This is a genomic window from Colwellia sp. RE-S-Sl-9 (assembly GCF_048296855.1).
In the GTDB taxonomy this organism is placed as follows: Bacteria; Pseudomonadota; Gammaproteobacteria; order Enterobacterales; family Alteromonadaceae; genus Pseudocolwellia.
In genome coordinates, this window is record NZ_CP182631.1 from 3,574,844 (window position 1) to 3,690,186 (window position 115,343).

108 protein-coding genes, 5 tRNA genes and 1 pseudogene (2 of these 114 running past the window's edge) are annotated in these 115,343 nt (G+C 36.6%); 88 read left to right on the plus strand and 26 right to left on the minus strand.

Annotated features, from left to right (window positions below):
* Positions 1-1,715: the 3' portion of an XrtA/PEP-CTERM system TPR-repeat protein PrsT gene (prsT, locus tag ACM9HF_RS15395; protein WP_473610805.1), read on the plus strand. The gene continues 1,051 nt to the left of window position 1, outside the view; only the last 1,715 of its 2,766 coding nucleotides appear in the window; its start codon lies off the left edge, out of view; its stop codon occupies positions 1,713-1,715.
* Between the two features lie 179 nt (positions 1,716-1,894).
* Positions 1,895-2,668 (plus strand): flocculation-associated PEP-CTERM protein PepA, encoded by a 774-nt coding sequence (pepA, locus tag ACM9HF_RS15400; protein WP_473610809.1) that lies wholly within the window; start codon positions 1,895-1,897, stop codon positions 2,666-2,668.
* A 349-nt stretch (positions 2,669-3,017) separates the two neighbouring features.
* Here pepA and ACM9HF_RS15405 read toward each other — a convergent pair whose 3' ends face one another.
* Both ACM9HF_RS15405 and ACM9HF_RS15410 read right to left on the minus strand, forming a co-directional pair.
* The gene (locus ACM9HF_RS15405; protein ID WP_473610813.1) at positions 3,018-4,967 is read right to left on the minus strand and encodes a ThiF family adenylyltransferase; all 1,950 of its coding nucleotides are present in this window, start codon (positions 4,965-4,967) and stop codon (positions 3,018-3,020) included.
* 14 nt (positions 4,968-4,981) lie between these two features.
* Positions 4,982-5,752 (minus strand): PEP-CTERM/exosortase system-associated acyltransferase, encoded by a 771-nt coding sequence (locus ACM9HF_RS15410; RefSeq protein ID WP_473610816.1) that lies wholly within the window; start codon positions 5,750-5,752, stop codon positions 4,982-4,984.
* Between the two features lie 260 nt (positions 5,753-6,012).
* On the opposite strand from ACM9HF_RS15410, the gene ACM9HF_RS15415 reads away from it, so the two are divergent.
* Entirely contained in the window at positions 6,013-6,777 is a 765-nt protein-coding gene (locus ACM9HF_RS15415) for a S1 family peptidase (RefSeq protein WP_473610821.1), read from the plus strand.
* Between the two features lie 34 nt (positions 6,778-6,811).
* Here ACM9HF_RS15415 and ACM9HF_RS15420 read toward each other — a convergent pair whose 3' ends face one another.
* The 3 genes from ACM9HF_RS15420 to gpmI form a co-directional block, all read right to left on the minus strand.
* Positions 6,812-7,558: a divergent polysaccharide deacetylase family protein gene (locus ACM9HF_RS15420; protein ID WP_473610825.1), complete on the minus strand. Its 747-nt coding sequence runs from the start codon at positions 7,556-7,558 to the stop codon at positions 6,812-6,814.
* Between the two features lie 98 nt (positions 7,559-7,656).
* Positions 7,657-8,808, minus strand: coding sequence for a murein hydrolase activator EnvC family protein (locus tag ACM9HF_RS15425; RefSeq protein WP_473610829.1), 1,152 nt, complete (start codon positions 8,806-8,808; stop codon positions 7,657-7,659).
* Between the two features lie 10 nt (positions 8,809-8,818).
* Positions 8,819-10,378 (minus strand): 2,3-bisphosphoglycerate-independent phosphoglycerate mutase, encoded by a 1,560-nt coding sequence (gene gpmI / locus ACM9HF_RS15430; RefSeq protein WP_473610833.1) that lies wholly within the window; start codon positions 10,376-10,378, stop codon positions 8,819-8,821.
* Between the two features lie 251 nt (positions 10,379-10,629).
* On the opposite strand from gpmI, the gene ACM9HF_RS15435 reads away from it, so the two are divergent.
* The 4 genes from ACM9HF_RS15435 (at position 10,630) to gpsA (ending at position 12,944) form a co-directional block, all read left to right on the plus strand.
* Positions 10,630-11,055 (plus strand): rhodanese-like domain-containing protein, encoded by a 426-nt coding sequence (locus ACM9HF_RS15435; RefSeq protein WP_473610835.1) that lies wholly within the window; start codon positions 10,630-10,632, stop codon positions 11,053-11,055.
* Between the two features lie 14 nt (positions 11,056-11,069).
* Positions 11,070-11,324 carry a glutaredoxin 3 gene (gene grxC, locus ACM9HF_RS15440; RefSeq protein WP_473610838.1) on the plus strand — a complete coding sequence of 85 codons (255 nt, stop codon included), beginning with the start codon at positions 11,070-11,072 and terminating at the stop codon, positions 11,322-11,324.
* 97 nt (positions 11,325-11,421) lie between these two features.
* Positions 11,422-11,931, plus strand: a complete 510-nt coding sequence (secB, locus tag ACM9HF_RS15445) for a protein-export chaperone SecB (RefSeq protein ID WP_473610842.1) — start codon at positions 11,422-11,424, stop codon at positions 11,929-11,931.
* Positions 11,932-11,936: 5 nt separating this feature from the next.
* Complete coding sequence (gpsA, locus tag ACM9HF_RS15450) at positions 11,937-12,944, plus strand: NAD(P)H-dependent glycerol-3-phosphate dehydrogenase (protein ID WP_473610846.1); 1,008 nt, start codon at positions 11,937-11,939, stop codon at positions 12,942-12,944.
* Between the two features lie 15 nt (positions 12,945-12,959).
* Here gpsA and trmL read toward each other — a convergent pair whose 3' ends face one another.
* Positions 12,960-13,424 carry a tRNA (uridine(34)/cytosine(34)/5-carboxymethylaminomethyluridine(34)-2'-O)-methyltransferase TrmL gene (trmL, locus tag ACM9HF_RS15455; RefSeq protein ID WP_473610850.1) on the minus strand — a complete coding sequence of 155 codons (465 nt, stop codon included), beginning with the start codon at positions 13,422-13,424 and terminating at the stop codon, positions 12,960-12,962.
* A 129-nt stretch (positions 13,425-13,553) separates the two neighbouring features.
* Here trmL and ACM9HF_RS15460 point away from each other — a divergent pair, with 129 nt between their 5' ends.
* Positions 13,554-14,441: a cation diffusion facilitator family transporter gene (locus ACM9HF_RS15460; RefSeq protein ID WP_473610854.1), complete on the plus strand. Its 888-nt coding sequence runs from the start codon at positions 13,554-13,556 to the stop codon at positions 14,439-14,441.
* On the opposite strand, the gene ACM9HF_RS15465 is transcribed toward ACM9HF_RS15460, so the two are convergent.
* From ACM9HF_RS15465 to rsgA, 5 genes are all read right to left on the minus strand, one after another.
* Positions 14,438-15,424 carry an alpha/beta fold hydrolase gene (locus tag ACM9HF_RS15465; RefSeq protein ID WP_473610857.1) on the minus strand — a complete coding sequence of 329 codons (987 nt, stop codon included), beginning with the start codon at positions 15,422-15,424 and terminating at the stop codon, positions 14,438-14,440. The genes ACM9HF_RS15460 and ACM9HF_RS15465 overlap by 4 nt on opposite strands.
* A 335-nt stretch (positions 15,425-15,759) precedes the next feature.
* On the minus strand, positions 15,760-17,589 hold the full coding sequence (locus ACM9HF_RS15470; protein ID WP_473610861.1) for a M56 family metallopeptidase: 1,830 nt from the start codon (positions 17,587-17,589) through the stop codon (positions 15,760-15,762).
* Between the two features lie 19 nt (positions 17,590-17,608).
* Entirely contained in the window at positions 17,609-17,992 is a 384-nt protein-coding gene (locus ACM9HF_RS15475; RefSeq protein WP_473610865.1) for a BlaI/MecI/CopY family transcriptional regulator, read from the minus strand.
* Between the two features lie 211 nt (positions 17,993-18,203).
* On the minus strand, positions 18,204-19,070 hold the full coding sequence (gene asd, locus ACM9HF_RS15480) for an archaetidylserine decarboxylase (protein WP_498811130.1): 867 nt from the start codon (positions 19,068-19,070) through the stop codon (positions 18,204-18,206).
* Between the two features lie 32 nt (positions 19,071-19,102).
* A complete protein-coding gene (gene rsgA, locus ACM9HF_RS15485; RefSeq protein WP_473610869.1) occupies positions 19,103-20,140 on the minus strand; it encodes a small ribosomal subunit biogenesis GTPase RsgA in 1,038 nt (345 codons plus the stop codon).
* A gap of 153 nt (positions 20,141-20,293) precedes the next feature.
* Between rsgA and orn the strand changes: the two genes are divergently transcribed.
* The 3 genes from orn (at position 20,294) to ACM9HF_RS15500 (ending at position 24,866) form a co-directional block, all read left to right on the plus strand.
* Positions 20,294-20,839, plus strand: a complete 546-nt coding sequence (gene orn, locus ACM9HF_RS15490; RefSeq protein ID WP_473610873.1) for an oligoribonuclease — start codon at positions 20,294-20,296, stop codon at positions 20,837-20,839.
* Between the two features lie 190 nt (positions 20,840-21,029).
* On the plus strand, positions 21,030-24,629 hold the full coding sequence (locus ACM9HF_RS15495; RefSeq protein WP_473610877.1) for a hypothetical protein: 3,600 nt from the start codon (positions 21,030-21,032) through the stop codon (positions 24,627-24,629).
* A 33-nt stretch (positions 24,630-24,662) separates the two neighbouring features.
* Positions 24,663-24,866 carry a DUF1289 domain-containing protein gene (locus ACM9HF_RS15500; protein ID WP_473610881.1) on the plus strand — a complete coding sequence of 68 codons (204 nt, stop codon included), beginning with the start codon at positions 24,663-24,665 and terminating at the stop codon, positions 24,864-24,866.
* On the opposite strand, the gene queG is transcribed toward ACM9HF_RS15500, so the two are convergent.
* Entirely contained in the window at positions 24,853-26,013 is a 1,161-nt protein-coding gene (gene queG / locus ACM9HF_RS15505; RefSeq protein WP_473610885.1) for a tRNA epoxyqueuosine(34) reductase QueG, read from the minus strand. The two genes, ACM9HF_RS15500 and queG, sit on opposite strands and share 14 nt — an antisense overlap.
* Before the next feature lie 224 nt (positions 26,014-26,237).
* On the opposite strand from queG, the gene tsaE reads away from it, so the two are divergent.
* The 11 genes and pseudogenes from tsaE to ACM9HF_RS15560 all read left to right on the plus strand — a co-directional run bounded on the left by tsaE (position 26,238) and on the right by ACM9HF_RS15560 (position 38,785).
* On the plus strand, positions 26,238-26,729 hold the full coding sequence (tsaE, locus tag ACM9HF_RS15510; protein WP_473610888.1) for a tRNA (adenosine(37)-N6)-threonylcarbamoyltransferase complex ATPase subunit type 1 TsaE: 492 nt from the start codon (positions 26,238-26,240) through the stop codon (positions 26,727-26,729).
* A gap of 27 nt (positions 26,730-26,756) precedes the next feature.
* Positions 26,757-28,079, plus strand: a complete 1,323-nt coding sequence (locus ACM9HF_RS15515; protein WP_473610893.1) for an N-acetylmuramoyl-L-alanine amidase — start codon at positions 26,757-26,759, stop codon at positions 28,077-28,079.
* A 5-nt stretch (positions 28,080-28,084) separates the two neighbouring features.
* A complete protein-coding gene (gene mutL, locus ACM9HF_RS15520) occupies positions 28,085-29,977 on the plus strand; it encodes a DNA mismatch repair endonuclease MutL (RefSeq protein ID WP_473610898.1) in 1,893 nt (630 codons plus the stop codon).
* Positions 29,978-29,992: 15 nt separating this feature from the next.
* Positions 29,993-30,937, plus strand: a complete 945-nt coding sequence (gene miaA / locus ACM9HF_RS15525) for a tRNA (adenosine(37)-N6)-dimethylallyltransferase MiaA (protein WP_473610903.1) — start codon at positions 29,993-29,995, stop codon at positions 30,935-30,937.
* A gap of 94 nt (positions 30,938-31,031) precedes the next feature.
* Complete coding sequence (gene hfq, locus ACM9HF_RS15530; protein WP_473610906.1) at positions 31,032-31,283, plus strand: RNA chaperone Hfq; 252 nt, start codon at positions 31,032-31,034, stop codon at positions 31,281-31,283.
* A gap of 176 nt (positions 31,284-31,459) precedes the next feature.
* Positions 31,460-32,746 (plus strand): ribosome rescue GTPase HflX, encoded by a 1,287-nt coding sequence (gene hflX, locus ACM9HF_RS15535; protein WP_473610910.1) that lies wholly within the window; start codon positions 31,460-31,462, stop codon positions 32,744-32,746.
* Between the two features lie 43 nt (positions 32,747-32,789).
* A complete protein-coding gene (gene hflK / locus ACM9HF_RS15540; protein WP_473610913.1) occupies positions 32,790-33,935 on the plus strand; it encodes an FtsH protease activity modulator HflK in 1,146 nt (381 codons plus the stop codon).
* 3 nt (positions 33,936-33,938) lie between these two features.
* Positions 33,939-34,823 carry a protease modulator HflC gene (hflC, locus tag ACM9HF_RS15545; RefSeq protein WP_473610916.1) on the plus strand — a complete coding sequence of 295 codons (885 nt, stop codon included), beginning with the start codon at positions 33,939-33,941 and terminating at the stop codon, positions 34,821-34,823.
* A gap of 459 nt (positions 34,824-35,282) precedes the next feature.
* The gene (locus tag ACM9HF_RS15550) at positions 35,283-36,581 is read left to right on the plus strand and encodes an adenylosuccinate synthase (RefSeq protein WP_473610919.1); all 1,299 of its coding nucleotides are present in this window, start codon (positions 35,283-35,285) and stop codon (positions 36,579-36,581) included.
* Positions 36,582-36,950: 369 nt separating this feature from the next.
* Positions 36,951-38,193 (plus strand): annotated as a pseudogene (locus ACM9HF_RS15555) (malic enzyme-like NAD(P)-binding protein).
* A gap of 178 nt (positions 38,194-38,371) precedes the next feature.
* Positions 38,372-38,785, plus strand: a complete 414-nt coding sequence (locus ACM9HF_RS15560) for a hypothetical protein (RefSeq protein WP_473610923.1) — start codon at positions 38,372-38,374, stop codon at positions 38,783-38,785.
* A 9-nt stretch (positions 38,786-38,794) separates the two neighbouring features.
* Here ACM9HF_RS15560 and metJ read toward each other — a convergent pair whose 3' ends face one another.
* Positions 38,795-39,124, minus strand: coding sequence for a met regulon transcriptional regulator MetJ (metJ, locus tag ACM9HF_RS15565; RefSeq protein WP_077338895.1), 330 nt, complete (start codon positions 39,122-39,124; stop codon positions 38,795-38,797).
* Positions 39,125-39,329: 205 nt separating this feature from the next.
* Here metJ and metB point away from each other — a divergent pair, with 205 nt between their 5' ends.
* The 3 genes from metB to ACM9HF_RS15580 all read left to right on the plus strand — a co-directional run bounded on the left by metB (position 39,330) and on the right by ACM9HF_RS15580 (position 44,462).
* Positions 39,330-40,487, plus strand: coding sequence for a cystathionine gamma-synthase (gene metB / locus ACM9HF_RS15570; protein WP_473610929.1), 1,158 nt, complete (start codon positions 39,330-39,332; stop codon positions 40,485-40,487).
* Between the two features lie 27 nt (positions 40,488-40,514).
* Positions 40,515-42,983: a bifunctional aspartate kinase/homoserine dehydrogenase II gene (gene metL, locus ACM9HF_RS15575; protein ID WP_473610932.1), complete on the plus strand. Its 2,469-nt coding sequence runs from the start codon at positions 40,515-40,517 to the stop codon at positions 42,981-42,983.
* An 87-nt stretch (positions 42,984-43,070) separates the two neighbouring features.
* Positions 43,071-44,462: a hypothetical protein gene (locus tag ACM9HF_RS15580; RefSeq protein WP_473610935.1), complete on the plus strand. Its 1,392-nt coding sequence runs from the start codon at positions 43,071-43,073 to the stop codon at positions 44,460-44,462.
* Positions 44,463-44,510: 48 nt separating this feature from the next.
* Here ACM9HF_RS15580 and argE read toward each other — a convergent pair whose 3' ends face one another.
* The gene (gene argE, locus ACM9HF_RS15585) at positions 44,511-45,662 is read right to left on the minus strand and encodes an acetylornithine deacetylase (protein WP_473610937.1); all 1,152 of its coding nucleotides are present in this window, start codon (positions 45,660-45,662) and stop codon (positions 44,511-44,513) included.
* A gap of 246 nt (positions 45,663-45,908) precedes the next feature.
* Here argE and argC point away from each other — a divergent pair, with 246 nt between their 5' ends.
* The 32 genes from argC to tuf (ACM9HF_RS15745) all read left to right on the plus strand — a co-directional run bounded on the left by argC (position 45,909) and on the right by tuf (ACM9HF_RS15745) (position 81,156).
* Positions 45,909-46,949, plus strand: a complete 1,041-nt coding sequence (argC, locus tag ACM9HF_RS15590) for an N-acetyl-gamma-glutamyl-phosphate reductase (protein WP_473610941.1) — start codon at positions 45,909-45,911, stop codon at positions 46,947-46,949.
* Complete coding sequence (argB, locus tag ACM9HF_RS15595) at positions 46,949-47,737, plus strand: acetylglutamate kinase (RefSeq protein ID WP_473610946.1); 789 nt, start codon at positions 46,949-46,951, stop codon at positions 47,735-47,737. Before argC ends, argB begins: the two co-directional genes overlap by 1 nt.
* 62 nt (positions 47,738-47,799) lie before the next feature.
* Positions 47,800-48,723, plus strand: coding sequence for an ornithine carbamoyltransferase (locus tag ACM9HF_RS15600; RefSeq protein WP_473610949.1), 924 nt, complete (start codon positions 47,800-47,802; stop codon positions 48,721-48,723).
* A gap of 242 nt (positions 48,724-48,965) precedes the next feature.
* A complete protein-coding gene (locus tag ACM9HF_RS15605) occupies positions 48,966-50,243 on the plus strand; it encodes an argininosuccinate synthase (RefSeq protein WP_473610954.1) in 1,278 nt (425 codons plus the stop codon).
* A 2-nt stretch (positions 50,244-50,245) separates the two neighbouring features.
* Entirely contained in the window at positions 50,246-52,180 is a 1,935-nt protein-coding gene (argH, locus tag ACM9HF_RS15610; RefSeq protein ID WP_473610958.1) for an argininosuccinate lyase, read from the plus strand.
* A gap of 29 nt (positions 52,181-52,209) precedes the next feature.
* The gene (argA, locus tag ACM9HF_RS15615) at positions 52,210-53,520 is read left to right on the plus strand and encodes an amino-acid N-acetyltransferase (RefSeq protein WP_473610962.1); all 1,311 of its coding nucleotides are present in this window, start codon (positions 52,210-52,212) and stop codon (positions 53,518-53,520) included.
* 242 nt (positions 53,521-53,762) lie between these two features.
* Positions 53,763-54,269 (plus strand): polysaccharide biosynthesis/export family protein, encoded by a 507-nt coding sequence (locus ACM9HF_RS15620; RefSeq protein ID WP_473610965.1) that lies wholly within the window; start codon positions 53,763-53,765, stop codon positions 54,267-54,269.
* A 5-nt stretch (positions 54,270-54,274) separates the two neighbouring features.
* On the plus strand, positions 54,275-56,428 hold the full coding sequence (locus ACM9HF_RS15625; protein ID WP_473618318.1) for a GumC family protein: 2,154 nt from the start codon (positions 54,275-54,277) through the stop codon (positions 56,426-56,428).
* 67 nt (positions 56,429-56,495) lie between these two features.
* Positions 56,496-57,527: a UDP-N-acetylmuramate dehydrogenase gene (gene murB / locus ACM9HF_RS15630; protein WP_473610968.1), complete on the plus strand. Its 1,032-nt coding sequence runs from the start codon at positions 56,496-56,498 to the stop codon at positions 57,525-57,527.
* The gene (birA, locus tag ACM9HF_RS15635; RefSeq protein WP_473618319.1) at positions 57,514-58,497 is read left to right on the plus strand and encodes a bifunctional biotin--[acetyl-CoA-carboxylase] ligase/biotin operon repressor BirA; all 984 of its coding nucleotides are present in this window, start codon (positions 57,514-57,516) and stop codon (positions 58,495-58,497) included. Before murB ends, birA begins: the two co-directional genes overlap by 14 nt.
* Entirely contained in the window at positions 58,494-59,219 is a 726-nt protein-coding gene (locus tag ACM9HF_RS15640; RefSeq protein WP_473610972.1) for a type III pantothenate kinase, read from the plus strand. Before birA ends, ACM9HF_RS15640 begins: the two co-directional genes overlap by 4 nt.
* 149 nt (positions 59,220-59,368) lie before the next feature.
* Positions 59,369-59,444 (plus strand) — tRNA-Thr (locus tag ACM9HF_RS15645).
* 44 nt (positions 59,445-59,488) lie between these two features.
* Positions 59,489-59,573 (plus strand) — tRNA-Tyr (locus ACM9HF_RS15650).
* 30 nt (positions 59,574-59,603) lie between these two features.
* A tRNA-Gly gene (locus ACM9HF_RS15655) sits at positions 59,604-59,678 on the plus strand.
* A 15-nt stretch (positions 59,679-59,693) separates the two neighbouring features.
* Positions 59,694-59,769: transfer RNA gene (locus tag ACM9HF_RS15660), tRNA-Thr, on the plus strand.
* 70 nt (positions 59,770-59,839) lie between these two features.
* Complete coding sequence (tuf, locus tag ACM9HF_RS15665) at positions 59,840-61,024, plus strand: elongation factor Tu (protein WP_473610976.1); 1,185 nt, start codon at positions 59,840-59,842, stop codon at positions 61,022-61,024.
* 198 nt (positions 61,025-61,222) lie between these two features.
* Positions 61,223-61,396 (plus strand): hypothetical protein, encoded by a 174-nt coding sequence (locus tag ACM9HF_RS15670; protein ID WP_473610981.1) that lies wholly within the window; start codon positions 61,223-61,225, stop codon positions 61,394-61,396.
* A gap of 109 nt (positions 61,397-61,505) precedes the next feature.
* A complete protein-coding gene (locus tag ACM9HF_RS15675) occupies positions 61,506-62,693 on the plus strand; it encodes a hypothetical protein (RefSeq protein ID WP_473610987.1) in 1,188 nt (395 codons plus the stop codon).
* A complete protein-coding gene (locus ACM9HF_RS15680; RefSeq protein WP_473610991.1) occupies positions 62,686-63,867 on the plus strand; it encodes a nucleotidyltransferase family protein in 1,182 nt (393 codons plus the stop codon). The genes ACM9HF_RS15675 and ACM9HF_RS15680 overlap by 8 nt, the downstream gene beginning before the upstream one ends.
* Before the next feature lie 206 nt (positions 63,868-64,073).
* Positions 64,074-64,150: transfer RNA gene (locus ACM9HF_RS15685), tRNA-Trp, on the plus strand.
* An 87-nt stretch (positions 64,151-64,237) separates the two neighbouring features.
* On the plus strand, positions 64,238-64,618 hold the full coding sequence (secE, locus tag ACM9HF_RS15690) for a preprotein translocase subunit SecE (protein ID WP_473610995.1): 381 nt from the start codon (positions 64,238-64,240) through the stop codon (positions 64,616-64,618).
* A gap of 3 nt (positions 64,619-64,621) precedes the next feature.
* A complete protein-coding gene (gene nusG, locus ACM9HF_RS15695; protein WP_473618320.1) occupies positions 64,622-65,233 on the plus strand; it encodes a transcription termination/antitermination protein NusG in 612 nt (203 codons plus the stop codon).
* Between the two features lie 386 nt (positions 65,234-65,619).
* Positions 65,620-66,048: a 50S ribosomal protein L11 gene (gene rplK / locus ACM9HF_RS15700; protein ID WP_033092461.1), complete on the plus strand. Its 429-nt coding sequence runs from the start codon at positions 65,620-65,622 to the stop codon at positions 66,046-66,048.
* Positions 66,049-66,051: 3 nt separating this feature from the next.
* Positions 66,052-66,747, plus strand: a complete 696-nt coding sequence (gene rplA, locus ACM9HF_RS15705) for a 50S ribosomal protein L1 (RefSeq protein ID WP_077343591.1) — start codon at positions 66,052-66,054, stop codon at positions 66,745-66,747.
* A 295-nt stretch (positions 66,748-67,042) separates the two neighbouring features.
* Positions 67,043-67,537 (plus strand): 50S ribosomal protein L10, encoded by a 495-nt coding sequence (gene rplJ, locus ACM9HF_RS15710; protein WP_473611001.1) that lies wholly within the window; start codon positions 67,043-67,045, stop codon positions 67,535-67,537.
* Between the two features lie 100 nt (positions 67,538-67,637).
* Positions 67,638-68,006 (plus strand): 50S ribosomal protein L7/L12, encoded by a 369-nt coding sequence (rplL, locus tag ACM9HF_RS15715; RefSeq protein ID WP_076421056.1) that lies wholly within the window; start codon positions 67,638-67,640, stop codon positions 68,004-68,006.
* 201 nt (positions 68,007-68,207) lie between these two features.
* Positions 68,208-72,236 carry a DNA-directed RNA polymerase subunit beta gene (gene rpoB, locus ACM9HF_RS15720; RefSeq protein WP_473611006.1) on the plus strand — a complete coding sequence of 1,343 codons (4,029 nt, stop codon included), beginning with the start codon at positions 68,208-68,210 and terminating at the stop codon, positions 72,234-72,236.
* A gap of 95 nt (positions 72,237-72,331) precedes the next feature.
* Complete coding sequence (rpoC, locus tag ACM9HF_RS15725; RefSeq protein WP_473611010.1) at positions 72,332-76,528, plus strand: DNA-directed RNA polymerase subunit beta'; 4,197 nt, start codon at positions 72,332-72,334, stop codon at positions 76,526-76,528.
* Positions 76,529-76,731: 203 nt separating this feature from the next.
* Positions 76,732-77,106 (plus strand): 30S ribosomal protein S12, encoded by a 375-nt coding sequence (gene rpsL, locus ACM9HF_RS15730; protein ID WP_011045492.1) that lies wholly within the window; start codon positions 76,732-76,734, stop codon positions 77,104-77,106.
* 106 nt (positions 77,107-77,212) lie between these two features.
* Complete coding sequence (gene rpsG / locus ACM9HF_RS15735) at positions 77,213-77,683, plus strand: 30S ribosomal protein S7 (protein WP_077343577.1); 471 nt, start codon at positions 77,213-77,215, stop codon at positions 77,681-77,683.
* A 90-nt stretch (positions 77,684-77,773) separates the two neighbouring features.
* A complete protein-coding gene (gene fusA, locus ACM9HF_RS15740) occupies positions 77,774-79,879 on the plus strand; it encodes an elongation factor G (protein WP_473611018.1) in 2,106 nt (701 codons plus the stop codon).
* Between the two features lie 92 nt (positions 79,880-79,971).
* Positions 79,972-81,156 (plus strand): elongation factor Tu, encoded by a 1,185-nt coding sequence (gene tuf, locus ACM9HF_RS15745; protein ID WP_473610976.1) that lies wholly within the window; start codon positions 79,972-79,974, stop codon positions 81,154-81,156.
* A gap of 442 nt (positions 81,157-81,598) precedes the next feature.
* On the opposite strand, the gene fusA (ACM9HF_RS15750) is transcribed toward tuf (ACM9HF_RS15745), so the two are convergent.
* The gene (fusA, locus tag ACM9HF_RS15750; RefSeq protein WP_473611022.1) at positions 81,599-83,686 is read right to left on the minus strand and encodes an elongation factor G; all 2,088 of its coding nucleotides are present in this window, start codon (positions 83,684-83,686) and stop codon (positions 81,599-81,601) included.
* 690 nt (positions 83,687-84,376) lie between these two features.
* On the opposite strand from fusA (ACM9HF_RS15750), the gene rpsJ reads away from it, so the two are divergent.
* From rpsJ to ACM9HF_RS15900, 30 genes are all read left to right on the plus strand, one after another.
* Positions 84,377-84,688: a 30S ribosomal protein S10 gene (gene rpsJ, locus ACM9HF_RS15755; protein ID WP_019026497.1), complete on the plus strand. Its 312-nt coding sequence runs from the start codon at positions 84,377-84,379 to the stop codon at positions 84,686-84,688.
* Positions 84,689-84,703: 15 nt separating this feature from the next.
* Entirely contained in the window at positions 84,704-85,342 is a 639-nt protein-coding gene (gene rplC, locus ACM9HF_RS15760; protein WP_077340502.1) for a 50S ribosomal protein L3, read from the plus strand.
* A 17-nt stretch (positions 85,343-85,359) separates the two neighbouring features.
* The gene (rplD, locus tag ACM9HF_RS15765; RefSeq protein ID WP_077340501.1) at positions 85,360-85,965 is read left to right on the plus strand and encodes a 50S ribosomal protein L4; all 606 of its coding nucleotides are present in this window, start codon (positions 85,360-85,362) and stop codon (positions 85,963-85,965) included.
* Entirely contained in the window at positions 85,962-86,264 is a 303-nt protein-coding gene (rplW, locus tag ACM9HF_RS15770) for a 50S ribosomal protein L23 (RefSeq protein ID WP_076420819.1), read from the plus strand. Before rplD ends, rplW begins: the two co-directional genes overlap by 4 nt.
* Positions 86,265-86,276: 12 nt before the next feature.
* Positions 86,277-87,101, plus strand: coding sequence for a 50S ribosomal protein L2 (gene rplB / locus ACM9HF_RS15775; RefSeq protein ID WP_473611033.1), 825 nt, complete (start codon positions 86,277-86,279; stop codon positions 87,099-87,101).
* A gap of 26 nt (positions 87,102-87,127) precedes the next feature.
* Positions 87,128-87,403 carry a 30S ribosomal protein S19 gene (gene rpsS / locus ACM9HF_RS15780; protein WP_076420823.1) on the plus strand — a complete coding sequence of 92 codons (276 nt, stop codon included), beginning with the start codon at positions 87,128-87,130 and terminating at the stop codon, positions 87,401-87,403.
* A gap of 11 nt (positions 87,404-87,414) precedes the next feature.
* The gene (gene rplV, locus ACM9HF_RS15785) at positions 87,415-87,747 is read left to right on the plus strand and encodes a 50S ribosomal protein L22 (RefSeq protein ID WP_077340499.1); all 333 of its coding nucleotides are present in this window, start codon (positions 87,415-87,417) and stop codon (positions 87,745-87,747) included.
* 11 nt (positions 87,748-87,758) lie between these two features.
* Positions 87,759-88,454 (plus strand): 30S ribosomal protein S3, encoded by a 696-nt coding sequence (gene rpsC / locus ACM9HF_RS15790; protein ID WP_473611042.1) that lies wholly within the window; start codon positions 87,759-87,761, stop codon positions 88,452-88,454.
* Between the two features lie 11 nt (positions 88,455-88,465).
* Positions 88,466-88,879 carry a 50S ribosomal protein L16 gene (gene rplP / locus ACM9HF_RS15795; RefSeq protein ID WP_077340498.1) on the plus strand — a complete coding sequence of 138 codons (414 nt, stop codon included), beginning with the start codon at positions 88,466-88,468 and terminating at the stop codon, positions 88,877-88,879.
* The gene (gene rpmC, locus ACM9HF_RS15800; RefSeq protein WP_077340497.1) at positions 88,879-89,070 is read left to right on the plus strand and encodes a 50S ribosomal protein L29; all 192 of its coding nucleotides are present in this window, start codon (positions 88,879-88,881) and stop codon (positions 89,068-89,070) included. The genes rplP and rpmC overlap by 1 nt, the downstream gene beginning before the upstream one ends.
* Positions 89,070-89,321, plus strand: a complete 252-nt coding sequence (rpsQ, locus tag ACM9HF_RS15805; protein WP_473611049.1) for a 30S ribosomal protein S17 — start codon at positions 89,070-89,072, stop codon at positions 89,319-89,321. The genes rpmC and rpsQ overlap by 1 nt, the downstream gene beginning before the upstream one ends.
* A 334-nt stretch (positions 89,322-89,655) precedes the next feature.
* Entirely contained in the window at positions 89,656-90,408 is a 753-nt protein-coding gene (locus ACM9HF_RS15810; protein ID WP_473611053.1) for a glycosyltransferase family 25 protein, read from the plus strand.
* A 243-nt stretch (positions 90,409-90,651) separates the two neighbouring features.
* Positions 90,652-91,020: a 50S ribosomal protein L14 gene (rplN, locus tag ACM9HF_RS15815; protein WP_070375069.1), complete on the plus strand. Its 369-nt coding sequence runs from the start codon at positions 90,652-90,654 to the stop codon at positions 91,018-91,020.
* A gap of 12 nt (positions 91,021-91,032) precedes the next feature.
* Positions 91,033-91,347 (plus strand): 50S ribosomal protein L24, encoded by a 315-nt coding sequence (gene rplX, locus ACM9HF_RS15820; protein WP_076420837.1) that lies wholly within the window; start codon positions 91,033-91,035, stop codon positions 91,345-91,347.
* 12 nt (positions 91,348-91,359) lie between these two features.
* Positions 91,360-91,905 carry a 50S ribosomal protein L5 gene (rplE, locus tag ACM9HF_RS15825; RefSeq protein WP_076420839.1) on the plus strand — a complete coding sequence of 182 codons (546 nt, stop codon included), beginning with the start codon at positions 91,360-91,362 and terminating at the stop codon, positions 91,903-91,905.
* Positions 91,906-91,909: 4 nt separating this feature from the next.
* Complete coding sequence (rpsN, locus tag ACM9HF_RS15830) at positions 91,910-92,215, plus strand: 30S ribosomal protein S14 (RefSeq protein WP_077340493.1); 306 nt, start codon at positions 91,910-91,912, stop codon at positions 92,213-92,215.
* A 19-nt stretch (positions 92,216-92,234) separates the two neighbouring features.
* On the plus strand, positions 92,235-92,624 hold the full coding sequence (rpsH, locus tag ACM9HF_RS15835; protein WP_473611063.1) for a 30S ribosomal protein S8: 390 nt from the start codon (positions 92,235-92,237) through the stop codon (positions 92,622-92,624).
* A gap of 11 nt (positions 92,625-92,635) precedes the next feature.
* The gene (rplF, locus tag ACM9HF_RS15840; RefSeq protein WP_473611068.1) at positions 92,636-93,169 is read left to right on the plus strand and encodes a 50S ribosomal protein L6; all 534 of its coding nucleotides are present in this window, start codon (positions 92,636-92,638) and stop codon (positions 93,167-93,169) included.
* 9 nt (positions 93,170-93,178) lie between these two features.
* A complete protein-coding gene (gene rplR, locus ACM9HF_RS15845) occupies positions 93,179-93,532 on the plus strand; it encodes a 50S ribosomal protein L18 (RefSeq protein ID WP_077340489.1) in 354 nt (117 codons plus the stop codon).
* Between the two features lie 9 nt (positions 93,533-93,541).
* Complete coding sequence (gene rpsE / locus ACM9HF_RS15850; protein WP_076420850.1) at positions 93,542-94,045, plus strand: 30S ribosomal protein S5; 504 nt, start codon at positions 93,542-93,544, stop codon at positions 94,043-94,045.
* A gap of 6 nt (positions 94,046-94,051) precedes the next feature.
* Entirely contained in the window at positions 94,052-94,231 is a 180-nt protein-coding gene (rpmD, locus tag ACM9HF_RS15855) for a 50S ribosomal protein L30 (protein WP_076420853.1), read from the plus strand.
* Between the two features lie 2 nt (positions 94,232-94,233).
* Positions 94,234-94,668, plus strand: coding sequence for a 50S ribosomal protein L15 (gene rplO / locus ACM9HF_RS15860; protein ID WP_473611077.1), 435 nt, complete (start codon positions 94,234-94,236; stop codon positions 94,666-94,668).
* Between the two features lie 8 nt (positions 94,669-94,676).
* Positions 94,677-96,002, plus strand: a complete 1,326-nt coding sequence (gene secY, locus ACM9HF_RS15865; protein WP_076420857.1) for a preprotein translocase subunit SecY — start codon at positions 94,677-94,679, stop codon at positions 96,000-96,002.
* 33 nt (positions 96,003-96,035) lie between these two features.
* The gene (gene rpmJ, locus ACM9HF_RS15870; protein ID WP_009839384.1) at positions 96,036-96,149 is read left to right on the plus strand and encodes a 50S ribosomal protein L36; all 114 of its coding nucleotides are present in this window, start codon (positions 96,036-96,038) and stop codon (positions 96,147-96,149) included.
* Between the two features lie 129 nt (positions 96,150-96,278).
* Positions 96,279-96,635 (plus strand): 30S ribosomal protein S13, encoded by a 357-nt coding sequence (gene rpsM, locus ACM9HF_RS15875; protein ID WP_077340487.1) that lies wholly within the window; start codon positions 96,279-96,281, stop codon positions 96,633-96,635.
* Between the two features lie 13 nt (positions 96,636-96,648).
* Complete coding sequence (gene rpsK / locus ACM9HF_RS15880) at positions 96,649-97,038, plus strand: 30S ribosomal protein S11 (protein ID WP_076420861.1); 390 nt, start codon at positions 96,649-96,651, stop codon at positions 97,036-97,038.
* A gap of 33 nt (positions 97,039-97,071) precedes the next feature.
* Positions 97,072-97,692, plus strand: a complete 621-nt coding sequence (gene rpsD / locus ACM9HF_RS15885) for a 30S ribosomal protein S4 (RefSeq protein WP_076420863.1) — start codon at positions 97,072-97,074, stop codon at positions 97,690-97,692.
* A 24-nt stretch (positions 97,693-97,716) separates the two neighbouring features.
* The gene (locus ACM9HF_RS15890) at positions 97,717-98,706 is read left to right on the plus strand and encodes a DNA-directed RNA polymerase subunit alpha (protein WP_473611091.1); all 990 of its coding nucleotides are present in this window, start codon (positions 97,717-97,719) and stop codon (positions 98,704-98,706) included.
* A gap of 42 nt (positions 98,707-98,748) precedes the next feature.
* Positions 98,749-99,150, plus strand: a complete 402-nt coding sequence (gene rplQ, locus ACM9HF_RS15895) for a 50S ribosomal protein L17 (RefSeq protein WP_473611096.1) — start codon at positions 98,749-98,751, stop codon at positions 99,148-99,150.
* A 145-nt stretch (positions 99,151-99,295) separates the two neighbouring features.
* A complete protein-coding gene (locus tag ACM9HF_RS15900; protein ID WP_473611099.1) occupies positions 99,296-100,195 on the plus strand; it encodes a phosphoribulokinase in 900 nt (299 codons plus the stop codon).
* Positions 100,196-100,216: 21 nt separating this feature from the next.
* Here the strand turns inward: ACM9HF_RS15900 and ACM9HF_RS15905 are convergent, their stop codons facing one another.
* Both ACM9HF_RS15905 and ACM9HF_RS15910 read right to left on the minus strand, forming a co-directional pair.
* Positions 100,217-100,621, minus strand: a complete 405-nt coding sequence (locus ACM9HF_RS15905; RefSeq protein ID WP_473611103.1) for an OsmC family protein — start codon at positions 100,619-100,621, stop codon at positions 100,217-100,219.
* Positions 100,622-100,646: 25 nt separating this feature from the next.
* Positions 100,647-100,994, minus strand: a complete 348-nt coding sequence (locus ACM9HF_RS15910) for a DUF3802 family protein (protein ID WP_473611106.1) — start codon at positions 100,992-100,994, stop codon at positions 100,647-100,649.
* A gap of 378 nt (positions 100,995-101,372) precedes the next feature.
* Here ACM9HF_RS15910 and ACM9HF_RS15915 point away from each other — a divergent pair, with 378 nt between their 5' ends.
* Positions 101,373-104,363, plus strand: coding sequence for a TonB-dependent receptor (locus tag ACM9HF_RS15915; protein WP_473611109.1), 2,991 nt, complete (start codon positions 101,373-101,375; stop codon positions 104,361-104,363).
* A 218-nt stretch (positions 104,364-104,581) separates the two neighbouring features.
* Here ACM9HF_RS15915 and ACM9HF_RS15920 read toward each other — a convergent pair whose 3' ends face one another.
* The 9 genes from ACM9HF_RS15920 to nirB form a co-directional block, all read right to left on the minus strand.
* The gene (locus ACM9HF_RS15920) at positions 104,582-106,027 is read right to left on the minus strand and encodes a tetratricopeptide repeat-containing sulfotransferase family protein (RefSeq protein ID WP_473611114.1); all 1,446 of its coding nucleotides are present in this window, start codon (positions 106,025-106,027) and stop codon (positions 104,582-104,584) included.
* A 91-nt stretch (positions 106,028-106,118) separates the two neighbouring features.
* Complete coding sequence (locus ACM9HF_RS15925; RefSeq protein ID WP_473611118.1) at positions 106,119-106,928, minus strand: DUF1338 domain-containing protein; 810 nt, start codon at positions 106,926-106,928, stop codon at positions 106,119-106,121.
* 260 nt (positions 106,929-107,188) lie between these two features.
* The gene (gene astD / locus ACM9HF_RS15930) at positions 107,189-108,661 is read right to left on the minus strand and encodes a succinylglutamate-semialdehyde dehydrogenase (protein WP_473611122.1); all 1,473 of its coding nucleotides are present in this window, start codon (positions 108,659-108,661) and stop codon (positions 107,189-107,191) included.
* A 90-nt stretch (positions 108,662-108,751) separates the two neighbouring features.
* Positions 108,752-109,768: an arginine N-succinyltransferase gene (gene astA, locus ACM9HF_RS15935; protein ID WP_473611126.1), complete on the minus strand. Its 1,017-nt coding sequence runs from the start codon at positions 109,766-109,768 to the stop codon at positions 108,752-108,754.
* A gap of 164 nt (positions 109,769-109,932) precedes the next feature.
* On the minus strand, positions 109,933-111,147 hold the full coding sequence (locus ACM9HF_RS15940) for an aspartate aminotransferase family protein (RefSeq protein WP_473611129.1): 1,215 nt from the start codon (positions 111,145-111,147) through the stop codon (positions 109,933-109,935).
* Between the two features lie 363 nt (positions 111,148-111,510).
* Positions 111,511-112,656: an HDOD domain-containing protein gene (locus tag ACM9HF_RS15945; RefSeq protein WP_473611133.1), complete on the minus strand. Its 1,146-nt coding sequence runs from the start codon at positions 112,654-112,656 to the stop codon at positions 111,511-111,513.
* 170 nt (positions 112,657-112,826) lie between these two features.
* Positions 112,827-113,426, minus strand: coding sequence for an anthranilate synthase component II (locus tag ACM9HF_RS15950; RefSeq protein ID WP_473611137.1), 600 nt, complete (start codon positions 113,424-113,426; stop codon positions 112,827-112,829).
* Positions 113,427-113,662: 236 nt separating this feature from the next.
* Positions 113,663-113,995, minus strand: a complete 333-nt coding sequence (gene nirD / locus ACM9HF_RS15955; protein WP_473611140.1) for a nitrite reductase small subunit NirD — start codon at positions 113,993-113,995, stop codon at positions 113,663-113,665.
* 11 nt (positions 113,996-114,006) lie between these two features.
* Positions 114,007-115,343, minus strand: partial view of a nitrite reductase large subunit NirB gene (gene nirB, locus ACM9HF_RS15960; RefSeq protein WP_473611145.1) — the 3' portion only. It continues 1,222 nt past the right edge of the window; 1,337 of the gene's 2,559 nt are visible here — the last part of the coding sequence; its start codon lies off the right edge, out of view; the stop codon is at positions 114,007-114,009.

Genomic DNA, 115,343 nt, shown 5'->3' on the forward strand with positions numbered 1-115,343 from the left:
TTGAAGATGAAGCTGAATTATCTTTTGCAGGGATGGATGCATCTAGTATTAACGATATCAATATCCTCAATGCAGCCAGTAAAGAATTTGCGAAAAAAGGGCAAAAGGATGCGGCTGAGAAACTTCTCAGTAAAATAGCAACAGCTAATCCTGAAAATAAAGATCTTGCTCTTCAATATAGCGCATTAAAATTATCTCAAGGGGATGAAAGTCAATTACCCTTGTTAGAGCAGTTAGCGCAGAGTGAGGATAAATCGGTTGGTGCGTCTCTAATCCTAGCCACTCATTATATTAACAATAAAGATTATGCCGGGGCTTTCAAAGTAGCAGAGCAACTCAAGGCAACAGAAACTGGAAAGATCAAAGGTGCTTTACTTGAAGGCTTTATTTTCGTAAGTAAAGGTGATCAAATGTTAGCTGAAAAAACATTTAATCAAATACTCATTAATGATAAAGGAAATGTTCCTGCTAATTATTACCTCGGTGAATTTGCATTTAACAGTAAAAATTGGGAAAAGGCTAAGTCGTATTTTACAACAATCCTGGAATTTGAACCTACGCATAAAGCTTCTGTAGCACGTTTGTCTTATATTAATGCACAGTTAAATAAAATAGATGAAACAATTGCTTACTTAAACGAATTACTTGAGAAATATCCAAATAATCAAGAGGTAATGATTGATTTATCTATCAATTTAAGCGCAAATGGAAAGGTTAAAGAAGCGATAAAACTGCTCGAAACCTCAGCTGTTGAGGAAAAAAGTCCTCGATATTTAAGAGGGTTAGCAAGGTTGTATGTAAGTAACTTACAGCTAAAAGAAGCTCGAGAGTTATATAAATCTTTAGTTGAACACAAACCTAAACCTATCGATCATAACATTTGGATAGAGTATGCAACCGTAGAAGAGAAACTTGGCAATGTAGAGCTAGCTTTAACCGTAATAAATAATGCGTTAAATGTTGCTGATAGCAAAGAGCAATTACTCTTATTGAAAGCTAATATGTTAATGGCTCTTAAGAGAGAGGATTCTGCTGCGACAATAATTAATGATCTATATTCTCAATACCCCAACAATAAAGATGTAATATATCTAAAAGCTCAGCTAAATTTATCAAAAAATAAAGCCAATGAAGCAAGCCAACAATTTTCTCAGTTATATGCTAAAAAACCTAGCAATGAGTTGGCGCTTAGTTGGGCTAAGGCTTCGATTCAAAGCGGAAACATTAATAAAGCTATTGAAATATTAGAAAAACATGAAAATTCATTTAGCTTGAATGATTCAAATCATGCTCTGTTAGCTGAATTGTTATTAAACGTTAATCCTGAAAAATCTCAAAAGCTATACCTCAGTTTAAAAGATAAATATCCTAATAATGTTGCGGTTTTAAATAATTTGTCATGGGCGCTTTATAATCAATCAAAATTTGAGGAGGCCTTACCTTATGCTGAAAAGGCCTACGAAATAACTAAATCAAGTACAACGATCGATACTCTTGGAACAGTATTAATAGCCAATAATACCGGCAAGTTGGCTGTTGAACTTATTAAAAACTCAGATAATAAGTCTTTTATAAATGAAAAGTTACAATTGATTTTAGTCGAAGCTTACCTTTTATTAGGGCAGAAAGCTGACGCTAAAGCCGAGCTAAATAAATTAACTAATATCCCTGAAAATCTAAAAGTTAAATATAATCATTTAGTCGGGCAACTTTAATCAAATAGGTGTCAGTATTCTTTACATGCTTTGTGTTTACTAAAAATAAAAAACATTCAATATATTGATAATTAAGTGATTTTTATTTGTGGTATGATATTTGCTTTACGTTGGTTATATGATATTTAGATTTAATGATAGCGACATCATTAATCATGATTAAACAAAAGGACATATCCATGAAAAAATTATTACTAGCTTCTTTGATCACTAGTGCTTCATTTGCTGCTTCTGCTGATGTAGTTACATTTAACGATTCATCTTTTAACGGAACTCCAGGTTCTGAAATCGTTTTTGATTTTATTGATTTTGATGCTGATTTAGCTGATGTAACACAAACTGATACAGACCATAGTGGTGATATTACAGGTACTGAAGCTTTCTCTGAGTTCGGTTCTACTGATATCGTAAACTTTAAACTTGGTGGTACACTTTTAGGTGTTGATGCTGCATATGAAGTATTTTACAACTATGCATTTTCAGGAACAGTAACAAACAATGGAACGGGTACATTAGATATCACATTCAATGCTGGTGCTTCTGGTTTATATGTTGATACAACGAATGTTGGTAACGGCATGTTTGACGGCGGAACAGAAATCGCTTCATTTGGTTTAAACACTGGCGGCTGTTCTATTAATATAACCCCAGGTGCATTACAAAACAAAGGTTTTTGTGGTATTGATTTAAGCCTTAACTTTGCTGCAGGTTACTTCTTTAACGCTAATGGTGATGATTTATCAACAACTTCAGGTGCTAAATCAGCTACTTTAATCGTAACTGTACAAGATATACTTGGTTTAAGCCCTACTTACCCAGCAATAGGTGGTACTCAAAACTTCCAAATTTCACATGACGGTAACATGACGTTAAGTGTACCAGAGCCAGCTTCAGTAGCTATCTTAGGTTTAGGTTTATTAGGTTTTGCTGGCGCACGTCGTCGTAAAGCATAATTAATCAGCTTATAAGTTAATAAAAAGCCGAACACAGTTCGGCTTTTTTGTGTCTGCTAAATAATTATGTGATTATGGCCTTATAAAAAGCGTATTAGTTGACTTATTTGTTTTTCTCTCATAATTACATATTTTTAATTCTGTTTATATTGAAATGAAATCTCATGTCTTAGAAACTTACTCAAAATAACCGAAAAAACACTATACACGCTCTAGGTTATTCCTGATTTTATTTAAGGCCGCTCCTTTTTAATTATAAAATTCAAGGCATAAAAAAGGCCAGTAACAAAAATTACTGACCTTATATTAAAAACCTTACTCTATTTAGCTAGAAGCTTTAGTTGAATAATTAACGAATGATCAGGTCATCTAATGGTTTTCTAATTGAGCGAGACTTAGGAGCCGTAGAACGTCCTAATCGAGCAAGAAATACGGTATTGTTAGCTTGTTCAAAAATAGACTCAAATAAGGCTTTCCCTTTGTTTGCATTATTAATAACGTTAATGTCTTCGGTAAATCTGATTTCATTATCAATATATCTAGAAAAAATAACAGGGGTTTGTTCTGGTTGAAAACCTAATTGTAATTTTGTAGCGGTGAGCCAAACTCTTTGCAGTATTCGGCCTACAGTAATGTATTCTTCGATAGTTTTTGGTGCTTTTTCTGCAATAATAGCAAAATGTGCTGAGCTTTTAAGGCTAGGAATAAAGTCTAACTGAAGTCGAGGTAATAAAGTACCGGCTAAATAAGTATTAGCAAACTTAACTCTTCCCCAGCTTTTAAATAACCACTGCATCATTCTGGCTGTTAGCCAGTCTACACCAAGAGCCTGTTCAGGTATTTTTGTTTCGCTGTACTGTTTATTCCAATCAATTATTTCTTTGTGTACCTTGTATGCTTCGTACATGGTTAATCGAGTTTTTGCATTACAAAAATTAAGCTTAGCGATGGCAAGTTTATCTTCTTTGCTTTCGAACCATTTAATTTTATATCCATCGGGCACTTCTTGTTCTAATTGTGCTTTTTCTGCTGCCGTTAAAGGTTGGGTTCCCATCGGCCGGCGTTGTACTGTGCGGGTTTTTATATACGGCGCTAGTTTACTCACATCAATCGTAGCGTTTTTAATTAAAGATACGTGGAACTTCAATTGAGTATCATCTGCGTAATCAGACTTGATGTCGACAGAAAAACCAAATTGACTCGCGGCAATTTCAATTGTTTCAAGTAGAGCGCCATGAGCCACATGGCTCGAGTGCCCATCTAAATCATAAACTACAGAGTCGCGTGTATCATTAGCTATAACAACAAAAGAGATGTCATTTATAAGCTGAAATTTCCAACATTGGGTGTTATCGCCACTTGGTGCCCACCTTGCTAAATTAATGATTTCTTCAGCGGTGGTTAAGGTTTGAATTGCAGCTTCAGGCGAAGCCATGGGGTTGTCAAGCAATCTTTTCTTTCCTATTTTATAAGCTAGCTTTTGTATGGGATTGTTGTTACCCATAGGTCGCCATGTTTTTTTGTATTGGTTTGTATAAGCATCAAAATGCAAGCCGTAAGGCACGTTTAAAACGTCTCCTCTATTTAAGAATATTTTTGCAACTTGAGCAGCTGTAACTCCAGCTGCAAGCTGACATCCTATAATAGTCGAGGGGCCTTTTTTATTGGCTAAATCTAATTTGGTGGGGTCTACTAAGTAAGCTTGTTGTAAAGCAGCAGGTGTTAATCCAAGAAAAAAACGTAAATATTGTTCATTTTCAGTATAGCCATCCAATTGAAAGTATTCTTCAAACGTCATTTTTCCAGGTAAGAAATTTAAGTATGCGGTTCCCATTCCAATGGGGGCGGCAGTCGTTGCAGGAATGCTTTTTTCTGCGCATAGCTTAAAAATAAGTTTTCTAGCTTCTAGAGCAAAAAAATCTAAAGAATCTACGTAGCAATCTACATCTTCAAGAAATTCGTTAGTATTCTCTGGATTTATTCCTTCTGGCCATAATTTGATTTCAATTTCAGGATTTATAGCTTTCGCCATTGATACCATAATATCAAGTTTCTTTTTATCATAAGAATTAATATTTGCGCCAGCTTGTCGGTTGGTATTTTCACAAGCGAATTCATCAAAATCAGAAAGATGGAATTTGGTTATACCAAGTCTTACAAGTGTTAATACATGAGACCCACCAACGCCTCCCATCCCAGCAATTGCGACGCGTTTAGTTTTTAATATGGCTTGTTCTTCTTCGGTAACCCAGCCAATATTACGAGAAAATGCAAGTTCGTAATTAAAAGAGTGGCTCATGTCTATTATCCTTGTTATTTATCCGTACTATCTGTAAACGGAATAAGGCTCATTTGCTGGGCTAGATCATTATAAATTATCTTATAAAGGGCAAGCAGTTCTTCTGAAAGTTCAGAATTAAACTTATCTTTTTCTAAATAAAACATTGCTCGCAATCCATGATAATCAATTTCATCACCCACTTGTTCAAAAGGCAAACCAAAGCGCTGTAATCTTTTATTTAACCGAGGTTCCATCATAACAAACATACCTCTATGATTACATATGTCAGCTAGCGCAACGGCAGCCAAATATAAGCCCATAGCGATATTTGGAAAATTTCTTCGCTCTTCTTCTGTATATACTGTTTCAGGATTAATATCCTGAAGAACAAAAGGTACGCTTTTCTCTTTAGCTCGACGTCTGAATGTATCGAGAACCGCTAATCTTGATATTTCTCCAAAACTGCCTCGATCGAAAGTAGTAGAATCTAAGATATCGGTTCTAGCACTATGTAAGCAATTAGCTTCGAAAGGGAGTGGGAGGTTTGGATTATTAACTGGCGGGATCACTAACCTTACACAACCCGCATAAGCATTAGTGCGTCGGTGCTCTAATAAGCAGTGATATGAATAATCATCACATTCATCTATTTCTAATTCTAATTCATTTTCAGGTTCCCAGCCTAATTCTCGGCTATAAACGCCGTAACGGATTTTGAAGGCTTCCTGCCTAAGTAGTTTATTATTGGCAAATTTAATTTTAAAAAAGTGATTAAAATTATCAGCAATGGAGTATGAGTTCATAATTTATAGCACTCTACTTAGATATGTATCGAATAGCTGTTTATAAATATAACAGTTTTACACAGATTAATACTAACTTTTTAAATGCAAAGCGTTGTTTTCCATGGAAGTAAAATTATTCTGTATACGTTTTCATTACAACTTTGGTATATCATAATTAATATAGTTTTAATTATGGCTAAAAATACTCATAAAGTAAGGCATAATTAATATTAAAATCTATTTATCTGCTAAGATATTGAAAATTAAAAGGGTCTCTAATGAATTATTTATTTAAATGTATCTCGCTTTTATCTTTCTTTTTACTTCAAACGGCGACGGCTGAATTAGCAGATACACTTGAAAGGGTTAAACCTTCTATTGTGGGAGTTGGTATTTATACGCCGACAGGTAATCCAAAAAATATATTAAAAGGAAGTGGTTTTGCCATTGGGAATGGCCGTTATATTGCTACTAATTACCATGTGGTTTCTGAAGAGTTAGATGAGAGATTATTGCAAGAAATGGCTGTTTTTGTAGGAACAGGCAAAGAAGCTATAGTGCGTAAAGCATCTCTTGTAGCTAAATCTCAAAAACACGACTTAGCCATTCTAAAAATTGAGGGAGCATCATTACCCCCTATATCTTTAGGAGTTGATGAGTATGTAAGAGAAGGTTCTTATGTGGCGTTTACGGGGTTTCCTATTGGCGCGGTTCTCGGTTTATATCCTGTTACACATAGGGGGATTATTGCAGCAATTACTCCAACGATAACTCCTGTGAATGATATAAAGCAATTAAGTATGAGAATGCTTAGGCAGTTACGCGATCCTTTTATGGTTTATCAACTTGATGCAACAGCTTATCCTGGCAACAGTGGTAGTGCTATGTACGATAGAGAAACAGGTGAAGTTGTAGGTATTATTAATAAAGTGTTTATTCAAGAAAGTAAAGAGGCTGTAATTAGTAAACCTAGTGGTATTACCTATGCAATTCCAGTGAAATATCTTCGTCAGTTATTGAAAGAAAATAATATTAAAATTTGAGATTCATAGGTTACAGTATAAAAATTGTATTAAGCTAGTCAGTCAATTGTTTACTTTTTTCGACTTGTTGTATGTTGAATAATTGAGAAATAGCAACTAACTCAATATTTTGTCTGGCTAATTGAGGCAGTAATTTATTTATTGAGTCTATACTTTCTGGGTGAGGATGCGCTATAGCAATGGCTATTCCATGTTTTTTAGCTTGTTTTATAAGTAATGAAAACTGTTTAGCTATGTAATGATATTCAAGGTTATTATCTAAAAAAACATCTCTTTGTAGCGTCGGAATGCCCAACTGTTTAGCGATTGCACCAGCCTTGCTGTTTGAAGAGGTTGCACTGTCGATAAAAATAACATTTTGCTCTTTAATGAACTTCATTACCCATGACATTGGTTGACGTAATGCAGTGAGTAAACTTCCCATGTGATTATTAATACCAATGGCAAAGGGAATTTCTGCGAACGCTTCTTTAAGGCTAGTACGGATCATTGATTCATTCATGTCGTTGGTTAATCCTCCTGGCCCTAAAAGCTTTCCATTTTCAGCCTGCATTGGGATATGCAACATTATTTCATGTTTATTCATGAAGCCTTGTTCAGCCAGCGATTTACCATAGGGGGTATGGGGTAAAATAGAAAATGTAATGTTTGAGGGAAGGTTTAGTATATTCACATCTGTTTTTCTGTAACCGATATCATCAATAATAATAGCAACTTTATCTTTTGCCGCAACAGAGTAACATGAGGTAAGGCTGAGTATTAATAGGATAAATATACGCAAGGTAAAAATCTGAAGTGATAGATAGGATGGGTTAGAATATTAACATTTTACGCATTGTAAATCGAATTGAAATATCATTATTTAATACTTACTTGGAGTTATCTACACCAAAGTTTTGGATTTTTTGCCTGACCCGCATGACGAATTTCAAAATAGAGTCCAGGTTGAGATTGCCCACCACTTTGCCCCACTAATGCAATAGGCTCGCCTTGTTCTACATATTCACCTACTTTTTTTAGTAACGTTTGATTGTAGCCGTATAAGCTCATATAGCCCTTACCATGGTCGATAATTGTGACTAAGCCATAACCTTTTAACCAATCAGAAAATAAAACTTTTCCGTTATATATAGACTTTACTTGTTCACCTAATTTTGCTCTTGTTAACACTCCCTTCCATTTTATGTAGCCATGTTTTTGGGTACCAAAACTATGTGCTATACGGCCTGATACTGGCCATTTTAATTTTCTTTTCAATTTAGCAAGCCCACTTAGGTTTTTACTGGCTTTAGCTAAAAGTTCAAGTTTGTTTAATGTGTCTTTTAAACTTTTTTCTTCTGAAATAAGTTTATCTAGTTGCTGCTGTTTGCTTAATTGCTCTTTTTTAATAAGTGTTAAAGTTTTAGTTCTTTTTTCTTTACTTTCTTCTAGCGATTTTTTGTTGGTAGCTAGTTCGTTAGTTATTTTATCTAATGCTATTGACTGTGTCTTATGTTTCTCTTCTACAACAACGAGTTCATCAATGGTTTTTTTAAAACTTTCAATTTCTTTAATTCGTGCATTATTCACATATTGATAATGAGTAATCGTTCGTTGAATAGTTGCTGGATTCTTTTGATTAAGTAATAATTTTATATAATCGTGATGGCCAGCTGAATAGGCGGCTCTTAGTTGTTTTGCTAGTAGTTTTTCTTGACGTGTTTTGTCGGTTATTAATCTGTTTTTGGTTTGTTCAAGCTCAACTAATTTATTTTGTATAGCTTGCTTATTGTGTGTGTTTTCTTGTATTTCTTGGGTAATTGATGAAATAGCAAGATCGCTATTTTTAAGTTGATTTTCTAATAAAGTTCTTTTTTTGTTAACAGCTTGAAGTGCTGATTTTGTTTGAGAAATTTCAGATTTTACATCCTTTAATTTTTTATTTGTTGATGATTGATTATCAAAGAAGGGATTTGCTAAACACGATAAAGAAAATACACAAAGTAATGCGCATAACCTTATCGTGTTTTTAACAAAATGAAGAAACTTCATTAATAACTAATTAATCTTTTAAATTCATTAAAACAGAACCTGTCATTTCTTCAGGTTGAGGTAACCCCATAAGTTTTAGGATTGTTGGTGAAATATCGCTTAACGTTCCTGTTTTTGCTGGCGTTGCATCTCTACCAACGTAAATTAATGGAACGGGTTCACAGGTATGAGCGGTATGAGCTTGACCAGTTATAGGATCAAGCATTTGTTCAGCGTTACCGTGATCAGCTGTAATTAAACATTCACTACCTGTTGCTCTTATAGCTTCAACAACTCGTTGAATTGCACCATCAACGGCTTCACAAGCTTTAACTGCAGCATCGAAATCACCCGTATGGCCTACCATATCGCCATTAGGGTAATTACAAACAATAAAGTCGTGCTTACCGCTTTCAATAGCACCTACTAGTTCATCTGTTAATAGTTTTGAATTCATTTCTGGTTGTAAGTCGTAAGTAGCCACTGAAGGAGACGGAACTAAAATACGTTCTTCACCAATAAACTCATCTTCTCGACCACCACTAAAGAAGAAAGTAACATGTGCATATTTCTCTGTTTCAGAAATGCGTAATTGCGTTTTATTGTTTTTTTCTAACCATTCACCCATAACATTATGTAAAGCTACTGGTGGAAATGCGCACTCGGCGTCAATATCTTCTGCATATTGAGTTAAGGTTACAAAGCTAGATAACTCTGGTGTTCTGTTTCGAGTAAAACCTTCAAAATTTTTCTCAGTGAAACAACGACTGAATTGTCTTGCTCTATCTGCTCTAAAGTTCATAAAAATAAGCGAGTCGCCATCGTTCACTTTAATAGTATTGCCGTCGGGATCTAAAATAGCGGATGCATCAACAAATTCGTCATTTTCATCTCTTTCGTAAGCGGCATTTAGAGCATCAATAGCGTTGTTGAATTGGTACTCGCCTTGTCCGTCAACTAATAAGTTATAGGCTTTTTCAACACGATCCCAGCGTTGATCTCTGTCCATAGCGTAATAACGGCCAATAATTGAAGCAATTTGACCTGTTGCTTCTGTACCTGAGAATAATTCTTCAAATTTATTTTGTGCTTTAGTTATAGGAGATTCTGCGCTTCTTGGAGGGGTATCTCTTCCATCTAAAAATGCATGTAAGTAAACCTTTTTGGCTCCTTTATTTTTAGCAAGCTCGATCATAGCTAAAATATGTTCGTCATGACTATGTACACCGCCTGGAGAGAGTAGACCAAAAATGTGAACAGCCTTATCTTTTTTTACGGCTTCATCAACAGCAGTTGATAAGGTTGGGTTACTATTAAACTCGTTATCAGCAATTGATTTAGTGATGCGAGTAAAGTCTTGATAAACTACACGGCCAGCGCCTAAATTTACGTGTCCAACTTCAGAGTTGCCCATTTGTCCATCAGGTAAACCTACAGCCATGCCTGATGTTTCAATAAGCATGCTTGGGCAAGTTGTCATTAAATTATCGATGAAAGGTGTTTTAGCATGGTAGATAGCATTAGAATCTTGATTTTCGCGATAGCCCCAACCATCTAAAATAATGAGTACAGTTGATTTTTTATGTGACATGAAGATTTCCTATAGAACTAAGTTTATATATCAATAGCCCAAATATTATAATGGTACGCTACGAAAAGATGAATAGTGCCACATTATACCAAGACGAAGATATAATTTCTTGTGTAGATGACCATGAAATGTTCCTTGTTAACTTTCATCAATGTAGTTTAAATAACTAACAAGTGGATCCTATTCTTTATTGCGGCAACAAGTTATTAGCCTGTATACTATGGGGAAATTTATAGAGAAAATGGTTTTTTATGGAACAACTTATTGCTTTTGCAAGTAATCACGCTTTATTGAGTGGTGCTTGGGGTGGAATTGTACTTTTACTTATATACACAACGATCAAAATTCAATTATCCCCTATAAAGAAAATCAGTACACAAGAACTGACTTTTTTGATGAATAGGGAGGAGGGGGTTGTTGTTGATATTAGGGCAGAAAAAGAATTTAATGCAGGACATATTCTTGACGCAAAGCGTTTAAGTAGCGAAAAAGCGAATAAGAGTGATTTCGCTACCCTTGAAAAATATAAAGATAAACCCATCATTGTAGTATGCGCTGCTGGTTTAACTGCGGTTAAAGTTGCCGATTCCTTGTATAAAGCAGGATTCACTAAAACCAGTTTGCTTAAAGGTGGTATGAATTCATGGCTTAGTGGTGGATTACCTGTTTCAAAATAATCAGTAGAGATATTATGGCTGTTGTAGACATTTATACTAAAGTAACATGCCCTTATTGTATGAGAGCGAAAGCGCTTCTATCACAAAAAGGTGTAACATTTAACGAAATTAAAATTGATGGTAATAATGACCTTAGAACTAAGATGATTGATCGTAGTGATGGCGCTTATACTGTTCCTCAAATCTTTTTTGATGATAATCACATTGGTGGTTGCGATGATTTATATGCATTGCACAACAGTGGCCAATTAGATGAGTTATTAAAGTAACCCCCGTATTATGTAAACTATCGACTATCGTGTTTTCATATCCAAATAAAATAAATTAGGTGCTGTTTTAGTGCCATTAAAATAGGAAGTATTTATTATGTCTGATGACATTCAAAGCAACGAAGCAGCAACATCTGAATCAGCACCTCAGTTTGCAATTCAACGTGTTTATACAAAAGATGTTTCATTTGAAACGCCTAACTCTCCAGCTATTTTTCAACAAGATTGGAAGCCTGAAGTAAAGTTAGATATTGATACTCGTTCAGATAAATTAGCTGAAGATACATACGAAGTTGTATTATCATTAACTGTTACTGCAATAGTTAATGAAAAAACAGCTTTCTTAGCGGAAGTACAACAAGCGGGTATTTTTACTATTGGTAATTTACCTGAAGCTCAATTGGCTCATGCAATTGGTGCTTTTTGCCCTACAACATTATTTCCATATGCACGTGAAACTGTTGCAAATCTTGTAAGTCGTGGTTCTTTTCCTCAACTAAACTTAGCTCCTGTTAACTTTGAAGCGTTATTTGCTTCTTATGTTCAACAAAAAGCTCAAGAAACTGCAGGAGCAGAAAGCGCTCCTTCAGGAATTGAGACACACTAGTTTTAATGTCATCTCTCAATAAAAGCATCTCAGTTATAGGAGCAGGCTCTTACGGCACTGCTCTTGCTGTTTCACTAGCACGTAATGGGCATCAAACCACTTTATGGGCTCGTGATCATGCACATATAATTGAAATGAAGAGAACAAGGGAGAATCATAAATACCTCCCGGATTGTTTTTTTCCTGAGTCTTTAATTTTAGAGAGCGATTTAGAGAAAACCGTTCGTTCAAGTGCAAATATCCTTATTGTTGTTCCAAGTCATGCATTTGCTGATACATTGAAACAAATAAAACCTTACCTTGATAAATTTTCTCGTGTAGCTTGGGCTACAAAAGGTTTAGAGCCAGATACAGGACGTCTTCTACAAGATGTAGCTCGTGAAGTATTAGGTGATAAAATCTCTTTAGCTGTTTTATCTGGGCCAACTTTTGCCAGAGAAATGGCTATGGGATTACCAACAGCAATTTCAGTTTCTTCAACAGACGACGAGTTTGTTAAAGACATTTCTAACTTACTTCACTGTGAAAAAACATTCCGCGTATACAGTAATAATGACTTTATTGGTGTTCAACTGGGTGGAGCAGTAAAAAATGTTATTGCTATTGGCGCAGGTATGGCTGATGGCATAGGTTTTGGAGCTAATGCTCGAACTGCACTCATCACTCGTGGGTTAGTTGAAATGACTCGGCTTGGCACAGCGCTTGGTGCTGAAGCTAATACTTTTATGGGAATGGCAGGTTTAGGTGACTTAGTATTGACCTGTACTGATGATCAATCAAGAAACCGACGTTTTGGTTTAGCCCTTGGTAGAGGCATTGATACTGAGCAGGCGATGAAAGATATTGGCCAAGTGGTTGAAGGTTATAGAAATACTCATGAAGTATATATGTTGGCGAAACGAATGAATGTTGAAATGCCAATCGTAGAGCAAGTTTATCAAGTACTATACTGTGATAAACCTGCAAAAATAGCCGCTGCTGATTTACTTTCGCGAGAGCGCACTTATGAATAATTGTATATGAGAGATTTATACAGCATTTGGAAAGCCTAGTTGTCTCCAAGCATCATATACAATTACCGCGGTTGCGTTTGATAAGTTCATACTTCTACTACCTTCTAGCATAGGTATGCGTATCTTATTTTGATCAGGTATTTGCTGTCTTACCTCTTCGGGTAATCCGCTAGTTTCAGAGCCAAAAAGCAAATAATCTCCTTTCGTAAACTTTACATCACCATAATAGTTATCTGTTTTAGTGGTTATTGCTAATATTCGTTTGGGGTTTTCTGTCGCTAAAAAGTCTTCAAAACTTGCGTGCCGTTTAGTTGCTGCAAACTCATGATAATCTAAACCTGCACGCCTTAGTTTTTTATCATCAAAATCAAACCCTAAAGGCTCAATTAAATGTAATCGAAAACCTGAGTTTGCACATAAGCGGATAATATTCCCAGTATTCGGTGGGATTTGTGGTTGAAAAAGTACAACGTCTAACATGCTAAAGCTCTTTATTTTGTCTAATATATTAATTATACGCATCTTACTCGTATTGCTAAAAGATATTTAACTTTAGTCGCATATATTAATTTATAATTAGGCTATTGGGCCAAGAAGTAGGGACTTATTTTGGATACAGTAACTCACGATAAAAAGTATAATGCTTTAGTGAAAATTGCAGCATACAGTGCAACAAGTGCCGCTTTGCTGCTGGTGATTATAAAGTTGTATGCTTGGTTTATTACCGATGCAAGCTCTATGTTGGCATCAACAACCGACTCTTTACTCGATCTTTTTGCGTCACTGATGAATGTGGTTATTTTGCGTTATGCGCTTGCTCCTGCAGATAATGAGCATAGATTTGGGCATGGAAAAGCAGAAAGTTTAGCAGGGTTAGTCCAATCAGCTTTTGTTATGGGGTCTGCTTTACTGCTTGTCTTTCATGGTGTAGGACGAATGATCACACCACAAGCCATAATTCGTTCCGATGTAGGTATAGGAGTTACTATTGCAGCCATCATTGTAACTTTGTGCTTAGTTGTTATTCAAAAATTTGTAATTAATAAAACTCAATCGGTTGCTATAAGTGCCGATGCTCTTCATTACCAATCAGATTTAATCCTTAATATTGGTGTGTTATTAGCCTTATTTTTGAGCCAAAGTATATGGAAGAATGCAGATGGTTTTTTTACCATTTTAGTTGGGTTGTTTTTATTATGGGGGGCTGGGAAAATAGTGTGGTTAAGTGTATATCACTTAATGGATCACGAGCTTACAGCAGATGAACAAAATATTATTACGAATATTGTTGTTAATCATAAAAAAACGTATGGTTTGCATGACCTAAGAACTCGACAAGCCGGGCCTGTAAAGTTTATTCAATTTCATTTAGAGCTAGATGATAACTTATCTTTATTTGAAGCTCATGCTATAGGAGAGTTAATAGAAAAAGAAATAGAGGAAGAATTATCACCGTGTGAAGTCTTTATTCATCATGATCCTAAATCAGTCGTTTAAGACTCGAAAAACTGTAGTGTTTTTGTGATGACTTGAGTTCTTATCTCATCTGTTTCAAATAATAGCTCATGCCAAGCGCCTTCAATAACTATAGGTGTTTTGGCGCTTAATTGAGGAGCGAGCTGATTTAATTCATCGCAAAATAAATTTTGCTTTTTATTATCTACAATATTGTCATTACCTGCCTGAAATACACATAAAGGTGTATGGATTTTATCTAAATTTGAGAAAATATTATGCTCTGCTTTCAGTGCTTCACTGAGCCAATGTATAGTGACACCACCGAGTTGAATACTTGTTTCTTCTTCATATAAATTAATGGTCTTCTGATAACGTTTTTTGCAATGAGTAAGTTGGTTATCATAAAAAGGTTTAGCTTTATACCTTGATAAACCTATAAAAAACCAAGGTTCATTTGAGAATATGTGGTTAATGACTCTACCTATATTTACGATAAAGCTCGCAAGAAAGTGAGGTAGAATACCCGTATTTATAGCTATCATTGGGGACAGTAAAACTGCTTTTTTAACCACTTGAGGAAAAAGTTGAAACATTCTTAATGATATTGCGCAGCCCATTGAATGAGCTAATAAATAAGGGGCTGAATCCACAGATGCGGGATTTACAATGGTGGTTATAAATTGATATAAATCGTGGGCATAATCATCAAAATCTTCAATATAACCTTTATGAGTATTGATGAGCATACGCTCTGATAGACCTTGTCCCCTATGATCTAAAATAAAAACACTATAACCCTGTTGGTAAAGTTCAAAAATGGTTTCTTTATACTTCAAATAACTCTCTGAACGACCAGAAGCAATTACAATTACAGGCGCTCCTATCTTGTTAAAGAAATGAGCATAATGAAGAGTGAGATTATTTTTCCCTATAAAAGATTGAAACTCTCCTTGAGACCAAAAGGCTTCTTGTTCATGTGCAGAGGTATCATTTTTGTGCAACTTATTCTTAGAGGATGTCATTTATACCATTAATCCTTTATATATTAAGTGGTCAAGTAATATAGTAACGAATGCATTTATATCACAAAGTTGAGTTCGCACTTAAATTTCACTTTTTTCAGGATTGTATTCTAATACATTCAGTAAAACATTATTAAAGGCGTTGGACAACAGATTGGGAGTTGATTCTATGATGTATTGATTATTTTCTACAATTATCATTTACCATTCTTTAGATGTTCTAAGTTAGGCATTTCAGTTAGGTTTATCTTTATTCTGATAGAGGAAGAGAGGTTACTAAAAAAGCAATGAATGATAATAATTAAGAGCAATTTTTTATTTAAACTATTAGATATCTATTTGTGTAAGCTGAAAGAAAAAATTTTAGACATTTTACTATTAATTGCTTCACCATTATTTTGTGCTGGCTTAAAGCGCCACTTTTCAATGGCTGAACGCACTGATGTCTTAAAGTAATTTATTTTATGTTTTACAGATGGAAAAATAATATCTGTTACATTACCTTTTTTATCTATTGTGAAGTCCACTTTAACTTCTAGTTCAATACCTTTACGCTTAGCTGTATAGGGGTATTTAGGGGGGACAGAATATATTAGCTCTGCTTCGGAAGATAGTTTAGTACTCTTTGTATAGAGGTTTGATGCACTATTTATATCTACTTTTCTAGCAGGTAATCTAGGTTCTTTATGGCTAGGTTCTTTCGCAAATTCTATTAATTGTTCAGAATAAGAGTTTTTGGTTAGTGATGTATTTTTGCTTGAATCTGTATTATCAAAAGCTATTTCGGAAATAGATTTCTTACTGGTATTGGTATATTTACCAATAGTAGATGTTTCTATTTTTGCTAATTTATCCTCAATTTCATCAGCAGGCGATTGAGTTGTTATTTCTGATTCCTGTTTATTATTTGAAATGGTTATGTTTTTTTTAGCCTTTGGTTGAATTTTCTTTTTTTGTTCAATAATTATATTATTAATTTCTTCAACATGTTCAGTGATCTGCTGTGGTGGAACTATTTTCTTGTGTTTTATAATGTGATTTTGTTCATTTGGAATAGAAATAGGGAGCCTTGTATTAAATAGTTCTTTTGTATCTAATACTTCAGTTTTATTCGTATAACTAGGTGAATTAAGCTCTATTTCAAATTGTGTAATAAGTTGCTGTGATGAAATAAAAAGTATGACCGACAATATAGTTAAAGATGCAAACCACTTACTTGCTTGATTACTTGAAGCGCAATGATGCTCGTTGACTAACCGTAGTACTCTTTGCGTAAGATCTCCACCAGAAGCAGCCATTGCCATATTGGGTATAGAATGATGTCGGTGTTTATTACACAGAGAGGCTGTATCAGCAAGAGTGTGGGCATATGCTATTGGGTTACCACAATGCCTAACAGCAATATCATCACTACAATATTCTCTTTCATTGCGCATTTGGTTTGAAACCCATAATACACAAGGATGGAAAAACAAAATAATTTCTACGATAGATTGAATAAAGTTCACAAAATAATCATATCTACGAATATGTGCTAATTCATGTAGCATTAACATATCTAATTGGGTAGGTGTAAGTCCGGTTAACATGCTTACAGGTATTAATACGATAGGTTTTATCCAGCCTATTGCCATAGGTACCGAAGTATTTAACGAGATCATTAAAGAGGGGGCTTTTTTTATACCTATTTGTTGAGATAGATTCTGAAAGCGAGTAAATAAATCTTCATCAGGTATTAAGGTATCTTGTTTAGGTAATTGATTTACAGAGTATAACTCGAATATCAACTTTAGAGATAAAACCGATATAACAGATAGCCAAGTAACGGTTAAGTAAGGTAAATAGTCTACAGCATTGGAATACCACTCACTTTCTGATGATATTATTTGAGTAAACTCGAAGCCAGTTATAGGGTTTTGTGATAAGTTTTGAGTTAACTGTAGATAATCAGGTTTAAAAATAATAAAGAAAGTCATCAGAGGCAATAGCAGGTTTAATATCATTGCTGCTGACGAAAAGGCGTACCTCAATTGTGACTTTTGATTTGGAGTAAAAACTAATGCGGTTTTTAAGGCAAGTGCAACGAGTACTCCTTGCCATAAAAAATGGATAAGAGTAAGTGCTATGCTATATATCAGTGGGCTGTTTAAAAAGCTTTCCTGCATTACACTTCCGTTAAATTGATTATTGTTCTTCTAATTTATTAAGTAATTTCCGAATATCAGCGATTTCTTCACTACTTGTTGAATCATCTAAAGCTCGCATAACAAGTTTAGATGTAGAGCCTCCAAATGCTTTAGAGACTAAATCTTTTAATAAAGATGATTGCGTTTGCATTTCACTATTTGCAGCAGCATATACATGTGCTCTATTACTTTCATCACGAATAACCAACGCTTTTTCATGCATAATTTGTAATATTTTTAAAACAGTTGTATACCCAGTGTTTTGAGTGCTGCTGAGGTGATCATGAATCTGTCTTACTGTTGCTGGCCCTAATTGCCATAAAATATTTAAAAGTGTTAGTTCTGCTTCAGTAGGCTTGAGACCAGACTTACTACGACTCATTGAATTTCCTCGAAATTTAAAATAGATACTAAGTTTTACAGTAAACTCATATCCTCTAATCCTATCTCTTGTTGCTAAAATGAGCAACAAAAAAGTATTAAACAATATTATTGCTTATGGTAATTAAGTAGCATTTTTGTTGTTTATTGCTATTTATTTACGCAATTCTTTATTTACGATGTGATTATTTATATACATTTTTACATATAAGTTAACTACAAATGTCCGCGTAATGTTCGCCCAGTCGCGTTACGGTTTCTGGTCCTGCTGATTTATTGAACTCAATCATATTAGGAGAAAAGGTTGAAACGACGGTAGAGCCAAGTTTAAACCGACCCATTTCATCGCCTTTTTTTAGGTGAATGGCGTCAACGCCTGCTGCAGGATAATTCCAAGTAAATACATCTTTACCTGCCGGAGGAGTTATAGTTCCTGCCCATATTGTTTCTATACTAGCAACAATGGTAGCGCCGACTAATACCATGGCAAGTGAGCCATGTTCAGTATCAAAAATAGTGACTACTCTTTCATTTCTAGCAAATAAGTCAGGTACGTTTTGAGCCGTAAGAGGGTTTACCGAAAACAAATCGCCAGGCACATATATCATTTTTCTTAATGTTGCTGCCATTGGCATATGAATACGGTGATAATCTTTAGGCGCCAAATAAATGCATGAAAACTTACCGTTCTCGAAAGGTTTAGCATCATTTACATCACCACCTAATAAACTCGTTAAACTATAATTAAAGCCTTTTGCTTGTATTAGCTGACCTTGTTCAATATCACCTTGTTGGCTTATTGCACCATCTACAGGATAACAAAGGGTGTTGCTGTTGTTATCAATATCACGAGCACCGTCTTCCAATTCACGAGTGAAAAAATCATTAAAGGTTTCAAAGTCTTCTGCATTTTTTAATTTAGCTTCGCTCATGTTAATGTCGTAAGCTTTTATAAACCATTTAATGGCTTTAGTGGTTAACCAACCCGCTTTTGCGGCTGCGAATTTTCCAACTAAACGCGAAATAGCATGCTTAGGCATTATGTATTGAAGTGCTATTTTTATTCTATCAATGATCACAGGTTTTCCTTTCAATATAGTATTTTTTTTACTCAATCGTTAAAACGAGAAGTTAGTGTGTTTTCGTCTAAACTGGCGAGTATTCTTTGAAAACTCGTCAATCTTTTTTTATGTATTTTTTGTTGTTCGGTCGCTTCAATCAGAGCACAGCCAGGATCGTTTTGATGTTTGCAATCTCTAAATTTACAAGTGCCAATGTAATCTGAAAACTCTATAAAACCAGAGCAAACTTGTTCAGGTGTTAAATGCCATAAGCCAAACTCTCTTATACCTGGAGAGTCAATAAGATCACCGCCATTATTAAAATGAAATAATCGGGCAACAGTTGTCGTATGCTGTCCTAATCCTGAGTTTTCAGAAACTTGTTTAGTTATTAATCCCAGCTCAGGCATTAAGCTATTGGTTAATGTCGACTTTCCTACGCCAGATTGTCCCACAAAAATACTAATGTTCTGATTGAGCTGCGCTTTTAAGGTATCTATACCTTCTTGTGTTTCATTACTTACGTAAAGTATTTGATACCCAATATCTTTATAGATGCTTAATTGTTTCTCAATGATGGTGCGGTTTGTATCATCAAATAAATCTGTTTTATTTAATACAATAATAGGTGTAATACCGGTTTGTTCGGCAGCCACTAAATATCGATCAATAATATCAGGATTAAATGCGGGTAAAACAGAAGACACAATAAGAATTTGAGTAATGTTAGCGGCAATGGGTTTTACACCGTCATATACATCAGGGCGGCTTAGTATAGAGGTTCGTTCATGCACAGCTTCAATAACGCCAGTAATGCTATGTTTTGTTTCTTTGCCTAAACGCCATAACACTTTATCACCACAGACTAAAGATTTAACACTTCGACGAATATTACAACGATGGCAATTTTGTTGTTCATCCTCTACATCGGCATGCTGACCAAATCGGCTGATAACAGTACCGGTTTGTGGTTCACCTAACTCATCATCTAGCCATTGTACGCTATCCGTTTTTTTACTGAGTTTTTTATCCTGATTCGCATTAATGCGTCTAACCTGACCTTTAGTCAGTTTTCTACGTTTAGTCACGAGAAGTAATCATATTTTATTGCTTATTATTCGCTTAAAGGGTTTTAAACATTATTTGTTCTCACGTATTATACTTAAAAATAGTAATTCATCTAACCCTTGTCTGATCATTAATAAATAATAAGTGAATTAGCATGGAACAAGGAAACATTTATGGCGCGTAATGATACAAATTTAATTTGGCTTGATCTCGAAATGACAGGCCTAGAACCCGAAACGGATGTGATTTTGGAAATAGCGAGTATCGTTACTGACAGTCAACTTAATATTTTGGCTGAAGGTCCTGTGTTTGCCATTCATCAGTCTAATGAAACCTTAGATAATATGAATCCATGGTGTATTGAACATCATGGACAATCAGGTTTAACAAAACGCTGTAAAGAAAGCACAACGGATATCGTGACTGCCACAGAAGAAACCCTTAAATTTGTTGAACAATATGTACCAAAAGGCAAATCACCTATGTGTGGTAACAGTATTGGGCAAGATCGTCGTTTTATTAATAAATACATGCCTGATTTCGAAGACTATTTTCATTATAGAAACTTAGATGTAAGTACAGTGAAAGAGCTTGCAAGACGTTGGAAGCCAGAAGTGCTAGATAAAGTAGTGAAAACTGGAGCACATTTAGCAATGGATGATATTCGTGAATCCATTGCAGAACTTAAAGTTTATCAAGAACATTTTTTTAAGTTGTAAGGTTTTTAATTACTCATTTCACTTTGTTTTTAAAAAAAAGGCTGTAATGCAATTACTTCAATGAGGTTACAGCCTTCCTATCATATTAATAAACATTGATTCTTATCTGTATTTAAATAAACTATGGCTCACAATAAATGAATTCAGAAGCGTATTTTATCTGTACGCATGAACAGAGAACTATATATTCATGAGTTTCAAGTCACATATACCTTTTCATCGTCAAATATCAGGGTCTTTAGTTTTTCTATTTTCATCTATTTTGTTAGTTGTGGGAATTATTTCGTTTTTGTTTTATCAACGTAATATTCAAGTGAATGACTTAGTAACAACACAAATACCTACACTAGAGTTTGCCTACCAATACGAACAATTATTGTCATTTAATCATGAATATCTTGTCACTTTACAAAGCAGCAAAACAGCAAATGAATTAAGTCGTTCGTTAAATATGATCGAAAAAAATATAGCTGATATATCAAAGTTGCCTTTTATTAATGTAAGGCAATCAGGGCTTTTGGCTACGGAAATTAGTGGAATAAAGGATATTGTTGATCGGATAAAAAATAATGAACCTAGAAATGATACTTTAAAGCAAACCTCCATTGCTCAACTACGTTTACTGATCAATACGCTTGTTGAAGAAATAGAAAAGAAAAACCAAGAGCAAATAGTATTTCATCACAAAGTTACCATTAATGGTGAAAATGGTTATATACCTGCAGGTAATGCCATTAAATATATTGAAGTTACTAGAATATTAGGTCAGTTAAATAAATCACTGTTATTATTTGATGAAGCCACTTTAGGGTTTGAATCGTTGAGTATTCATGATTCAGTAGATAGTTTTGATGAAATTACTAAAAAGATAGATTTAGCCATAAGTACTTGGTTAAGTGTATTAACCAGTGAGCCGCTAGATATAGAAATAAGAAGTAAAATTGAAGATCTACAAACATTATTTAATGTAGAGCAAAGAGTATTAGCTAAATGGTATAGCCATTTAAGGTTAGCAGAGGAAGTTTTTAATAGAATTAAAAAAGTTAATCAAACGCTCAATACGCTTTATGGCGAAAATAATAAACGCATAAACTTCACGTCTTCTCATTATATTGTTCCTCCTTTTATCACTCAAGTGTTAGAAAAAACGCCTTACACACTTTCAGAAAAATACTATTATTATGGTTTGATAGCTGGCGTTGCAGTTAGTTTGTTACTGATTTTAAGTATATTGTTGAGACTTAAAAGTAGAATCAAACAATATGGCGAAAATACCGTTAATTTATGTGAAAATTTATTAGCGGGAGAAGATAAAAAACAAGAGCAAAGTGATTACGTTAAAACTGCAGAACATCTTCGTATTGTTGGCTTGATTCACCAAATTCAAAAGCCAGAGCATAGTGAAAATCAGTATCAGTCATTAGTTCATTCTCACAAAGATGAATTAACGTTTATTCATAAAAATCATAGTGTCGCTCTTTGGCAATATCACCCATTTACGTCTTATATTGAAGTCAATGAAGCTATTTTAAGTTTAACTGGTTTTTCAAACAGTGACATAAGTCATTGGCGTAAGTTAATAACAACTCAATCGTTATCAGAAGTAATAACAGCAGCAAAAAGTGTTCGTGACTCTCAAATAACTCAAACTTGTCAAATCAAAACTAAAAGCAATATTCAATTAGACATTTGTATTGGTTTTGATGGCACTCGTTGGTTTGGCACATTAAGTCGAGATGAAAAAACAGAGCAATTTAAAAATACGATTTTGTTGCTTAAAAACAAATTAAAAAAGACAGAAGATCATTCAATTGATGAGTTATCAGCAACAACTGATAAATTTAGTAAAATGGTAGTAAGGGCAATGCTACAAAGCCAAGGTAGCTCTGTCGATATGAATAGTAGTTCGTTACCTGTTTACCGACAACTAACGCGTATCTTCGATTGGTGCCGCCAAAGTAATATTGTGATGAAATTACAAAAGAGCCCTCGTAACTTACAAAATATAGATATTAGTTTTAAAGATGAATTACACGCGATTATTTTTAACGCTATGTCAGAAGCTCACTTGCAACGAAATCAAATATACCTTCAAACAGATAGATTACTTCTCAATTTTGCCAGTGTAGAACATCGTTTATTCCATCGTATGCTGTTAGGTATCATCAGGGTAACTTTAGCTGAATTATTCAATGCTAAAATGCTAGTAGATTTAAAAGTAATTGATCGCGATACTGGCTCTCAAACGGTTCGATTTACATTAACAGTGTCGCCGGCTAAAAAATTAAAAAAACTTCCTGATTTGGTTAGTCGATTAGTGAACGAGGAAGTAAAGTCGACACCTACTTCAGATATTGTTTTTTATATTAAAACCTTAATGCAACGTTTTAATATCAATCAAGTAGAGAGTGAATTGCAAGACGATGGTTTTAAAGTGATGTTTGCTATGTCACTTGTTGAGCAAGAAATTCATTTATCAGACAAAACGATTAAAGCTAAAAGCTTGAAGCAAGTATCTATTGTTTCTGTGAGTGCTTATCCATTTTTACAAAAAGTGGTTAGCCATGCAATTCATGCTGCTGACGGCACTGTATCTACTGTAAATAGCATTGATGATTTCACTAAAGAGTATAGTGTTAAAACCCTTACCAATAAGCCTGTCGATTTGATCATTTTAGGTGACGATATTTCACGGGTTAACCTTGAAGATATTAAGAGTCATGTTGATAATCTGCCTGAAAATAAGAAACCTAAATTGTTTGTTATGCAGTCACCCGTAAATAGCGCTTATCATAAAGAGGGTTTGTACAATCAGGCTTCTATGCCTTTATGTCAAAACAGCTTTCAAGTAAAAATACTTGAACTTTTAGCAAGTGACTCAGTTGATAACAGACTCGTTGAGGCTGAAGTATTAAGCGAACATCAATATCAATCAACAAGAGTGGAAGTGTTATTGGCTGTTTCTGTACCCGAGGAACATCAATTATTGATCCGATTACTTCAATGGTTAGGTTTACAAGTACATGTTGTGTCTCAACCTATTGCTATGATTAAACACTGGCAGTCTGGTAGGTACTTAATACTCATGTCTGAGTTTAATCAATCTCCTTTTGTTATGTTATCAACAGGGCAGAATATTCTACGGGGTGTTTTTACATTTAAAGATATTTTATTTGATACGCCAGCAGGCAATCTTTCGAAGGCAATTAAACATTGGAAAGTATCAACCCTGCCACATGTATTAGATATAAAAGCGCTTATTCTTCTTCTTTCTCCATGGCTTAAAGCAAAAGCTATTCATATTGGTTCTAAAGAGAAGGCAGTTACTACTGTTAATATGGATCAATCATTTGACGCTTTTTTAAATGAAACAGATAAACTCGACAGCTCAGATAAAACATACCTTAATTATTCTCAGGCTTCTATTGCCGATGAAACTGATTTACCATCTAGCCATGTTTTAGATATGGAAAAATATGCTTTCAATCAAGGCTCTTCAGAGCTTGCCGCATATATGATTGATGAATATATTGATGATCTAGATAAATCGATAAGGTTTCTTGAACAAGCTATAGGAAAGCATGATTTTGCTAACACTGCTCAACCTATTCAAATTATATTAAAAGTATCTGAAGTGATGGCCGCCAAAGATATTCACACAGCATGTCTATCATTAAAAGAAATGCTAAATGATACTTCAGATAAAGCCAATATGGAAAAATATAGGGAAGCCATTACTAAGTTACGTTCACACTTGAAATCCCTTAAAGCCTATACTGATGCGATATAATGATTTTAATACAATATTTCAGAGGTAAAGTCAGTGATTGAAAGTCCGTGTGTTCGTAATTGTTGTTTAGATAAAGAAGATGTTTGTGTGGGTTGCTTTCGTCATATTAAAGAAATTGTTGGCTGGAAAAACCTGACTGATGAAGGTAAACAAAAAATATTAGCTAGTTGTGAAGCACGAAAAGTGAAGTCAAAAAATATAAAAGTAACACATGTTCATCCAGCTAAGCGTCTCTAGGTAAACCTTTTTCAATGGTTCTAATTAAGCGGCCGGTTAATCTTTCGTTTGTTGTGTGAGTTGTTATAGCAAGAGCCTCTTCGTGCTTTTTTTCTATTTGCTGCTGTAATGCCCACTCAATATGCTCTACAACCATAGGGGAACTGATAGTTAACTTTTCGCTTAATGCATTGATCACGTTTTCGTCATAAGGAGCATTGCCCAAAGCAATAGCGATATTTCGTTGCCAGCATTCATAGCCAATTCTTCTGATAGGTGAGCCTTCAGTTTTTCGAAGAAAATAAGTTTCATCCCATGCAAATAAAGATAAAAGTTTACTATTATCTAACGCTTCTCTGGCATTAAAGTCTTCCTCTTGTGTTATTTTTGCAAACTTATTCCACGGGCAAATGAGTTGGCAATCATCACAGCCATATATGCGATTACCCATCGGAGCTCTAAATTCAACAGGTATCGCCTCTTTTAGCTCAATGGTTAAATACGAGATACAGCGGCGAGCATCTACTACGTATGGTTCTATAATCGCACCGGTAGGGCAAATTTTAATGCATGAAACACACTTACCACATTCATTCGCTGGCGAGCTTGTTGTTGGTAGGGGAATATTAACTAATAGCTCACCTAAAAAGAACCAAGACCCAGCTTCTCTATTAATGATTAAGCTATGTTTACCTGTCCAACCTAACCCCGCTTTTTCAGCTAAAGGTCTTTCAAGTATAGGGGCTGAATCTACAAAGGGCCTAAAGTTAAATCCTTCACAATATTCGCTAATTTTATTACCTAACTGTTTTAGGCGCTTTCTCATGAGCTTATGGTAATCTCGTCCTAATGCATATCGGCTGATATAAGCATGATCGGGCTGTTTTAGAATTTGCGCAAATTTTGCATTTTCGGGTAAATAATCCATGCGAACACTAATACAACTAAGTGTTCCTTCTACCAGCTCCTCAGGCCTTGTTCGCATTGAACCGTGCCTAGCCATATAGTCCATATTGCCATGGTAATTATTATCTAGCCATTGAGTAAAGTTAGCTTCGTGTTCAGATAAATCAACGTCGGAAAACCCCACCTGAGAAAATCCTAGCTCTTTGCTCCATAGTTTTATTTTTTCTGTTAGTTCAGTGTAATTTATGGCATTAATTGTCATGGGGTATTAAAGCTAGTGTGCGTTTTTTATAGTTTATCATCGTTTTAATGGGATAAATAATACGATTAAGACGAAAATTTATATACGTAATAGCGATCTCTTATAATAAGAACAAAAAGTTACAGATAAATAACAATTTAACTTGATCTGTTATTGCGACAAAAGATCATTTAGGTAAACTAGCAAAATGAATATAAATATAATATTGAAATGAACTATTCGTAATGAATAATAAAACTGATGCATTAACCTACGACTTAGTAAACTCTGAAGCCACTATTGCTATGGGAAGTCTATTAGCAAAAATTATTAAAGATGATCTCAAACAAGGGCTTATTGTATATTTACATGGAGACTTAGGCGCAGGGAAAACAACATTAACACGAGGCTTTGTACAAGGTATGGGGCATCAAGGTAATGTAAAAAGCCCAACCTATACTTTAGTTGAACCTTATGAGTTAGAATTATGGAACGTATATCATTTTGATTTATATCGATTAGCCGATCCCGAAGAACTTGAATACATGGGAATTAGAGATTATTTCGGTGAGAATAGTTGTAGCTTTATTGAATGGCCAGAAAAAGGAGAGGGCTTTTTACCTGAAGCAGACTTAATCATTAATATTGAATATAAAAATGCCGAAAGAACTATACGCTTTGATGCTAAAACAACATTATCTCAGTTTCTTTTAGAAAAACTAACTCAATATAATTAATAAAAACACATTTACTATAGGACCTTCATGCTCTTTGCTGTAACAAAACGACAATTTATTTTATTGATGACTTTATTATGCCTATTGTCGACGCAGGTATATGCGGCTAATAATATTAAAGGTGTTCGTATTTGGCCAGCACCAGATAGTACTCGTGTTGTTTTTGACTTATCTGAAAAACCAGAATTTTCCTATTTTAGCTTGTCTAAACCTCAGCGATTAGTGATCGACTTTGCTAATAGTAAATCACTCGTTTCATTAACTAATGTTTTAAAAGATGATAATCGAATTAAAAAGATTCGTACGAGTCAACCTCCCAAAAAAGGTACTACCCGACTTGTTTTAGAATTAGCTGAAAACTACCAATTATCTATATTTCCTCTAGCGCCCGCTGGAACTTACGGTGATCGATTAGTTATAGATATTTATGATAAGAATGACTCAGACACCACAACACAGAGTCTTAATATATCAAGTAAAAGAGATATTGTTATTGCCATAGTTGCAGGGCATGGTGGTGAAGATCCTGGTTCTATAGGTGCTCGTGGTACTTATGAAAAACGAATTACGCTTAGCATAGCCAAAAAATTAGAAAAACTCATAAATCGTCAACCCGGACTTAAAGCGGTAATGATCCGAAAAGGTGATTACTATGTTAATCACGACAAAAAAACCGAGTTAGCGAGAAAAAGCAAAGCGGATCTTCTAATTTCTATTCATGCCGATGCTTTTACTTCCTCTAAGCCGAGTGGTGCTTCTGTACTCGTACAGTCAACTAGGCGAGCTAATTCTGAGTTTACCCGTTGGATAGCCAATCGCCAAAAAGAATCAGAGCTTTTGGGTGGTGCGGGTGAAACCATCAAAAAAACGAAAGATAAAAACTTAGCTATTACTTTAGCGGATATGAAAAAAGAATATACGATGGGGAGCAGTTACGCATTTGCCGAGCACGTAATACGTCAACTTAAAAAAGTAACAAAGCTGCATAAGAGTAGCCCTGAAGGCTTAAGTTTAGCGGTGTTAAAATCTTCTGATATTCCTTCAGTACTCATTGAAACAGGTTTTATTTCAAATCCACAAGAAGAACGTAACTTAACGAGCTTTGCTCATCAGCAAAAATTAGCTAGAGCTATTTATACTGCTGTGGATACTTACTTTAGTGATAACCCACCAGATGGAACTCTTTATGCTACTGGCCAGCTAAAACAACATAAAATACGTTCTGGTGAATCATTAAGTGTTGTTGCTAAACGATATAATGTCTCAGTGAGTAATTTAAAGAAAAAAAACAACTTGAAATCAAATGTCATTAAAATCGGGCAGACACTAATCATTCCGCGAGCTGAATAAAAATAATGCCTATAGAAATCCTTCCAGCCCAGTTGGCAAACCAGATTGCGGCAGGCGAAGTCGTTGAACGTCCAGCATCGGTAATTAAAGAGTTAGTCGAAAACAGCATAGATGCTGGCGCGACAACGATTAAAATCCAAATTGAAAAGGGGGGAGCTAAACGCATTAAAATAAGTGATAACGGAAGCGGGATATCGAAAGATGAACTGGCTTTAGCACTTAGTCGACATGCAACCAGTAAAATAAAAACATTAAATGATCTTGAAGGTATAAGTAGTCTTGGTTTTAGAGGAGAAGCTTTAGCTTCTATTAGCTCTGTTTCCCGCCTGACTTTAACTTCTAAACCTGCTGATCAAGAATCAGCATGGCAAGCTTCTGCGGAAGGTCGTGACATGGCGGTTGATATTAAGCCTGCAGCACACCCCAACGGGACTACTATAGATGTACAAGATCTGTTTTTTAATACACCGGCTAGGCGAAAATTTTTACGTACAGATAAAACAGAATTTACTCATATTGAAGAAGTGATTAAAAGAATCGCTCTTGCTTGTTTAGATATCACCTTTGTTTTAACACATAACGATAAGATCATACGTCAATATAGGGCTGCAACAACTAAAGCCCAATACACTAAGCGTGTTGCACAAATTTGCGGTCAAAAGTTTATTGATCATGCTATAGAAGTCGAATGTAGTCATGACGACCTACACTTTAGCGGTTGGCTAGCTAAACCCAGTTTTGCGCGTAATCAAAATGATTTATGCTACAGTTACGTTAATGGCCGTATGATGCGTGATAAACTCATTAATCATGCAATTAGACAGGCATACAGCGATTTATTGCCGCCAGATACCTATCCTGCATTTGTGCTTTTTTTAACGCTAAATCATCGGGATGTTGATGTAAATGTTCATCCGGCCAAGCACGAAGTACGTTTTCATCAAGGGCGCTATATTCACGATTTTATTTTTTCTGTTTGTCAAAGAGCCTTCAATGATGAGGGTATTGTTCAACATTCTTTAATGGATTTACATCATATTGATCAAAACGAAAACGATAAAACTAGCAGTTCAGAACCTGATAAACATACAAGCATACAATATCAACCATCATACCAACAGGCTGCCGTTGACCAAAGTTATATAAAACCCTTGTCGTATGTAAATGAAGGAAGCCCTTCTCAATATACGCCTTCTCATTCAAGTTATCATCATTCACGCCCTTCAACTAAAGGGAAAGATGCTTACTATCAGTTAATGAGTAATGAAGTTGACTTAGCCGAAAGTCAAACGCCGAAAGTTGGTGAAGACTTACATACAAGTGTTGCTAATGTTAATAAAGTTGTAAGAGGTGTATTAGTTCTTCATATTATTCAAGTAAGCTACGCATTAATTTTACTGGACCATGAATTACGTTTACTTTCTTTAACAAAGTTAGAAACTGATCTATTGGCCAATGAGTTAGCGTCAAAATGGGAAGCCGGCTTTATAAGTCAACCTTTGTTGCTGCCTGTAAAAATACAAAGTGAAAAATTACAATGTGTTTTTTTAGAAAAAAATAAGCATAATTTCGAACGCTTAGGTATTGCTTTTAATGTCATCAGTAAAAGCTCTGTGCAAGTTAGGCAATTCCCTGCCTGTTTACGTAATAAAGATGTTTGTAGTAGTTTCTTACATTTATTAAATGCACTTTTTAATAAAAATGAACATAACGAATTAGAGGATAAAGATTGGCTTTTAGCGCTTACTTCCTTGTTATTACAAGAAACTTATACCATAGAATCTACTAATATCTTATTGAGTAAAATACAAAACTTACAATCTGATATAAAAGAAAAACTTTTACTCTTGAATTCTACACCTGTAGACCTTACATCTGAATTAAATAAATTAATGTAACCTAGCGCTTTAATTATGCCAACTACCGCTGATATGAATAAATCTTTACCCATTATTTGTATCATGGGGCCAACAGCTTCCGGTAAAACCGCGTTAGCTATGGGACTGCAAGATCAGTTACCTGTTGATATTATTAGTGTTGACTCAGCTCTAGTTTATAAACATATGGATATAGGTACAGCAAAGCCTACATTTGAAGAGTTGCAAAAGTATCCTCATCAATTAATTAATATGATTGATGCAGCAGAAAGCTACTCTGCATCAGACTTTTGTAGTGATGCATCAACGGCAATTAAACGTTCACACGCCAACCAGAGAATTCCTGTGCTGGTTGGTGGAACAATGATGTATTTTAAAAGTCTTATTGAAGGGATATCGCCTTTACCTGCAGCTAATGCAGAAATAAGAAAAGAAATTGAATTGGAAGTTGCCGAAAAAGGCTGGGACAAACTTCATGAAGAATTAGACGCTATTGATCCTGTATCTGCGGCAAGAATTCATAAAAATGACCCTCAACGGTTATCAAGAGCATTAGAGGTTTATCGTTTAACAGGGAAATCTTTAACCGAATTAACACAGGTAAAAGGTGAGGGCTTACAAGGTAATGTATTGCAGTTTGCCTTAACACCAAAAAATCGTAGTACTTTGCATGATCGAATTGAATTACGATTTAATCAAATGATTACTCAAGGTTTTGAACAAGAGGTCGTTAAATTAAAAGAACGACAAGATTTACATATCGACCTACCATCAATGAGATGTGTAGGTTATCGGCAAATGTGGCAATATTTAGATGGAGATTATGATCACAAAGAAATGATATATAGAGGCATATGTGCAACTAGGCAATTGGCTAAACGTCAATTAACTTGGTTACGTAGCTGGCAAGGAGCAACCAATCTTACGATGGAAGATGAAAATAATTTGCAACAAATTATCTCAATCGTAAATAAACTTTAAATATTGATGTATAATTAATAACTTGGCTGAATACTCAGCTATAATTATTACAAAAATAGCAACAATCTATTAAAAATAACAAGAGGGCCAAAAAATGGCAAAGGGGCAATCGTTACAAGACCCGTTTTTGAATGCTTTACGTCGTGATCGCATTCCTGTAGCAATATACTTAGTAAATGGCATTAAATTACAAGGGCAAGTTGAGTCTTTTGATCAATTTGTTATATTGCTTAAAAACACGGTAAGCCAAATGGTTTACAAGCATGCAATTTCTACTGTAGTACCGTCACGTGCTGTGATTACTACACCAGCAGCATCGAATGAATCTGCGGATCAACAAGATTAATGATACTGATGGTACAAGTGGTTATAAATATTCTAGATTTGAAGACTCGCTGTTGGATTGAATATATTAATTTACTCAAAAGTTTCATTCAAAAAACTCAGTTACATGGTAGTAAATGATAATCATAACTGAGTTTTTTTCTTATCCTTTTAATTTCATAAATAGGTATTGTTTCATTGTTTGATCGTTACCAAGCAGGCGAACAGGCAATACTTGTTCATGTAGATTTTCCAGATGAAAACGCACGTGAAGACTTACAAGAATTTGAAATGCTTGTAAGCTCTGCGGGCGTTTCTGCGCTTACTGTTGTTACAGGAAAGCGAGACAAACCTCATACTAAGTATTTTGTTGGTAGTGGAAAAGTTGAGGAAATAGCCGAAGCTGTTCGTTTATTCGAAGCTAATGTTATTTTGTTTAACCACACTTTATCGCCCTCTCAAGAAAAAAACGTTGAAGCATTATGTCAATGTCGAGTCATTGATAGAACAACGCTTATTCTCGATATTTTTGCTCAACGTGCGCGTACGCATGAAGGTAAGTTACAAGTTGAACTCGCACAACTTAGGCATATGAGTACTCGGCTTATTCGAGGCTGGACCCATCTAGAAAGACAAAAAGGTGGTGTTGGCTTAAGAGGTCCCGGCGAAACTCAATTAGAAACGGACAGACGCTTATTACGTGAGCGTATGACCAGTATTCGTAAGCGACTCGAAAAAGTAGAGCGTCAAAGACAGCAAGGTCGAAGAGCAAGAACACGCGCAGAAATCCCAACAATTTCACTTGTTGGTTATACTAATGCGGGTAAGTCGACCCTATTTAACCATATTACCAATGCAGATGTTTATGCTGCTGATCAGCTTTTTGCGACACTAGATCCTACGTTAAGAAGAATTGAAGTTGAAGATGTAGGCCGTGTTATTTTGGCTGACACTGTTGGATTTATAAGGCACTTACCTCATGATCTTGTAGATGCATTTAAAGCAACATTAACTGAAACACGAGAAGCTGAACTTCTTTTACATGTTATTGATATAGCAGATGAAAGGCGTTCTGAAAACATAGAACAAGTTCAACATGTATTAGATGAGATTGAAGCGGGTGATGTTCCTCAACTATTAGTTTGCAATAAAATTGATAAGTTAGATGATATAGAACCTAGGATTGATCGAGATGAAACAGGTATGCCGATACGTGTATGGTTATCAGCCCATGCAGGAATTGGTATTGAATTGTTGTTTCAAGCGCTTGCTGAGCGTTTAGGTAAAGAAATTGTTACACAAAAAGTCACAATACCTCCTCACGAAGGTAAGCTACGTGGTATTTTGTATGAGTTAAACTGTATTACTGATGAATCATATGACGAATTAGGTAACTGCTTACTGAATATAAAATTACCTAGTCGTGAATGGAATAAATTATTAAAACAAGATAACGCGGCAATAGAACGCTTTATCATAGATTAACAGACTGATATATTAGCAACAATTGTATTTATTGGAGAACACCATGGCTTGGAATGAACCGGGGAATAATGATAAAGACCCCTGGAAAAATAAAGGTGGAAAAAATCAAGGTCCACCTGATTTAGACGATTTGTTTAAAGATTTAGGTAATAAATTTGGCGGAATATTTGGTGGTAATTCATCAAATGGTGGAAAGGCCAGTAAAAACTTTTCTAGTATAGGTATTAGTATTGCTCTTATTGTTGCGATTCTTGTTTATGTATTTAGTGGTTTTTACACCATTAAAGAAGCAGAGCAGGGGATTGTTTTACGATTTGGTCAATATACCGGTAATGTGGAGCCTGGCCTTCGTTGGAAATGGACATTTATCGATAAAGTCATACCTGTTGATATTCAAACAACTAGAAACTTACCAGCTTCAGGTTTTATGCTTACGCAAGATGAAAATGTTGTTCGTGTTGAAATGCAAATACAATATCGTGTAGTTAATGCACGTAATTATATTTTCAGTGTTACAAATGCTGACGACAGCTTAAGTCAATCCTTAGATAGTGCATTACGATATGTTGTAGGTCATGCCAAAATGGATGATGTTTTAACAAGTGGCCGTGAAGTCGTAAGACAAGCTGTTTGGAAAGAACTAGAAGAAATTATCGAACCTTATAACCTTGGTTTAATTGTTGTAGATGTTAACTTTAAGGATGCTCGTCCACCTGAAGAAGTTAAAGATGCATTTGATGATGCAATATCTGCTCAGGAAGATGAAGTTCGATATTTACGTGAAGCCGAAGCTTATGCTCGTGGTATTGAACCAAGAGCTCGTGGTCGAGTGAAACGTATGGAACAAGAAGCATTAGCTTATAAAGAACAAATTGTATTAGATGCAGAAGGTGATGTAGCTAAATTTAATAAATTACTTCCTGAATATCAGGCGGCTCCAGTGGTTACTAGAGAACGTATGTATCTTGCCACTATGGAAAAAGTATACGCTAATACGAGTAAAGTTATGGTTGATGTAGATGGTGGTAATAACATGATGTATTTACCATTGGATAAAATAATCCAAAACCAATCATCGCAGTCTAATAGCGTAACGTCACAACCTAATATTCAGCAGCCTATATCAACTAGCTCGTCAACGACTACTAATAGTAATCGAGCTGATAGATTTAACAGTGGGAGAAACTAAGCGATGAAAAACTTTATTATTGCTATTGTTGCAGCATTATTTTTGCTGACTGTTTCTTCAGTGTTTGTTGTATCAGAAGGACAGCGTGGTATCGTATTTGAATTTTCAAAAATTAAACGAGACTCGACGACTGGAGATATGCTTGTATATGATCCAGGACTTCACTTAAAGTACCCATTCATCAACACCGTTAAAAAAATTGATGCTCGTATACAAACACTTGATGAAGGCGCAGACCGCTTTGTTACTTCTGAAAAGAAAGATGTAATTGTTGATTCATTTGTTAAGTGGCGAATTGTTGATTTTTCAACTTACTACCTACGTACAACAGGTTCTATTGATAATGCGAGAGCACTATTAAAACAAAAAGTAAATAATGGTTTAAGAACTGAATTTGGTTCTCGAACGATTAAAGAAATTGTTTCAGGTGACCGAGATTCTATTATGGAAAAAGCACTTGTTAGTGCCAAAAGTAGTAGAGAAGATCTGGGTATAGAAGTGATTGACGTACGAATTAAGGCAATAAATTTACCTGCCGAAGTAAGTGCTTCAATATATGACCGTATGCGTGCTGAACGAACAGCTGTAGCTAAAGAGCATCGCTCACAAGGCCAAGAGCAATCTGAAATTATTCGTGCAACGATTGACGCTAAAGTAACAGTAATGTTAGCTGAAGCTCAAAAGAACTCGTTTGAAATTAGAGGTAGTGGTGATGCTTTAGCTGCTAAAGTATATTCTGATGCATATACTAAAGATGCAGACTTTTATAAGTTTTTTAGAAGTTTAGAAGCATATGAAAACAGCTTTAATAGTAAGAATGATATTATGGTGATAAAACCAGACAGTGATTTCTTTCATTATTTAAAAAATCCTGCAGCAGCTAAATAATACTTTAACTTTTAGCTAGTATTTTTTAAGGCCATGATTTATTCATGGCCTTATCGTTTCTACCTATTTTAAATTACTGATAATAAATATATACAATAATCACTATTCATATAGTGTTTCAGTAGTAAGTTAAAACAGCTTAAATAAATATTACCCTTCAAAGTTAAATCCAAATATTCATGTTGACGAATAGCGTAAATATAAGAACACTCATTGAATATTTAAGCGATCATACTTTTAATTGCTGCTTTTATCTTTGAGTAGTTAAATAAATAGAACCACTAATGCATTGCGGCTTCATACCTAACTTACTAAATTTAAAAGCTATAATTGAGAGCGCCAATAAATATTGATTTGTATATTTTATAAACTCAATGAAAAGCCGTATTTAGTACTTGGACTGTCATTTCATATTTGATAGAATCCTCGCCTAATTTTTTCTATTAAAAATTTTCTAACATGGGTAAAAACGTTGTAGTTCTAGGCACTCAATGGGGTGACGAAGGTAAAGGTAAGGTAGTTGACTTACTTACAGATAAAGCTAAATACGTAGTTCGTTATCAAGGTGGGCACAATGCTGGTCATACTTTGGTAATTGACGGTCAAAAAACCGTATTACATTTAATTCCTTCTGGTGTATTACGTGAAAACGTAAAATGCTTAATTGGTAATGGTGTTGTTTTATGTCCGAAAGCATTAATGACCGAAATTAGCATGTTAGAAGAACGTGGTGTACCGGTAAGAGAGCGTTTATTAATTAGTGACGCTTGTCCTTTAATTCTTCCTTATCACAATGCATTAGATGCAGCGCGTGAAATTGCTCGTGGTAATAAACCAATCGGTACTACAGGTCGTGGTATTGGGCCAGCATATGAAGATAAAGTTGCGCGTCGAGGTTTACGTGTTGGCGATCTAATTAATACAGAAACATTTGCTGCAAAACTTAAAGAAATTATGGAATACCATAATTTTGCATTAACGCAATATTATAAAGTTGATGCGGTAAGTTACGAAGAAGTACTTGCTGATGCTCTTGCCGTTCGTGAAATTATTATTGGAATGATTGCCGATATTCCTGAACTTTTAGATCAATCTCGCAAAGCGGGCGAGTCTATTATGTTTGAAGGGGCTCAAGGTACTCTCTTAGATATTGATCATGGTACTTACCCTTATGTAACTTCATCAAATACAACGGCGGGTGGTGTTTCTACTGGTTGTGGTTTTGGTCCTCGTAATCTTGATTATATTTTAGGTATTACTAAAGCTTACACAACACGTGTTGGTTCAGGTCCATTCCCTACAGAATTAGACGATGAAATTGGTGAACACTTAGGTACAGTAGGTCATGAGTTTGGTGCCACTACTGGACGTGAGCGTCGTTGTGGTTGGTTTGATGCTGTTGCTATGCACCGTGCAGTGCAAATTAATAGTATTACAGGTTTTTGTTTAACAAAGCTTGATGTTTTAGATGGCTTAAAAGAACTAAAAATTTGTACTGGTTATAAAAAACCAAACGGTGAAATTATTACGGTTTCTCCTACAGCTGCCGAAGGTTATGAAGAAATCACTCCTGTATATGAAACACTTTCTGGTTGGAGTGAAAAAACAGCAGGTGTAACTCAACGTGAAAACCTTCCAGCTAACGCCATTGCTTATATCAAGCGTATTGAAGAAGTAACAGGTGTCCCAGTTGATATTATTTCTACGGGACCTGATCGTAATGAAACTATTATTTTAGTTAATCCGTTTGACGAGTAACTAATAAGTTCCTTTTGATTGAAGCCACTTTTTAAGTGGCTTTTTTATTGCCTGCTAATATTTCCTTTTTAACTAAATCGTTATTCATCAAGCTACACTACGACTATTATTATAAAATTTTTTATTATAATGTTTGTCCACCTGTATCTTTACATACTCGATTACCTAATAATTCTGTTTGTTTGTTAATACTTTAGTTTTTAATAGAGCATCTAAGTATTTTATATAGTCAAAAACTATTTAAAATACAAAGCAAAAGCAAGAGTTTCATGTTATTTTGTTGTGTCATTAAGAATGAGTCATAATTCGTATAATTTGTTCTTTAATGTGAAGTATTACACCTTACCTTTTATGTATTAGGATGCAACCATGACAGATTTCCGCCAGCAAGCTCTCGATTATCATCAATTTCCAACACCAGGGAAAATTAGTGTTGAATTAACTACACCCGCTGAAACAAGTTTAGATTTGTCGTTAGCGTATAGCCCCGGTGTGGCTGAGCCTGTTAGGGAAATTGCGAATAATCCTGATGATGTATATAAGTACACTGGCAAAGGAAATTCAGTTGCTGTTATTACTAACGGTACAGCTATTTTAGGTTTAGGTAATCTAGGTCCTATGGCCTCGAAGCCTGTAATGGAAGGGAAGTCTCTTCTGTTTAAACGTTTTGCTAATATCAATTCTTTCGATATTGAAGTTAAACACAATACAGTTGAAGAGTTCATTAATACTGTCGCTAATATTGCTGATAGTTTCGGCGGAATTAATTTAGAAGATATTAAAGCGCCAGAATGTTTTGTAATTGAAAAAGCATTAATTGAACGTTGCAAAATTCCTGTCTTTCATGATGACCAACACGGCACAGCAATCGTTACAGCCGCAGGTATGATTAATGCGCTAGAAATTCAAGGTAAAGATATAAAGTCTGCAAATATAGTTTGTATGGGGGCGGGGGCTGCTGCTATTGCCTGTATGGAATTATTGATTAAGTGTGGAGCTCAACGTGAAAAAATTTACATGCTCGACACTAAAGGTATTGTGCATACTCGCCGTGACGATTTAAATGAATATAAAAAACTTTTCGCTAATAATACCGATAAAAGAACATTAGAGGATGCCATAGAAGGGGCTGATGTTTTTGTTGGGGTTTCTGGACCCAATTTATTATCGGCTGAGCATGTAAAATTGATGGGGCCAAACCCCGTTATTTTTGCGTGTTCAAACCCAGATCCTGAGATAAAACCTGAGCTAGCACATGCCACAAGAGATGACCTTATTATTGCTACGGGTCGTTCGGACTATCCAAATCAAGTTAATAACGTTTTGTGTTTCCCTTTTATCTTTCGTGGAGCTTTAGATGTTCGTGCAAGAACGATTAATGATGAAATGAAAATAGCAGCGGTTCATGCAATCAGAATCATTAGCAAAAGAAGAAGTTTCACAAGAAGTTTTGGTTGCTAGTGGCGTGAAGAATTTAGTATTTGGTAAAGAATATATTATACCTAAACCTATGGACCCGCGTTTATGTGCAAATGTAGCGCGAGCTGTGGCACAAGCAGCGATAGATTCAGGTGTAGCCGCTTTAGAATTACCTGATAATTACATGCTCTAATTATCAGTTATATCGTTATTTGTGTTGTGAATTTGAGATCTTAACCAGAGTTCAGATTATCTTACATAATGATTATATTAAAGAAGGGCTAAAGCCCTTTTTAGTTTCCACTGAACCTGCATCTTGAATAGTAACGGGTATATAATTAAGATCTTGTTTTTATTTAAAGTGAAAATTGATGGAAGACGACCTACCAATAAGTATTACGGCTAGCGAAAAGTTATTAGCTCATTATGTCAAATTAAAGGGCATTATTAATAAACAAGAAGCGCATGTTAATTTTCAAACATTAGCGGCAGGTTGGTATGAGGATGAAAATAACGTTTTAACTATTCAGTTTTATATAGAAAAAAATGATGAATATTTACAACAAGTATCTATTGAAAGGATAGGTGATAAAATTGAAGTTGCAGATGATGTTATGATTTATGTTAACAACAAAGATATAAGCTGTTTTGTTGCGATCACTGAATCAGAAATAGAGTTATTAGATAAAGAGCCTAAAATATTATCAGGCTACATTACAATGAAAGTAAAAAAAGTGATTAATGAGATTGCTGAAAAACAAGGGTTGTTAACCTTGCCTTCATAAATTTATGAATTAATCGTCTTCAGTTTCATAAGCACTAAAGTCTGTAATACCTTTAGCCTCTAATATTTTACGAACGCTAGCAGGTAGTTTTTCAGTATTGTCTTTAGCTAAATCGTTATCATCAGGTAAAGGTTGGCCGGTAAAAGCATGTAAAAAGGCTTCGCATAATAATTCGCTATTAGTAGCATGGCGAAGATTATTAACCTGTCGACGAGTTCTCTCATCAGTTAAGACCTTAAGAACACGTAAAGGAATAGAAACGGTGATCTTTTTTACTTGTTCACTTTTTTTCCCGTGTTCGGCGTATGGATTAATATACTCGTCATTCCACTCTGCCATAAATTACTTACCCTTTAATATGGAATATCTGATTGAACAATATCAACAGACACTAATTCACTAATTTTACTGTTTGTGGGCGCTGAGTCAATAACGAATGTGTAGAAGTTTAGATGTCTAAAATTTCTTGACCAAGTTTAGTAAACCGTTTAGAGTTTTAGACATCTAAACATCTATTTAAAATTATACCTAGCTGGAGTCTCAAATGACTAAGAAAAGTATGGCAACAATAGCGGCAAGAGCTGGTATTCGTAGTGACAAGCAACACGTCGGTGTAGTGCCTGCAATACATTTAGCAAGTACCTATGCTCTAAAAGGCTTCAATGAAAAGCGTGATTATGATTATTCACGTACCGGAAACCCAACACGCTCTACTTTTGCAGAAGCGGTTGTTGAGTTAGAAGAAGGTACAAAAGGCGTTGTAACAAGCACAGGTATGGCAGCTGTACACCTTATTTGTCAATTATTATGCACAGATGATGTACTTGTTGTACCACATGATTGTTATGGTGGTAGTTACCGATTATTCACGCATCTAGCAAAAAAAGGCAATTTTAAGTTAATTATTGTTGATCAAAACGATGAAAATGCTTTAGCTGAAGCCCTTAAACAAAAACCTAAATTAGTACTGATTGAATCACCGAGTAATCCATTATTACGTATTGTGGATATCGAGAAAGTCACCAAAGCAGCACACGCTGTAGGTGCACTTGTTGCCGTCGATAATACTTTTATGTCTCCTCTTTTACAAAAACCTTTGCTTTTAGGTGCTGATATTGTGTTTCATTCAACCACTAAATACATTAATGGTCATAGTGATGTGGTGGGTGGCGTGTTAATAACAAAAGATGAAGCTTTAGGCGATGAATTAGCTTGGTGGGCAAATTGTATAGGTATAACGGGATCTCCTTTCGATAGTTACTTAGCATTAAGAGGCTTAAAAACATTACCTGTAAGAATGAAGCAGCATCAAATTAATGCAGCTAAAGTGGCTGTGTTTTTAAATGAACACGATGCTGTTGATGCGGTTTATTATCCAGGTTTACCTGATCATCCTGGTCATGATATTGCTAAAAAACAGCAAGCTAGTTTTGGCGCAATGATGAGCTTTGAAGTTAAAGGCGGTGTTGAGTCTGTAAAAAAACTCTTTAAAAATCTTAATATGTTTACGCTAGCTCAATCTTTAGGTGGTGTGGAAAGTTTAATTAGTCACCCATCGACTATGACACATGCAGGAATGGAAATATCAGCTCAATTAGAAGCGGGTATTACTCAGTCGTTAGTGCGGGTTTCTGTTGGGATAGAAGACGTAGACGACTTAATCGCTGATTTATCGCAAGGCCTTTTAGCTTCACAAAAATAAGAATAAACACAATTGATGTTGGTAAATATGAACTCAGTAAATGATATTGAACAATTAGTTAGTGAAAAAAATCAATTAGCTAAACACGCTGTACATGTGCACAAATTTGGTGGCAGTAGTTTGGCTAATGTTGAGTGTATAGAACGTGTCGTTAACATTATTAAAAATCATTGTAAGCTAAATGATTTTGTTGTGGTTTCAGCTAATGGAAAAACAACTGATGCGCTAGTGGCTATATATCAGCAAGCCGTTGAATCGTCAGCAGCGTTAAATGATTCTATTGTTGCGTTGCAAAAGGCTCAATTGTCTTTAATTAAGAGTTTAGTATCAAGCCATGTAAGTCATTTGGAGCAATTACTGGCTCAAGATATTGAGGCGTTAAAAGGCTGGGTTGTTCATACTGACCTTAATCACGTAGAAAAAAATGAAGCGAATATACTTGCGCTTGGTGAAGTGTGGTCAGCACGTTTATTATCTGCGGTACTAAATGAGCGCGTATGTGCAAGTTATTATATTGATTCGCGCGATTTTCTTGTGGTAAATAATGATCAAAATTGTGTAGTAGACGATACCTTAAGTCATCAGCAATTTAATACCTTATTACAAACTAAACAATTAGCTGTAATAACTGGTTATATCGCTAAAAATGCAGCTGGAGAAAACTGTACATTAGGTCGAAATGGCAGTGATTACTCGGCTACTATTGTTGCTTCGTTAGTGGGGGCATTAAACGTGACTCTTTGGACAGATGTTGATGGCATTTATAGTGCTGATCCTCGTATTGTTCCGCTAGCAAGAAAATTACACCGCTTACCTAATGGTGTTGCCAAAGAACTAGGACGACTAGGTAATCCAGTATTACATGCTAAAACGTTACAACCCCTTGAAAATCATAGTACGCATTTACATATAGCGAGTAGTTATGATCCTCATACAAGTGGTACTGAAATAGGACGATTTGGTCAAATTGCTAAATCTGAACTTTCAGTCACTTATCTTAATGATTTAATTTTAGCTCAATCTACTAGCTTAACTGGATCGTATGGTGAGTTAGCCATCAAACAGTTTTCTGCAATTTGTTCAGATATCAGTACTGGTTTTGTTGTTATTACACAAGACAAACAAAAGGCATTAAGTCAGTGGTTAGCAAGTCATGATACGGAAGTGTCATTTACTCCTGTTTCAATTTTAGCCGTGGTAGGGCATGAAGTATCTAAACATGGTGATGTAAAAGCGAGATTTAAACGGGCATTGAAAAAATACCAGCCTATACATATTGTTAGTTCTACTAATGAGCATAGCTTAATTTCTATTTTACCTCAGGTATGTAGTGGAGAAATGGTGAATAACATTCATCACGACATAACAAAAGATGCTCGTCATATTGGTGTCGTTATTGCTGGGTTGGGTAACATTGGAGCACGTTTTTTAGAGATGTTACCTGCGCAAGTTGATCGTATTCCTGCACTTGAAAATGTTCATGTAGTCGGTTTGATCACGTCTAAAAAAGCATTAATTAAAAGTGACGGGATCGATGTGACTCAAGCCTTATCTCTGTATGAAAGTGAGGCTAAACCTTATGATCAGGATAATTTACTTTCGTGGCTAGCTAATCATCCCTATGATGAACTGATTGTTGTAGATATAACACCAAGTGAAACTTTTAGCTTGTTATATCAAGATTTTTTTGAACAAGGTATTCATGTTATTGGTGCTAATAAATGGGCCGCGTCGTCTTCGACATCTCAGTATAATAAATTAGTGAGTACGGCTAAAAAACATCATAGCTTATGGTTAGGAAATACGACCGTTGGTGCAGGGTTACCTGTTAACTTTGCTATTGCAAATTTATTAGAGTGTGGTGATTCTATTCAAGAAATCTCGGGTATCTTTTCAGGTACTCTTTCTTGGTTATTTGAAACTTATGATGGCTCCGTGCCTTTTTCTGAATTACTAAAATCAGCATTAGCACAAGGGATAACCGAACCCGATCCTCGTGAAGACTTATCAGGTAGAGATGTACAACGTAAGTTATTAATTCTAGCCCGTTTAGCTGGTTTTGAACTTTCGCTTGATGACATAGATTGCCAAAATTTAGTCCCCGAACATTTACAGCACTTAACCACCGAAGAATTTCTTAGTAAAGCCGAGCAGCTTGATACTTATTTTGCAGATAAACTGAAAGACGCCAATAGTAAAAATGCTTGTATACGTTATGTAGCATCGTTTGTTTGTGAAAATGATAATCAAGCCAATATTAAAGCCAAAGTCAGTTTAGAAGTGCTCCCTAAAACAGATGCTTTTGCTAATCTTACCCCTTGCGATAATATTTTTAAGATTGTTAGCCAATGCTATAAAGATAATCCTTTAATTATTCGGGGCGCAGGGGCTGGGAGAGATGTTACAGCAGCAGGATTACACTCAGATTTAGCGATTATTTGTAAACAGCTTATGCATAAACAACAGCAAGTTAAATTAAAAGGGATTGCTTTGTAAAGTGAATAATAAGTTAATTTACTTGTCTCTTTTCAAATATTTACTAGTCTTAATGTATTGTAAATATTTGAAGTTATTTTGTAAGCCATGTCTTTAAAGCATACTCAAGATACAAACTTTACCAAAAGTGTTAAAGAACTCTCTCGACAAATTTTTGGTAAAAGTTATAAAAAAGAATCTATGCTTGACCGAGCTATTGATTTCTTTGCTCAGCTGAGTCCTTCTCAGGGGCAAGAGGAACCTAAAATAAAGTCAGGTACTAAAGCGTGTAAAGAGCTTGAACTTAGAGAGTTAGAACGAGAACAAAGGCATGAACACTTAGACACTCTTTGCCGAGATATTATTGCATTATGTGAAGGAGAAAGTTTCGTAGAAGATAACCGTAAATCTTCTCAATTACTTGCTACCATTCAGCTTCTTAGTCCGAGTGAAGGGAGTAAGGTTGCACTATCTAACGAGTTAAATAAGCCTTTATATAAAGCAGTGTTATGCCTAAGATTACTCGATCGACTATGTATTGATAATGCGATTACCGAACCTTATATTAAAGAGCGCTTAGCTAATTTATCCCCTCTTCAATATCAGCGCTTTTCATTGATTGATGCCGTTGCTTATAAAAGGTTTGTTGATGAAGTTAAAATACCGTTAGTTAAAGCTGCATTGTTACAAGATATTGGTAATAATCATCCTGAAGCGCAACTTATACTAAAAGGGACAAACGGTACTAAAAACCCATTTAGAATGCTAGATTTGGAAGATAGAAGAAAATTACTTCAAATCAATTACCGAGAAACAGTTAAATATCTTGTTGAAGGTATTGGTGTAGCAAAGTATGTAGGGAATTTAAAAGAAGTTCGTGATGCTTTTAACGAAACGGAAAAGCGTAAATTACTTTTTATTAAAGGATTATTGAAAGCAAGCATTAATCCTAAAAAAGGCATAGGCAATTTACTTAAAGTTCCTCAAATTTACACATCAATCATCCTCTCTACAAAACCTAAATATGATTATAAGCTCTTGCCTAAAGTCTATCAGGTGCTCTATAAAAATGCGGAAAAGGGAATTTGTTATCACTTAGTTGTTGATGCGTTACGTACTATAACAGGGATTTTTCCTTTAGGTTATGGAGTCACTTACATTGTTGAGAACTTTCAAGGGGAAATAAAATACTCCTATGAATATGCCATTGTGAAAATGTTATATCCAGAAGATCCAGAGTTACCCATTTGTAGAACAGCCACTCGAAATTTGGCCTTTATTAACTTTGGGCAAGACATTATTGTGCCTAAAGAGCGTAATTTACATTTTCCTATGGCTGTTGAAAAACTCAACACAATGAGCAAAGAAAGATTATATGAAATATTAGCTTTATTATCGTCAAATTATGCAGAACGAAAAACACTTGATCTAATTCCTCGCTGTTGGTCGGCAAATGAATACTTTTCAATGCCAGCTCATCAAAAATTATGGAATAAGTAAGTCAAATCAGGGATAAGTCGTACTTATCATTATTACCGTGTCAATTTTCTATTTTAAGCAGTACTTTTTGATCATATTAATCAGTAATTCTTCTGTTTTTGTTATTTCAGATAATGCTAAAAATTCGTTAGGTTGATGTGCTTGGTCTATTGAACCTGGCCCCATAACGATGGTTTGACAACCTAATTCTTGAATAAAAGGAGCTTCAGTTGCGTAATTTACAGCACAGCATTTATGCCCTGAAAAATGTTCGGCAGACTCAATTAAATCACTCGGCTGAGTTTGTTCAAAGCTAGGTGAGCTCGGGTGCAGTTCATTAATCGTAATTCTTCCAGGGTATTTCTCAGCTAAAGGTTTTAGTGCGTCAGTTAAACAGGTTATTAATTCATCATCTGTCATACCCGGTAATGAACGCATATCTATATCTAAATCACAGTGTCCGCATATACGGTTAGAATTATCACCGCCTTTAATAGCGCCCATATTCAGTGTAGGAGCAGATACATCAAATGCCGTATTACTATAATTTAACGCCAGACTTTCTTTTAAGGTGAGTAGGGTACCAATAACTTGATACATTATTTCAATCGCATTTACACCTAAGCTTGGTTTACTTGAGTGGCCCGACTGACCTTCAACACTTATTCGGTGGGACATATGTCCTTTATGCATAATAATAGGCACTAAATTAGTAGGCTCTCCAATAATAGCGACATCAGGTTTGATCTCTTGGTTTTGTGAGAAAAAACGTGCGCCAGCCATGGTAGTTTCTTCATCTGCGGTAGCTAAGACATATAAAGGCTTTTTAAGGGTTTTAGCATCTAAGTCTTTACATGCTTGTAAAATAAAAGCGAAGAAGCCTTTCATATCACAAGTGCCTAAACCAAAAAATTTATTGTCTTTTTCTATAATTGAAAAAGGGTCGGATTGCCATCTGTTTTCATCAAAAGGAACCGTGTCACTGTGGCCAGCAAGTAATAATCCACCTTCTCCTGAACCTAGTTTTGCCAATAAATTATATTTATCACGAGTATTGGGCACTTTTTGAATACTAATGCTGAAACCTAAAGATTCAAACCAGCCAGATAATAAATGAATTATTTCCTTATTTCCTTGATCCCAACTTTCTTGACTCGAGCTAATAGATGGGCTTGAGATTAATTCTCGAAGTGCAGTCGTAAAATTAGGTAGATTTTTCATACTATTCGTCTCAAAAGTTATTTTTGGGTAGTTATGCTGATTTGTTGCATAACTAGTTATCGGATGATAATATGCTACCTTAGTGTAGATAACCTAAATCAATAACGCTACGGAAAAATACCGAGATAAAAATCCCACCTTGTTGTGAATTTTTAAAACCTTATTTAACATCCTGTTTTATTTGATAAAAATAAATGTTATTGCCTTTTCAGTTATTACGAATATTAAATAGTTTTAAGGAATAGTATGAAAGTCGCGATTATTGGAGCTAGCGGTTACGTTGGTGCTGAGTTAATTAATTTATTAACAGCTCACAATAAAATATCAATCGTTCATCTTTTGGTGTCAGAAAATAGCTCGTCTGAAGGTTTATTATTTTCAGACCTTCATGCTAAATATCAAGGTATTTGTGACTTGCCTTTGCAAGCTTTTTCTCCTGCCTGGTTTGATGAAAATATTAAAAATGCTGAAGATAAAATTGACGCGGTATTTTTTGCTACGCCGCATGAATATAGTGCAGAATGGGCACATGTATTTTTAGATGTTGGTGTAAAAGTATTTGATTTATCTGGTGGTTTCCGTTTAAAAGATGCGGCTGATTACCCAACTTATTATGGTTTTGAACATAAAAACTTATCTGTCCTTGAACAAGCTAATTATGGTTTAGCCGAATGGTTAGACGAGTCGTTTGCTGATTCTAAAATTGTTGCTGTTCCAGGTTGTTATCCAACAGCAAGTTTATTAGGTTTAAAGCCTATTACAGCGAATAACTTACATATTGAAAATTCTTTAATTGTTGTAAACGGCATTAGTGGTGTATCGGGGGCTGGCCGTAAAGCATCATTAGGTACTAGCTTTAATGAAGTGAGTTTAACGCCTTATAATATTTTACAACATAGACATCAGCCAGAAATTAGTCAGGAAGCTAATGCTCAAGTTATTTTTAATCCGCACTTAGCACCATATAAACGTGGGTTATTATCAACGGTAACTTTGCAATTAAAAGCTGGTGTTACTGAAGAACAAGTGAATCAAGCATACCATAATGCTTATGATGACAAACCATTAGTACGTATTGCCGCAACGTGGCCAAAAATTGATAATGTTGCTTATACACCTTTTGCTGATATTCATTGGAAATACGATGCTGAAAAGCAGGTTGTGGTGGTAAGCACAGCAATAGATAATCTTTTAAAAGGTGCTGCATCACAAGCTGTTCAATGTGCTAACTTAACGATGGGGTTACCAAGCGAATATGGCTTAATTCCTAATGTAGGTATTAAGTAATGAAGAAAGCTGTAATGAAACCTTTGGTCATTAAAATCGGCGGAGCTATTCTTGAAAAAACATCCGCATTAAACGCGTTATTTGTTGAATTAGCTAAATTAAAAGATCAATCAATAGTGCTAGTGCATGGCGGTGGTAGTTCTGTTGATACACAGTTAGCACAAGCGGGTTTTACAACACAAAAAAAAGACGGTAAACGCATAACCCCAGCTGAGCAGATGCCTGTTATTTCTGGAACTTTAGCGGGATATGTAAATAAAACTATTGTTGCTGAAGCAAATCAATTAAGTCTTGCTGCGGTAGGGTTATCATTAGGTGATGGCAACATGGTAAGCTGTACATTGGCTGATGCTGAATTGGGAAGTGTAGGTGATCCAAGCCCGAACAACAGCGCTTTGTTAAAAACGTTATTAGCTAATAACTTTTTCCCTGTTGTTTCTTCAATTGGCACGTTAGATAATGGTCAATTGGTTAATGTAAACGCTGACGATGCAGCGGTTGCTATTTGCCAATTATTAGAAGCAGAATTATTACTATTAACCGATGTGCCGGGCGTTAAAGGTGCTGAAGGTGAATGGTTAGTTGAACTTGGTAGTAAACAAGCTGCCCAATTAATTGAACAAGGTGTTATTGCTGGTGGTATGACAGCAAAAGTAAATGCAGCGTTATTAGCTGCTAATCAGTTACGACGAAGCATCGCGGTTGCCAGTTGGCAGTCTCCCGAGCAAATCGTCAATTTGATCAAAGGTGACAATATAGGCACCCGTATTTTATACCAAGCTGATTAAACATATTTTACTTATTGCGCGAATGTCATTGTACGTTACATAGCACTCAAAAGGTTACTCGTATGTCTTTACAGAATTTTTTAGCTGATGATCAGCTAAGCAAAGAGCAAATACTTGATCTAATCAAGCTTGCTAAAAAAATTAAAACAGCCCCTGCTAATTACTCTCAAGCTTTAGCAGGTAAATCAGTTGCTATGATTTTTGAAAAACCGTCGTTACGTACACATGTAAGTTTTGATATGGGTATCAATAAACTTGGTGGCCATGCTCTATATTTAGGGCAGCAAAACGGTAAATTAGGTGAACGTGAACGTATTAGTGATTATGCAAATAACTTGTCATGTTACGCTGATGCAATTGTTGCTCGTGTATTTAGTAATGCTTCAATTGAGGGCTTAGCTAAACATGCTAGTGTACCTGTTATTAATGCTTTGTGTGACGTATATCATCCCTGTCAGTCGTTAGCTGATTTTGTAACGTTATCTGAAAATTTTGATGACTTAGCAAAAGTAAAACTTGCTTATGTAGGCGATGGCAATAATGTATCTAATTCATTAATGTTAATGGCTGCAACGTTAGGTGTTGATTTTACGCTTATTTGTCCGGAAGGTCATGGGCCAAGTGATGCAATGCTGACTAAAGCGCAAGTATTAGCTGAAAAATCTGGATCTAAAATAGTCTTTAGTACGAATATAAGTAATATAGCTCAGCAAGATGCTATTTTTACTGATACATGGGTATCTATGGGTGATGAAGATCCTACGAAAAAAGCTGAAATATTAGCAAAATTCGCTCCATATCAAGTAAATCATGAATTAATGGAAAAAGCGCAGGCTAAAATAGTTTTACATTGCCAGCCTGCTCATTTAGGTGAAGAGATCACCGAAGAACTATTTGACGATAAAGACAAGTCAGTGGTTTTTCAAGAAGCAGAGAACAGAATGTGGGCACAGAATGCTGTACTCGTCACTCTTTTAGCTGATTGAATAAAATTCTAATTAATTGATACGATAACTAAGTTAAAAGCACTTATTGAACTATTTCAATTTCGTGCTTTTTTCTTGTTTTAGTATCAACTAAAATAGAGGCAGTATTCATTCAAAGATTAACAATATTTACTGGCTTTGAAATATTTAAAAGCCAGTAAATTTAAATTAAACAGTTTGTAATCTCAGTAGCCGGCATTTCAGCCGTATAAATGCCGATTACAAAGATTAAGGAATATAAAATGGCTTTAGCAGCAAAGAAAAAAATTAAAAAAGTAGTACTCGCGTACTCAGGTGGATTAGATACATCAGCAATCATTCCATGGTTGAAAGAAAACTATGAAGGTTGTGAAGTTGTAGCGTTTTGTGCTGATGTTGGTCAAGGCGAAGAAGAATTAGTTGGTATTCAAGAAAAAGCAATCGCTTCTGGTGCTTCTGAATGCCACGTTGTAGATCTTAAAGAAGAATACGTTAAAGACTACATTTATCCAATTCTTAAAACTGGTGCTGTATACGAAGGTCAATATTTATTGGGTACTTCAATGGCGCGTCCCGTTATTGCTAAAGCGCATGTTGAAGTTGCTTTAAAAGTAGGTGCAGACGCGGTATGTCACGGTTGTACTGGTAAAGGTAACGACCAAGTTCGTTTCGAATCTTGTTTTGCTGCATTAGCGCCAGAGCTAACTGTTATTGCGCCATGGCGCGAGTGGGACATGGTTTCTCGTGAAGACTTATTAGATTACTTAGCCGAGCGTAACATCCCATGTTCAGCTTCATTAACTAAAATTTATAGCCGTGATGCAAACGCATGGCACATTTCACATGAAGGTGGTGAGTTAGAAGACCCATGGTGTGAGCCGTCTAAAGAAGTTTGGACGATGACGGTAGATCCAATGGATGCTCCAGATGAAGCTGAGCGTGTTCAATTAAGCTTTGTTAAAGGTGAATTAGTTTCTGTTGATGGTAAAGACTTTACTGAAAATGGTTCTCCAGCTCACGATGCATTAATGTACTTAAATGCTAAAGGTGCTGCACATGGTGTTGGTCGTATCGACATCGTAGAAAACCGTTTAGTAGGTATGAAGTCTCGTGGTTGTTATGAAACTCCAGGTGGCACAATCTTAATGGCTGCATATAAAGGTTTAGAAACCTTAATTCTTGATAAAGAGTCATTAAAATACCGTGAATCAATTGGCCTAGAATTTTCTCATGTAATTTATGATGGTCGTTGGTTTACACCATTAGCTAAAGCACAACTAGCTGGCGCAGCATCTTTTTCTGAGCAGTTAACGGGTGATGTTGTTGTTAAATTATACAAAGGTGTTGCACAAGTTACACAACGTCGTTCACCTAACTCTTTATACTCAGAAGCCTTTGCTACATTTGGCGCTGATGACGTATACGACCAAAAACATGCTGAAGGCTTTATTCGTTTATTCAGCTTGTCTAGCCGTATCACTGCGCTTTCTCAAAAAGGCAGCAAGTTAGAAACTTCTCCTTCAGAAAAAAAGGATAGCTAAGCATGGCATTATGGGGCGGCCGTTTTAAAGGCGAAGCTAGCGTACAGTTTAAAAAGTTTAATGACTCATTGCCTGTGGATTACCGCATGGCAGTGCAAGATATTGTGGGTTCAATCTCTTGGGCAGGTGCAATTCATAGTGTTGGTGTGTTAAACGAAGATGAACATACCCGTTTAGTTGCAGCGCTTAATGAATTAAAAGCGTCAGTTGAAGCGGATCCAGAGCAAATTTTAACGTCAGATGCTGAAGATATTCATAGCTGGGTTGAAAGTAAGCTCATTGAAGCAACAGGTGATTTAGGTAAAAAAATTCATACTGGCCGTAGCCGTAATGACCAAGTCGCTACAGACTTAAAGCTTTGGTGTAAAGAAACGGGCGGCGAATTATTGTTTGCTTTAGTTAGCTTACAGCAAGCCATGTTGGAATTAGCTGAACGTGAAAAAGACACGGTATTGCCGGGGTACACTCATTTACAAAGAGCTCAACCCGTAACTTTTGGTCATTGGTGTTTAGCTTATGTTGAGATGTTTAACCGTGATATTGGTCGTTTAAAAGACGCTTTATATCGTGCTGATACTTCACCATTGGGCTCAGGAGCTTTAGCTGGAACGGCTTACCCAATTGATCGTGATTTGTTAGCGAATAACTTAGGTTTTCGTTGTGCAACACTCAATAGTTTAGATGCTGTTTCTGATCGCGACCATGTCATAGAGCTTCTTTCTACAGCAAGTATCAGCATGATGCATATGTCGCGCTTTGCTGAAGATTTAATATTCTACAACTCAGGTGAAGCCGGTTTTGTTGAAATGAGCGATTTAGTTAGCTCAGGCTCTTCATTGATGCCACAAAAGAAAAACCCTGATGCATGTGAATTAATTCGTGGTAAATCTGGACGTGTTATTGGTTCTTTAGCAGGTATGTTGGTAACAATGAAGGCTTTACCTCTTGCGTATAACAAAGATATGCAAGAAGACAAAGAAGGCTTATTTGACGCTTTAGATACTTGGATCGAAGTTATGCAAATGGCGGTGCTAGTTGCTGACGGTTTAAAAGTTAATCGCTCTCGTACATTAGCAGCAGCACAGCAAGGTTATTCAAATGCGACTGAATTAGCTGATTACCTTGTTGCTAAAGATATTCCTTTCCGCGAAGCACATCACATTGTGGGTGAAGCGGTACTGGCTGCAATTGATGCTGGGCATGCATTAGAAGACTTTACTTTAGCTCAATTACAAGAGTTTAGTGATAAAATTGAAAATGATGTTTATCAATATTTATCTATTGAATCGTGTTTAGATAAACGAGACTCTAAAGGTGGAACTTCACGTATTCAAGTGCAAAAAGCTTTAGATAACAACCAGTCAGGTGAAAACGACAACCTAAGCGCGCAAGTTATTGGTGCTCCAGGTAAAGTGCAAATTCAACATGCGTTAAAACAAGTAACACAACGTTTAAATGCACAGCGTGCTGCCGCATTATCAGTTCGTCGTGCCCGTATGTCTGATGTAGATAAGATTGCTGAACTTGTTGCTTTATGGGCAGATAAAGGTGAGATTTTACCTCGTAGTCGTGACAATATTATTCACGATATTCAAAACTTTGTTGTTGCAGAAATTGATGGCCAAGTTGTGGCAAGTGCGTCACTTTATATCTATCAAACGGGTTTAGCTGAAATACGTTCAGTGGTTGTTGATGCTGCTTTCCATAAGCAAGGTCATGGACAAGCCATGGTGCAATATTTATTAGAATTCGCTTATGAAATAGAATTACAAAAAATTATTGTATTAACTTATGTACCTGAATATTTTACTAGATTAGGCTTTGCTTTAATTGAAAAAAGCTCGTTAGCGGATAATATTATTGAAGATAGTGAACAAAGTCCTCATAAAAATCCTGAAGACGAAGTGGCAATGGAATATATTGTTCAACGCTCATAGCGGAAACAAAAGTAGTAGTGAACCTGTAAATGAATAACGACGATAAAAATAACGTTAAGTGGTTTAGAAATGCAGCACCATACATTAATGCGCACCGTGGCAAAACGGTCGTACTCATGTTTGGTGGTGAAGCGGTAGCACACCCTAATTTTGCTAATATCATTCATGATATTGCTTTGCTGAGAAGTTTAGGGGTGAAACTGGTGTTGGTACATGGAGCTAGACCACAAATTGAAGAGCGTATGCAACTTCTAAATGTTGAGCCTTTAATGGAAGACAATATTCGAATTACCGATGCGGGTACTTTATCTGCCGTTAAAGACGCTACAGGGTCACTACGACTTGATATTGAAGCATTGTTAACTATGGGATTAGTTAATTCTCCTATGCATGGCTCACAAATTAGAGTCAGTACAGGTAATTTTGTTATTGCTAAACCTATTGGTGTAAAAAACGGTGTCGATTTTAAACATACGGGTACGGTAAGAAGAATTGATACTGTAGGAATTAACACGCAACTAGATTTTGGCTCTATCGTATTATTGTCACCTGTAGGTTATTCATCTACGGGGGAGGTTTTTAACTTGTCGTTAGAAGATGTAGCAACACAAACTGTTATTTCTTTAAAAGCAGATAAATTAATTACGTTTACAGATGCTGATGGATTAATGAATGAGCAGGGGGAATTAATCAAAAGTTGTGGTGTAAGTACCGTTAAAGCGTTACTTGATGTAACGGAAGATCCCGTCAAACAATTACTTATGCGAGCTATAATACAAAGTAGTGAAAATGGTGTTGAACGTTGTCACTGCCTAAATTACGAAAGTGATAGCGCATTGTTACAAGAGTTATTTACTCGAGACGGTGCTGGAACATTAATAGCAAAAGACTATCAAGAGCAAATATCTACAGCAACAATTGATGATGTGGGTGGGATTTTAGAATTACTCGCACCATTAGAAGCCGAGGGTATTTTAGTAAAACGCTCAAGAGAGTTACTTGAAGTTGAAATTGAACGCTTTACTGTAATTAAAAAAGAAGACGTTATAATTGCGTGTGCAGCACTTTACCCTTACCCCAAAGAAAATTCAGGTGAGGTAGCTTGTGTTGCTATCCACCCTGATTACCGTAAGGGTAATAGAGGTGTACGATTAATTAATACGATTGAAAACTTAGCTAAAGAAAAAAAATTATCATCAATATTTGTACTTACTACCGTGAGTGCTCATTGGTTCCTAGAGCAAGGCTTTACGGAGCAGTCAGTAGATAGTCTTCCTGAAGATAAAAAGAAAATGTACAACTTTCAACGTAAATCGAAAGTTTTTTCTAAAAATATTTAGATCTTTCTCATTAATAGCAACAGACCCTAATCTAACATATAGCAATATTACTAATAAACTGACCATATTAGTTCAGTTTATTAGTGAAATTGATATTCATAATCAGTATTTTCCATACAAAACTCTATTTTCATCTCTTTTATTTACTAGATTGTTACAACAATGTTACTGTGTACTTGTCTTAAATTAAAGTTTAAGGTCAAATAGTCGAAACAGTAATATTCTGTGAAAGTAGGTTGTTTATGCGTTTTTTAATTTTACTGCTGTTATTAAGTCAGTTTGCTTTGGCAAGCGATTATAAGTTAGGCCCAGGCGATAAGATTCAAATTATTGTTTATGGTGAAGATGATTTAACAGCCAATGTGAAAATTGATAAATCAGGTTTTATCTCATTTCCTTTTTTAGATGATATTCAGGTAATAAATTTATCGGTTAAAGAATTAGAAAAAGTAATATATGATGGTTTGCTGGGAGATTATTTAATTTCGCCACAAGTATCAGTATCTATTTCTCAATACCGGCCTTTTTTCATACATGGTCAAGTTAATAGACCAGGCGGGTATCCTTTTCAAGACGATCTTACGTTTGATAAGGCTATTGCTGTTGCTGGGGGGTTATCATCTAGAGCTTCCTTAACAGATTGGACTATCACTAGAAAAGTGAATGGAAAAACAGTAAAAATAGAAGCTAATGTAGCAACTCAAATATTTCCTGATGACATAATAAAAATAGAGCAGAGTTTTTTTTGAACAATGTGAATAAAGATCAAGAAAGTATAAAAGCGCCTAATGAAGACATTGCGCTAAGTGAAGTACTCAGACCGCTATGGGTTAGGCGTTGGAAGCTTGTATTTTTTACTTTATGTGTAACCTTGTTTTTTTCTTTTTATGTTTCGTTGTTAAAACCAAGTTATGTTGCAACTGCAACTCTACAAATTGGTAATAATAAGCCGAGTAATACTTTATCGATTAATGACGCTTTCAATGAAACGAATGCCAGCGAAGAACAAATTAGAACCCAATATGAATTGTTGAAATCGCGTAAATTTGCTGAGAGAGTCGCGACACGACTAAATTTAGCGCGACATGAAGAGTTTAATAGTAATAAATATAATAATAAAATCCCTTATTTAGCAAATAGGGGCAAAAGCAATAATACACCATCGTTAAGTTCGGTAGTGGGAGCTTTCCAGCAGCGTTTATCAATTGAGCCTATTGGAAATACTGAACTTGTAAAAATCAGCTTCCGTTCATACAGTCCAGAGCTTTCAAAACAGGTTGCGAATCAAATAGGTGAAACATATTTACAATATCAAGATGAGATCCATAGCGCCTCAAAGGAATCTACGTCTCAATGGTTGGTTGATCAGCTTGAGGAATTAGGTCAAAAATTAGAATCATCAGAATTAGCCTTACAAGAATATAGGGAAGCTGAGGGGATTGTTGATATTCAAGGTGTCGTTGGCTTGGTTGCTTCTGAATTAACCGAATTAACTTCATCAGCTTTACAAGCTGAAAAATATAAAGATGACCTTAAGGTTACTTATGAATATATTCAGAACAACAAAGAAAACCTAAGTGGATTAATGGAGTTAAATGAGGTCAGTAGTCATCCAACTTATGTTCAATTACGTCGTTCACAAGAAGTTGTTGAACGAAAAGTATTCGAACTAGCAAAACGGTATGGTCCGAAACACCCTAAGAGAATTGCCGTCGAAGCAGAGTTTGAATCAATAGAATCTCGCATTAATATACAAATAAATGAAATTATCACCTCTATTGAAAAACAATATTCTTCTGCTATTCAAAAAGCTCAAGCGAATAAACAAAGATTAGCTGCAGCTAAAAAAGACTTTTTAAGATTAAGCCGACTTAAAAATAAATTCTTTCAGTTACAGCGAGAGGTGGACACTAATAAAGAATTATATGGCAATTATCTTGTTCGTTTAAAAGAAGCTGATGCAATGGGAAACTATAAAACAAATTTTTATGTACGTTTTATTGATAAAGCTATTTTACCCAAATCTCCAGTAGCACCCAACAAGCGATTGTATGTAGTCATTAGTTTTATACTCTCATTTTTAGCTATTTCAATCGTTGTGATCATGCGTGAATTATTGGTTGATACTTTAAATTCACGACGAAAACTTGATAATTTTCAAGAGGCCCCTATTTTAGCTGTATTACCTAAGTTTAAATTAAAAGCTGGTAGTTCATCTCATTCAGAAGTTAGTGATAACCATTTTACTGAAGCGGTTAGAACTTTAAGAACTTCACTTTTATTTAATGGAGAGAAGAAGCCACCTAAAGTTATCGCCATAACATCATCAGTACCAAATGAAGGAAAATCAACCGTTGCTTTACATTTAGCTCGCTCATTTAGTGAAATGGAAAAAGTGTTGTTAATTGAAGCTGATTTACGTCACCCAACGGTTGCTAAGAATTTAAACTTAGATGTTCACCGCCCAGGGCTCTCAAATTTATTAGCTAAAACGCATCAAATTAATGAATGTATCGTTAGAGATAAAAATGTAAAGTTAGACATTCTAACCTCTGGTATTTCACCCGCTAATCCGCTCGCTTTTTTATCAATGAAACGTTTTAGTATGTTAATTAAAGTTTTTGGTAATTTTTACGATAGAATTATTATTGAAACTCCTCCAGTAAATGCAGTAAGTGATGCAGTTATTATTTCAAAAATTGTTGATAGCGTTGTTTATATTGTTCATGGTTCAAAAACTAAACGAGATCAGATAACTCAAGGTTTGCGTATGCTCAAACAAGTTAACGCACCCATTGAAGGCGTTGTAATTAACCAAAGTGAAAACATTGATACCGATAAATACCAAAATAAATATTACAATGATATGGCTAATATAATTAAACTTCCTATTCGTAAACAGATGTAATCCATTTTACTTAAGTATTGTTATAATTAACGCTGATAAAATTTAGCGTAATATGTATGATACCCACATGAAAACACAATCCCCCTTTTCGGTAAAAAAAACTAACGGCTTTAATGTCGAGTCAGTTGCTTCTATTGCTTACTTTCCTCGAACGAATGAAGACTTGATTGAATTAGCAAACTTACCTTTATCTAATTTTTATATATTAGGTGAGGGTTTTAACACGCTTTTTGTTAGTGATACTGCACCTATTATCATAAAACCTGAATTTAAAGGGGTTGAAATAGATGAACAAGCTGATTGCACTATTGTAAAGGCAGCCGCAAGTGAAAACTGGCATAATTTTGTTGAGTTTTGCATAAGCCGAGGAATTAACGGTTTAGAAAATTTAGCGCTTATTCCTGGAAGTGTTGGAGCTGCGCCTGTTCAAAATATTGGAGCTTACGGTGTAGAGCTTGCTAATTATTGTCAGGAAGTGTTGTGGTTTGATTTTAAAACCAAAAAAAATGTGCTGTATAAACATGCTGATTGTCAGTTTGGTTATCGAGAAAGTATTTTTAAAAATAGACTGAAAAATACAGGTCTTATCATAAGTGTTACCTTTTGTTTTCCTAAAGTTTGGCGTGCTAACCTTTCATATGCGGGCTTAGATCATTTACCGTCTTCTGTTTCTGCCAAAATAGTAATGAATGAAGTCATTAAGGTTCGTCAAACAAAGTTACCTGATCCACACAAATTACCTAATGCGGGAAGCTTTTTTAAAAACCCTGTGATAGAAGCGACTCAATGGAAAATGTTAGTTGCTCAATATCCTAATATACCAAGCTATCCTCAAAGTAACGGTAAAGTAAAAGTGGCCGCAGGCTGGTTAATAGAAAAAGCCGGTTTAAAAGGGTATCAATACCAAGGGGTTGGCGTACACGAAAAACAAGCTCTAGTGTTAGTTAATTATAATACTGAGCAGGGTAAACACATTGTTGATTTAGCAATACATATAACTAATAAGATTAAGTCAGTATTCAATATTTATTTAGAGCCTGAAGTGAGAATGGTTTTCCCGCAAGGTGAAATGAATTTAGCAGAGTATAAAAATGGCTAAAGCAATTAAAGAATTATTAATTAATAAACTCGCTGCTGGTGAGTTTATTTCCGGACAAGCATTAGGTGAAGAAATAGGTGTGAGTCGAACAGCTATATCAAAACAAATTAATAACCTTTCAGAAATGGGATTGGATATTTTTAGAGTAACAGGTAAGGGCTATAAGCTTGTTACTCCTATTGAACTGTTAGATAAAGAGTTTATTTTACAGCAATTAATAGCCAATAATATTCATTGTATCGTTGAAACACATAATATTATTGATTCAACTAACGATTATTTAATGCGTCGAATTCCTAATCATGTCCAAAGTGGGCAAGTATGTATTGCCGAATATCAGAGTGCAGGTAGAGGAAGAAGAGGAAGGCAATGGATATCACCTTTTGGTTCGCACATTTATATGTCAATGTATTGGTTGCTTCCTCAAGGTATGACTGCTGCAATGGGGTTAAATACTATTGTAGCGTTAGCAATTAGTGATGCTATCGCTTCCCTTTATCAGATTAACGTTCAGTTAAAATGGCCAAATGATATTTATATTAACGGTTTAAAATTAGCGGGTATTTTAATTGATCTAGAAGGTACACCTAATGAGCCATGTCATGCTGTTATTGGTATAGGGCTCAATTTGAATATGCCAGATAAAAGTGGAGAAAAAGTTGATCAACCCTGGACAGACTTACAACAGCATACTTCAAAAATAATTAATCGAAATGAATTAGCCGCCACTATCATTCAATACTTAACATTTCGTTTAGAGCAACATAAAGATTCAGGCCTAGAACAAGTGGTAAATGAATGGAATCAACAAGATTACTTTTATGATCAACCTGTAACATTAATAACAGGTAATAATCAAACCCATGGCATATGTAAAGGGATAAACGAACAAGGAGCCTTGTTATTATCTGTTGATAACAATATTAAAGTCATTTACGGCGGTGAAGTGAGTTTAAGAGGTTCGAAATGATAATATTGGTTGATATAGGTAATACTCGGACTAAGTACCGAATAGAAGATATTGATATTAAAAATAAACGGATTGTTATTGAAAATAACCAAATTACCAAACAGTGGTTAACAGAGTATTGGGGGAAGGCGAATCAGATCATTGTTGGTAGTGTTAAATTAGGTGCTCTAACCGATTTAATTGCTACATGGGCAAAAGAAAATCATTCAAAGATATTTTTCATAGAAAGTGAAAAAGAACGATTTGGTATAATAAATAGCTATGAACAACCCAAGTCGTTGGGGGTTGATCGTTGGTTAACCTTAGTAGGTGCGTCGGCACTATTTCCAAAAACAGGCGTTGTTATAATTGATGCAGGTACAGCAACAACTTTTGATGTATTAGATCAAGACGGAAAGCATCAAGGAGGGTGGATATTATCAGGAATTGATTTATTACTTGCTCAACTTAGCAGTAATACATCAAAAGTTAAATTTGATGTCAGTGATTCAGCAGATACAGCATTTGGAAAAAGCACTTCAGAGTGTGTTAATAATGCTGCTTGGGCAGCCACTATTGCTATGATTAACTCAGGAATAAAAATAGCAGAGCATACTCAAGAGATAAAACATTGTATATTATTAGGAGGTAATGCAGAACGGATATTACCTTTTATTGAATTCCCAAAGGTTGAAATTATTCACGATCTAATATTTGAAGGCTTAAAGCGTTATTCAGCATAGAGGAGTAGGTGTTTTTAACGTTAATATGGATAAAAAACCATCAAACCTTAGTTAAACCTTAAACAAACATAAAAAAACATGAATTTTTTTGTTTTTTTCTATTGCAAGGTGGAAAACATTGCTCTAGAATTCGCTCCACTTAATGTAGTGCCGACTTAGCTCAGTTGGTAGAGCAACTGACTTGTAATCAGTAGGTCGCCAGTTCGACTCCGGCAGTCGGCACCATTAATACTTTTTATTTTATACGGATAAAAAGTAAATAAGAATTTGGAGGGGTTCCCGAGTGGCCAAAGGGATCAGACTGTAAATCTGACGGCTCAGCCTTCGGTGGTTCGAATCCACCTCCCTCCACCATTTTTAACAGAGATAAACTGATAGAGTTTAGCGGGTGTCGTATACTGGCTATTACCTCAGCCTTCCAAGCTGATGAAGCGGGTTCGATTCCCGCCACCCGCTCCAATCTTTAAATCGAATGCTGATATGGCTCAGTTGGTAGAGCGCACCCTTGGTAAGGGTGAGGTCGGCAGTTCGAATCTGCCTATCAGCACCATTCAAAGATTACTTCTATTAATTTATCTTAAACCATTAAACTTTTGTTAATCTACCCAAGGTATTTTAAAATGGCTAAAGCAAAATTTGAACGTAATAAACCACACGTAAACGTCGGAACAATCGGACACGTAGATCACGGTAAAACAACGTTAACAGCTGCAATCTCTGCGGTATTAACGAAAGTACACGGTGGTGAAGTAAAAGATTTCGCACAAATCGATAATGCTCCAGAAGAGCGTGAGCGTGGTATAACAATTAACACATCTCACATCGAATACGATACAGAAACACGTCACTACGCACACGTAGATTGTCCTGGCCATGCTGATTATATTAAAAACATGATCACAGGTGCAGCACAAATGGATGGAGCAATCTTAGTAGTTGCTGCTACAGATGGTCCAATGCCACAAACACGTGAGCACATCTTACTTTCACGTCAAGTAGGTGTACCATTCATCATCGTATTCATGAACAAATGTGACATGGTAGATGACGAAGAATTATTAGAATTAGTAGAAATGGAAGTTCGTGAACTTCTAAGTGAATACGAATTCCCAGGTGATGACTTACCAGTAATTCAAGGTTCAGCTTTAGGCGCACTTCAAGGTGAAGAGAAGTGGGAAGCTAAGGTTATCGAACTTGCAGAAGCACTTGATACTTATATCCCAGAGCCAGAGCGTGCAGTTGATGGAGCATTCATCATGCCTATCGAAGATGTATTCTCAATCTCAGGTCGTGGTACAGTTGTAACAGGTCGTGTTGAACGTGGTATCATCAAAGTAGGTGAAGAAGTAGAAGTTGTAGGTATTCGTGATACACAAAAATCAACGTGTACAGGTGTAGAAATGTTCCGTAAGCTTCTTGACGAAGGTCGTGCTGGCGAGAACTGTGGTGTACTTTTACGTGGTCTTAAGCGTGAAGACGTAGAACGTGGTCAAGTACTATGTAAGCCTGGTTCAATCTCACCACACACTAAATTCGAATCAGAAGTATACGTGTTAAGTAAAGATGAAGGTGGTCGTCATACTCCATTCTTCAAAGGATACCGTCCACAGTTTTACTTCCGTACAACAGACATCACAGGTGCAGTAGAGCTTCCTGAAGGTGTAGAAATGGTAATGCCAGGCGACAACTTGAAGTTTGTTGTAGAGCTTATCAACCCAGTAGCGATGGACGAAGGTTTACGCTTCGCTATCCGTGAAGGTGGTCGTACAGTAGGTGCTGGTGTAGTATCTAAAATCATTGACTAATATCGTTTAATCGATTGTTAATGTAGAAAGGTCGCGCAAGCGGCCTTTTTTGTATCTATAGTTTTCTAAGTGATACATGACGCATAACGAGATCCCATGCGTATAATGGTGAAAAGCTACCAGTATAGCGTTGCGTTGTAAATTTACAGGTTTAATGCTAATTTAAATCGATTTTGTATAGTTAACTAAAGAGTAAATATGTCTGAGAGCAATAAAAAAGAAAAAACTGACACTGAATTTGATAGGCGAAGCTTTTTAAATAAATACGGGAAGTTAGCAGTGTTAACACCTGTTGCCGTGACGAGTCTAATGAGCCCCGCAACTTCTGCGGCACCGAAATCATGCAGAGGTAATGGCAATAAAAAGTGCTAAGTTTATGTCAAAGATCTTTAACATAGTAATAAATCAAGCTATCTCTATCACCCTTTTCCATGTTTAATTTTACATTAGCTATTGTTACTTATTAGCTAAGATGGAATTCATGAATATACAAAAAATTCATTTAAACACTTCATTTTTATCTATGTATATAGAAAATGAACAGGGGCTTATTTTTGACCACCTTAAAAAAAGCTTATATAGCATATCCCCCGTAATAGTTGCGTTTATATTCGCGATAGATGAAAACTTGTCTGAGTCGGAAGCTATTGACGATGTGTCACAATATTTTAATTTTTCGCCAACAGATTTAATTTTTTATTATCAAGAAGCAAAATTGTTCTTTTCAAGCAGTAAATTCCCATTGAACTATATAGATAGTAGGTATCCTGAATTAACTAAATTGAGTGGGTATTCTAAGTTTGACGATCAAAAAAATGCAAAATCTTACACTGTTGGCGACTCATCATTTTCGATAACGTGTGAAAACCTATCTCTATTTAAAATAATAAATTCATTACTGCAGCCCATTGAAAAAAAATTAGATAAAGTTCATTTTCAAATTTTTATTAAAAAGTCAGTTTCTGATGACAAATATTTTGATGTTTTTTGTAATGAGCTAATTATCGAAGAACGACTCTTATTTCAAGAAGTACTTCCTTTAATTATTGACCGTATGCAAATTCTTACATTTCAACAGAGTGATTATTGCTTTTGTTTTCATGGTGCGGCCATACAAACATATGAAGGTGTCTTACTGTTGCCAGGGGTGTCAGGTGCAGGTAAGTCGACGTTGAGCGCTGTACTTGCAAGCAAAAGCAATAAGATTTATTCAGATGAATTGATCGTTTTAGATAAACATTTTAACGTTAACGCATTAAAATTACCTATTGCGATAAAGTCAGGAAGTTGGGATGTATTGTCTAAATATTACCCTCAGCTGAGCGAACAACCTGAATTTTTACGACTGGATGGTCGTAGATTGAAATATGTATGGCCAAATTCTTTTGCTACAAACATAAAGCAAAACCTTAAGCAGAAGTATCTTATTTTTAATCCAAAATTTAATAGTAAATCTCAAGCATCAGTAAGTCCTGAAAAACTATCGATAATAGATACAATCACTATGTTAGTTGAGGCTGGTTATCAGGTAGGTATTGAATTAAACGAAGAAAAACTAGAGTCTCTGTTAACTTTCATGGAAAGAGCCTATCGTTATCGCCATACATACAATACAAGTGCTCAAGCCGAGCTAGAGATAAAGAGGTTATGGGAAAGGCACTATGAATAACTTTTATAAAATTACTCAACAGGTTTTTTTTGATCTATCAACATGGTTACTTCACCCTGATAAATATTCAAGTGAACAGTTATCCCGTTTACAAAATGAAGAAGCATATTTGCCTATAATTTCTTTAGCTCATCAATATTGGTTAGTTGGGCCATTAACAAATAGACTAAAGTCTGCTGATGTCTGGAGGAAGCTTCCTGAGAAACTTCAAAGCTATTTAATTGATATTGAAAAACTTTATCTTAATCGAATAAATGCTATAAAAGCAGAAACTATTTTTGTAAGTCAATTATTAGTTGATGCAAATATTAAAGTTGTTGTGATAAAGGGAGCTGCAAGCATATTTAATGGCGTTGCAGATCCTATAAGTAATCGTTATATGAAAGATATTGATATACTCGTACCTGAGCAACTTCAGCAAAAGGCATATAATATACTCAGAAAAAATGGCTATAAAAAAGATATAAATTATTTTGATGTTAATGCTTCAGATGCACATCATGCCCCACCATTATTAAAAAATAATATTTGTTATATTGAACTTCATCGTTGGGTAGTAGCAAAACACTTAAAGAAAGTTTTAGAAACTGATAACGTATGGATAACCACAGTACCGCTTCATTTAACGGATGAGTTAATTGTAGAACAGTTAAACCCAACCAACCAAGTTATACTTTCGATAGTGCATAGTGAAATCCAGAATGGAGGATTTGATCAAAAACACATAGACTTGCATCAAATGTTTAATTTATTGACTATAGTTCAACACTTTTTTGGGAAAATTAATTGGCAACTAGTTAAACATTGTTTTGAAAAGTCAAACCAAGAAGATGTATTGACGACTACATTATATGTTTTATATCGTTTGTTTGAATTAGAAACCCCCATCACAAACAAACAAAGTATTTATGCTCAAAAACATTTTGATGAATGCTTAAGGCGCTATGTAAAAAATCAAGGAAGAAATAGTGGTTTTAGCGTGATTATGGAGCAATTGTATGGATATAAAAGCAGAAATATAAACTTGATGTACGGAAAAAAAGGTATTTTGGGTTATCCTATAGGAGTTATGAAACACCTATTTTTTCATTTTAGGAAAGTGTTTAGTTCCCCCCATATAAAGTCGTATGTTTTGAGAGTCATTAATAAAAGGCAGCATTCAGATGTTTCTTAGCTGTAATTTATATGAGCTATTTAAACGGAAGACGATAGAGGAATATTGTTTTTTATTGGATTTTGATATCAATTATCGAATATAGCTTGAGTAAAATCATTGACTCAGTATAATAGCGCCTCACTTCTAGAGTCTCTCTTAATTCCAAATAAACTAAGAATCACTCGATAAGTGCAGCTATTTAACAGTAAATTGTTGAATACAAAAGGGGTATAGTTCCAATTGGTAGAACAGCGGTCTCCAAAACCGATGGTTGGGAGTTCGAATCTCTCTACCCCTGCCAAATTTGATAAACATGTAAATGTTTGAAGTAAAATCTCTTTTGAGATTATTTCGTCTTAGTTTAGACGCGTAATTACAGGTTAAGAATATGAACGTAAGTACTGAAAGCCAGCCTAGTGGGTCTTTTGATTTTTTGAAATGGGGCTTAGTTCTCATTCTATTAGCAGGTGCAGTTGCAGGAAATTATATCTTCGGTGAAGAATCTGTTCTTTATCGTGCAATCGGTGTTGTAGTTGCTATTGCCGTTGCGGGCTTAATTGCTATGCAAACTGAAAAAGGGCGCTCTGCTGTTATTTTTGCTAAAGAGTCAAAAACAGAGATACGTAAAGTTGTATGGCCAACTCGTCAAGAAGCTATTCAAACAACAGCTATTGTACTAGTGGCGACACTTATTATGTCTATTGTAATGTGGGGCTTAGACTCAGTATTATTCTGGGTGGTTGGTTTTATTACTGGTTTAAAGGTTTAGATGATGACAGAAGAAAATTTAAACGAAGAACATGTTCCAAGTGAAGAAGAAATTGCAGCTGAAAATGCTGAGATAGAAAGAAGAAGTCATTTGCGTTGGTATGTAGTACAAGCTTTCTCTGGTTATGAAGGTCGTGTTCAAAAAACATTAATTGAACATATTGAAATCAATGGCTTAGAAGATAAATTCGGTCAAATCTTAGTGCCAACTGAAGAAATCGTTGAAATGCGTGCTGGACAGAAGCGTAAAAGCTCTCGTAAATTCTTCCCAGGTTATGTTCTAGTACAGATGGCTATGGATGAAGAAGCATGGCATTTAGTGAAAAGTGTACCTAGAGTATTAGGTTTTATTGGCGGTACGAGCGATCGTCCAGCCCCTATCACTCAGAAAGAAGCTGATCGTATACTTCAGCGTTTAGAAGATACTGATAAACCTAAACCTAAAACATTATTTGAACCAGGTGAAGTTATCCGCGTTATTGATGGTCCATTTGCTGACTTTAATGGTGTGGTAGAAGAGCTTGATTATGAGAAAAACCGAATTAAGGTGTCAGTACTTATTTTTGGTCGTTCTACACCAGTAGATTTAGAGTTTGGTCAAGTCGAAAAAGGCTAACATTAAACACTATAATATTTTTAAAAACCAAAGCAATGCTTTGGTTTTTTTGTTTTTAGAAGTAGTAATACCCTTCATAATAGAACTGTTCTGTTTAAAATAAAGGAAAACGGTCAAAGACAAAGTCTTTTATCCATTCTCTGTTAATTCAAACCTCTAAATTAATAATAGTTTAAAGGCGTTTTCAACTAGCAAAATGATCAATCTCTTAGTGAATATAGTAAAAGTTATAAATCGCTTGAATTTAGGCCGTTGATTAATATATAATCCGCTGCCGATTTTTTTTAAACTCAAGTAGTTAAATATTAAATATCGGTATTTTTATAACGGGGAGCTAGTTCAATTAAAGTAATTAGCGTTAGAACCCACACTATAGGTATTGAAAAATGGCTAAAAAAGTCCAAGCTCTAATCAAGCTACAAGTTGCTGCTGGTGCAGCAAACCCGTCACCGCCAGTTGGTCCTGCATTAGGTCAACACGGTGTAAATATAATGGAATTCTGTAAAGCGTTTAACGCAAAAACAGATTCATTAGAAAAAGGCGCTCCAGTTCCAGTAGTTATTACTGTATACAGTGACCGTTCTTTTACATTTGAAACAAAAACTCCACCTGCTTCATTCTTATTGAAAAAAGCGGCTGGTATTAAAAGTGGTTCAGGCCGTCCTAACACTGAAAAAGTTGGTACTGTTACAACAGCACAACTTGAAGAAATCGTTAAGACTAAAGAACCTGATTTAACTGCTGGTTCACTTGAAGCTGCAGTGCGTACCATTGCGGGTTCTGCTCGTTCAATGGGTTTAGTGGTAGAGGACTAATCAATGGCTAAATTATCAAAACGCGCTCGTCTTATCCGTGAAAAAGTAGACGTATTAAAAGAATATGAAATCAGCGAAGCAATTGCTTTATTAAAAGAATTTGCTACTGCTAACTTCCGTGAAAGTGTTGATGTTGCTGTAAACTTAGGCATCGATGCACGTAAATCTGACCAAAACGTACGTGGCGCAACTGTGTTACCAAACGGTACTGGTCGTGATGTTCGTGTTGCTGTATTTACACAAGGCGCTAACGCTGAAAAAGCTAAAGAAGCTGGTGCTGACATTGTTGGTATGGAAGATCTAGCCGAGTTAGTTAAAAAAGGCGAAATGAACTTTGACGTTGTAATCGCTACTCCTGACGCAATGCGCGTTGTTGGCCAATTAGGTCAAATTTTAGGGCCACGTGGTTTAATGCCTAACCCTAAAGTAGGAACTGTAACTCCTGATGTAGTAACTGCTGTTAACAATGCAAAAGCTGGTCAAATTCGTTACCGCAACGACAAAAACGGCATTATCCATACTACTATTGGTAAAGCTGATTTTGAAGAAGCGCAATTACAACAAAACCTTGAAGCATTATTGGAAGCATTGAAAAAAGCTAAACCAGCAAATGCTAAAGGCCAGTACATTAAGAAAATTTCTGTATCAACTACTATGGGTGCCGGTGTTTCCGTTAGCCAAGCAAGTTTAACAGTATAATTTTCAAAGCGCCTATTTTTAGGTGCTTTACAAGGGGTAGATTATAAACTATAATCTCGCCCCTTAAATTTTGGTAGATGTTGTTGATTTTAGCTATACAAAAATCAATGACCTCGTCAAAGACCGTAGGTGCTTTGTTGATACTTAGCTTAATTAAATGCCTACGTAGATGGTGATTACCCAGTATTTCCTAATTCTGGTCCTCGCCGTAATGGCCTGTAATTTATTAGTACTAAATAATAAATTACAGGGATAGTAAATACCGGCTTAGCCGGTGAACCAGGAGTTAAAGCCAATGGCTATCAATCTTGATGACAAAAAAGCAATTGTTGCTGAAGTTCAAGAAGCTGCTAGTGGCGCTCAATCAGCTGTAATCGCAGATTCTCGCGGTGTTTCAGTTGAAGCAATAACGACTTTACGTAAAGAAGCTCGTGAAAACGGTGTATGGATGAAAGTTATCCGTAATACGTTAGCACGTCGTGCTTTACAAGGTACTGATTACGAATGTGTTTCTGATACATTAGTTGGTCCATCGTTAATTGCATTTTCAAACGAGCATCCAGGTGCTGCAGCGCGTTTATTTACAAACTTTGCGAAAACTAATCCAGAGTTTGAATTAAAAGCAGCGGCATTTGAAGGTAATGTAGTTGATGTACAGGTACTTGCAAAACTACCTACATACGACGAAGCTATTGCACGTTTAATGAGCGTTATGAAAGAAGCATCTGCTGGCAAATTATGCCGCACGATTGCTGCAGTACGCGATCAGAAAGAGCAAGAAGCTGCCTAATTATTGTTTATCTTTTATATATAAGAAAACAATTTGCACTTTTTGTATTTATAGTTATTTATAACAATCATGAGATTGTTACTTAAACAGGAAATTTATAATGTCTATTTCTAAAGACGATATCCTAAACGCTATTGCTGAAATGTCAGTAATGGATGTAGTTGCTTTAGTTGAAGCAATGGAAGAAAAATTCGGCGTATCTGCTGCTGCTGCTGTTGCAGTTGCTGGTGGTGATGCTGGTGGTTCTGCTGAAGAGCAAACTGAATTCGACGTAATCTTAACAGGTTTCGGTGAGAAGAAAGTTGCAGTAATCAAAGCGGTACGTGGCGCAACTGGTCTTGGCTTAAAAGAAGCTAAAGACTTAGTAGAGTCTGCACCTAAAGCACTTAAAGAAGGTGTTGAAAAAGCTGAAGCTGAAGAACTTAAGAAAGCTCTTGAAGAAGCTGGTGCTTCTGTTGAGATCAAATAATCTGTTTTTAAATAGATTATTTGCCTGAAAAGGCAATGGCTGGTGATTTAAAAGTCACCGGCCTTTTTGCGCTAAAGAAAGTGGGTTTTTATAGCCCCAAACAGTGCATTATTGACGTCTAGACGTAGATGTCACTGTAATACTCTGCCAAATATAATGTATATAGGCAGTTCGGTCATAACCAGCTAGCTGAGGAACCCCATGGCTTACTCATACTTTGAGAAGAAGCGAATTAGAAAGGACTTTGGTAAAAGTACACAAGTAATGGATTATCCATTTCTGTTGTCTATCCAATTAGAATCTTTCCGCAAGTTTATAGATATTGATCCGACAGGTGAAACAGGCCTAGAAGCTGCGTTTCGTTCTATTTTTCCAATTAAAGCGTATTCTGGTAGTTCAGAATTACAATATGTTAGTTACCGTTTAGGTGAACCGTTATTTGACGTTAAAGAATGTCAAATTCGTGGTGTAACCTATTCTGCTCCATTACGTGTAAAGCTTCGTTTAGTTGTATACGATAAAGAAGCAGCAGCTGGTACGGTAAAAGATATTAAAGAACAAGAAGTATACATGGGCGAAATCCCATTGATGACTGAAAACGGAACGTTTGTTATTAATGGTACAGAGCGTGTAATCGTATCTCAATTACATCGTTCTCCAGGCGTATTCTTTGATCACGATAAAGGTAAAACTCATTCATCAGGTAAAGTGTTATATAACGCACGTGTTATTCCTTACCGTGGTTCATGGTTAGACTTTGAATTCGATCCAAAAGATAACTTATTTGTACGTATTGACCGTCGTCGTAAATTACCTGCGTCAATTTTATTACGTGCATTAGAATATTCTACTGAAGAAATCTTAGATATTTTTTACGATACTACATCGTACGAAATTAAAGGCGATAAGCTTATAATGGAGCTTGTGCCAGAACGTTTACGTGGTGAAACTGCAACGTTCGATATTAAAGTAGGTAAAGGCGATGTTATTGTTGAGCAAGGTCGTCGTATTACTGCTCGTCATATCCGTTCTTTAGAAAAAGAAAATATAACATCATTAGAAGTACCTGCAGAATATATTGTTGGTAAAGTTTTATCTAAAGCATATATTGATAAATCTACAGGTGAAGTTATTGCTGAAGCTAATGCAGAATTAACATTAGAATTGTTAGCTGAATTAAGCCAAGCAGGCCATAAGAAAATCTCTACGTTATATATGAACGAATTTGATGTTGGTTCATATATGTCGGATACATTAAGAGTAGATAGTTCAACTAACCGTCTAGAGGCGTTAGTTGAAATTTACCGAATGATGAGACCTGGCGAGCCACCAACTAAAGATGCTGCTGAAACATTATTTAATAACTTATTCTTTGCATTAGAGCGTTATGACCTTTCAACTGTTGGTCGTATGAAGTTCAATCGTCGCGTTGGAATTGCTGATGAAATAGGTGAAGGAATTTTATCTAAAGAAGATATTATTTCAGTCATGAAAACATTAATCGGTATACGTGATGGTAAAGGTGAGGTTGATGATATCGACCATCTTGGTAACCGCCGTATACGTAGTGTTGGCGAAATGGCCGAAAATCAATTCCGTGTTGGTTTAGTTCGTGTTGAAAGAGCAGTACGTGAACGTTTAAGTTTAGGTGACTTAGATGCGATAATGCCGCAAGATTTAATTAACGCTAAGCCTATTTCTGCAGCGGTTAAAGAATTCTTTGGTTCGTCTCAACTTTCACAATTTATGGATCAAAACAATCCATTATCTGAAGTTACACATAAACGTCGTATTTCAGCATTAGGCCCAGGTGGTTTAACGCGTGAACGTGCAGGTTTTGAAGTTCGAGATGTACATCCAACTCACTATGGTCGTGTTTGTCCAATCGAAACTCCAGAGGGACCAAACATTGGTCTGATCAACTCTCTATCATGTTATGCACGTACCAACGATTACGGTTTCTTAGAAACTCCTTACCGTAAGTTAGTTGATGGTGTTGTAACTGATGATATTGAATATTTATCAGCAATCGAAGAAGGTAATTTTGTTATCGCTCAAGCGAATGCTGAGATGGATAAAGATAATCGATTAACGCAAGAGCATGTACCTTGTCGTCATAAAAATGAATTTACGTTAAAAGCTGCTGATTCAGTTCAGTATATGGATGTATCTCCACAACAAATCATTTCAGTTGCAGCAAGTTTAATCCCGTTCTTAGAACACGATGATGCCAACCGTGCATTGATGGGATCAAACATGCAACGCCAAGCTGTTCCGACATTAAAAGTGGATAAACCACTTGTTGGTACGGGTATGGAAAAAATAGTTGCTGTTGACTCAGGTGTAACTGCAGTTGCTAAACGTGGTGGTGTTGTAACATATGTTGATGCTTCGCGTATTGTTGTAAAAGTTAACGAAAATGAAATGGTACCTGGTGAAGCCGGTATTGATATTTATAACTTAACTAAATACACACGTTCTAATCAAAATACCTGTATCAATCAACGACCAGTGTGTCGCATGAATGAACCTGTTACTCGTGGTGATGTGTTAGCTGATGGCCCGTCAACAGATATGGGTGAATTAGCGCTTGGTCAAAACATGCGTATAGCATTCATGCCTTGGAACGGTTACAACTTCGAAGATTCAATGTTGTTATCAGAACGTGTAGCGATAGAAGATCGCTTCACAACAATTCACATCCAAGAGTTAACATGTATTGCTCGTGATACTAAATTAGGCTCTGAAGAAATAACTTCAGATATCCCTAACGTTGGTGAATCAGCATTATCTAAACTTGATGAAGCGGGTGTTGTATATATTGGTGCTGAAGTTAAAGGTGGCGATATCCTTGTAGGTAAAGTAACACCTAAAGGCGAAACACAACTAACGCCAGAAGAAAAACTATTACGTGCTATTTTTGGTGAAAAAGCAGCTGATGTTAAAGACAGCTCTTTACGTGTACCAAATTCGGTTTCAGGTACAATTATCGATGTTCAAATCTTCACTCGTGACGGTGTAGAAAAAGATAAACGTGCTGTTGAAATCGAAGAAATGCAATTAAAAGAAGTTAAGAAAGATCTTGGCGATGAATTTAGCATTTTAGAAGATGGCATTTATGCACGTGCTAAGAAATTATTACTATCAGCTGGATTAAATGAAGCTGATCTTAATAGCATGTCTCGTGACAAGTGGTTAGTTCAAAATTTATCTGATGAAGGGCAACAGTCTGAATTAGAGCAAATTGCAGAACAATACGACAACATTAAAGCTGATTTTGATAAGAAGTTTGAAGTTAAGCGTCGTAAAATTACTCAAGGTGATGATCTAGCTCCAGGTGTACTTAAAATTGTTAAAGTATACTTAGCGGTTAAACGCCACATACAGCCAGGTGATAAAATGGCTGGTCGTCATGGTAACAAAGGTGTTATCTCAAACGTTGTTCCAGTAGAAGACATGCCATATGACGAACATGGTGTACCGGTTGATATCGTATTGAACCCGTTAGGTGTTCCATCGCGTATGAACATCGGTCAGATCTTAGAAACTCATCTAGGTATGGCGTGTCGTGGTATCGGTGAGAAAATTAACCGTATGCTTCAAGCACAGCAAGAAATTCATAAATTACGCAATTTCTTACAAGATGTATATAACGTAGGTGAATCTCGTCAAGAAGTAGACGTAGCAAGTTTTTCTGATGATGAAGTTATGCGTTTAGCATCGAACTTACGTGCAGGTTTACCTATTGCAACACCAGCATTTGATGGTGCAGCAGAGAAAGAAATTAAAGAACTATTTAAACTAGCTGATATGCCTGAAAGTGGACAATTTACGTTAACTGATGGTCGTACAGGTCGTGAATTTGAACGTCCAGTAACAGTTGGTTACATGTACATGTTAAAACTAAACCATTTAGTTGATGACAAAATGCATGCACGTTCTACTGGTTCATACTCACTTGTAACGCAACAACCTCTTGGTGGTAAAGCACAATTTGGTGGTCAGCGTTTTGGTGAGATGGAAGTATGGGCACTTGAAGCATACGGTGCTGCATATACTCTACAAGAAATGCTAACAGTTAAATCAGATGATGTTAACGGTCGCACTAAGATGTATAAAAACTTAGTAGATGGTGATCATCGTATGGAACCAGGTATTCCTGAGTCGTTCAACGTATTGTTGAAAGAGATTCGTTCGTTAGGTATTAACATCGAATTAGATCAAGAATAGCAAATAACTGATTTGCTGGCTTTTTGTTATAAAGGTTAGTACATGGAGAGAGTAGAAATACTCTCTCGCGTATTTAACTCCGACAGGAGAATAGTGTGAAAGATTTACTTAAGTTTCTTAAGCAACAAAATCAAACAGAAGAGTTCGATGGTATTCGCATCGGGCTAGCATCACCAGATATGATCCGCTCATGGTCATTTGGTGAAGTTAAAAAACCAGAAACAATTAACTATCGTACGTTCAAACCTGAGCGTGATGGTTTGTTCTGTGCGCGTATATTTGGACCAGTTAAAGACTACGAATGTCTTTGTGGTAAATATAAGCGTCTTAAGCACCGTGGTGTTATTTGTGAAAAATGTGGCGTTGAAGTTACATTAACTAAAGTTCGTCGTGACCGTATGGGTCACATCGAATTAGCAAGCCCAGTTGCGCATATTTGGTTCTTAAAATCATTACCTTCACGTATTGGTTTATTACTAGACATGACATTACGTGATATCGAACGTGTACTATATTTCGAATCATACGTAGTAACAGAACCAGGTTTAACGACTTTAGAAAAGAGCCAAATTCTTACTGAAGAAGAATACCTAGATGCTTTAGAAGAGCATGGCGATGAGTTTGATGCGAAAATGGGTGCTGAAGCAGTACTTGCATTATTGCAACAAATCGACCTTGACGGTGAAGTTGCGCAAATGCGTGAAGAACTTCCTGAAATTGGTTCTGAAACTAAACGTAAGAAAATCACTAAACGTTTAAAATTAATGGAAGCATTCGCTGCTTCAGGCAACAAGCCTGAGTGGATGATTATGTCTGTTCTTCCAATCTTACCACCTGATTTACGTCCTCTAGTTCCACTAGATGGTGGTCGTTTTGCTACGTCTGATTTGAACGATTTATACCGTCGTGTAATTAACCGTAACAATCGCCTTAAACGTCTTCTTGATCTGGTTGCTCCAGATATTATCGTACGTAACGAAAAGCGTATGTTACAAGAATCTGTAGATGCATTATTAGATAATGGTCGTCGTGGTAGAGCTATTACTGGTTCAAACAAACGTCCATTAAAATCGCTTGCTGATATGATCAAAGGTAAGCAAGGTCGCTTCCGTCAAAACTTACTAGGTAAACGTGTAGATTACTCTGGTCGTTCTGTAATTACCGTTGGTCCAACACTACGTTTACATCAATGTGGTTTACCTAAGAAAATGGCACTTGAGTTATTCAAACCATTTATTTACGGTAAATTAGAAGCTCGTGGTTTAGCGACTACAATCAAAGCGGCTAAAAAATTAGTTGAACGTGAAGGCGCTGAAGTTTGGGATGTACTTGATGAAGTTATCCGTGAACATCCAGTTATGCTTAACCGTGCACCAACACTTCATAGATTAGGTATTCAAGCTTTTGAGCCTGTTCTTATTGAAGGTAAAGCAATCCATTTACACCCATTAGTTTGTGCGGCATACAATGCCGATTTCGATGGTGACCAAATGGCGGTACACGTACCATTAACTATCGAAGCTCAAATGGAAGCTCGTACGTTAATGATGTCGACAAATAACGTACTTTCTCCAGCTAACGGTGATCCAATCATCGTACCATCGCAAGATGTTGTATTAGGTTTATATTACCTAACGCGTGATCGTGTAAATGGTAAAGGTGAAGGTATGGTTTTTGCTGACACTAAAGAAGCTGAGAAAGCATACCGTACTGATGTAGCTGAATTACATGCACGTGTTAAAATTCGTATTACTGAACATGTTCGTAATGCTGAAGGTGTATTAGAAGCTCGTACGTCATTACGTGATACTACAGTAGGTCGTGCTATTTTATGGCAAGTATGTCCAGACGGTTTACCGTATGACTTAATTGACCAACCACTTGGTAAAAAACCTATTTCGAAACTGATTAACCATGCTTACCGTAACCTTGGTTTAAAAGAAACGGTAATGTTTGCTGACCATATCATGTACACAGGTTTCCATTACGCAATGGTAGCTGGTGCATCTGTTGGTATTGATGACATGGTTATTCCTGCTGCTAAGTACACAATCATTGAAGACGCTGAAGAAGAAGTTGCTGAAATTCAAACACAGTTTGAACAAGGTCTTGTTACAGCGGGTGAGAAGTACAACAAGGTAATCGATATTTGGTCATCTGCTAACGAAAAAGTTTCGAAAGCGATGATGGATAACTTATCTAAAGAAACGGTTATAAATCGTGATGGTGAGCCGGAAGAACAAGACTCTTTCAACTCAATCTTTATGATGGCCGATTCTGGAGCTCGTGGTAGTGCCGCGCAAATACGTCAGCTTGCGGGTATGCGTGGTCTGATGGCTAAACCAGATGGTTCAATCATTGAAACGCCTATTACAGCTAACTTCCGTGAAGGTCTTAACGTATTACAATACTTTATCTCGACACATGGTGCGCGTAAAGGTCTTGCCGATACAGCACTTAAAACAGCTAACTCGGGTTACTTAACTCGTCGTTTAGTTGATGTTGCACAAGATTTAGTCGTAACTGAACATGACTGTGGCACATATGATGGTCTACTAATGACACCACTGATCGAAGGTGGTGATGTTGTTGAACCATTAAGAGAACGTGTACTTGGTCGTGTAGTTGCAGAAGATGTATTAAAGCCTGGTACTGAAGAAGTTCTTTTACCTCGAAATACACTTATTGACGAAGCATTTTGTGATTTCATTGAAGAAAATTCAGTGGATCAAATGATGGTACGTTCAATTATTACTTGTAAAACAGATTTTGGTATTTGTGCACATTGTTACGGTCGTGATTTGGCTCGTGGTCATATGATCAACCAAGGTGAAGCAATTGGTGTTGTGGCAGCACAATCAATTGGTGAACCAGGTACACAGTTAACCATGCGTACGTTCCATATCGGTGGTGCTGCATCTCGTGCATCAGCAGAGAACAACGTTCAGGTTAAGAATAACGGTACTTTAAAACTTCAAAATGCGAAGTATGTAACTAACTCTGAAAATCACTTAGTTATTACATCACGTTCATCAGAACTAACAGTAATTGATGAACATGGTCGTGAGAAAGAGCGCTATAAAGTTCCATACGGTTCTGTAATTTCTAAACAAGACGGTGAAGAGCTAAATGCTGGTGACATCATTGCTAATTGGGATCCGCATACGCATCCAATTATTACTGAGGTTGGTGGTAGAGTTCAATTTGTTGAATTGATCGACGGTGTAACTATGGTTCGCCAAACTGATGAATTAACAGGTTTATCTAGTATTGTTGTAACTGATGCTGGTCAACGTAACTCTGCAGGTAAAGAGATGCGTCCTATGGTTAAGCTAATTGATGCTAAAGGTAATGATGTAATGATTGCTGGTACAGAAATTCCAGCACAATACTACTTGCCAGGTAACGCGATTGTTAACCTAGAAGATGGTGCAGAAGTAAACATTGGTGACGCGTTAGCTCGTATTCCTCAAGAAAGCTCAAAAACTCGTGATATCACGGGTGGTCTACCTCGTGTTGCTGATTTATTTGAAGCACGTAAGCCTAAGCTACCAGCTATTCTGGCAGAGAAAACAGGTATTATCGGCTTTGGTAAAGAAACTAAAGGTAAAGTTCGTTTATTAATCACTCAACCAAGTGGTGAAGTATACGAAGAAATGATCCCTAAAATGCGTCAACTTACTGTGTTCGAAGGTGAATCAGTACTTAAAGGTGAAGTTATCGCCGACGGTCCAGAATCTCCACACGACATTTTACGACTACGTGGTGTAGCGCCTGTTGCTAATTACATAGTAAACGAAGTACAAGAAGTATATCGTTTACAAGGTGTAAAAATTAACGACAAGCACATCGAAGTTATCGTTCGTCAAATGATCCGTAAGTGTGAAATTTTAGACGCTGGTGATAGTGATTTCTTAAAAGGTGAACAGCTAGAAGTTGCTCATGTAAATATTGCAAATCGTGAATTGGAAGCACAAGGTAAAAAACCTGCTGAATACGAAATGCAAATGATGGGTATTACTAAAGCATCACTTTCTACTGATTCATTTATCTCTGCTGCTTCTTTCCAAGAAACAACACGTGTTCTAACTGAAGCTGCTGTAGCAGGTAAGAAAGATAACTTACGTGGCTTGAAAGAAAACGTAATTGTTGGTCGATTAATACCTGCTGGTACGGGTTATTCATACCACCAAGAAAGAGCACGTAAGCGTAATGCTGTACCTGTTGAAGAAGTAACAGTATCTGTTGATGACGCAGCGCAGGCGTTAACAGATGCATTGAATGCAGATTAATTAAGATCAGCATTTAAAGTAGAATATTAGGTAAAGTAAGCTGTAAAACTTGACAGCTTACTACTTGACCTATAGAATTCCGCGACCTTATATTCTGTACTAGTTATGTATAAAATATAAGGTCGCGGATTTTCACGTTTATAAGGGTATGAATTTCTTATTGATTGGGATTTATACAAGTTTAACTAATCGGGAGCTATTTAATGGCAACTATTAACCAATTAGTACGTAAACCTCGTGTAAGACAAGTAACAAAAAGTAATGTTCCGGCATTACAAGCTTGTCCACAACGTCGTGGCGTATGTACTCGTGTGTATACAACTACACCAAAAAAACCAAACTCAGCACTACGTAAAGTTGCTCGTGTTCGTTTAACTAACGGCTTCGAAGTTACTTCATATATCGGTGGTGAAGGTCACAACTTACAAGAGCATAGCGTTATATTAATTCGCGGTGGTCGTGTTAAAGATTTACCAGGTGTGCGTTATCACACTGTTCGTGGCGCACTAGATTGTTCTGGTGTAAGCGATAGAAGACAAGGCCGTTCTAAATACGGTGCTAAACGACCTAAATCTTAAGTTTCCCTATCTCTGCTCAATTTAAGTGGGCAAGATTAGAAACGTTAAGTAAGGCCAAATAATATATTACATTTTGGGTTAATCCTGAATACAACGGAGAATTAAGATGCCAAGAAGACGCGTCGTAGGGCAACGTAAAATATTGCCAGATCCTAAGTTCCATAACGAACTTTTAGCAAAATTCATCAACATCCTTATGGTTGATGGTAAAAAATCTACTGCAGAAAAAATTGTATATGGTGCACTAGACATTTTAGTTGAGAAATCTGAAAAAGATCAATTAGAACTTTTCGAAGAAGCGTTAGAAAACATCCGCCCACAAGTGGAAGTTAAATCGCGTCGTGTAGGTGGTTCTACTTATCAGGTTCCAGTTGAAGTACGTCCAGTTCGTCGTAATGCACTAGCCATGCGCTGGTTAGTTGACGCAGCTCGTAAACGTGGTGAAAAATCAATGGCTCAGCGCCTAGCTAACGAAATGTTAGATGCGTCTGACAGCAAAGGTTCAGCGGTTAAAAAACGTGAAGACGTTCACCGTATGGCTGAAGCAAACAAAGCATTCGCTCACTACCGTTGGTAGAAAAGTGATTGTCGTGATTACCGTTTGTCATAAAACGGTAATCACAACTTTTTATTATCTGGGTTAGAAGCTCAGAAAGAGGATGTAAAAGTGGCACGTACTACCCCTATAGAGCGCTATCGTAACATTGGTATCTGTGCTCATGTTGATGCCGGTAAAACGACAACTACAGAAAGGGTACTTTTTTATACAGGTCTTTCACACAAAATTGGTGAAGTGCACGATGGTGCAGCTACAATGGACTGGATGGAACAAGAACAAGAGCGAGGTATAACTATAACCTCAGCTGCAACAACTTGTTTTTGGAAAGGTATGAATGCTCAGTTCGAAGATCATCGCATTAATATCATTGATACTCCTGGCCATGTTGATTTTACTATCGAAGTAGAACGTTCTTTACGTGTACTTGATGGTGCCGTACTTGTATTATGTGGTTCTTCTGGTGTTCAGCCACAAACCGAAACTGTATGGCGTCAAATGGAAAAATATTCCGTTCCGCGTATTGTTTTTGTAAATAAAATGGACCGCACAGGCGCAAACTTCCTAAATGTAGTTAACCAGATGAAAACTCGTCTGGGTGCAAATGCAGTTCCTATTCATTTGGCTATTGGTGCAGAAGAAGATTTTAAAGGTGTAATCGACCTAATTAAGATGAAAGCAATCAACTGGAATGAAGCAGACCAGGGAATGACTTTCACTTACGAAGAGATCCCCGCAGAAATGCAGGATGAAGCCGAAGAGTGGCGTGAAAATTTAATATCTGAGGCTGCAGAAGCGTCAGATGAAATGATGGATAAATATCTTGAAGAAGGTGATTTATCCGAAGAAGAAATAAAAGCAGGATTAAGAGCAAGAACATTAAATAACGAGATTATTTTATGTTCTTGTGGTTCAGCATTCAAAAACAAGGGCGTTCAAGCTGTATTAGATGCAGTTGTTGAGTATTTACCGTCTCCTGTAGAAGTTGCTGCTATAACCGGTATAAATGACGATAAAGATGAAACTGAAGGAACGCGAGAAGCAGATGATAAAGCTCCGTTTTCTGCATTAGCTTTTAAAATAGCAAATGACCCTTTTGTTGGTACACTTACTTTCTTCCGTGTTTATTCTGGTGTTGTTAAAACGGGTGATACTGTTTATAACCCTATTAAGGGTAAAAAAGAACGCTTAGGTCGTATCGTGCAAATGCATGCAAACGATAGAAAAGAAATTAAAGAAGTGTACGCTGGTGATATCGCGGCGGCAATAAGTTTAAAAGACGTTACAACAGGTGAAACTTTATGTGATCCAAATCATGTAATTACACTTGAACGTATGGAATTTCCTGAACCAGTGATTTCAGTAGCAGTAGAGCCTAAAACATTAGCAGATCAAGAAAAATTAGCTATAGCATTAGGAAAACTTGCAGCAGAAGATCCTTCATTTAGAGTAGAAACAAATGAAGAAACAGGACAAACAATAATTTCAGGTATGGGGGAATTACACCTCGATATCTTAGTTGAGCGAATGAAACGTGAATTTAGTGTTTCATGCAATGTAGGTAACCCTCAAGTTGCGTATCGTGAAACTATCCGCTCAACAGTTAATGTTGAAGGGAAATTTGTTCGACAATCAGGTGGTCGTGGTCAGTATGGTCATGTATGGTTGAAAATGGAGCCTTTACCTGAAGGAAAGGGTTTCGAGTTTGTCGACGAAAGTGTTGGTGGTAGCGTTCCAAAAGAATATATCCCAGCAGTTGAAAAAGGCTGTAGAGAGCAAATGGACAGCGGTGTACTTGCTGGTTATCCTATGCTTGATATAAAGGTAACACTTTATGATGGCTCTTTTCATGACGTTGATTCAAACGAAATGGCGTTTAAAGTAGCTGCATCAATGGGCTTTAGACAGGGAGCTATCGAAGCTTCTCCTGCACTATTAGAACCTATGATGAAAGTTGAAATAACAACGCCAGAAGAAAATATGGGTGATGTCGTTGGTGACTTAAATCGTCGACGCGGCTTAATCGATGGCATGGATGAAGGACCTGCAGGTTCTAAAATAGTGAATGCTACGGTACCACTATCTGAAATGTTTGGTTATTCAACTGCTTTACGCAGTGCCACTCAAGGGCGAGCCTCTTACTCGATGGAATTTCAGCAATATAGTGAAGCTCCTCAGAAAGTACTCGACTCATTAACAAATTCTAATGGATTCTAATGGATTCTCGTAAGGCGCTCACTTAATATTTAGTGAAAGTCTAGCTCGGTCAACATGGCTGCGCTTTTAATAAACTTTAAGGTAATTGTAAAATGGCTAAAGCAAAATTTGAACGTAATAAACCACACGTAAACGTCGGAACAATCGGACACGTAGATCACGGTAAAACAACGTTAACAGCTGCAATCTCTGCGGTATTAACGAAAGTACACGGTGGTGAAGTAAAAGATTTCGCACAAATCGATAATGCTCCAGAAGAGCGTGAGCGTGGTATAACAATTAACACATCTCACATCGAATACGATACAGAAACACGTCACTACGCACACGTAGATTGTCCTGGCCATGCTGATTATATTAAAAACATGATCACAGGTGCAGCACAAATGGATGGAGCAATCTTAGTAGTTGCTGCTACAGATGGTCCAATGCCACAAACACGTGAGCACATCTTACTTTCACGTCAAGTAGGTGTACCATTCATCATCGTATTCATGAACAAATGTGACATGGTAGATGACGAAGAATTATTAGAATTAGTAGAAATGGAAGTTCGTGAACTTCTAAGTGAATACGAATTCCCAGGTGATGACTTACCAGTAATTCAAGGTTCAGCTTTAGGCGCACTTCAAGGTGAAGAGAAGTGGGAAGCTAAGGTTATCGAACTTGCAGAAGCACTTGATACTTATATCCCAGAGCCAGAGCGTGCAGTTGATGGAGCATTCATCATGCCTATCGAAGATGTATTCTCAATCTCAGGTCGTGGTACAGTTGTAACAGGTCGTGTTGAACGTGGTATCATCAAAGTAGGTGAAGAAGTAGAAGTTGTAGGTATTCGTGATACACAAAAATCAACGTGTACAGGTGTAGAAATGTTCCGTAAGCTTCTTGACGAAGGTCGTGCTGGCGAGAACTGTGGTGTACTTTTACGTGGTCTTAAGCGTGAAGACGTAGAACGTGGTCAAGTACTATGTAAGCCTGGTTCAATCTCACCACACACTAAATTCGAATCAGAAGTATACGTGTTAAGTAAAGATGAAGGTGGTCGTCATACTCCATTCTTCAAAGGATACCGTCCACAGTTTTACTTCCGTACAACAGACATCACAGGTGCAGTAGAGCTTCCTGAAGGTGTAGAAATGGTAATGCCAGGCGACAACTTGAAGTTTGTTGTAGAGCTTATCAACCCAGTAGCGATGGACGAAGGTTTACGCTTCGCTATCCGTGAAGGTGGTCGTACAGTAGGTGCTGGTGTAGTATCTAAAATCATTGACTAATATCGTTTAATCGATTGTTAATGTAGAAAGGTCGCGCAAGCGGCCTTTTTTGTTTATGGCAAGTACGACTACTTTCATGGACGTGATGACCGAGCAGGTTAAGGATCTATGCCCAAGGGCATGGATTGAATTAGCGAGGGCTAGGAGCTCAGCGACGAGTCGTATAGTAGATGAGATATAGTATCTAAAATCTTTGACTAACATTGTTTAATCTATTGTTAATGTAGAAAGGTCGCGTAAGCGGCCTTTTTTGTCTGTTTTTATGAATACAAACCCTGAGTAGTATTATTGATAAATGTAGATTTCGTCGACAATGAAAAGGTAGGAATGATCAATCTTATTTAATTGGGGGGAGGTATATTGGTTATACAAAAGTAGGTCGATATATTTTGGGTATTAAAAAGGGCGCCTAAGCACCCTTTGGAAGAAATTTTAAGAAACGTTATTTCTTAGCATTACGCTCTTTAACTTCAGATATTACAGTTTCAGCAACATTGTTAGGACAAGGCATATAGTGTGAGAATTCCATAGAGAATTGACCACGACCAGATGTCATTGTACGTAACGATCCTATGTAACCAAACATCTCTGAAAGAGGAACGTCAGCTTTAATGCGAACACCAGTAGAAGAAGGTTCTTGATCTTTGATCATACCACGACGACGGTTAAGGTCACCGATTACATCACCAACATGATCTTCAGGTGTGAATACATCAACTTTCATAATTGGTTCAATTAATTGAGCACCAGCTTTAGGAATTGATTGACGGAAAGCACCTTTAGCAGCAATTTCAAAAGCAACAGCAGATGAATCAACTGCATGGAAACCACCATCGTATAATTCTACTTCAACATCTAATACAGGGAAACCAGCAAGAGTACCGGTATCCATCATAGATTTGAAACCTTTCTCAACAGCTGGGAAGAATTCTTTAGGAACATTACCACCAACAACTGACGATTTGAAAACGAAACCAGAACCTGGTTCACCAGGACGAATACGGTAATCAATCTTACCAAACTGACCAGAACCACCTGATTGTTTCTTATGTGTGTAAGAATCTTCAATGGCTTGAGTAATCGTTTCACGGTAAGCAACCTGAGGTTTACCAACAACTAAATCAACACCGTATGTACGCTTAAGAATATCTACTTTGATATCTAAGTGAAGCTCACCCATACCACGTAGGATTGTTTCACCTGAATCAATATCAGTTTCAACTTGGAAAGTAGGATCTTCAGCAACCATCTTACCGATAGCAATACCCATCTTCTCAGATCCACCTTTATCTTTCGGTGTTACAGAAATTGAGATTACAGGAGCAGGGAATACCATAGCTTCTAATGTACAAGGATCTTTAGGATCACATAATGTGTGACCTGTTTGTACATTTTTCATACCTACGATAGCTAATATATCACCGGCTTGTGCTTCAGATAATTCAGTACGGTCATCAGCTTGCATTTCTACCATACGGCCAACACGTTCAGTTTTACCCGTAAATGAGTTTAATATGGTATCGCCTTTCTTAAGTTTACCTGAATAGATACGGATAAAAGTAAGTGCACCAAAACGGTCATCCATAATTTTGAATGCTAACGCTTTAAATGTTGCTTCAGTATCAACTACAGCAAATTTTCCTGTAGGCTCACCTAACTCATCTGTTAAAGGTTGAGGGTTAACATCAGTAGGACAAGGTAAGTAATCAACAACAGCATCAAGAAGAAGTTGCATACCTTTGTTTTTGAATGCAGAACCACAGTATGTAGGGAAGAACATTAATTCGTTTGTACCTTTACGGATACAAGCTTTAATTTGCTCTTCAGTAGGTGTAAGTTCGCCTTCTAAGTAATCCATTAATAGATCTTCGTCTGCTTCTAAAGCAGTCTCAATCATTTGCTCACGGTATATAGCCGCATCATCAACCATGTGAGCAGGGATATCTGTGATTTCGTAGTTTTCAGGAAGACCTGTATCATCCCAAACGTATGCTTTTTGACTTAGAACGTCAACAACACCAATGAAGTCATCTTCTTCACCAATTGGTAAAGTCATAATAAGTGGGTGAGCACCTAATACCTTTTTAACTTGATCTGTTACACGGTAAAAGTTTGCACCTAAACGGTCTAATTTGTTAACGAATATTAAACGAGCTACTTTAGAGTCGTTCGCGTAACGCCAGTTAGTTTCTGATTGAGGTTCAACACCACCTGAACCACAGAATACACCAACACCACCATCAAGAACTTTTAATGAACGGTAAACTTCTACAGTAAAGTCAACGTGACCAGGAGTGTCAATTACGTTAAAACGGTGCTTTTTCCATTCACAAGTAACGGCTGCAGACTGGATAGTAATACCGCGCTCAGCTTCTTGCTCCATGAAGTCAGTCGTAGACTCACCATCATGTACTTCACCAGTTTTATGAATTTTACCGGTTAATTTAAGGATACGTTCAGTTGTTGTGGTTTTACCAGCATCAACATGAGCGAAGATACCAATATTTCTGTATTTAGATAAATCTGCCATTACTTTACTCTATTTTAAGTTCTACTAAAAAAGCGGAATTGTTGAAAATTTGCGCGCGAGTATACCATTACTAAAAATAAATCTACATAAAAAAAATAGTTAACTTTAATTATTTGAGCGCATTCTATATCTAAGGTAAAAAATAGTTTGATAATTAATCACTTTATGATGTGCTTTACTTATTATCTGAGATAAGTGTTCAATCATTAAATTCATTAAATGATGAGAAGAACAAAATATATGGTTAAACACTTTTTAAGTGCTATTTAATCAAGTTATAAAAAGTCAGTTTACGTTATTGGTAGGTTAAAGCTTAAAACGGTAAAGCATAAATATAACTTTAGAAAAATTTATACAATGGATGAGTTGATATTAAAGCTTTACAGCATGCATGTAGTTATTACTAAATGACCTTACCCCGTGTCGAACAAAAAATGAATTCTTCTGCTTATATATAGGTACGATTAAACTGACACGTAATAAAAAGTTGCGTTAACTTAGTTGTTATGTATAATACGCGTCCACGTTGAGCATGCTTAACGTGATTATACTGAAATTTTATCGATTGAGTTTCAGATTACAGCAATCCCGATATGGGATTGAATGATATATATAGCGACACACCCCCCTTTAATATATTGAAAGGTGATGGGCTGTGTTTTGTTGTTCTTTAAAATGGGGATTTGATTCATGTCAAATCAAAGAATTCGCATTCGTTTGAAAGCGTTCGATCATCGTTTGATTGATCAATCAACAGCTGAAATCGTAGATACTGCTAAACGTACTGGCGCACAGGTTCGTGGACCAATTCCACTACCTACACGTAAAGAACGTTTTACTATCTTGACTTCACCACACGTTAACAAAGATGCTCGTGATCAATACGAAATTCGTACTCACAAGCGCTTAATTGATATCGTAGAACCAACTGAAAAGACTGTTGACGCTTTAATGCGTTTAGATCTTGCAGCTGGTGTTGATGTTCAAATCAGCTTGGGTTAATAGGGGGTTTTTAACATGACTATAGGTCTAGTTGGACGTAAAGTAGGTATGACTCGCATCTTCACTGAAGATGGTGTTTCAACGCCTGTTACAGTCCTAGAAGTTGAAGCCAACCGTGTTGCTCAGGTTAAAACTGTTGACAACGATGGTTATTCAGCGCTTCAAGTTACTACGGGTAGCAAAAAAGCTAATCGTACTAACAAACCAACAGCTGGTCATTTTGCTAAAGCTGGTATCGAAGCAGGTCGTGGCCTGTGGGAATTCCGTTTAGATGCAAATGAAGGTGAAGGTCTTGAATTAGGCAGTAACATTACTGTTGAATTATTCAACGACACTAAATTAGTAGACGTAACTGGAACTTCGAAAGGTAAAGGTTTCCAAGGCGGTATCAAACGTTGGAATTTTTCAATGCAAGATGCTACGCATGGTAACTCTATCTCTCACCGTTCAAACGGTTCTATCGGCCAGTGTCAAACACCAGGTCGTGTCTTCAAAGGCAAAAAAATGTCTGGTCACATGGGTGCTGTGAAAGTAACTACACAAAACCTTGAATTGGTTCGCGTTGACGCAGAACGTAACTTGCTCCTTATTAAAGGTGCAGTTCCGGGTGCAATCAACGGTAACGTAATCATTAAACCAGCTGTTAAAGCCTAACGTCCGGGAGATTTGTGATGGAATTAGCATTAAAAGACGCTTCAGGCGCTCTTCAAGTTTCTGAAACAACTTTTGGACGTGAGTTTAATGAAGCATTAGTACATCAAGTAGTTGTTGCTTACGCAGCAGGTTCTCGTGCAGGTACTCGTGCTCAAAAAACTCGTTCAGAAGTTAGCGGTGGCGGCAAGAAACCTTGGCGTCAAAAAGGTACTGGCCGTGCGCGTGCTGGTACAACTCGTGGTCCAATTTGGCGTTCAGGCGGTGTAACATTTGCTGCTAAACCTCAAGACCACAGCCAAAAAGTTAACCGTAAAATGTACCGTGGTGCTATCGCTAGTATCCTTTCTGAGTTAGTTCGTCAAGAACGCTTGATTGTGGTAGAAAATTTTGCAGTAGAAACACCAAAAACTAAAGAGTTAGTAGCTAAACTTAACGCTTTGGAGTTAAAAGATGTATTAATCGTAACTCCAGAAGTTGATGAAAATTTATTTTTATCAGCACGCAACTTATATAAAGTTGACGTACGTGATGTAGACGGTATTGACCCAGTTTCTTTAGTTGGTTTCGAAAAAGTTTTGATGACTGCTACTGCAGTTAAGCAAATTGAGGAGATGTTATCATGATAAACGAAGAACGTTTGTTAAAGGTGCTTTTAGCGCCGAACATTTCTGAGAAAAGCACTATGGCTGCTGAAGCAAACAACACTGTTGTTTTCAAAGTTGCTACTACTGCTACTAAAGCTGAAATCAAAGCAGCCGTTGAGAAGCTTTTCGAAGTTTCTGTCGAAGGTGTTCGTACGCTAAATGTTAAAGGTAAGACTAAACGTACAGGTGCTCGTATCGGTCGTCGTAACGACTGGAAAAAAGCATATGTAACTCTTGCTGAAGGTAGCGAAATCGACTTCGTCGGCGCGGAATCATAGGAGCAGTTAAAAATGGCTATAGTAAAATGTAAACCTACTTCTCCGGGTCGTCGCCACTTAGTTAAAGTGGTTAACGCCGAGTTGCATAAAGGTAAGCCTTACGCACCATTACTTGATACTAAATCAAAGTCTGGTGGTCGTAACAATAACGGTCGTATTACAGTACGTCATATCGGTGGTGGTCATAAGCAACACTATCGTTTGATTGACTTTAAACGTACTAAAGATGGTATCCCTGCAAAAGTTGAACGTTTGGAATATGATCCAAATCGTACTGCTAACATTGCACTTGTATTATACGCAGATGGTGAGCGTCGTTACATATTGGCTCCAAAAGGCCTAACTGCTGGTGATGTTATCCAGTCAGGTGTAGATGCTCCAATTAAGCCAGGTAATACATTACCATTACGCAATACTCCTTTAGGTAGTGTTGTACACGCAATTGAACTTAAACCAGGCAAAGGTGCTCAAATCGCACGTGCAGCTGGTGCATATGCTCAATTAGTAGCTAAAGACGGTGCGTATGTAACATTACGTTTACGTTCTGGTGAAATGCGTAAAATTGAGTCTGATTGTCGTGCTACTCTAGGCGAGATTGGTAACTCTGAGCACATGCTTCGCTCTTTGGGTAAAGCTGGTGCTTCAAGATGGCGCGGTGTTCGTCCTACTGTTCGTGGTGTTGCTATGAACCCAGTAGACCATCCACACGGTGGTGGTGAAGGTAAAACTTCAGGCGGTCGTCATCCGGTATCACCTTGGGGTGTACCAACTAAGGGTTACAAGACTCGTTCAAACAAGCGTACCGATAAATTTATCGTACGTCGTCGTACTAAATAGTACTAACTAAGTAAAGAGGATTCACCATGCCACGTTCTCTCAAGAAAGGTCCATTTATAGACCTGCACTTGTTGACGAAGGTAGAGAAAGCTCTGGAAAGCGGGAATAAAAAGCCAATTAAAACTTGGTCTCGTCGTTCAATGATCATACCTAATATGATCGGATTGACCATAGCTGTCCATAATGGCCGTCAACACGTCCCTGTATTTGTAACTGATGAAATGATCGGTCACAAATTAGGAGAATTTGCACCAACTCGTACTTACCGCGGCCATGTTGCGGATAAGAAAGCGAAAAGATAAGGGGAAATTAGATGGAAGCTATTGCTAAACATAAATTTGCCCGTGGTTCTGCTCAAAAAGCACGTTTAGTTGTGGATCAAATCCGCGGCTTACATGTTGAAAAAGCGCTTGAAATATTAACATACAGCAATAAACAAGCTGCAGTGTTAGTTAAAAAAGTACTTGATTCAGCAATTGCTAATGCTGAGCATAACGAAGGTGCAGATATTGATGAACTTATCGTAAAAACTATTATGGTTGACGATGGTCCAACAATGAAGCGTATTAGACCTCGTGCGAAAGGCCGTGCCGATCGTATAATTAAGCGTACAAGCCACATTACTGTGATTGTATCTGATAGCTAGGAGATATTAGTATGGGTCAAAAAGTACATCCAAACGGTATACGCCTAGGTATCACGAAACCTTTCGCGTCTACTTGGTTTGCAAGTAATAAAGATTTTGCTGCTAATTTGCACGGTGACCATTTGGTACGTGCATACTTAACTGAAAAGTTAAAACGTGCTTCATTATCTAAAGTTGTAATTGAACGTCCAGCTAAATCTATCCGCGTAACAATTCACACGGCTCGTCCAGGTGTTGTTATTGGTAAGAAAGGCGAAGACGTAGAAAAATTACGTTTACAAGTATCGAAAATTGCTGGTGTTCCAGCTCAAATCAACATCGCTGAAGTACGTAAGCCAGAAATGGATGCACAGTTAGTTGCTGAGAGTATCACAAGTCAATTAGAACGTCGTGTTATGTTCCGTCGCGCTATGAAGCGTGCAGTACAAAATGCAATGCGTTTAGGTGCTAAAGGTATAAAAGTTCAAGTGAGCGGTCGTTTAGGCGGAGCAGAAATTGCTCGTGCTGAATGGTATCGTGAAGGTCGTGTTCCATTACACACTTTACGTGCTGATATCGATTACGCAACAGCTGAAGCTAATACTACCTATGGTATTATCGGTGTTAAAGTTTGGATCTTTAAAGGCGAAATTATTGGCAATATGCCATTACAAGCAGAGCAACCAGCTGCTAAGCCTAAAAGAAAGAACAACCGCAAGCCTAAGTAGAGGAATAAGTAATGTTACAACCAAAACGTACTAAATTCCGTAAGCAATTTAAACTGCGTAACCGTGGTCTTGCACACACTGGTAGCGCTGTTAGCTTCGGTACTTTCGGGTTGAAATCACTTGAGCGTGGTCGTATGACTGCACGTCAAATTGAAGCAGCTCGTCGAGCTATGACTCGTCACGTTAAACGTCAAGGTAAAATTTGGATCCGTGTATTTCCTGATAAGCCAATTACTAAAAAACCATTAGAAGTTCGTATGGGTAAAGGTAAAGGTTCAGTGGAATATTGGGTATGTCAAATTCTTCCTGGTCGTGTTCTTTATGAAATGGAAGGTGTTCCTGAATCTGTAGCACGTGAAGCATTTGCATTAGCAGCTGCTAAACTGCCATTCAAAACAACCTTCGTAACTAGAACGGTGATGTAATGAAAGCTAGTGAACTTAAAAATAAAAGCATTGAAGAGCTAAACGCTGAATTATTAGGCTTACTTCGCGAGCAGTTTAATTACCGCATGCAAGCAAGCACTGGTCAATTAGCGCAAACTCACTTGCTTAGACAAGTACGCCGTAATATCGCGCGTGTTAAGACTATCATAACTGAAAAGGCAGGTAAGTAATGAGCGAAGTTAAAGTTCGTACACTACAAGGTCGTGTTATCAGTGACAAAATGGATAAGTCTATCACTGTCCTGATTGAGCGTCGTGTTAAGCATCCTATGTACGGTAAATTCATCACTCGTTCAACTAAGTTGAAAGCGCATGATGAAACTAACCAATGTGTAGCAGGTGATGTAGTAACTATTCGTGAATGTGCTCCAATCTCTAAGTCTAAAAACTGGACATTGGTTGACGTTATCACTAAAGCGTAATCTATCGTTTAGATAATTAACGTTAAGAAGTTACATAAAAAACCCTATCATTTATTTGATAGGGTTTTTTTATGCCTATAAATTCAAATTCATTAAAATGACTTTATTCTGTCACTAAAAATTAACGTTGTGGTCAATATAATCAAGCAACGAAAGATCCTTAAATCATGTTTCTTTTGGATTATGGCTTCTACAGGCAAGTTAAAAAGAAATGTCTCGTTTATTAAATAAAGACCTACTTTTTGCTGAAATGGGTATAACTGATTTTGTTAATTTAGTGATATTTTATCCATCTTTGTAGAAATGTGCCTTAAATTTAAAATAGGCCTTTTATATGAAAGTTCCCGCTATATTTGTTATCAATTTAGACCGTTCGCTTGATCGTTTAAAATCAAGTGAGTCACAGTTGAAGGATTGTGGGTTTAAATTTGAACGTATCTCAGCAGTTGACGGTAAAGAATTAGTCAGTGATGAAATACAAAAACATTATTGTAAAAAGAAAAATAACAAGGAATACCATAAAGAACTTACACGCGGGGAAATAGGGTGTTATTTAAGTCACCGTAAAGTTTGGCAAAAAATTGTAGATGATAAAATCGAATATGCCATCATTCTAGAAGATGATTTTGCAATAGAGGGGAATATCAATAAAACTATTTCTACTTTAAATCGGATAGATTTCGAGTGGGATTATATAAAATTAGCGACTTATAAAAAAAGAACAAGAAATATAGCATTTAGCCAACCAATTAATAATATGCATTTAGTACTATTCAATAAAGCGATGGCAGGAACATGCGCACAAGCCGTTTCATATTCAGGAGCAAAAAAATTATTACTCAATTCTGCTCAATTTGGGCGCCCAATAGATATTGATTTACAATACTGGTGGGAAAAGAACATAGAATTATTTGCTCTTCTGCCATATCCTTTTGCTCCTGATCTTAGTTTAGCAAGTGATATTGCTGCAATGAAACCTCATGATATTAAAATTAAAACTAAGTTTTGGAAAAGAAAACTTCAACAACTTGATTTTATATATAGAAATAATCGTGAGAGAACACAGTTAATTCAAAAATATAAATGAGTTAACTGACTTGAATAACATATATTGAATTAAAAATTCTTATGCAAGCCCCTATATCTAAAGATGTAATACCTATCTATACCGTGTTGTTTATTTTTTCTTAATTTAAGGTATCACTTTTTAACCTCTGGTGTTATAATCTCGCGCCCGCTCGTTGTGAGTGGGATTTAGAAGGCAGTGACGGGTCAAATTTCTGGCCTTGAATTTAATCTTTTATAAGATAATTTAGCGGAGACATATTAAATGATCCAAATGCAATCACAATTGAACGTAGCTGATAACAGCGGCGCTCGACGTGTACAATGTATAAAGGTTCTTGGTGGTTCGCACCGTCGCTACGCACGCATTGGTGATATCATTAAAATTGCAGTGAAGGAATCAAATCCTCGCGGTAAAGTTAAAAAAGGTGATGTTCTTACTGCAGTAGTGGTGCGCACTAAGAAAGGTGTTCGTCGTTCAGATGGTTCTACCATCCGTTTTGATGAAAATGCGGCTGTAATGTTAAATGCTAACTTACAACCAATTGGTACTCGTATTTTCGGTCCTGTGACACGTGAACTTCGTAATGAAAAGTTCATGAAAATTGTTTCACTTGCACCAGAAGTACTTTAAGGAGTCACGATAATGGCATCTAAAATTCGTCGTGATGATGAAGTAATCGTACTTGCAGGAAAAGACAAGGGCAAAACTGGTAAAGTAACCAAAGTTCTTGTAGAAGAAAGCAAAGTATTTGTTGAAGGTATTAACTTGATCAAAAAGCACACTAAGCCTGTACCTCAGTTACAGCAGCCTGGTGGGATTGTTGAAAAAGAAGCACCTTTAAATGTTTCCAACGTTGCGATTTTAAACCCAGCTACTGGGAAAGCGGATCGTGTTGGTTTTAGAGATGAAAACGGAAAGAAAGTACGTTTTTTCAAATCTAATAACGAATTAATTTAATTGGAGTAAACGATGGCGAAACTGCATGATTTTTACAAAGATACAGTTGTAGCTGAATTGCAAAAGCAATTTGCTTACAAAAGTGTCATGCAAGTCCCTCGGATTGAAAAGATCACCCTTAACATGGGTGTTGGTGAAGCTATATCTGATAAAAAGGTATTAGAACACGCCACGAATGATCTTACTGCAATCTCAGGTCAAAAGCCGGTCACGACAGTAGCACGCAAATCAGTTGCGGGCTTCAAAATTCGTGAAGGCTATCCTATAGGCACAAAAGTAACTCTACGCGGTGAGCGTATGTGGGAATTTTTAGAGCGTTTAATTTCTATCTCTATTCCACGTATTCGCGATTTTCGTGGCTTAAATCCTAAGTCATTCGATGGTCGTGGTAACTACAGCATGGGTGTACGTGAACAAATTATCTTCCCGGAAATCGAATACGATAAAATCGATAAAATTCGTGGATTAGATGTCACTATCACTACGAGTGCGAAGAATAACGAAGAAGGTCATGCTTTATTGACTGCTTTCAACTTCCCATTTAAGAAAAAGGTGTAGAGTTATGGCTAAATCGTCAATGAAAGCTCGTGAAGCTAAAAGAACTAAGCTTACAACTCAGTATGCTGAAAAGCGTGCAGCGTTGAAAAAAATCATCTCAGGTGTTAATTCTTCTGAAGAAGAACGTTGGGATGCGGTATTGAAACTTCAAAGTTTACCTCGTGATTCAAGCAGTAGTCGTCAACGTAATCGTTGTAATATTACTGGTCGTCCACATGGATACTTACGTAAATTCGGCTTAAGCCGTATTAAGTTGCGTGAAGCAACTATGCGTGGTGAAGTTCCAGGTCTTAAGAAAGCTAGTTGGTAATTCACGGGAGTAAATGGTTATGATGACTGATCCTATCGCGGACATGTTTACACGCATCCGCAACGGTCAATCTGCAGCTAAAACTGCAGTAACAATGCCATCTTCTAAGGTTAAAGTAGCAATTGCTAACTTACTTAAAGAAGAAGGTTACATCTCAGAGTATTCAGTATCAGGCGAAGCAAAACCTGAACTTGCTGTTACTTTGAAATATTTTGAAGGTAAAGAAGTAATCGAAACAATCAAACGTGTTTCACGTCCTGGTCTTCGTGTATACAAAGGTGCTAACGAGTTACCTAAAGTATTAGCGGGAATGGGTATTGCGATTGTATCAACTTCTAAAGGTCTTATGACTGATCGCGCCGCTCGCACTGCGGGTCTTGGTGGCGAAATCCTCGGTTTCGTAGAGTAAGGAGCAGAACTATGTCTCGTGTTGCAAAAGCACCTGTCCAAGTACCTGCTGGCGTTACTATTACGTTATCTGGTCAAGACATTAAAGTAAAAGGTCCTGTAGGTGAACTTTCACGTACTATCCATAGTTTAGTAGCGGTATCTTATGAAGATAACACTATTACAACGGGTGTAGTAAGTGAAGATAAAGCTGCTTGGGCTCAAGCCGGTACTGCACGTTCTTTAATCAACAATATGGTTGAAGGTGTAAGTAAAGGTTTTGAAAAGAAACTAGTTTTAAACGGTGTTGGTTACCGTGCAAAAGCTGCGGGTAAGAACTTAAACTTATCTCTTGGTTTTTCACATCCGGTTGACCACGCTATTCCAGAAGGAATAACTGTTGAAACTCCTAGCCAAACTGAAATCACACTGAAAGGTGCTGATAAACATTTAGTTGGTCAAACTGCAGCGAACATTCGTGAATACCGCAAGCCAGAGCCTTATAAAGGTAAAGGTATACGTTATTTAGACGAAAATGTTCGTCGTAAAGAAGCTAAGAAGAAGTAGGGTAATACGATGGATAAGAAAACATCTCGTTTGCGCCGCGCTAAACGCGCCCGTGCAAAAATTAGCGAGCTGGGTGCGAATCGTTTAGTCGTTCACCGTACTCCTCGCCACATTTACGCGCAATTGATTGCACCAACAGGTTCTGAAGTTATTGTAGCAGCGTCTACTTTAGATAAAGAATTAAGTGCTCAGTTAGAAAAAACAGGTAACGTTGAAGCAGCTATAGCTGTAGGTAAAGCAATTGCAGAACGTGCAGTAGCTAAAGGTATTACTACTATTGCCTTTGACCGTTCAGGTTTTCGTTACCATGGTCGCGTAAAAGCGTTAGCAGATGCAGCTCGTGAAGCTGGTCTACAGTTCTAGGGGTTGATGATGGCTAATCAAGAAAACTCACAACAAAGTGATTTAGCTGAAAAGTTAATCGCAGTTAACCGTGTTTCAAAAGTGGTTAAAGGTGGTCGTATTTTCAGTTTCACTGCACTAACAGTAGTTGGTGATGGCAACGGTCGCGTTGGTTTTGGTTACGGTAAAGCACGTGAAGTGCCTGCTGCAATTCAAAAAGCAATGGAAAAGGCTCGTCGTAACTTAGTAACAGTTGATCTGAAGGGTACTACTCTTCAACATCCTATCAAGGGTCGTCATTCTGGTTCTAAGGTTTACATGCAACCAGCTTCAGAAGGTACAGGTATCATCGCCGGTGGCGCGATGCGTGCAGTACTTGAAGTTGCAGGCGTACAGAACGTATTGTCAAAAGCATACGGTTCTACTAACCCAATTAACGTAGTTCGCGCTACTGTATCTGCTCTTGCGAATATGCATTCGCCGGAAGCTGTTGCAGCTAAACGTGGCAAAAGCGTTTCAGACATTTTGGGGTAATTGAGCATGGCTAAAACAGTTAAAATAACTCAAGTAAAAAGTTCTATAGGTCGTTTACCTAAACATAGAGCTACTTTAAAAGGTCTTGGATTACGTCGTATTCGTCATACAGTAGAGTTAGAAGATACTCCATCTGTACGCGGTATGATTAACCAAGTGTCTTACATGATTAAGGTGGAGGATTAATAATGCATTTAAATACTTTATCTCCTGCACCAGGTGCAAAGAAAGCTAAAAAGCGCTGTGGTCGTGGTATAGGTTCTGGTATTGGTAAAACAGGTGGTCGTGGTCACAAAGGTCAGAAATCTCGTTCTGGCGGTAGTGTACGTCCTGGTTTTGAAGGCGGTCAAATGCCATTGAAACAACGTTTACCTAAGTTTGGTTTCACATCACGTAAATCTTTAGTTCACGCTGAAGTACGTTTACATGAGCTAAACACAATCACAGGTGATGTGGTTGATATCTTTACTTTAAAAGATGCAAACTTAATTACACGTAACATCAAAACAGCAAAAATCATGCTTTCTGGTGAAATCACAAAACCTCTAACGGTTCGTGGTTTAAGTGTTACTAAAGGCGCACGTGCAGCTATTGAAGCTGCTGGCGGAAAAATCGAGGAATAGTACAGGCTATGGCTAAACCAGGTATGGATAACAAAGCGCAAGGCGGATTGTCTGAGCTTAAACAAAGATTATGGTTTGTATTCGGAGCACTTATAGTTTTCCGTTTAGGATCATTTGTGCCGATTCCTGGTATTGACGCCGCTGTATTAGCTCAGTTGTTTGAACAACAACAGGGTACCATTGTAGAAATGTTTAACATGTTCTCCGGTGGTGCTCTTGAGCGTGCCTCTGTATTGGCTTTAGGTATTATGCCGTACATTTCAGCTTCAATCATTATGCAATTGCTAACGGTTATTCACCCAGCAATGGCAGAATTAAAGAAAGAAGGTGAAGCTGGACGTCGTAAAATCAGTCAATATACTCGCTACGGTACTTTAGTACTTGCAATTGTACAATCTATAGCAATAGCAAAAAGCTTACCCGGTATGATGCCAGGTTTAGTGATGAATGCAGGAATAGGTTTCTATTTCGCGGCAGTAGTAAGTTTGGTTACTGGTACCATGTTCTTAATGTGGTTAGGTGAGCAAATTACTGAACGCGGTATCGGAAACGGTATTTCGGTTCTAATTTTTGCTGGTATTGTTGCAGGTATGCCATCAGCTGTTGGTCAAACGGCAGAAATGGCGCGTCAAGGTGAATTGCACTTATTAGTATTATTACTTATTGGTGTTATTGTATTTGCTACTACTTTTTTCGTTGTATTTGTAGAGCGTGGTCAACGACGTATCGTTGTTAACTACGCAAAGCGTCAGCAGGGCCGTAAGGTTTTTGCTGCACAAAGTACGCATTTACCGTTGAAAGTAAATATGGCAGGTGTAATTCCGCCAATATTTGCTTCAAGTATAATCTTGTTCCCAGGAACACTTGCAAGTTGGTTTGGTCAGGGTGAAGGAATGGTTGCAGACTTTTTACAAGAAGTTTCAATCGCGATGTCTCCAGGACAGCCATTGTATGTAATGTTGTTAGCAGCAGCGATTATATTCTTCTGTTTCTTTTACACGGCTCTTGTTTTTAATCCGCGTGAAACAGCTGATAACTTGAAAAAATCAGGTGCGTTTATTCCTGGGATTCGTCCTGGTGAACAAACGTCAAAATATATAGATAAAGTAATGACACGTTTAACCTTAGCTGGTGCGTTGTATATTACCTTCATCTGTTTAGTACCTCAGTTTATAATTATCGCTTGGGACGTCAATTTTTACTTTGGCGGAACATCTCTACTTATAGTAGTTGTTGTAATTATGGATTTTATGGCCCAAGTGCAAACACATATGATGTCTCATCAATATGATAATGTACTTAAGAAAGCTAATCTTAAAGGCTATGGCAAGTAAGATTAGCTTACGTTTATATAACGGAGTAGTAAGATGAAAGTTCGTGCATCCGTAAAAAAGATTTGTCGTAATTGTAAAGTTGTTAAGCGTGCTGGTGTTGTTCGCGTTATTTGTAGTGAACCTAAGCATAAACAACGTCAAGGCTAAATCTTTAGCAGTAGCATTATACAGATAACTCTGTATAATGCCGCTTCGATTGCAAGAAAGAGACGGGTTGAGTATCCTAACGGGCTTTTCAACCTGATGTAATTTTAATTAAGAATAGGAGATGTGTTAGTGGCCCGTATCGCTGGCATTAACATCCCTGATCGTAAGCATGCAGTAATCGCCATTACTGCGATCTACGGTATCGGAGCAACTCGCGCAAAGTCAATTTGTGCTGGTGCAGGTATTGCAGAAACAACTAAGATCAGTGAATTGGACGAAGCTCAAATTGACTTGCTTCGTGCTGAAGTGGATAAATTCACCGTTGAAGGTGATTTACGCCGTGAAGTTTCAATGAATATTAAACGTCTTATGGATTTAGGTTGCTACCGTGGTATTCGCCACCGTCGCAGTCTTCCTCTACGTGGTCAACGCACTAAAACTAATGCGCGCACACGTAAAGGTCCTCGTAAGCCAATTAAGAAGTAAGAGGAACTAGACAATGGCTAAAACACCTGTACGTACGCGTAAACGCGTAAAAAAACAAGTTGCTGATGGCATGGCTCATATCCATGCATCTTTCAACAACACAATCGTGACTCTTACAGATCGACAAGGTAATGCTTTATCTTGGGCGACTGCTGGTGGTTCAGGTTTCCGTGGTTCACGTAAATCTACTCCATTTGCTGCACAAGTTGCTGCAGATCGTGCGGGTAAAGCTGCACAAGAGTTTGGTTTGAAGAATATTGAAGTGTTCGTTAAAGGTCCAGGTCCAGGTCGAGAATCTGCTATCCGTGCCTTAAATGCTGCTGGTTTTAAAATCACCAACATTACTGACGTTACACCTATTCCTCATAATGGTTGTCGTCCTCCTAAGAAACGTCGCGTTTAATTGCACTTTTTTTAGGAATGTTGGAGAAAGAAAATGGCTAGATATTTAGGTCCTAAGTTAAAGCTTAGTCGTCGCGAAGGAACAGATTTATTCCTTAAAAGCGGTGTAAGAGCAATTGACACTAAATGTAAATTCGAAATGGTTCCAGGTCAGCACGGCGCACGTAAAGGTCGCCTTTCTGATTATGGTATTCAGCTTCGTGAAAAACAAAAAGTTCGTCGTATATACGGTGTTCTTGAAAAACAGTTCCGCAACTACTATAAAGAAGCGGCACGTCTAAAAGGTAATACAGGTGAAAACTTATTACAACTTTTAGAAAAACGTTTAGACAACGTTGTATACCGTATGGGTTATGCAAGTACTCGAGCTGAAGCTCGTCAACTTGTAAGCCATAAAGCTATTACAGTTAACGGTGTTGTTGTTAATATTCCATCTTTCACTGTAAAAGCCGAAGATGTAGTTTCTGTACGTGAAAAGTCTAAATCTCAAGCGCGTATTATCGCTGCTTTGGAATTAGCTGAACAACGTGAGAAGCCAGTTTGGGTTGAAGTAGATAACAAGAAATTAGAAGGTGTTTTCAAACGCATCCCTGATCGCTCAGATTTATCTGCCGAAATTAATGAACAGTTGATTGTTGAACTTTACTCTAAGTAAAGTTGCACTTTAAGAGAGGACATAATGCAGGGTTCTGTAACCGAATTCCTTAGACCACGATTGGTAGATATTGAAACACTTAGCTCAACTAGAGCAAAGGTAACTTTAGAGCCATTAGAACGTGGTTTTGGTCACACTTTAGGTAATGCGTTACGCCGCATCCTTTTATCTTCTATGCCGGGTTGTGCCGTAACAGAAGTAGAAATCGACGGCGTACTTCATGAGTACAGCAGTAAAGAAGGTGTTCAAGAAGACGTCATTGAAATACTGCTTAACCTTAAAGGACTAGCGATAAGTTTAGAAGGCAAAAATGAAGCCGTTCTTACTTTAACTAAGTCCGGTGAAGGCCCTGTAACGGCTGCTGACATTCAACATGATGGTGATGTAGAAATTGCAAATCCAGAACATGTAATCTGTAATTTAACAGGTGATGGTTCAGTAAATATGCGAATTAAAGTTGAAATGGGTAGAGGTTATGTACCTGCTTCAGCACGTCGCGATGCCGAGGAAGACGATCGTGCTATTGGCCGTTTATTAGTAGACGCGTCTTTTAGCCCCGTTGTAAGAATTGCTTATGATGTTGATTCTGCACGTGTTGAACAACGTACAGATTTGGACAAATTAGTTCTAGATATGGAAACTAATGGTACATTAGATCCAGAAGAAGCTATCCGTCGCGCTTCAACAATTTTAGCTGAACAGCTAGATGCGTTTGTAGAATTACGTGATGTGACTGAAGTAGAGCAGAAAGAAGAGAAACCTCTTTTCGATCCGATCTTACTTCGTCCTGTAGATGACTTAGAACTAACTGTTCGTTCTGCTAATTGTTTAAAAGCAGAAGCGATTCAATATATTGGTGATTTAGTACAACGTGCTGAAGTTGAGCTTCTTAAAACGCCTAATTTAGGTAAGAAGTCATTAACTGAAATTAAAGACGTATTAGCATCTCGTGGTTTGTCTCTAGGTATGCGCCTAGAAAACTGGCCACCTGAAAGCATTGCTGATAACGACTAATTCGATCATTGTTTTTTAAATAGTTGAGATAAGGATTAACTTATGCGTCATCGTAAAAGCGGTCGCCAGTTAAACCGTAATAGCAGTCATCGCCAGGCGATGTTCCGCAATATGGCAAGTTCTTTAGTAAAACACGGCGTTATTAAAACGACTGTTGCTAAAGCTAAAGAATTACGTCGCGTTGTTGAGCCACTAATTACATTGGCCAAAACCGACAGTGTAGCAAACCGCCGTTTGGCATTTGCTCGCACACGTGATAAAGAAGTTGTAGGTATTTTATTTAACGAACTTGGTGCTCGTTACCAAGAACGTCCAGGTGGATATACACGTATTTTAAAGTGTGGATTCCGTACTGGTGATAAAGCACCAATGGCTTATGTAGAGCTTGTAGATCGTCCAGTAATTGAAGATGCTGAGATTGTTGAAGAAGCTGTAGAAGCATAACTCTATTTTTGAGATGTTTTTACGTTAAAAACGGAGCTTAGGCTCCGTTTTTTATTATTAAAAATTTAATAATTTTCCTCCGATAGCTTGACCCCACAAAGTTTTATTCGTATAACAAATACCGACCTTTTTTTGGATACCATTTATGTCGTCAAGAAACCCTATAATAGCTGTTACTGGATCATCTGGTGCTGGTACATCTACAACAACAGATTCTTTTGAACATATTTTTCGTTCTTTAGGCATTTCATCGGCTAAAGTTGAAGGGGATAGCTTCCATCGCTATTCCAGACAAGAAATGGATTTAGAAAAAAGAAAAGCGAGAGAAGATAAACGTAATATCAGCTACTTTGGTGATACAGCTAATGATTTTGATGCGTTAGAAAACTTGTTTAAAGATTACTCTGAAACGGGTAAAGGTAAAATGAGAAGGTATTTGCATACTTTCGATGAGGCTGTACCTTATAACCAAATGCCGGGCACTTTTACACCTTGGGAAGAATTAGGTGAAGGAACAGATTTACTCTTCTATGAAGGCCTTCACGGTGGTGTAGTAACAGAAAAGAATGATGTAGCACAGCATGTAGACTTACTTATTGGCATGGTACCCATTGTTAATCTAGAATGGATTCAGAAAATAGTTAGAGATACAAACCAAAGGGGTCATACTAGAGAGGCTGTTACAGCAAGTATTGTAAAAAGTATGGAAGATTACATATCATTCATTACACCGCAGTTTTCACGCACGCATATTAACTTTCAGCGTGTACCTACAGTAGATACGTCCAATCCTTTTAGCGCAAAAGCCATTCCTACACTGGATGAAAGTTTTGTTGTTATTAGGTTCAGAGAAGGGACTAAGGTCGATTTTCCTTATTACCTTAATATGATTGATGGAGCATTCATGTCTCGAGTTAATACACTTGTTGTGCCGGGCGGTAAGATGGGGTTAGCTATGGAATTATTGTTAACACCACTTATTCAAGAGATTATGCGTAAAAAAGACAAAGCAAATAAGCAATTAGATTGGATGAGTGATTTATAAGCTCAAGCTTTTCAACTCAAGTTAAGCTGATTTAATTTCAAAACTATGTGTAATATTAACGCATTTGTTCAACATTAATGCAACAGAACAATACTTATCAGCAGATAAAGCAACTGCTCGTTCTACATGTTTCTCATTAATGTTTGTACCCGCGATAAAAAATGTTAAGTGAATATCTGAGAATAATCTAGGAACGGAGTTTACTCGTGTACCTTCAACTACAACTTCACAAGCATGTATATCCTGTTTAGCCTTTTTTAAAATACTTACTACATCGACAGATGAGCATCCCCCAAGAGATATTAATACATTCTCTAATGGCGTTGGGGCTAATTTACCATTATTAGCATCCATCAAAATGGAATGGCCTGATTCTGTATAACCAACAAATAATTCATCCTTTGCCCATTTTACTACAGTATTCATTAGGTTCCTTTATTGGAATTGGAAATTATCTAGAGTTAATTTCACTATCAAATAGATTTTTTATTAAGAGTGCAAATTCTTTAATAAATGATAATTGTTCAGTGGTTATAGGATTATTTATTACTGCAGATAGTATTTCTTCAAGGTCATATAAAATTGAATCGACTTCACGAACAATCGTATTACGTTCATTGAATGTTAAGTTGTTGTTTTGAAAGCAAACACTTATAATTTGATCGCCTAATTCTTCTTCAATTGTTTCAATGATAGAAGGTGAGGTGGAATGATGTAGCGGTGGCATGTTTTCAAATAAACTTAAATGTTCAGTTAAGTATTGAATTAAATCTATGTAGCCGTTTTTGTCTGTGACCATATAATTAAAAATTTAAGCTATAGTTAAGTACGTATTAAAAATACATGTTGCTCACCTAATAGAAAACTGAGGTGAGCAATGTAAGAAAGTATGTCTTGTAATATTAATCAAACTAAAAGATATGAGAAGATTAGTCAATGTAAAGTTAGTCATGTGTTTTTGCTGTTAATCGAGTTAAAATGCGAAAAACTAGTTAAAACAATATGTTGAAATTATCATTTATTTTAATCGTATTTAATTGCGCTTTCGTCTCAAAAAAATTGAATTAGCCTTGTCTTCACGGAAAGATGTCGGAGTTGTTACGATTTGTAACTTAGTTATAGATCGCAAAAATCTAATTATAATAATTTTATTTCTAGTCCAAAGAGAACTATAAACATGAAAAATAATTTATCTAAAACGTTTAAAAGGTCGGTAACTGCTGTCGCCGTTACACTATCGCTAGGTCTTACGTTACCTGCTATTGCAAGTGATGGGTTTGTTGCGGGTCATTCTGTTACAGGTTCTGGTCAAGTATTAGCAAATGTAGAAATTTCTATCACAAACAATGATACTGGTTTAACTCGAACAGCGACATCTGATGCAGATGGTAATTTCAAGTTTCCATTGCTACCCAGTGGCGTATATACAATGGAAGCTAAAAAAAATGGTTTTCTAGTTGTTAAGCAAGATGATTTGCATGTGAAACCATCTGGTAAAACAAATATTGATTTAACATTTGAAACTAGTGATGTTGAACGAATTACCGTTAGTGGTTCAGCTGTTTCTGCTATTGATGTTAGTTCAAGCGAAGCAAACATGGTAGTTGACTTAAATTTTATTAATAAAGTACCTGTCGCTAGAGATGTAACATCGATTGCTTTATTAGCGCCTGGAACAGTGAAAGGGGATGATGATTTCGGTGACGGTAATAATGCCTCTTTTGGTGGTTCTTCTGTTGGTGAAAATACTTACTATATAAATGATATCAATGTTACTAATTTCAGGAATGGCTTAGGTGGTTCTGAATTACCATTTGAAATGTATGAGTCCTTTGAAGTTAAAACTGGTGGCTATTCGGCTGAATTTGGTCGTTCTACAGGTGGTGTTGTTAACGCTAAAACTAAAAGTGGTAGTAATGAGTTCAAATGGGGCGTAAGTGCATACTTTCAACCATCGTCACTTCGAGCTAAAGCTCCAGATACAAAACGTACAGATGCTACAGACATAGCTGATACAGGTACAGAGTATTATGATGTGAATAGCCGCACAGATATTGGTGAGAATAATTATAATATTTGGGCAAGTGGTGCGTTGATAGAAGATAAACTTTTCTTTTTTGGTTTATTGAATCAAAAAGACACTCAAAGGGATGGCGTTGATCAAGATGCTGTTTCTACAAATAGAATGTTGTATGGAGAGTCAAGTGAAACTCTATATGCTGCTAAAATAGATTGGTATATTACAGATGATCATATTTTAGAATTAACAGCTTGGGATAACGGATCAGATCTAGATGTCGAAGCAGTAGAGTATAACCATGATACGAAAACTGAACTTTCTGATTTAGGTGAGTATGTAAGAAAACGTGGTGGATCAACTTACGGTCTTAAATATACAGGTATTTTGACTGATGACTTAACTATTAGTGCTCAATACTCAGTGAATAACGCTAATTATAGTGATTTAAATGTAGGTTCTAACCCTTTTGGTGATAAGCCAGCAGTTTATGAACGTTTTTCAAATAAAGAATTCGGTCAATATGGTCGTACAACACCTACTCTTCAAGAAGATAAACGTACAGCTTATCGATTTGATGTTGATTGGTACGTGCATGATGATCATACGCTTCGCTTTGGTATCGATTATGAAAAAATGGAAGCTACAGAAAATACTCAGCGTGCAGGTGGGGTAGCATATCGTTACGAAGATTGTGATTCTGTTGCTTTAGCAAATAATATACTCGATTGTGGGAAAGTTCGTGAAGAGATATATCTTAACGAAGGTGACTTCGAAACTGAAAGTTTTGCTTATTATATCGAAGATACATGGCAAGTAACTGATAATATCGTAGCTCGAATTGGTTTGAGAAATGAATCATTTGAAAACTATAACAAGTCAGGTGAAAAATTTGTTGATGTAACTGACCAATGGGCTCCAAGATTAGGTGTTAGTTGGGATATTGGTGGAGAAGGTACAACTAAAGTTTTTGCTAACTATGGTCAATATTATCTACCTGTAGCTACTAATACTAATATACGTCTTGCTGGTGACGAAACATACACAAGACAAACTTTTGCTGTTGAAAGTATTAATGAGGACTATACTCCAAATGTAGTGGCTGGTAGCGAAGGTACTTTACAAGTATTTGGTGATGGAACTCAAAAATCAACCGGAGAATCTGTTAACGCGGATATTGAACCTATGTATCAAGAAGAGTATATATTAGGTTTTGAACACGTAATAAATGATTCTTGGAGTTTTGGTGTTAAAGGTACTTATCGTAAATTAGCAAGTTCATTAGAAGATATTGCAATTGATAAAGGTTTCACTGATTACATTGAAGCAGAATTCCCTGGCGAAACTTGTACTCAATGTAGTGGTTTCCATTATTATGTATTAACAAATCCAGGTCAAGATGTGACGATTACGACTGATCCTGACGGTGATGGTCCAGTACCTTTTGATACATATACAATACCTGCTGATATTTTACGATACCCAGTAGCTGAACGACAGTATGCTGCTGTTGACTTTACATTACACCGTGCCTGGGATGATGTCTGGATGATGAATGCTACATATACTTGGGCACATAGTTGGGGTAATACAGAAGGTTCTGTTCGTTCTGATAATGATCAAGACGATGCGGGTTTAACAACAAACTTCGATCAACCTGGCTTAACTGATGGCGCTAACGGTAATTTACCTAACGATCGTCGTCACCAAGTTAAAATTTCTGGTTCATACCAAGTTATTGAAAACTTAAACCTTGGTGCTAACTTTAACTTTACCACTGGTCGCCCTAGAAACTCTTTTGGTTATCACCCGACAGATGTGTTTGCATCTTATTACGGTGCTGAATCATTTGTTAAAGATGGGGAGTTGGTTTCACGCGGTTCAGAAGGGCGTACACCTAACACATGGACATTAGATTTATCAGCTACCTATAATCTTGACTGGGAAGGAAACGATATAATGTTCCGTGCAGATATCTTTAACGTAACTAATAATGATAAAGCTACCCAACTAAATGAGATTAATGAGCGTTTAGACGGCTCAGATCCTGTAACAGGAGCTGACTTTGGTGAACATAATCCTACATATGGACTTGCATCATCATATCAAACACCACGTTATGTTCGTTTTAGTGTATCAGCAACGTTTTAATTTTTGTTGATAATATAATCCACTAAGTCATGCCGTTCTCTTTATTGTGAACGGCATTTTTTATATCTGAAATATTATATTTCAAATGGTTAGCTTAGCAGGGAGTTGTTAGCATGTTTTATTTAATGGGTTTAGAAAGTGATTACTCCTATAAATTAAATAATACCGAGCGTTCGCATAAATAATGGGGGTTGATAAACTTAAGTTAATATAAATAATTATTTCTGGTTTGATAATAATTCGTACCGAGTCGTAAAAGCACTAAGTTCTTCAGTGATAGTTTGGGCGCTATTCACAGAGTCTGTATTAATAGGATTTCTTACTTGTTTCACACTAGATGTTTGTACTAAGCTTTTCATTTTATAAAAAGATAACATTTCCTTTTCAAATGTTAGATCTATGTAGTTTAAGCATTTTGTTAATGTTTCTGTTGGATAGTTAACAAGTTCTTCGTATGAAACTTCAAGGATCCTGTTACTTAGTATATTTGACCAATGTTCGGCTAATCTATTTTCATGATAAAAGTATTCTGCAATACTTTCTAAATCATAGCTCCAAGATATTCCTTGGTTGAAAAAAGCTCTGTAGCATGACCAGGCTGTATCTTTTGAATCTCTGACAATTCGGATGATAGGGGCTTTAGGAAACGATTTTGTAATAACACCAATATGGTGGTTTAGGTCTAATGACTTATCTATACAGGGGGTTGTTGAATCAAGTTGTTGCTCTAAATAATAAAAGTAATCAGTTCTGATTTTATTAAATAAATGTTTTTGTTCTTCGCTATCTAAGTTATTTGAATTGTTAATATAAGATTGTCCAACTTCTGAAGTGGGGTAGTTTAAACATTTAAATTCACCGCCGTCATTCAATTTACTATGTGAGCTAAGTATTTGTTGAAGTAAAGTTGTTCCACTGCGAGGAAGACCAATTAGAAAGATCGGATCGGCTTTATCACTTTTCTCTATAGGTACTATATTTTCAAAAAATTGTCTATTTTGGTTTTCAATTATTTCATCAATAAATTTCCGGTGTTGGCTTGGGATATACTTAGTATTTCTCATTAGTTGGTTAGCTTTTTTAAAGTGTGAAAAAGCTAATTTTTCATCGCCTATATCTAAACATGCTTTCCCTAAAGCAAACCAATAGGGAGCCACTTGAGTTTGGGTGTTTTGAATTACATTTAATTGCGTAAATAATGCTTCTTGTTCATCAAAGTGATGAATTGCGGATAGGGTTAACCAAGATATACCTGAATTAGGTTTTTTTTCTAAAAGTTCTATAAGGTATTTTTTAGCTAAGTCTACTTGCCCAATTTGTGTGTAAACAGTTCCTAAAAAATGCAAAACGTCGGGCGTTCTATTTTTTTCTAAAAGAGGAAGAACCATGTTAATAGCAGTATCTGCTTGCCTTATCTCTGCTAATATAGCAGCACATTGAATAATCCGGTGAGGTTCATTTGGAGCAAGTTCTAGAAACTTTTGGCTAGCAGTTTTAGCTTGTTGGAATTCACCTATTGTTACAGCTAGACGAGTTATCCCCCCCCATTTTTCTTTAAGATCAGCGTTAGAATCTAAAAGGTATTGAATTTTTTTTGCAGCACTTTTGTAGTTTCTAGTTTGTACATCTTTTAAAACGCTATTTCCAATTTCAGTAATATTCAAAGTTTATCCTTTAATAAATCTGTTCATGCTAGGTTTCTATATTCAATATTTGAGGAATATAGCAATCTTTAGTACTTTAATGGCTAGTTGATTATTCAGCATTAGTACTTTCAAATATCTTATCAGCAGATGCAGCAACAAAACCTGTATATAGTTTACCATTAGACATTGGGTATCTTTTAGCAAATTCATAAAAACAACTTGGAATTAATACTGTTTGATCAGTAAATACTACTTCGGCTTTGTCAGCGATAGTTGATGATTGTTCTAGCATAACTGTTTTATCACCTTTGATCTCGCCTCCAGATGTATTTAAAGGGAATCCACCCTGTTTAACAGTGGTGTTCACACTTTCAATATCATTAAATTTTGCTAAGTGATTTATACTTACTGTGAAATGATTCGCTCGGTAACCCCATGCGGACATCCAAGCGGCATATTCACTTTCTGCTAACAATGTTTGGTACTCAGCATAACTTACTTGCCAGTGTGTTCCTGAGTATAAAAAGCTACTTTGATTAATTGAATCTGAATCTACAGCATCAACCATTTTATTAATAATATCTTGTATAGGTTGTGGAAATTTTTCTACGAGCAGTTCGCTAATAAAAACCTTTGGTAATGTACTGTCTGTATGTTCGAAATGTTTGGCGTAAAGCTTTTTAGCATCAAAGTGGTATTCGCCACATTCTTTATAACCTAGAGCGGTTAAATGAGAAGCGAGCTTTGCAATGTTCACTTTTGATGTATTAAAGGTTCTGTAAGCGACATGGTCGTTAATTAAATCATTACCTGAGCCTAACAGGTCGTGAATTTTTAAAGCTGAAGGTGTAACTTCTAGGTAGTTATTCCAGATGTGGGTAAATAGTGTTTTTACTGCTGCTACGTTGTTTTGTGTCATGATTATTATCCTATAAAATACGTTATAACAAATGAATGGTTAAATTAGTGGCGTTATAAGCACATTTTTATGCGTTTTTTTATAATAAAGGGTTACGCATTTAGCTATGTAAATAATAAATGATAGGTGTGTTTAATTCGCCATAAAGTTACGGCTAAAGTTGATCGATACTCTTGAAAAAGCTGGGACGGATCCCAGCTAATTTAATGGGGTTGCTTGCTTTCATTACTTTTATTTTTCGTAAAAATGATAAATAACGTTTATTTGATTGTGATACCTGGGCTTAATGTTGCTGGTAAACTTACTTTTTCTGCTTCAACAGAAGCAACAGGGTAAGAACAGTAGTCAGCGGCATAATAAGCACTTGCTCTATGGTTACCACTTGCTCCAATACCACCAAACGGTGCTGCACTGCTGGCGCCAGTAAGCGGCTTGTTCCAGTTCACAATACCTGCACGAATTCTCCGGAAGAAGTGTTGATAGGTTTCTTCGCTGTCTGACAATAAACCTGCAGATAAACCGAATGAGGTATTATTCGCTTCATTAATTGCAGCATCTAAGTCAGAGTATCGGTATACTTTTAATAAGGGGCCGAAGTGCTCGTCGTCTGGCATATTAGTAACGTTTGTTACATCAATAATACCCGGAGAAATAAAACCTGTACCTACTTCAAGGTGTTTCATTTCTAATAATGCTTTACCACCTAATTCAAGTAATTGAGTTTGAGCCGCAACTAAACTTAAGGCCGCTTTTTCTGAGATCATTGAGCCAATAAAAGGCTGTTCTTCATCATCAAAGTAACCAATTTTAATGGCTTGAGTTGATGCAATTAATTTTTCTAAAATAGCATCGCCAGCTGCATTGCTTTCTATGAACAAGCGTCGTGAACATGTACAGCGTTGGCCTGTTGATATAAACGCTGACTGAATGATGTCGTGAACAACGGCGTTAATATCGGCAACATCTTTAACAATTAATGGATTATTACCACCCATCTCTAAGGCTAAAATTTTACCTGGCTGACCACCAAATTGCTCATGCAATAATTGGCCTGTAGTTGAACTGCCTGTAAAAAACAGTCCGTCTATTTGCGGATGGCTTGCTAGTGCTTTACCTGTTTCAACTTCACCTTGAACTAAGTTAATCACGCCCTTGGGTAATCCCGCTTGTAGCCAAAGTTTTACAGTTTCTTCTGCTACTTTTGGTGTTAGTTCACTTGGTTTAAATACAAGCGTGTTTCCTGCGATAAGTGCTGGAATTATATGTCCGTTAGGTAAATGTCCAGGGAAATTATAAGGACCAAATACTGCAACCACACCATGAGGTTTATGGCGTATAAAAGCTTTTGCGCCGGGCATAGGGTTTTCAACGGTACCTGTTCTTTCTTCGTGAGCTTTAATTGATATATTAATTTTACCAATCATAGCGCCTACTTCAGTACGTGTTTCCCAAAGAGGTTTGCCTGTTTCTAAAGCAATGGTATGCGCTAAGCTTTCTTTGTTTTCAGCGAGTAATTCACCAAACTTATTAATAACAACTAGGCGATCATCTACTGTTAAATCAGCCCAAGATTCAAAAGTAGTACGAGCACTTAACACTGCTTCGTTTACTTGGCTTTGTGAAGCTGATTTACCTTGCCAGATGACTTCATTTTTAGCCGGATTTAATGATGAAACTTGATGGCCAAGGCCTTCTTGCCATTGGCCATTAATTAATTGTATTGCTTGCGACATGCTAGTTCCTCATTACCTTTTAAAAGGTCGTTTTTATTTTGTGAAATATTAAGTTTATTTAAATGTGTTACTTGCTTTAATAATTGTTTTTTAATTTTCTACTAGGCGAACCAAATCACCTTCAGATACCTGTAAAGCTTGTGCTGTACTTGCAGAAATAATCACATGATTTGTTTTTTCTTGAAAATTAATGGCTGCTTGTACAGCAACAAAATTTTCGATCTTGGTATTACAAATAATATAGTTATTTTCGCTATCTACATCACCGATAATGACTTGATGCCTTTTGCTGTCATTAATAGTTTTAATACTGTTAAGTTGGCTTTCCACTGTTGGGCCAGCGTCAAAAATATCAACATAACCACGGCGACAGAAGCCTTCAGCTTCCAATAGTTTTAATGCGGGTACAGTTTTATTGTGAACTTGATTAATTACTTCTTGTGCCGATTTACTCAGTAAATTCACGTAAATAGGGTATTTAGGCATAAGCTCAGCAATAAATGATTTCTTACCTATTCCCGTTAAGTAATCGACGGTAGGAAAGTCCATTGAAAAAAAGTGAGTTTCTAACCAATCCCAGAAAGGGGAACGACCACTGTCGTCTGAAACACCCCTCATTTCGGCGATAACGGTTTCGGCGAAGCGCTCTTGATGTTCAGCCATAAATAAAAATCGCACTCTTGATAAGAATCGACCATTTTTATTTTTACGGTGACTTTCACTTAAAAATAAAGTACAAATTTCAGAAGCACCGGTGTAGTCATTACATAAGGTTAGTGTTTCTACTGTGTTATATATATTAAGTTCTCTTGAGCTGTGTACTATTTTACCTAAATGATAGTGGTAAAAAGTATCCTCTAACCCTACTGCTGCCTCAATACCACTTGTACCTACAACGTCGCCTGTTTCTGTATCTTCCATTACAAACAAGTAGCCTTCAGTACCTGGCTTTGAAACTTCTTTTTTGAATGATTCTTCAGCAGATTCAATACGCTGTTTTAACAAGGCTTCATTTACGGGTAAGGACGTGAAACCATGTCCAGATTCTTCAGCGATACGATATAGGGCATCGTAATCTCGTTGTTGAATAGGGCGCACAATGATCATAATAATAACTCTACAAATATTTAGCTTGGTGAAATAACGTCATGGATCCATTGCTATATTAATATGGCAATGTGTTTGATTAACCCACTTAACTCTCTATAAGTATGAGGTTAAGTGGGTTATAGCAACAAAAGTTATGTTGTTGTTGGTATTTTAAAATGTAACTACTTAGTGAGTTTTGCTATGCCTTTTTCAAAGCGAGCTAAGCCTTCAATAATATCTTCATTAGGTATCACTAATGAAGGGGCAAAACGTATCACGTTTGCGCCTGCAACTAATACCATTGCTCCTTCGTCCATTGCCGCGTTTAAAAAGTCTTTTGCTTTGCCTGCGTAGTTTTCATTTAATACGGCACCAATAAGTAAGCCTTTACCTCTGATTTCAGAGAATACATTGTATTTGGCGTTAATGGCGTTAAGTGAATTCACAATTAATTGAGCTTTGTCTTTAACACCTTGCAATACTTCAGGGGTATTAATGGTATTTAACGTTGCTTCGGCTACTGCACAAGCTAATGGGTTGCCACCGTATGTACTACCGTGCGTACCAACTTTTAAGTGTTTTGCTATTGCTGTTGTGGTTAACATTGCACCAATAGGGAAGCCACCGCCTAGAGATTTTGCACTAGTTAAAATGTCTGGAGTTACATTAAGTCCCATATAGGCAAATAAATCGCCTGTTCTACCTGCACCTGTTTGTACTTCGTCAAAAATTAATAACGCGTTGTGTTGGTCACATAATTCACGAACACCATTTACAAACTCAGTTGTAGGAGAAATAACTCCACCTTCGCCTTGTAGAGGTTCCATTACAACAGCACATGTTTTGTCTGAAATAAGCGCTTTAAGGCTATCAAGATTGTTATATTCAGCATGGCTGATATTACCAGGCTTAGGACCGAAGCCATCTGAGTAAGCTTCTTGTCCACCAACAGTAACGGTAAAAAAAGTTCTACCATGGAAACCTTGTTTAAAAGCAATAATTTGCGATTTTTCAGCACCGTATTCTTCTAATGCCCAACGACGAGCAAGTTTAAATGCTGCTTCGTTTGATTCTGCACCTGAATTAGTAAAAAATACTTTTTCTGCAAAAGTGGCATCCACTAATTTTTTAGCGAGTCTTAATGCAGGTTCGTTGGTCATTACATTGGCTAAATGCCAAATTTTATTACCTTGCTCTAATAATGCTGATGTAAGTGCAGGGTGGCAATGGCCTAAACATGTAACAGCAATTCCGCCAGCTAAATCGATAAATTCACGATCGTTCTGATCCCAAACACGTGAACCTTTACCACGTACAGGAATTACGTCAGAAGGTGCATAATTTGGTACCATTACTTCGTCAAATAATGGGCGACTTACTGGAAATTGATTTGTCATTGCTTACTCCACTTTATTGGCGCTATGCCATTTAATAAGGTTCGATGATATTCAGTCGATTTTATATTGTTAATTAATACAAGTGTCGATTAATACAAGTATAGAAACTGGCTAATCAGTTTGGTACAAAGTTTAGCCTATTTAGTGAAGTTATTATGGCAGGAAATTTTCAGGTTGTCTTGTATAAAATGCTTCAAAGCCTTTTAAAATAAGCGCTTGGAGGGTTTTATTCATTTTAAATGAATAACTATATCTGGGTAAATGAATGGGAATATTTCCCATTCAGCTGTGGTACTGAAATTCGTGTTGAATTTATCTAAGTTTTATAATTGTGATAAATAGTCAAAAAAAAATAATATATTTTTACTTAAAAATTAGTTTTATGTGATCAATATCGCTTTTATTTAACAAAGTAATGCTTTTTGAGGTCATTTTTACTGAGGCGAATAGGGCTTTAGTTTCGTCTTTTGATATTAACTCTTCTTTAGCTAAGCTTCGAAAAGCAACAAATGTTTTTGCCTGTGCGACCACTTTAGCCATAGGAGACAAGTTTTTATATTCAGTGGTATATGCTAAATCAAATAGGGGTTCAGTTATTTGTAAGCGATCAAAACGCATCAACTCAATCATATCAGCTGTTACTTTGTCACTTTGAGACGTGAGCTGCGCTAAAAGTAGTTCAGGTGATGAATCAAATTCAGCTAGCGCATCGTGTAGTTTTTTATCTTTGTTATCGTAAGCTTTTTGTACGCTAACTCGGTGTAGCTCATTATAAGTTTGTAAACAACAGCGAGTCACGGCTAATAAACCTATATTACTAAGCATACCAGCAGTAAAAGCGGTAAATTTATCTAACCCTTCTTGTTCTGCAAGTATTGATGACGCGAGTGCAATAGAAAGGCTGTTGTTCCATAGTTTACGTTTAAGTAACGGGAAAGGGGAGGTGGTACTAGGTAGCCAATGTTTTAAAATAAAGGTTGGCATAACAAGTTTAAGGTTATCTAAACCGATATAGCTTAATGCTAAATTTGCATCACTAACTTGTACGTCAGCACGTTTTCTATATTGAGGCTTATTCACTAAACTAACAACTTCTGTTGATAACCATGGAAGTGAGTTAATTAATGGCGCAATACGCTTAATTGAGGTTGCCTTTAAACATAAAAGCTCGAGTACCGACGGGCCTGCTTCTTCAATTTTTAGAATGTCGTTATACAGACTATCTTTATTATCAAATAGGGCGTTAACTTGTTCGTTTACTTTGGTAAAAAACTGCTCCATGACTTGTGCTTTAAAATAATTTTGTCCATGGGCTTCAATAATTTTGTTTTTGTTTGCTTCTTCTTCTATAGCTAATAACTGTCTACGACGATTGAGTTGTTCGCTGTCTTGATTTTCAGACACTATAATTTTTCCATTGCGCTGCTCAGTAAAATCTTTACCAATGAGTAAGCTAATAGATTTATTGTATATCGTTAAAACGTGTTCGTTGTTATTAAATAGTTGCATGTTAAAAATTCTAGAATTCTTATTATATTAAATTTTTATTATCATCTATATCGGATATAGGGAGTTAATCATGAGTATTCAGAGTAAGTTATTCGTTGTATCACTTCGTATTATAGTCAACCAGAGTCATTAATCCGTTATTGCGTTAATATTATTTACATTACAGGTTATTACTCATAACTACATGCGTAATTTTTATATAAGGTAATAAAGTTGTTAAGTAATTGGTGCCCCTGCTCTGTTAAAACCGATTCAGGATGAAATTGTACACTTTCTATAGGAAGACTCGTGTGAGAAAGGGCCATTATTTCATCGCTATTATTATCATGGCTCCATGCGGTAATACTTAATTCTGCTGGTAAGGTATTTTTATTAACAATTAAAGAGTGGTATCGAGTAACCGTGAGCGGATTATTTAATGTTTCAAATATTCCACTGTTGTTATGGCTAATACTACTGGTTTTACCGTGCATTACTTTTGATGCTTTTTCAACACTCGCACCATAGTGCTGGGCTATACACTGGTGACCTAAGCAAACACCTAATAATGGTATTTTTCCGGCGAAATGTTCTATAACTGCTAATGAAATTCCTGCAGAATTTGGATCACAAGGACCAGGTGAAATAACAATGTAATGTGGGGCTAACGTTTTTATTTCTTTAATGGTTATTTGATCGTTTCTACATACTTTTACTTCTTGTCCTAGTGACTGAAAATAATGCACTAAATTGAATGTAAAAGAGTCGTAATTGTCGATCATTAATAACAAGCAGTTTGTCCTTTGTATTAGGTAAAAAAGAAGTTTATTACTATCGGCGCTTATTCTAATCATGTCAGTCTGACAATACACCTTTTATTTGCTTCAAATGAGTAATAATAAAGATAAGTTATGCTGGCGCTAAGGATGATTTAGGGTAAGTAATTTGAATTGTTATTGTTTAAAGTAACGTTTGAAAGAAAAATGCGCAGTAACTTAATAAATTAGTTACTGCGCTAAGTCGAGCATTATACTAATACTTGTACTTCATCATTTTGTAAACGAGTATCGTAGGTTTTAATGGCTACGTTTTCGTCGTCTAAGCATTTGCCGCTATTTAAAACAAAGCGTTGTTTGTATAAAGGTGAAGCAACATAAATATCTCCTTTTTTATCGCCAATTAATCCACGATATAAAACATTTGCTTCGCCAATGGGATCCCAGTTACCCACCGAAAATACTTGGTCTTTAACTTGAAATATCGCAATTTGCTCTTCGTTTTCTAGTAATGCACAAACACCAGAGTTTTTAACTAAATCATCTTTGTGGCAAATGGTTTGCCATTTTTTTTCAATTGTCATATTTGTGCTCCTTAAACGGTTTCTGCTTCTGGTTCTGAAATATCTACGGTGTGAATTTGCACACCTTTGTAGCGTTTTTCTTCGCCGCGTGCCGGTCGAATTTGATCACGTTCGGTAACAAATTCAATGTTCTCATCTGTTGCTTTAGAGTTTACAAATTGGCGGAAACGTTTTAACTGTTTTGGATCTTCAATGGTTGTTTTCCATTCACATTGGTAAGTTTCAACTACAGCTTCCATTTGGCTTTCAAGCTCAGCGTTTACGCCTAAGTGATCGTTAATAACCACCTTTTGCATATACTCTAAACCGCCTTCAAGGTTGTCTAGCCATACTGATGTACGTGTTAAACGATCTGCCGTACGTACATAAAACATTAAGTAACGGTCGATATATTTAACTAAGGTTTCGTCATCAAGGTCAGTTGCAAATAAATCACCGTGGCGAGGTTTCATACCACCATTACCACTAACGTATAAGTTCCAACCGTTTTCTGTTGCAATTACACCTATATCTTTACTTTGCGCTTCTGCACATTCACGAGTACAACCAGACACTGCAAATTTAATTTTATGAGGTGAGCGTAGGCCTTTGTAACGATTTTCTAAAAATATCGCCATAGCCATACTGTCTTGAACACCGTAACGACACCAAGTACTACCAACACATGATTTAACGGTACGTAAAGATTTACCGTAGGCGTGACCTGTTTCCATACCGGCAGCAATTAACTTTTCCCAAATATCAGGCAGTTGATCTACACGGGCGCCAAATAAATCGATACGTTGTCCGCCTGTTACTTTGGTGTATAAGTTGTATTCTTTAGCAACTTCACCAATCACGATAAGACGTTCAGGGGTTACTTCACCGCCTGGCATACGAGGTACGATTGAATAGGTACCATCTTTTTGCATGTTACCTAGGTAAGTATCGTTGGTGTCTTGTAGTGGTAAATGATCTTCTTTTAATATGTAGTCGTTCCATACTGACGATAAAATTGAACCTACAGCAGGTTTACAAATTTCACAGCCCATACCGCAACCATGTTTTTCAATTAAGGTATCAAAGTTTCTAATTTTTTCAGCTTTAACAATGTGAAACAGTTCAATACGGCTGTAAGCAAAATGCTCACAAATATCAGTACTTACTTCAACACCGCGTTTGGCTAATTCGTGGTCGGTTACCGTTTTAACTAATGCAGCACAACCACCACATCCTGTAGTTGCTTTTGTACAAGATTTTACAGCGGCTACATCACATGCTCCAGCGTCAATCGCGCCAATAATGTCGCCTTTTGTAACGTTTAAACACGAACAAATAGTAGCGCTTTCAGGTAAAGCATCAACGCCTA

Excerpts from the sequence above, each read along its gene's own strand:
- pepA (WP_473610809.1), top strand. The coding sequence starts at position 1,895 with ATGAAAAAATTATTACTAGCTTCTTTGATCACTAGTGCTTCATTTGCT.
- ACM9HF_RS15405 (WP_473610813.1), bottom strand. The coding sequence starts at position 4,967 with ATGAGCCACTCTTTTAATTACGAACTTGCATTTTCTCGTAATATTGGC.
- ACM9HF_RS15410 (WP_473610816.1), bottom strand. The coding sequence starts at position 5,752 with ATGAACTCATACTCCATTGCTGATAATTTTAATCACTTTTTTAAAATT.
- ACM9HF_RS15415 (WP_473610821.1), top strand. The coding sequence starts at position 6,013 with ATGAATTATTTATTTAAATGTATCTCGCTTTTATCTTTCTTTTTACTT.
- ACM9HF_RS15425 (WP_473610829.1), bottom strand. The coding sequence starts at position 8,808 with ATGAAGTTTCTTCATTTTGTTAAAAACACGATAAGGTTATGCGCATTA.
- gpmI (WP_473610833.1), bottom strand. The coding sequence starts at position 10,378 with ATGTCACATAAAAAATCAACTGTACTCATTATTTTAGATGGTTGGGGC.
- ACM9HF_RS15435 (WP_473610835.1), top strand. The coding sequence starts at position 10,630 with ATGGAACAACTTATTGCTTTTGCAAGTAATCACGCTTTATTGAGTGGT.
- grxC (WP_473610838.1), top strand. The coding sequence starts at position 11,070 with ATGGCTGTTGTAGACATTTATACTAAAGTAACATGCCCTTATTGTATG.
- secB (WP_473610842.1), top strand. The coding sequence starts at position 11,422 with ATGTCTGATGACATTCAAAGCAACGAAGCAGCAACATCTGAATCAGCA.
- gpsA (WP_473610846.1), top strand. The coding sequence starts at position 11,937 with ATGTCATCTCTCAATAAAAGCATCTCAGTTATAGGAGCAGGCTCTTAC.
- trmL (WP_473610850.1), bottom strand. The coding sequence starts at position 13,424 with ATGTTAGACGTTGTACTTTTTCAACCACAAATCCCACCGAATACTGGG.
- ACM9HF_RS15465 (WP_473610857.1), bottom strand. The coding sequence starts at position 15,424 with ATGACATCCTCTAAGAATAAGTTGCACAAAAATGATACCTCTGCACAT.
- ACM9HF_RS15470 (WP_473610861.1), bottom strand. The coding sequence starts at position 17,589 with ATGCAGGAAAGCTTTTTAAACAGCCCACTGATATATAGCATAGCACTT.
- ACM9HF_RS15475 (WP_473610865.1), bottom strand. The coding sequence starts at position 17,992 with ATGAGTCGTAGTAAGTCTGGTCTCAAGCCTACTGAAGCAGAACTAACA.
- orn (WP_473610873.1), top strand. The coding sequence starts at position 20,294 with ATGGCGCGTAATGATACAAATTTAATTTGGCTTGATCTCGAAATGACA.
- ACM9HF_RS15495 (WP_473610877.1), top strand. The coding sequence starts at position 21,030 with ATGAGTTTCAAGTCACATATACCTTTTCATCGTCAAATATCAGGGTCT.
- queG (WP_473610885.1), bottom strand. The coding sequence starts at position 26,013 with ATGACAATTAATGCCATAAATTACACTGAACTAACAGAAAAAATAAAA.
- tsaE (WP_473610888.1), top strand. The coding sequence starts at position 26,238 with ATGAATAATAAAACTGATGCATTAACCTACGACTTAGTAAACTCTGAA.
- ACM9HF_RS15515 (WP_473610893.1), top strand. The coding sequence starts at position 26,757 with ATGCTCTTTGCTGTAACAAAACGACAATTTATTTTATTGATGACTTTA.
- mutL (WP_473610898.1), top strand. The coding sequence starts at position 28,085 with ATGCCTATAGAAATCCTTCCAGCCCAGTTGGCAAACCAGATTGCGGCA.
- miaA (WP_473610903.1), top strand. The coding sequence starts at position 29,993 with ATGCCAACTACCGCTGATATGAATAAATCTTTACCCATTATTTGTATC.
- hfq (WP_473610906.1), top strand. The coding sequence starts at position 31,032 with ATGGCAAAGGGGCAATCGTTACAAGACCCGTTTTTGAATGCTTTACGT.
- hflK (WP_473610913.1), top strand. The coding sequence starts at position 32,790 with ATGGCTTGGAATGAACCGGGGAATAATGATAAAGACCCCTGGAAAAAT.
- hflC (WP_473610916.1), top strand. The coding sequence starts at position 33,939 with ATGAAAAACTTTATTATTGCTATTGTTGCAGCATTATTTTTGCTGACT.
- ACM9HF_RS15550 (WP_473610919.1), top strand. The coding sequence starts at position 35,283 with ATGGGTAAAAACGTTGTAGTTCTAGGCACTCAATGGGGTGACGAAGGT.
- ACM9HF_RS15560 (WP_473610923.1), top strand. The coding sequence starts at position 38,372 with ATGGAAGACGACCTACCAATAAGTATTACGGCTAGCGAAAAGTTATTA.
- metJ (WP_077338895.1), bottom strand. The coding sequence starts at position 39,124 with ATGGCAGAGTGGAATGACGAGTATATTAATCCATACGCCGAACACGGG.
- metB (WP_473610929.1), top strand. The coding sequence starts at position 39,330 with ATGACTAAGAAAAGTATGGCAACAATAGCGGCAAGAGCTGGTATTCGT.
- metL (WP_473610932.1), top strand. The coding sequence starts at position 40,515 with ATGAACTCAGTAAATGATATTGAACAATTAGTTAGTGAAAAAAATCAA.
- ACM9HF_RS15580 (WP_473610935.1), top strand. The coding sequence starts at position 43,071 with ATGTCTTTAAAGCATACTCAAGATACAAACTTTACCAAAAGTGTTAAA.
- argE (WP_473610937.1), bottom strand. The coding sequence starts at position 45,662 with ATGAAAAATCTACCTAATTTTACGACTGCACTTCGAGAATTAATCTCA.
- argC (WP_473610941.1), top strand. The coding sequence starts at position 45,909 with ATGAAAGTCGCGATTATTGGAGCTAGCGGTTACGTTGGTGCTGAGTTA.
- argB (WP_473610946.1), top strand. The coding sequence starts at position 46,949 with ATGAAGAAAGCTGTAATGAAACCTTTGGTCATTAAAATCGGCGGAGCT.
- ACM9HF_RS15600 (WP_473610949.1), top strand. The coding sequence starts at position 47,800 with ATGTCTTTACAGAATTTTTTAGCTGATGATCAGCTAAGCAAAGAGCAA.
- ACM9HF_RS15605 (WP_473610954.1), top strand. The coding sequence starts at position 48,966 with ATGGCTTTAGCAGCAAAGAAAAAAATTAAAAAAGTAGTACTCGCGTAC.
- argH (WP_473610958.1), top strand. The coding sequence starts at position 50,246 with ATGGCATTATGGGGCGGCCGTTTTAAAGGCGAAGCTAGCGTACAGTTT.
- argA (WP_473610962.1), top strand. The coding sequence starts at position 52,210 with ATGAATAACGACGATAAAAATAACGTTAAGTGGTTTAGAAATGCAGCA.
- ACM9HF_RS15620 (WP_473610965.1), top strand. The coding sequence starts at position 53,763 with ATGCGTTTTTTAATTTTACTGCTGTTATTAAGTCAGTTTGCTTTGGCA.
- murB (WP_473610968.1), top strand. The coding sequence starts at position 56,496 with ATGAAAACACAATCCCCCTTTTCGGTAAAAAAAACTAACGGCTTTAAT.
- ACM9HF_RS15640 (WP_473610972.1), top strand. The coding sequence starts at position 58,494 with ATGATAATATTGGTTGATATAGGTAATACTCGGACTAAGTACCGAATA.
- tuf (WP_473610976.1), top strand. The coding sequence starts at position 59,840 with ATGGCTAAAGCAAAATTTGAACGTAATAAACCACACGTAAACGTCGGA.
- ACM9HF_RS15670 (WP_473610981.1), top strand. The coding sequence starts at position 61,223 with ATGTCTGAGAGCAATAAAAAAGAAAAAACTGACACTGAATTTGATAGG.
- ACM9HF_RS15675 (WP_473610987.1), top strand. The coding sequence starts at position 61,506 with ATGAATATACAAAAAATTCATTTAAACACTTCATTTTTATCTATGTAT.
- ACM9HF_RS15680 (WP_473610991.1), top strand. The coding sequence starts at position 62,686 with ATGAATAACTTTTATAAAATTACTCAACAGGTTTTTTTTGATCTATCA.
- secE (WP_473610995.1), top strand. The coding sequence starts at position 64,238 with ATGAACGTAAGTACTGAAAGCCAGCCTAGTGGGTCTTTTGATTTTTTG.
- nusG (WP_473618320.1), top strand. The coding sequence starts at position 64,622 with ATGACAGAAGAAAATTTAAACGAAGAACATGTTCCAAGTGAAGAAGAA.
- rplK (WP_033092461.1), top strand. The coding sequence starts at position 65,620 with ATGGCTAAAAAAGTCCAAGCTCTAATCAAGCTACAAGTTGCTGCTGGT.
- rplA (WP_077343591.1), top strand. The coding sequence starts at position 66,052 with ATGGCTAAATTATCAAAACGCGCTCGTCTTATCCGTGAAAAAGTAGAC.
- rplJ (WP_473611001.1), top strand. The coding sequence starts at position 67,043 with ATGGCTATCAATCTTGATGACAAAAAAGCAATTGTTGCTGAAGTTCAA.
- rplL (WP_076421056.1), top strand. The coding sequence starts at position 67,638 with ATGTCTATTTCTAAAGACGATATCCTAAACGCTATTGCTGAAATGTCA.
- rpoB (WP_473611006.1), top strand. The coding sequence starts at position 68,208 with ATGGCTTACTCATACTTTGAGAAGAAGCGAATTAGAAAGGACTTTGGT.
- rpsL (WP_011045492.1), top strand. The coding sequence starts at position 76,732 with ATGGCAACTATTAACCAATTAGTACGTAAACCTCGTGTAAGACAAGTA.
- rpsG (WP_077343577.1), top strand. The coding sequence starts at position 77,213 with ATGCCAAGAAGACGCGTCGTAGGGCAACGTAAAATATTGCCAGATCCT.
- tuf (WP_473610976.1), top strand. The coding sequence starts at position 79,972 with ATGGCTAAAGCAAAATTTGAACGTAATAAACCACACGTAAACGTCGGA.
- fusA (WP_473611022.1), bottom strand. The coding sequence starts at position 83,686 with ATGGCAGATTTATCTAAATACAGAAATATTGGTATCTTCGCTCATGTT.
- rpsJ (WP_019026497.1), top strand. The coding sequence starts at position 84,377 with ATGTCAAATCAAAGAATTCGCATTCGTTTGAAAGCGTTCGATCATCGT.
- rplC (WP_077340502.1), top strand. The coding sequence starts at position 84,704 with ATGACTATAGGTCTAGTTGGACGTAAAGTAGGTATGACTCGCATCTTC.
- rplD (WP_077340501.1), top strand. The coding sequence starts at position 85,360 with ATGGAATTAGCATTAAAAGACGCTTCAGGCGCTCTTCAAGTTTCTGAA.
- rplW (WP_076420819.1), top strand. The coding sequence starts at position 85,962 with ATGATAAACGAAGAACGTTTGTTAAAGGTGCTTTTAGCGCCGAACATT.
- rplB (WP_473611033.1), top strand. The coding sequence starts at position 86,277 with ATGGCTATAGTAAAATGTAAACCTACTTCTCCGGGTCGTCGCCACTTA.
- rpsS (WP_076420823.1), top strand. The coding sequence starts at position 87,128 with ATGCCACGTTCTCTCAAGAAAGGTCCATTTATAGACCTGCACTTGTTG.
- rplV (WP_077340499.1), top strand. The coding sequence starts at position 87,415 with ATGGAAGCTATTGCTAAACATAAATTTGCCCGTGGTTCTGCTCAAAAA.
- rpsC (WP_473611042.1), top strand. The coding sequence starts at position 87,759 with ATGGGTCAAAAAGTACATCCAAACGGTATACGCCTAGGTATCACGAAA.
- rplP (WP_077340498.1), top strand. The coding sequence starts at position 88,466 with ATGTTACAACCAAAACGTACTAAATTCCGTAAGCAATTTAAACTGCGT.
- rpmC (WP_077340497.1), top strand. The coding sequence starts at position 88,879 with ATGAAAGCTAGTGAACTTAAAAATAAAAGCATTGAAGAGCTAAACGCT.
- rpsQ (WP_473611049.1), top strand. The coding sequence starts at position 89,070 with ATGAGCGAAGTTAAAGTTCGTACACTACAAGGTCGTGTTATCAGTGAC.
- ACM9HF_RS15810 (WP_473611053.1), top strand. The coding sequence starts at position 89,656 with ATGAAAGTTCCCGCTATATTTGTTATCAATTTAGACCGTTCGCTTGAT.
- rplN (WP_070375069.1), top strand. The coding sequence starts at position 90,652 with ATGATCCAAATGCAATCACAATTGAACGTAGCTGATAACAGCGGCGCT.
- rplX (WP_076420837.1), top strand. The coding sequence starts at position 91,033 with ATGGCATCTAAAATTCGTCGTGATGATGAAGTAATCGTACTTGCAGGA.
- rplE (WP_076420839.1), top strand. The coding sequence starts at position 91,360 with ATGGCGAAACTGCATGATTTTTACAAAGATACAGTTGTAGCTGAATTG.
- rpsN (WP_077340493.1), top strand. The coding sequence starts at position 91,910 with ATGGCTAAATCGTCAATGAAAGCTCGTGAAGCTAAAAGAACTAAGCTT.
- rpsH (WP_473611063.1), top strand. The coding sequence starts at position 92,235 with ATGATGACTGATCCTATCGCGGACATGTTTACACGCATCCGCAACGGT.
- rplF (WP_473611068.1), top strand. The coding sequence starts at position 92,636 with ATGTCTCGTGTTGCAAAAGCACCTGTCCAAGTACCTGCTGGCGTTACT.
- rplR (WP_077340489.1), top strand. The coding sequence starts at position 93,179 with ATGGATAAGAAAACATCTCGTTTGCGCCGCGCTAAACGCGCCCGTGCA.
- rpsE (WP_076420850.1), top strand. The coding sequence starts at position 93,542 with ATGGCTAATCAAGAAAACTCACAACAAAGTGATTTAGCTGAAAAGTTA.
- rpmD (WP_076420853.1), top strand. The coding sequence starts at position 94,052 with ATGGCTAAAACAGTTAAAATAACTCAAGTAAAAAGTTCTATAGGTCGT.
- rplO (WP_473611077.1), top strand. The coding sequence starts at position 94,234 with ATGCATTTAAATACTTTATCTCCTGCACCAGGTGCAAAGAAAGCTAAA.
- secY (WP_076420857.1), top strand. The coding sequence starts at position 94,677 with ATGGCTAAACCAGGTATGGATAACAAAGCGCAAGGCGGATTGTCTGAG.
- rpmJ (WP_009839384.1), top strand. The coding sequence starts at position 96,036 with ATGAAAGTTCGTGCATCCGTAAAAAAGATTTGTCGTAATTGTAAAGTT.
- rpsK (WP_076420861.1), top strand. The coding sequence starts at position 96,649 with ATGGCTAAAACACCTGTACGTACGCGTAAACGCGTAAAAAAACAAGTT.
- rpsD (WP_076420863.1), top strand. The coding sequence starts at position 97,072 with ATGGCTAGATATTTAGGTCCTAAGTTAAAGCTTAGTCGTCGCGAAGGA.
- ACM9HF_RS15890 (WP_473611091.1), top strand. The coding sequence starts at position 97,717 with ATGCAGGGTTCTGTAACCGAATTCCTTAGACCACGATTGGTAGATATT.
- rplQ (WP_473611096.1), top strand. The coding sequence starts at position 98,749 with ATGCGTCATCGTAAAAGCGGTCGCCAGTTAAACCGTAATAGCAGTCAT.
- ACM9HF_RS15900 (WP_473611099.1), top strand. The coding sequence starts at position 99,296 with ATGTCGTCAAGAAACCCTATAATAGCTGTTACTGGATCATCTGGTGCT.
- ACM9HF_RS15905 (WP_473611103.1), bottom strand. The coding sequence starts at position 100,621 with ATGAATACTGTAGTAAAATGGGCAAAGGATGAATTATTTGTTGGTTAT.
- ACM9HF_RS15910 (WP_473611106.1), bottom strand. The coding sequence starts at position 100,994 with ATGGTCACAGACAAAAACGGCTACATAGATTTAATTCAATACTTAACT.
- ACM9HF_RS15915 (WP_473611109.1), top strand. The coding sequence starts at position 101,373 with ATGAAAAATAATTTATCTAAAACGTTTAAAAGGTCGGTAACTGCTGTC.
- ACM9HF_RS15925 (WP_473611118.1), bottom strand. The coding sequence starts at position 106,928 with ATGACACAAAACAACGTAGCAGCAGTAAAAACACTATTTACCCACATC.
- astD (WP_473611122.1), bottom strand. The coding sequence starts at position 108,661 with ATGTCGCAAGCAATACAATTAATTAATGGCCAATGGCAAGAAGGCCTT.
- astA (WP_473611126.1), bottom strand. The coding sequence starts at position 109,768 with ATGATCATTGTGCGCCCTATTCAACAACGAGATTACGATGCCCTATAT.
- ACM9HF_RS15940 (WP_473611129.1), bottom strand. The coding sequence starts at position 111,147 with ATGACAAATCAATTTCCAGTAAGTCGCCCATTATTTGACGAAGTAATG.
- ACM9HF_RS15945 (WP_473611133.1), bottom strand. The coding sequence starts at position 112,656 with ATGCAACTATTTAATAACAACGAACACGTTTTAACGATATACAATAAA.
- nirD (WP_473611140.1), bottom strand. The coding sequence starts at position 113,995 with ATGACAATTGAAAAAAAATGGCAAACCATTTGCCACAAAGATGATTTA.